The organism is Pseudomonas sp. HY2-MNA-CIBAN-0224 (assembly GCF_040310285.1).
Lineage (GTDB): Bacteria > Pseudomonadota > Gammaproteobacteria > Pseudomonadales > Pseudomonadaceae > Aquipseudomonas > Aquipseudomonas helleri.
On the sequence record NZ_JBEOPQ010000006.1, the window covers coordinates 1 to 113,115 of the forward strand.

At 58.1% G+C, this 113,115-nt stretch carries 112 protein-coding genes and 4 tRNA genes (1 of these 116 only partly in view); 85 read left to right on the plus strand and 31 right to left on the minus strand.

The genetic code is table 11. The features are described from left to right. Positions 1–245: 245 nt before the first annotated feature. The 49 genes from birA (at position 246) to bfr (ending at position 35,665) form a co-directional block, all read left to right on the plus strand. On the plus strand, positions 246–1,193 hold the full coding sequence (birA, locus tag AAEZ03_RS05285) for a bifunctional biotin--[acetyl-CoA-carboxylase] ligase/biotin operon repressor BirA (protein ID WP_350576706.1): 948 nt from the start codon (positions 246–248) through the stop codon (positions 1,191–1,193). Beyond that, entirely contained in the window at positions 1,183–1,926 is a 744-nt protein-coding gene (locus tag AAEZ03_RS05290; protein ID WP_350576709.1) for a pantothenate kinase, read from the plus strand. The genes birA and AAEZ03_RS05290 overlap by 11 nt, the downstream gene beginning before the upstream one ends. 7 nt (positions 1,927–1,933) lie before the next feature. Then, on the plus strand, positions 1,934–2,413 hold the full coding sequence (locus AAEZ03_RS05295) for a hypothetical protein (protein ID WP_123751626.1): 480 nt from the start codon (positions 1,934–1,936) through the stop codon (positions 2,411–2,413). Positions 2,414–2,523: 110 nt separating this feature from the next. After that, positions 2,524–2,608, plus strand: a tRNA-Tyr gene (locus AAEZ03_RS05300). Between the two features lie 24 nt (positions 2,609–2,632). Continuing rightward, positions 2,633–2,706: transfer RNA gene (locus AAEZ03_RS05305), tRNA-Gly, on the plus strand. A 25-nt stretch (positions 2,707–2,731) separates the two neighbouring features. Beyond that, positions 2,732–2,807: transfer RNA gene (locus tag AAEZ03_RS05310), tRNA-Thr, on the plus strand. Positions 2,808–3,048: 241 nt separating this feature from the next. Beyond that, positions 3,049–3,124: transfer RNA gene (locus AAEZ03_RS05315), tRNA-Trp, on the plus strand. Between the two features lie 45 nt (positions 3,125–3,169). Next, positions 3,170–3,538, plus strand: coding sequence for a preprotein translocase subunit SecE (secE, locus tag AAEZ03_RS05320; RefSeq protein ID WP_016779165.1), 369 nt, complete (start codon positions 3,170–3,172; stop codon positions 3,536–3,538). A 9-nt stretch (positions 3,539–3,547) separates the two neighbouring features. After that, a complete protein-coding gene (nusG, locus tag AAEZ03_RS05325) occupies positions 3,548–4,081 on the plus strand; it encodes a transcription termination/antitermination protein NusG (protein ID WP_026014126.1) in 534 nt (177 codons plus the stop codon). Positions 4,082–4,201: 120 nt separating this feature from the next. Beyond that, positions 4,202–4,633 (plus strand): 50S ribosomal protein L11, encoded by a 432-nt coding sequence (rplK, locus tag AAEZ03_RS05330; RefSeq protein WP_048362305.1) that lies wholly within the window; start codon positions 4,202–4,204, stop codon positions 4,631–4,633. Further along, the gene (gene rplA / locus AAEZ03_RS05335; RefSeq protein WP_048373858.1) at positions 4,633–5,328 is read left to right on the plus strand and encodes a 50S ribosomal protein L1; all 696 of its coding nucleotides are present in this window, start codon (positions 4,633–4,635) and stop codon (positions 5,326–5,328) included. Before rplK ends, rplA begins: the two co-directional genes overlap by 1 nt. Before the next feature lie 195 nt (positions 5,329–5,523). Beyond that, on the plus strand, positions 5,524–6,024 hold the full coding sequence (gene rplJ / locus AAEZ03_RS05340) for a 50S ribosomal protein L10 (protein WP_003444392.1): 501 nt from the start codon (positions 5,524–5,526) through the stop codon (positions 6,022–6,024). An 80-nt stretch (positions 6,025–6,104) separates the two neighbouring features. Further along, on the plus strand, positions 6,105–6,470 hold the full coding sequence (gene rplL / locus AAEZ03_RS05345) for a 50S ribosomal protein L7/L12 (protein ID WP_153335218.1): 366 nt from the start codon (positions 6,105–6,107) through the stop codon (positions 6,468–6,470). 219 nt (positions 6,471–6,689) lie between these two features. Then, positions 6,690–10,763, plus strand: coding sequence for a DNA-directed RNA polymerase subunit beta (gene rpoB / locus AAEZ03_RS05350; RefSeq protein WP_048373853.1), 4,074 nt, complete (start codon positions 6,690–6,692; stop codon positions 10,761–10,763). 64 nt (positions 10,764–10,827) lie between these two features. Then, entirely contained in the window at positions 10,828–15,027 is a 4,200-nt protein-coding gene (gene rpoC, locus AAEZ03_RS05355) for a DNA-directed RNA polymerase subunit beta' (RefSeq protein WP_048373851.1), read from the plus strand. 214 nt (positions 15,028–15,241) lie between these two features. Continuing rightward, the gene (gene rpsL, locus AAEZ03_RS05360) at positions 15,242–15,613 is read left to right on the plus strand and encodes a 30S ribosomal protein S12 (RefSeq protein ID WP_002555494.1); all 372 of its coding nucleotides are present in this window, start codon (positions 15,242–15,244) and stop codon (positions 15,611–15,613) included. A gap of 124 nt (positions 15,614–15,737) precedes the next feature. Continuing rightward, positions 15,738–16,208 carry a 30S ribosomal protein S7 gene (rpsG, locus tag AAEZ03_RS05365; RefSeq protein WP_019409900.1) on the plus strand — a complete coding sequence of 157 codons (471 nt, stop codon included), beginning with the start codon at positions 15,738–15,740 and terminating at the stop codon, positions 16,206–16,208. Positions 16,209–16,238: 30 nt separating this feature from the next. Beyond that, positions 16,239–18,341, plus strand: a complete 2,103-nt coding sequence (gene fusA / locus AAEZ03_RS05370; RefSeq protein ID WP_123751627.1) for an elongation factor G — start codon at positions 16,239–16,241, stop codon at positions 18,339–18,341. A 35-nt stretch (positions 18,342–18,376) separates the two neighbouring features. Continuing rightward, positions 18,377–19,570, plus strand: a complete 1,194-nt coding sequence (gene tuf / locus AAEZ03_RS05375; RefSeq protein WP_123751628.1) for an elongation factor Tu — start codon at positions 18,377–18,379, stop codon at positions 19,568–19,570. 143 nt (positions 19,571–19,713) lie between these two features. Further along, the gene (rpsJ, locus tag AAEZ03_RS05380) at positions 19,714–20,025 is read left to right on the plus strand and encodes a 30S ribosomal protein S10 (RefSeq protein ID WP_003186070.1); all 312 of its coding nucleotides are present in this window, start codon (positions 19,714–19,716) and stop codon (positions 20,023–20,025) included. An 81-nt stretch (positions 20,026–20,106) separates the two neighbouring features. Continuing rightward, entirely contained in the window at positions 20,107–20,742 is a 636-nt protein-coding gene (gene rplC, locus AAEZ03_RS05385; RefSeq protein WP_019409902.1) for a 50S ribosomal protein L3, read from the plus strand. A gap of 12 nt (positions 20,743–20,754) precedes the next feature. Continuing rightward, complete coding sequence (gene rplD / locus AAEZ03_RS05390) at positions 20,755–21,357, plus strand: 50S ribosomal protein L4 (protein ID WP_048373846.1); 603 nt, start codon at positions 20,755–20,757, stop codon at positions 21,355–21,357. Continuing rightward, complete coding sequence (gene rplW, locus AAEZ03_RS05395) at positions 21,354–21,653, plus strand: 50S ribosomal protein L23 (RefSeq protein WP_003444375.1); 300 nt, start codon at positions 21,354–21,356, stop codon at positions 21,651–21,653. Before rplD ends, rplW begins: the two co-directional genes overlap by 4 nt. Positions 21,654–21,667: 14 nt before the next feature. After that, on the plus strand, positions 21,668–22,492 hold the full coding sequence (rplB, locus tag AAEZ03_RS05400; RefSeq protein ID WP_048373844.1) for a 50S ribosomal protein L2: 825 nt from the start codon (positions 21,668–21,670) through the stop codon (positions 22,490–22,492). Positions 22,493–22,508: 16 nt separating this feature from the next. Beyond that, entirely contained in the window at positions 22,509–22,784 is a 276-nt protein-coding gene (rpsS, locus tag AAEZ03_RS05405; protein WP_003232420.1) for a 30S ribosomal protein S19, read from the plus strand. A 13-nt stretch (positions 22,785–22,797) separates the two neighbouring features. Then, positions 22,798–23,130: a 50S ribosomal protein L22 gene (gene rplV, locus AAEZ03_RS05410; protein ID WP_003444373.1), complete on the plus strand. Its 333-nt coding sequence runs from the start codon at positions 22,798–22,800 to the stop codon at positions 23,128–23,130. 13 nt (positions 23,131–23,143) lie between these two features. Next, entirely contained in the window at positions 23,144–23,830 is a 687-nt protein-coding gene (rpsC, locus tag AAEZ03_RS05415) for a 30S ribosomal protein S3 (RefSeq protein WP_003176422.1), read from the plus strand. Positions 23,831–23,842: 12 nt separating this feature from the next. Further along, entirely contained in the window at positions 23,843–24,256 is a 414-nt protein-coding gene (gene rplP, locus AAEZ03_RS05420) for a 50S ribosomal protein L16 (RefSeq protein WP_019409905.1), read from the plus strand. After that, positions 24,256–24,447 (plus strand): 50S ribosomal protein L29, encoded by a 192-nt coding sequence (rpmC, locus tag AAEZ03_RS05425; protein ID WP_003444371.1) that lies wholly within the window; start codon positions 24,256–24,258, stop codon positions 24,445–24,447. Before rplP ends, rpmC begins: the two co-directional genes overlap by 1 nt. Before the next feature lie 2 nt (positions 24,448–24,449). Then, a complete protein-coding gene (gene rpsQ / locus AAEZ03_RS05430; RefSeq protein WP_003176419.1) occupies positions 24,450–24,716 on the plus strand; it encodes a 30S ribosomal protein S17 in 267 nt (88 codons plus the stop codon). Positions 24,717–24,739: 23 nt separating this feature from the next. After that, a complete protein-coding gene (gene rplN, locus AAEZ03_RS05435; RefSeq protein WP_011063774.1) occupies positions 24,740–25,108 on the plus strand; it encodes a 50S ribosomal protein L14 in 369 nt (122 codons plus the stop codon). 11 nt (positions 25,109–25,119) lie between these two features. Further along, the gene (rplX, locus tag AAEZ03_RS05440; protein WP_003444369.1) at positions 25,120–25,434 is read left to right on the plus strand and encodes a 50S ribosomal protein L24; all 315 of its coding nucleotides are present in this window, start codon (positions 25,120–25,122) and stop codon (positions 25,432–25,434) included. A gap of 22 nt (positions 25,435–25,456) precedes the next feature. Continuing rightward, on the plus strand, positions 25,457–25,996 hold the full coding sequence (gene rplE / locus AAEZ03_RS05445) for a 50S ribosomal protein L5 (RefSeq protein ID WP_003186044.1): 540 nt from the start codon (positions 25,457–25,459) through the stop codon (positions 25,994–25,996). 13 nt (positions 25,997–26,009) lie between these two features. Continuing rightward, positions 26,010–26,315 (plus strand): 30S ribosomal protein S14, encoded by a 306-nt coding sequence (gene rpsN, locus AAEZ03_RS05450; protein WP_048373839.1) that lies wholly within the window; start codon positions 26,010–26,012, stop codon positions 26,313–26,315. A 212-nt stretch (positions 26,316–26,527) separates the two neighbouring features. Continuing rightward, complete coding sequence (gene rpsH, locus AAEZ03_RS05455) at positions 26,528–26,920, plus strand: 30S ribosomal protein S8 (RefSeq protein ID WP_048373837.1); 393 nt, start codon at positions 26,528–26,530, stop codon at positions 26,918–26,920. Between the two features lie 12 nt (positions 26,921–26,932). After that, the gene (gene rplF / locus AAEZ03_RS05460; RefSeq protein WP_003176412.1) at positions 26,933–27,466 is read left to right on the plus strand and encodes a 50S ribosomal protein L6; all 534 of its coding nucleotides are present in this window, start codon (positions 26,933–26,935) and stop codon (positions 27,464–27,466) included. Positions 27,467–27,476: 10 nt separating this feature from the next. Then, positions 27,477–27,827, plus strand: a complete 351-nt coding sequence (gene rplR, locus AAEZ03_RS05465; protein ID WP_003444364.1) for a 50S ribosomal protein L18 — start codon at positions 27,477–27,479, stop codon at positions 27,825–27,827. Between the two features lie 3 nt (positions 27,828–27,830). After that, positions 27,831–28,331 carry a 30S ribosomal protein S5 gene (rpsE, locus tag AAEZ03_RS05470; RefSeq protein ID WP_003186035.1) on the plus strand — a complete coding sequence of 167 codons (501 nt, stop codon included), beginning with the start codon at positions 27,831–27,833 and terminating at the stop codon, positions 28,329–28,331. A gap of 2 nt (positions 28,332–28,333) precedes the next feature. Next, positions 28,334–28,510 (plus strand): 50S ribosomal protein L30, encoded by a 177-nt coding sequence (rpmD, locus tag AAEZ03_RS05475; RefSeq protein WP_003176408.1) that lies wholly within the window; start codon positions 28,334–28,336, stop codon positions 28,508–28,510. Between the two features lie 3 nt (positions 28,511–28,513). Next, positions 28,514–28,951 carry a 50S ribosomal protein L15 gene (gene rplO, locus AAEZ03_RS05480; RefSeq protein WP_048373834.1) on the plus strand — a complete coding sequence of 146 codons (438 nt, stop codon included), beginning with the start codon at positions 28,514–28,516 and terminating at the stop codon, positions 28,949–28,951. Next, positions 28,952–30,280: a preprotein translocase subunit SecY gene (secY, locus tag AAEZ03_RS05485; RefSeq protein WP_003444361.1), complete on the plus strand. Its 1,329-nt coding sequence runs from the start codon at positions 28,952–28,954 to the stop codon at positions 30,278–30,280. Between the two features lie 28 nt (positions 30,281–30,308). Next, entirely contained in the window at positions 30,309–30,425 is a 117-nt protein-coding gene (rpmJ, locus tag AAEZ03_RS05490; protein ID WP_002555468.1) for a 50S ribosomal protein L36, read from the plus strand. 129 nt (positions 30,426–30,554) lie between these two features. Beyond that, the gene (gene rpsM, locus AAEZ03_RS05495) at positions 30,555–30,911 is read left to right on the plus strand and encodes a 30S ribosomal protein S13 (RefSeq protein ID WP_019409909.1); all 357 of its coding nucleotides are present in this window, start codon (positions 30,555–30,557) and stop codon (positions 30,909–30,911) included. A gap of 30 nt (positions 30,912–30,941) precedes the next feature. Further along, entirely contained in the window at positions 30,942–31,331 is a 390-nt protein-coding gene (gene rpsK, locus AAEZ03_RS05500) for a 30S ribosomal protein S11 (protein ID WP_002555466.1), read from the plus strand. An 18-nt stretch (positions 31,332–31,349) separates the two neighbouring features. Beyond that, a complete protein-coding gene (gene rpsD, locus AAEZ03_RS05505; protein ID WP_003444359.1) occupies positions 31,350–31,970 on the plus strand; it encodes a 30S ribosomal protein S4 in 621 nt (206 codons plus the stop codon). A gap of 22 nt (positions 31,971–31,992) precedes the next feature. Next, positions 31,993–32,994 (plus strand): DNA-directed RNA polymerase subunit alpha, encoded by a 1,002-nt coding sequence (locus AAEZ03_RS05510; protein ID WP_003176403.1) that lies wholly within the window; start codon positions 31,993–31,995, stop codon positions 32,992–32,994. Between the two features lie 42 nt (positions 32,995–33,036). Next, positions 33,037–33,423: a 50S ribosomal protein L17 gene (gene rplQ, locus AAEZ03_RS05515; RefSeq protein ID WP_016779185.1), complete on the plus strand. Its 387-nt coding sequence runs from the start codon at positions 33,037–33,039 to the stop codon at positions 33,421–33,423. Positions 33,424–33,596: 173 nt separating this feature from the next. Continuing rightward, positions 33,597–35,045 (plus strand): catalase, encoded by a 1,449-nt coding sequence (locus AAEZ03_RS05520; protein WP_048373827.1) that lies wholly within the window; start codon positions 33,597–33,599, stop codon positions 35,043–35,045. Between the two features lie 155 nt (positions 35,046–35,200). Further along, entirely contained in the window at positions 35,201–35,665 is a 465-nt protein-coding gene (gene bfr, locus AAEZ03_RS05525; protein WP_048373825.1) for a bacterioferritin, read from the plus strand. Between the two features lie 70 nt (positions 35,666–35,735). Here the strand turns inward: bfr and uvrA are convergent, their stop codons facing one another. Continuing rightward, the gene (gene uvrA / locus AAEZ03_RS05530; protein ID WP_350576734.1) at positions 35,736–38,570 is read right to left on the minus strand and encodes an excinuclease ABC subunit UvrA; all 2,835 of its coding nucleotides are present in this window, start codon (positions 38,568–38,570) and stop codon (positions 35,736–35,738) included. A 227-nt stretch (positions 38,571–38,797) separates the two neighbouring features. On the opposite strand from uvrA, the gene AAEZ03_RS05535 reads away from it, so the two are divergent. Continuing rightward, positions 38,798–40,189 (plus strand): MFS transporter, encoded by a 1,392-nt coding sequence (locus tag AAEZ03_RS05535; protein ID WP_350576737.1) that lies wholly within the window; start codon positions 38,798–38,800, stop codon positions 40,187–40,189. A gap of 9 nt (positions 40,190–40,198) precedes the next feature. After that, positions 40,199–40,720, plus strand: a complete 522-nt coding sequence (locus AAEZ03_RS05540; RefSeq protein ID WP_048373818.1) for a single-stranded DNA-binding protein — start codon at positions 40,199–40,201, stop codon at positions 40,718–40,720. 150 nt (positions 40,721–40,870) lie between these two features. On the opposite strand, the gene AAEZ03_RS05545 is transcribed toward AAEZ03_RS05540, so the two are convergent. The 18 genes from AAEZ03_RS05545 to AAEZ03_RS05630 all read right to left on the minus strand — a co-directional run bounded on the left by AAEZ03_RS05545 (position 40,871) and on the right by AAEZ03_RS05630 (position 61,872). After that, positions 40,871–42,448 carry an aldehyde dehydrogenase (NADP(+)) gene (locus tag AAEZ03_RS05545; protein ID WP_350576740.1) on the minus strand — a complete coding sequence of 526 codons (1,578 nt, stop codon included), beginning with the start codon at positions 42,446–42,448 and terminating at the stop codon, positions 40,871–40,873. 71 nt (positions 42,449–42,519) lie between these two features. Beyond that, complete coding sequence (locus AAEZ03_RS05550; RefSeq protein WP_350576743.1) at positions 42,520–43,944, minus strand: FAD-binding oxidoreductase; 1,425 nt, start codon at positions 43,942–43,944, stop codon at positions 42,520–42,522. Continuing rightward, positions 43,941–44,483, minus strand: coding sequence for a permease (locus AAEZ03_RS05555; protein WP_350576745.1), 543 nt, complete (start codon positions 44,481–44,483; stop codon positions 43,941–43,943). The genes AAEZ03_RS05550 and AAEZ03_RS05555 overlap by 4 nt, the downstream gene beginning before the upstream one ends. A 46-nt stretch (positions 44,484–44,529) precedes the next feature. Further along, positions 44,530–45,621 carry an ABC transporter permease gene (locus AAEZ03_RS05560; protein WP_350576747.1) on the minus strand — a complete coding sequence of 364 codons (1,092 nt, stop codon included), beginning with the start codon at positions 45,619–45,621 and terminating at the stop codon, positions 44,530–44,532. Continuing rightward, entirely contained in the window at positions 45,614–46,609 is a 996-nt protein-coding gene (locus tag AAEZ03_RS05565) for an ATP-binding cassette domain-containing protein (protein WP_350576749.1), read from the minus strand. The genes AAEZ03_RS05560 and AAEZ03_RS05565 overlap by 8 nt, the downstream gene beginning before the upstream one ends. 2 nt (positions 46,610–46,611) lie before the next feature. Then, on the minus strand, positions 46,612–47,673 hold the full coding sequence (locus tag AAEZ03_RS05570) for a TauD/TfdA family dioxygenase (RefSeq protein WP_350576752.1): 1,062 nt from the start codon (positions 47,671–47,673) through the stop codon (positions 46,612–46,614). A gap of 25 nt (positions 47,674–47,698) precedes the next feature. Continuing rightward, the gene (locus AAEZ03_RS05575) at positions 47,699–48,361 is read right to left on the minus strand and encodes a class I SAM-dependent methyltransferase (protein WP_153335211.1); all 663 of its coding nucleotides are present in this window, start codon (positions 48,359–48,361) and stop codon (positions 47,699–47,701) included. Positions 48,362–48,438: 77 nt separating this feature from the next. Beyond that, positions 48,439–51,447: a citrate/2-methylcitrate synthase gene (locus AAEZ03_RS05580; RefSeq protein ID WP_350576755.1), complete on the minus strand. Its 3,009-nt coding sequence runs from the start codon at positions 51,445–51,447 to the stop codon at positions 48,439–48,441. A gap of 34 nt (positions 51,448–51,481) precedes the next feature. Then, positions 51,482–52,477, minus strand: a complete 996-nt coding sequence (locus tag AAEZ03_RS05585) for a hypothetical protein (protein WP_350576758.1) — start codon at positions 52,475–52,477, stop codon at positions 51,482–51,484. Positions 52,478–52,481: 4 nt separating this feature from the next. Continuing rightward, positions 52,482–54,056 (minus strand): acyl-CoA ligase (AMP-forming), exosortase A system-associated, encoded by a 1,575-nt coding sequence (locus AAEZ03_RS05590; RefSeq protein WP_350576761.1) that lies wholly within the window; start codon positions 54,054–54,056, stop codon positions 52,482–52,484. A 10-nt stretch (positions 54,057–54,066) separates the two neighbouring features. Beyond that, entirely contained in the window at positions 54,067–55,242 is a 1,176-nt protein-coding gene (locus AAEZ03_RS05595; protein WP_350576764.1) for a type III PLP-dependent enzyme domain-containing protein, read from the minus strand. A gap of 1 nt (position 55,243) precedes the next feature. Beyond that, the gene (locus AAEZ03_RS05600; RefSeq protein ID WP_153375791.1) at positions 55,244–56,221 is read right to left on the minus strand and encodes a beta-ketoacyl-[acyl-carrier-protein] synthase family protein; all 978 of its coding nucleotides are present in this window, start codon (positions 56,219–56,221) and stop codon (positions 55,244–55,246) included. Between the two features lie 14 nt (positions 56,222–56,235). Then, the gene (locus AAEZ03_RS05605) at positions 56,236–57,225 is read right to left on the minus strand and encodes a ferritin-like domain-containing protein (RefSeq protein WP_048388963.1); all 990 of its coding nucleotides are present in this window, start codon (positions 57,223–57,225) and stop codon (positions 56,236–56,238) included. Positions 57,226–57,227: 2 nt separating this feature from the next. Next, a complete protein-coding gene (locus AAEZ03_RS05610; protein WP_350576768.1) occupies positions 57,228–57,800 on the minus strand; it encodes a hypothetical protein in 573 nt (190 codons plus the stop codon). After that, positions 57,797–58,675, minus strand: coding sequence for a hypothetical protein (locus AAEZ03_RS05615; protein ID WP_123751641.1), 879 nt, complete (start codon positions 58,673–58,675; stop codon positions 57,797–57,799). Before AAEZ03_RS05615 ends, AAEZ03_RS05610 begins: the two co-directional genes overlap by 4 nt. A 31-nt stretch (positions 58,676–58,706) precedes the next feature. Further along, on the minus strand, positions 58,707–58,958 hold the full coding sequence (locus tag AAEZ03_RS05620) for an acyl carrier protein (RefSeq protein WP_048373891.1): 252 nt from the start codon (positions 58,956–58,958) through the stop codon (positions 58,707–58,709). Between the two features lie 27 nt (positions 58,959–58,985). Further along, complete coding sequence (locus AAEZ03_RS05625; protein ID WP_350576771.1) at positions 58,986–59,915, minus strand: hypothetical protein; 930 nt, start codon at positions 59,913–59,915, stop codon at positions 58,986–58,988. A gap of 229 nt (positions 59,916–60,144) precedes the next feature. Next, a complete protein-coding gene (locus AAEZ03_RS05630; RefSeq protein ID WP_350576882.1) occupies positions 60,145–61,872 on the minus strand; it encodes an AMP-binding protein in 1,728 nt (575 codons plus the stop codon). A gap of 666 nt (positions 61,873–62,538) precedes the next feature. Here AAEZ03_RS05630 and AAEZ03_RS05635 point away from each other — a divergent pair. From AAEZ03_RS05635 to pgnE, 3 genes are all read left to right on the plus strand, one after another. Further along, on the plus strand, positions 62,539–64,662 hold the full coding sequence (locus AAEZ03_RS05635; protein WP_350576774.1) for a mechanosensitive ion channel family protein: 2,124 nt from the start codon (positions 62,539–62,541) through the stop codon (positions 64,660–64,662). Positions 64,663–64,807: 145 nt separating this feature from the next. Continuing rightward, the gene (locus tag AAEZ03_RS05640; protein WP_350576777.1) at positions 64,808–65,692 is read left to right on the plus strand and encodes a sugar nucleotide-binding protein; all 885 of its coding nucleotides are present in this window, start codon (positions 64,808–64,810) and stop codon (positions 65,690–65,692) included. After that, positions 65,685–66,626 carry a UDP-N-acetylglucosamine epimerase PgnE gene (gene pgnE / locus AAEZ03_RS05645; protein ID WP_350576780.1) on the plus strand — a complete coding sequence of 314 codons (942 nt, stop codon included), beginning with the start codon at positions 65,685–65,687 and terminating at the stop codon, positions 66,624–66,626. Before AAEZ03_RS05640 ends, pgnE begins: the two co-directional genes overlap by 8 nt. A gap of 176 nt (positions 66,627–66,802) precedes the next feature. Here the strand turns inward: pgnE and AAEZ03_RS05650 are convergent, their stop codons facing one another. The 5 genes from AAEZ03_RS05650 to AAEZ03_RS05670 form a co-directional block, all read right to left on the minus strand. Then, complete coding sequence (locus tag AAEZ03_RS05650; RefSeq protein WP_262123469.1) at positions 66,803–67,501, minus strand: OmpW/AlkL family protein; 699 nt, start codon at positions 67,499–67,501, stop codon at positions 66,803–66,805. A gap of 120 nt (positions 67,502–67,621) precedes the next feature. After that, complete coding sequence (locus AAEZ03_RS05655; RefSeq protein WP_153336438.1) at positions 67,622–68,131, minus strand: DUF3299 domain-containing protein; 510 nt, start codon at positions 68,129–68,131, stop codon at positions 67,622–67,624. 25 nt (positions 68,132–68,156) lie between these two features. Continuing rightward, positions 68,157–69,422 (minus strand): ABC transporter permease, encoded by a 1,266-nt coding sequence (locus tag AAEZ03_RS05660; RefSeq protein WP_262123470.1) that lies wholly within the window; start codon positions 69,420–69,422, stop codon positions 68,157–68,159. Between the two features lies 1 nt (position 69,423). Further along, positions 69,424–70,134, minus strand: coding sequence for an ABC transporter ATP-binding protein (locus AAEZ03_RS05665; RefSeq protein WP_048373878.1), 711 nt, complete (start codon positions 70,132–70,134; stop codon positions 69,424–69,426). Positions 70,135–70,275: 141 nt separating this feature from the next. Further along, complete coding sequence (locus AAEZ03_RS05670; RefSeq protein WP_350576784.1) at positions 70,276–70,836, minus strand: DUF2796 domain-containing protein; 561 nt, start codon at positions 70,834–70,836, stop codon at positions 70,276–70,278. A 131-nt stretch (positions 70,837–70,967) separates the two neighbouring features. On the opposite strand from AAEZ03_RS05670, the gene AAEZ03_RS05675 reads away from it, so the two are divergent. Beyond that, complete coding sequence (locus AAEZ03_RS05675) at positions 70,968–71,312, plus strand: hypothetical protein (RefSeq protein WP_273224417.1); 345 nt, start codon at positions 70,968–70,970, stop codon at positions 71,310–71,312. A gap of 51 nt (positions 71,313–71,363) precedes the next feature. On the opposite strand, the gene AAEZ03_RS05680 is transcribed toward AAEZ03_RS05675, so the two are convergent. Genes AAEZ03_RS05680 through AAEZ03_RS05690 form a run of 3 tightly spaced genes read right to left on the minus strand, consistent with a single transcriptional unit; the run spans position 71,364 to position 73,406 of the window. Continuing rightward, positions 71,364–72,239 (minus strand): thioredoxin family protein, encoded by an 876-nt coding sequence (locus tag AAEZ03_RS05680; protein WP_153336433.1) that lies wholly within the window; start codon positions 72,237–72,239, stop codon positions 71,364–71,366. A 31-nt stretch (positions 72,240–72,270) separates the two neighbouring features. Further along, positions 72,271–72,960, minus strand: coding sequence for a class I SAM-dependent methyltransferase (locus AAEZ03_RS05685; protein ID WP_350576788.1), 690 nt, complete (start codon positions 72,958–72,960; stop codon positions 72,271–72,273). After that, positions 72,957–73,406 carry a YbaY family lipoprotein gene (locus tag AAEZ03_RS05690; RefSeq protein WP_048367771.1) on the minus strand — a complete coding sequence of 150 codons (450 nt, stop codon included), beginning with the start codon at positions 73,404–73,406 and terminating at the stop codon, positions 72,957–72,959. The genes AAEZ03_RS05685 and AAEZ03_RS05690 overlap by 4 nt, the downstream gene beginning before the upstream one ends. A 139-nt stretch (positions 73,407–73,545) precedes the next feature. Between AAEZ03_RS05690 and nrdR the strand changes: the two genes are divergently transcribed. The 9 genes from nrdR (at position 73,546) to AAEZ03_RS05735 (ending at position 80,545) form a co-directional block, all read left to right on the plus strand. Then, positions 73,546–74,010 (plus strand): transcriptional regulator NrdR, encoded by a 465-nt coding sequence (gene nrdR, locus AAEZ03_RS05695; RefSeq protein WP_048367842.1) that lies wholly within the window; start codon positions 73,546–73,548, stop codon positions 74,008–74,010. Then, a complete protein-coding gene (gene ribD, locus AAEZ03_RS05700; RefSeq protein WP_173430600.1) occupies positions 74,007–75,140 on the plus strand; it encodes a bifunctional diaminohydroxyphosphoribosylaminopyrimidine deaminase/5-amino-6-(5-phosphoribosylamino)uracil reductase RibD in 1,134 nt (377 codons plus the stop codon). Before nrdR ends, ribD begins: the two co-directional genes overlap by 4 nt. A 47-nt stretch (positions 75,141–75,187) precedes the next feature. Further along, the gene (locus AAEZ03_RS05705; RefSeq protein ID WP_048367769.1) at positions 75,188–75,850 is read left to right on the plus strand and encodes a riboflavin synthase; all 663 of its coding nucleotides are present in this window, start codon (positions 75,188–75,190) and stop codon (positions 75,848–75,850) included. Between the two features lie 16 nt (positions 75,851–75,866). After that, complete coding sequence (ribBA, locus tag AAEZ03_RS05710) at positions 75,867–76,958, plus strand: bifunctional 3,4-dihydroxy-2-butanone-4-phosphate synthase/GTP cyclohydrolase II (protein WP_048367768.1); 1,092 nt, start codon at positions 75,867–75,869, stop codon at positions 76,956–76,958. Between the two features lie 91 nt (positions 76,959–77,049). Continuing rightward, positions 77,050–77,526, plus strand: coding sequence for a 6,7-dimethyl-8-ribityllumazine synthase (gene ribH, locus AAEZ03_RS05715; RefSeq protein WP_048367766.1), 477 nt, complete (start codon positions 77,050–77,052; stop codon positions 77,524–77,526). After that, positions 77,523–78,023, plus strand: a complete 501-nt coding sequence (gene nusB / locus AAEZ03_RS05720) for a transcription antitermination factor NusB (protein ID WP_350576792.1) — start codon at positions 77,523–77,525, stop codon at positions 78,021–78,023. Before ribH ends, nusB begins: the two co-directional genes overlap by 4 nt. A 15-nt stretch (positions 78,024–78,038) precedes the next feature. Next, complete coding sequence (gene thiL, locus AAEZ03_RS05725) at positions 78,039–78,998, plus strand: thiamine-phosphate kinase (protein WP_048388942.1); 960 nt, start codon at positions 78,039–78,041, stop codon at positions 78,996–78,998. A 138-nt stretch (positions 78,999–79,136) separates the two neighbouring features. Beyond that, positions 79,137–79,754 (plus strand): GTP cyclohydrolase II, encoded by a 618-nt coding sequence (gene ribA / locus AAEZ03_RS05730; RefSeq protein WP_048367839.1) that lies wholly within the window; start codon positions 79,137–79,139, stop codon positions 79,752–79,754. Next, positions 79,754–80,545, plus strand: coding sequence for a cobalamin-binding protein (locus AAEZ03_RS05735; RefSeq protein ID WP_350576887.1), 792 nt, complete (start codon positions 79,754–79,756; stop codon positions 80,543–80,545). Before ribA ends, AAEZ03_RS05735 begins: the two co-directional genes overlap by 1 nt. 87 nt (positions 80,546–80,632) lie before the next feature. Here the strand turns inward: AAEZ03_RS05735 and dxs are convergent, their stop codons facing one another. From dxs to AAEZ03_RS05750, 3 genes are all read right to left on the minus strand, one after another. Beyond that, positions 80,633–82,531 (minus strand): 1-deoxy-D-xylulose-5-phosphate synthase, encoded by a 1,899-nt coding sequence (gene dxs, locus AAEZ03_RS05740; protein ID WP_048367758.1) that lies wholly within the window; start codon positions 82,529–82,531, stop codon positions 80,633–80,635. Positions 82,532–82,663: 132 nt separating this feature from the next. Beyond that, positions 82,664–83,551, minus strand: a complete 888-nt coding sequence (ispA, locus tag AAEZ03_RS05745) for a (2E,6E)-farnesyl diphosphate synthase (protein WP_048367756.1) — start codon at positions 83,549–83,551, stop codon at positions 82,664–82,666. Further along, complete coding sequence (locus AAEZ03_RS05750) at positions 83,548–83,790, minus strand: exodeoxyribonuclease VII small subunit (RefSeq protein WP_048367754.1); 243 nt, start codon at positions 83,788–83,790, stop codon at positions 83,548–83,550. The genes ispA and AAEZ03_RS05750 overlap by 4 nt, the downstream gene beginning before the upstream one ends. Before the next feature lie 409 nt (positions 83,791–84,199). Here AAEZ03_RS05750 and tssA point away from each other — a divergent pair, with 409 nt between their 5' ends. The 16 genes from tssA to AAEZ03_RS05830 all read left to right on the plus strand — a co-directional run bounded on the left by tssA (position 84,200) and on the right by AAEZ03_RS05830 (position 104,349). Further along, positions 84,200–85,750, plus strand: coding sequence for a type VI secretion system protein TssA (gene tssA / locus AAEZ03_RS05755; protein WP_350576798.1), 1,551 nt, complete (start codon positions 84,200–84,202; stop codon positions 85,748–85,750). Positions 85,751–85,786: 36 nt separating this feature from the next. Continuing rightward, positions 85,787–86,293 (plus strand): type VI secretion system contractile sheath small subunit, encoded by a 507-nt coding sequence (gene tssB, locus AAEZ03_RS05760; RefSeq protein WP_123751656.1) that lies wholly within the window; start codon positions 85,787–85,789, stop codon positions 86,291–86,293. A gap of 28 nt (positions 86,294–86,321) precedes the next feature. After that, positions 86,322–87,797 (plus strand): type VI secretion system contractile sheath large subunit, encoded by a 1,476-nt coding sequence (tssC, locus tag AAEZ03_RS05765; protein ID WP_048367750.1) that lies wholly within the window; start codon positions 86,322–86,324, stop codon positions 87,795–87,797. A 12-nt stretch (positions 87,798–87,809) separates the two neighbouring features. Further along, a complete protein-coding gene (tssE, locus tag AAEZ03_RS05770) occupies positions 87,810–88,220 on the plus strand; it encodes a type VI secretion system baseplate subunit TssE (RefSeq protein WP_048389380.1) in 411 nt (136 codons plus the stop codon). 74 nt (positions 88,221–88,294) lie between these two features. Next, a complete protein-coding gene (tssF, locus tag AAEZ03_RS05775; RefSeq protein ID WP_350576803.1) occupies positions 88,295–90,076 on the plus strand; it encodes a type VI secretion system baseplate subunit TssF in 1,782 nt (593 codons plus the stop codon). Beyond that, positions 90,040–91,044 carry a type VI secretion system baseplate subunit TssG gene (gene tssG / locus AAEZ03_RS05780; RefSeq protein ID WP_350576806.1) on the plus strand — a complete coding sequence of 335 codons (1,005 nt, stop codon included), beginning with the start codon at positions 90,040–90,042 and terminating at the stop codon, positions 91,042–91,044. Before tssF ends, tssG begins: the two co-directional genes overlap by 37 nt. Before the next feature lie 12 nt (positions 91,045–91,056). After that, positions 91,057–93,657, plus strand: coding sequence for a type VI secretion system ATPase TssH (gene tssH, locus AAEZ03_RS05785; protein ID WP_502947897.1), 2,601 nt, complete (start codon positions 91,057–91,059; stop codon positions 93,655–93,657). Positions 93,658–93,667: 10 nt separating this feature from the next. Then, complete coding sequence (locus tag AAEZ03_RS05790) at positions 93,668–95,176, plus strand: sigma 54-interacting transcriptional regulator (protein WP_350576812.1); 1,509 nt, start codon at positions 93,668–93,670, stop codon at positions 95,174–95,176. A 37-nt stretch (positions 95,177–95,213) separates the two neighbouring features. Next, positions 95,214–95,354 carry a type VI secretion protein gene (locus AAEZ03_RS05795; protein WP_153434431.1) on the plus strand — a complete coding sequence of 47 codons (141 nt, stop codon included), beginning with the start codon at positions 95,214–95,216 and terminating at the stop codon, positions 95,352–95,354. A 17-nt stretch (positions 95,355–95,371) separates the two neighbouring features. Next, complete coding sequence (gene tagH / locus AAEZ03_RS05800) at positions 95,372–96,571, plus strand: type VI secretion system-associated FHA domain protein TagH (protein WP_350576815.1); 1,200 nt, start codon at positions 95,372–95,374, stop codon at positions 96,569–96,571. A 5-nt stretch (positions 96,572–96,576) separates the two neighbouring features. Continuing rightward, the gene (gene tssJ, locus AAEZ03_RS05805) at positions 96,577–97,074 is read left to right on the plus strand and encodes a type VI secretion system lipoprotein TssJ (RefSeq protein WP_350576817.1); all 498 of its coding nucleotides are present in this window, start codon (positions 96,577–96,579) and stop codon (positions 97,072–97,074) included. Between the two features lie 2 nt (positions 97,075–97,076). Next, a complete protein-coding gene (gene tssK / locus AAEZ03_RS05810; RefSeq protein WP_350576820.1) occupies positions 97,077–98,408 on the plus strand; it encodes a type VI secretion system baseplate subunit TssK in 1,332 nt (443 codons plus the stop codon). Between the two features lie 5 nt (positions 98,409–98,413). Next, positions 98,414–99,283, plus strand: a complete 870-nt coding sequence (gene icmH, locus AAEZ03_RS05815) for a type IVB secretion system protein IcmH/DotU (RefSeq protein WP_048367738.1) — start codon at positions 98,414–98,416, stop codon at positions 99,281–99,283. 13 nt (positions 99,284–99,296) lie between these two features. Continuing rightward, entirely contained in the window at positions 99,297–102,779 is a 3,483-nt protein-coding gene (gene tssM, locus AAEZ03_RS05820; protein ID WP_350576824.1) for a type VI secretion system membrane subunit TssM, read from the plus strand. Further along, complete coding sequence (locus AAEZ03_RS05825; protein ID WP_350576827.1) at positions 102,779–103,507, plus strand: PP2C family protein-serine/threonine phosphatase; 729 nt, start codon at positions 102,779–102,781, stop codon at positions 103,505–103,507. Before tssM ends, AAEZ03_RS05825 begins: the two co-directional genes overlap by 1 nt. Next, positions 103,504–104,349 carry a serine/threonine-protein kinase gene (locus tag AAEZ03_RS05830; RefSeq protein WP_350576830.1) on the plus strand — a complete coding sequence of 282 codons (846 nt, stop codon included), beginning with the start codon at positions 103,504–103,506 and terminating at the stop codon, positions 104,347–104,349. The genes AAEZ03_RS05825 and AAEZ03_RS05830 overlap by 4 nt, the downstream gene beginning before the upstream one ends. A 278-nt stretch (positions 104,350–104,627) precedes the next feature. Here the strand turns inward: AAEZ03_RS05830 and AAEZ03_RS05835 are convergent, their stop codons facing one another. Next, on the minus strand, positions 104,628–107,315 hold the full coding sequence (locus AAEZ03_RS05835; protein WP_350576833.1) for a winged helix-turn-helix domain-containing protein: 2,688 nt from the start codon (positions 107,313–107,315) through the stop codon (positions 104,628–104,630). A gap of 202 nt (positions 107,316–107,517) precedes the next feature. Between AAEZ03_RS05835 and AAEZ03_RS05840 the strand changes: the two genes are divergently transcribed. The 5 genes from AAEZ03_RS05840 to AAEZ03_RS05860 form a co-directional block, all read left to right on the plus strand. After that, positions 107,518–108,480: a thiamine pyrophosphate-dependent dehydrogenase E1 component subunit alpha gene (locus tag AAEZ03_RS05840; RefSeq protein ID WP_048389391.1), complete on the plus strand. Its 963-nt coding sequence runs from the start codon at positions 107,518–107,520 to the stop codon at positions 108,478–108,480. Between the two features lie 11 nt (positions 108,481–108,491). Further along, positions 108,492–109,511 carry an alpha-ketoacid dehydrogenase subunit beta gene (locus AAEZ03_RS05845; protein ID WP_048367731.1) on the plus strand — a complete coding sequence of 340 codons (1,020 nt, stop codon included), beginning with the start codon at positions 108,492–108,494 and terminating at the stop codon, positions 109,509–109,511. A gap of 2 nt (positions 109,512–109,513) precedes the next feature. Further along, positions 109,514–111,025, plus strand: coding sequence for a dihydrolipoamide acetyltransferase family protein (locus AAEZ03_RS05850; protein ID WP_350576837.1), 1,512 nt, complete (start codon positions 109,514–109,516; stop codon positions 111,023–111,025). A gap of 8 nt (positions 111,026–111,033) precedes the next feature. Then, on the plus strand, positions 111,034–112,431 hold the full coding sequence (gene lpdA / locus AAEZ03_RS05855; RefSeq protein WP_350576840.1) for a dihydrolipoyl dehydrogenase: 1,398 nt from the start codon (positions 111,034–111,036) through the stop codon (positions 112,429–112,431). Positions 112,432–112,498: 67 nt separating this feature from the next. After that, positions 112,499–113,115, plus strand: the 5' portion of a protein-coding gene (locus tag AAEZ03_RS05860; RefSeq protein ID WP_350576843.1) for an acetoin reductase. It continues 163 nt past the right edge of the window; only the first 617 of its 780 coding nucleotides appear in the window; it begins with the start codon at positions 112,499–112,501; its stop codon lies off the right edge, out of view.

Here is a 113,115-nt window from a genome sequence, read left to right on the forward strand (position 1 = left end):
GTAGTGTGGGGTTTCCCCATGTGAGAGTAGGTCATCGTCAAGATTAAATTCCAAAATCCCTGTCTGCTCACGCAGACAGGGATTTTGTTTTTGTGCTCGAAAAAGCTCTGCCAATGTGGCAAAGCATGCTGTGCGTAAAACGCTGCGTTCCTTGCCAGTGTTGTACAGTACTTGTCTTACAGGGTTTCTATGCAATAGCGTGGCTCGTCGTTATTATGCGTGCCTGATTGTGAGGCGTAACTTGCATGCTGACGTTGTTGAAGCTTCTTAAAGATGGTCGTTTTCATTCTGGGCAAGCGTTGGGTGCTGCGCTCGGCATTAGCCGTAGTGCGGTCTGGAAGCAGCTGCAGCGTCTGGAAGCGGATCTAAACCTGTCTATCCATAAAGTTCGTGGTCGTGGCTATCAATTGGCCGTGCCACTTGAGCTTCTCGAGCACGAGCAGCTCGCTGAAAGTCCCTACCCTGCTTTTATTCATGAATCCTTAGATTCAACGAACGCTGAAGCCTTGCGCCAAATTGCAGGCGGGGTGCCAGCGCCTTTTGTGGTCCTGGCTGAGCAGCAGAGTGCCGGCCGCGGTAGAAGAGGGCGAAAGTGGATCAGCCCTTTTGCCGAAAATATTTACTACAGCCTGGTACTTCGAATTGATGGTGGCATGCGTCAGCTCGAAGGGCTGAGCTTGATTGTGGGTCTAGCGGTTTTGAGTTCGCTACGCGAGTTTAGTCGCTGCGATGCGGGCTTGAAGTGGCCAAACGATGTGCTGGTGGGCAATAAAAAAATCGCAGGTATTCTGCTCGAGCTGGTGGGTGATCCTGCTGATGTTTGCCATGTCGTTATAGGTATCGGTATTAACGTTAATATGATGGTCGCCAACGATGTTGATCAATCGTGGACATCCGTTCGTCTGGAGGCGGGTCAGGCGATCAATCGGAACGAGCTGATTGTCGCCTTGGGGCGCAAGTTACAGGGGTATCTGATTCGCCACGAGGATGAAGGATTCGCTGCTATTCAGGCAGAGTGGGAATCTAACCATTTGTGGCAAGGGCGTGAGGTTACGTTGATTGCGGGTACGCATACTGTTGATGGCGTGGTAGCCGGCGTTGATCAGCAGGGCGCATTGCGTCTTAACGTCGCAGGGCAGGAAAAAGCCTTTAGTGGTGGCGAGCTGAGCTTGAGGTTGCGCCATGATTCTTGAAATGGATTGCGGTAACAGTTTTATCAAGTGGCGAGTACTTGATGGCGATGCTGTGGTTGAAGGTGGAGTTGTAGATTCCGATGCTGGTCTCATAGCCGCGCTCTTGGCAACTCCATTGCTGCGCATCACGCGTTGCCGTTTGGTGAGTGTGCGCAGTGACGACGAAACTGCGAGTCTGGCATCTCTCTTATCGTCCACATTCTCGGTAGAAGTAATATGTGCTAGCCCGGCAAGAGTGATGGCGGGGGTAACGAACGGTTATGAGGATTTCGAGCGTCTAGGCTTGGACCGCTGGCTAGCCTTGGTTGGCGCATATGAGCTCTCTAGGCGCGCCTGCCTTGTACTGGATCTGGGTACAGCCGTAACGGCCGATTTTGTGGCTAAAGACGGTAAGCATTTAGGTGGGTTTATATGCCCTGGATTGCCGTTAATGCGTAACGAGTTGCGCACGCATACCCGGCGAATCAGATATGACAATCTTTCCGCTGAGCAGGCGTTGTTGCGAAATAGCCCAGGGCGGACGACTGTTGAAGCTGTGGAGCGCGGCTGTCTAATGATGTTGCGAGGATTCGTCCTGAGTCAGCTGCAATTGGCACGTGATTACTGGGGGGGTGATTTCGAGGTGTTTCTCACGGGCGGTGATGCAAATCTCGTGGCATGTACTGTGCCTGAGGGTCGCTTGGTGAAAGATCTTGTGTTCATAGGCTTGGCTGCAGCTTGTCCTGTTTATTGAGGTTTTTATGCGCTGGTTGTTGCTGCTGCTGGTTGTATTGAATATTTTCTACTTTATATGGCATCAGCAAGAGGCTCCTCTTAAAGCGAAGGAGGTTGTATCTCTATCGTTGTACAAAGGAAGCAAGCAGGAAATACAGCTGCTGAGTGAAACGCGAACGGGGCTTGTCCCTTTACAATCTGGAGAAGGCGCGAGCAGTGATAAGGATGTCTGCTTCTACCTGAGCGGGTTGATCCGTTCTGACGCTGAGACCAAGATTAAAGAAAGTTTGTCAGATGCAGGCATAAAGAGTGGTTTGGACAGCCTGGAAGGTGCGGGCGCAGGTGATTTTGTCCTGGTCCTTTCTCCATCGGACAATGTGCAGGCTGTTGAAAAGGTTCTACAAAGTCTTCTCAATGAATTCAATGAGTTGAAATACGAAAAAAAGCAGTGCCGGGGGTTGCAGGTGTCCGATAGTTTGCATAGAATGGCGCCCGCTCCACAGTGAACACCGGAAACGGTTTTAAATGTGAAGTGAGTCATCAAGCTAACTTAATGATTTAATTGAGAAAAGCGGTTGACAAAGAGTTGGGATGCTGTATAATCCTGCTCAGCTCAGGAGGGGTTCCCGAGCGGCCAAAGGGATCAGACTGTAAATCTGACGTCTACGACTTCGAAGGTTCGAATCCTTCCCCCTCCACCATATTTGCGCAAATCAGCATGATTTGCGGGTGTAGTTTAGTGGTAGAACCTCAGCCTTCCAAGCTGATGATGCGGGTTCGATTCCCGCCACCCGCTCCATTCGCGCTGGTTTCAATGGTGTTTTGCTCTTGTAGCTCAGTTGGTAGAGCACACCCTTGGTAAGGGTGAGGTCAGCGGTTCAAATCCGCTCAAGAGCTCCATATAAACAAGGCAGATATGAAAATATCTGCCTTTGTTTTAACGGGCTGAAAAGCTTGTCCGGAGTGTTTGCTGGTGGCGCTGTTGTAAGGTGTTGCTACTCTGGTTGGCGATTACTGTCGTTGGTGGCCTGCATTCTGCTGCTGGCGTGTCGTTAGGTTTTGGGCTTGGCGATAAAGTAATTGCAAAGGTTGTTGAAAAGTCTCTCTCGGGTCTGCATAATCGGCGGCTCGATAATGTTTTAGGTCAGTAGCTCAATTGGCAGAGCGACGGTCTCCAAAACCGTAGGTTGGGGGTTCGATTCCCTCCTGACCTGCCAGATTCGCTCAATGCGTCTGGCTTTCTTTTCACAGGATCCTCTTTGATGACTCCCAAGGCTGAAGTTCAAGGCTCTCGCTTCGATCTCCTCAAGTGGCTAGTAGTGGTTGCGCTTGTGGTAGTTGGCGTTGTTGGGAATCAGTATTATTCTGGTTCGCCGATCCTGTATCGCGTCATTGCACTTCTTGTGATTGCTGCTGTTGCTGCCTACGTAGGTTTGCAAACCGCAAAAGGCAAGTCGTTTGCTGTCTTGGTAAAGGAAGCTCGTACTGAGATTCGTAAAGTCGTATGGCCGACTCGCCAAGAAACTACGCAGACTACGTTGATCGTAGTGGCTGTTGTTCTTGTTATGGCGTTGCTGTTGTGGGGTTTGGATTCCCTGCTCGGCTGGCTTGTTTCCTTGATTGTTGGCTAAGGGTGTCCCGTGGCTAAGCGTTGGTACGTAGTGCATGCTTATTCGGGTTACGAAAAGCATGTTATGCGCTCTTTGATTGAGCGTATTAAGCTGGCAGGCATGGAAGATGGCTTCGGCGAAATTCTGGTTCCCACTGAAGAAGTGGTTGAAATGCGTAATGGCCAGAAACGCAAAAGCGAACGCAAGTTCTTCCCTGGTTATGTGCTAGTCCAGATGGATATGAGTGAAGGTACTTGGCACTTGGTCAAGGATACCCCTCGTGTCATGGGATTCATCGGTGGCACTGCTGATAAGCCTGCACCGATTACAGACAAAGAGGCAGAAGCAATTCTGCGTCGCGTTGCTGATGGCAGCGACAAGCCCAAGCCGAAGACACTGTTCGAGCCGGGCGAAGTTGTTCGCGTCACCGACGGTCCGTTTGCCGACTTTAACGGCACGGTCGAAGAAGTTAACTACGAAAAGAGTCGCATCCAGGTGGCTGTACTCATTTTCGGACGTTCCACTCCGGTGGAGCTAGAGTTTAGCCAGGTCGAAAAGGTCTAGCTGAACACGCATCCCAACCCCACGGCTTCGGTCGTGGGGTTTTGTCGTCACTGGGATAAACACGCAAGTAACCGGGGAGCCTTTTAAGTTAGGCGTCTGAACCCGTAATTGGAGTGCCTCATGGCCAAGAAGATTACCGCTTACATCAAGCTGCAAGTGAAGGCCGCTCAGGCCAACCCAAGCCCACCTGTTGGTCCAGCTTTGGGTCAGCACGGTGTGAACATCATGGAATTCTGCAAAGCTTTCAACGCCCGTACTCAGGGTATTGAGCCAGGCCTGCCGACTCCAGTGATCATCACTGTATACAGCGACCGTAGCTTCACATTCGAAACCAAGTCGACCCCTGCTTCGGTTCTGCTGAAGAAGGCTGCTGGTCTGACTAGCGGTTCGGCTCGCCCTAACACCGTTAAGGTTGGCACCGTTACCCGTGCTCAGCTGGAAGAAATCGCGAAAACCAAAAACGCGGATCTGACTGCAGCTGATTTGGATGCAGCCGTGCGTACCATCGCCGGTTCTGCTCGTAGCATGGGTCTTAACGTGGAGGGTGTGTAATGGCTAAGCTGACTAAGCGTCAAAAGGCAATCGCCGGTAAAATTGAAGCTGGCAAGTCTTACAACTTTGTAGACGCTGCTGCTTTGCTGGCTGAGCTGTCGACTGTTAAGTTCAGCGAGTCTTTCGACATCGCTGTTAACCTGGGCGTAGACCCACGTAAATCTGACCAGGTTGTTCGTAGCGCAACTGTGCTGCCACACGGCACTGGCAAGACTGTACGTGTAGCTGTGTTCACCCAGGGGCCAGCTGCTGAAGCTGCTTTGGCTGCTGGCGCTGATCGCGTTGGTATGGATGACCTGGCTGCCGAAATGAAAGGCGGCGACCTGAACTACGACGTAGTTATTGCATCCCCGGACGCAATGCGTGTTGTAGGTCAGTTGGGTCAGATCCTCGGCCCGCGTGGTCTGATGCCTAACCCTAAGGTTGGTACTGTAACTCCAGACGTAGCAACTGCGGTTAAGAACGCAAAAGCTGGTCAGGTTCGTTATCGCACCGACAAAAACGGTATCATCCACACTTCCGTTGGCAAGGTCGGTTTCGACGCTGTTCAACTGAAGGAAAACGTTGAAGCCCTGATCGCTGATTTGAAGCGTATCAAGCCAGCTTCCTCGAAAGGTATTTATGTTAAGCGCGTTACTCTGAGCACCACTATGGGCCCAGGCCTGGTCATCGACCAAGGTTCGTTGAACGCGTAAGACAAATTGGCGCAGTGTGCTGCGCCAATGAAAGATTGGGGTCCCTGCCTGGCGGGGGCTATCCAAGACCGTAGGCGGCGCAAGTCTTAAACCTCAAGCCTACGCAGATGGTGCTCCCGGTTCCTTACCGAATCAGACACCAAAACGACATCCGACTCAGGTCAGATGAAACGGTAACAAGCAGGAGTTAAACCCGTGGCAATTAAACTCGAAGACAAGAAGGCCATCGTCGCTGAAGTCAACGAGGCTGCCAAAGTTGCCCTGTCTGCTGTTGTGGCTGATGCCCGCGGTGTGACAGTAGGCGCTATGACCGGACTCCGTAAAGAGGCTCGTGAAGCTGGCGTTTACGTACGTGTTGTACGTAACACCCTGCTCAAGCGCGCTGTTGCTGACACTGAATACAGTGTTCTCAACGACGTGTTCACTGGCCCGACCTTGATCGCATTCTCCAACGAGCATCCAGGCGCTGCTGCCCGTTTGTTCAAAGAGTTCGCTAAAGGTCAGGATAAGTTCGAGATCAAGGCAGCTGCGTTCGAGGGCAAGTTCCTCGCAGCTAATCAGATCGACGTACTGGCAAGTCTGCCGACCCGTGACGAAGCAATTTCTCAGCTGATGAGCGTGATTCAAGGCGCTACCAGCAAATTGGCTCGTACTCTGGCGGCACTTCGCGACCAGAAAGAAGCAGCTGCAGCTTAAGGCTGAGCAACTCCTTTCAGCGTTTATTGTTTATTTCGATGGCCGCATAGGCTGTCACCCCAATACAGGAATTTATAGTCATGTCTCTGACTAACGAGCAAATCATCGAAGCAATCGGCGAGAAATCCGTTCTGGAAATCGTTGAGCTGATCAAAGCAATGGAAGAGAAGTTCGGCGTTTCGGCTGCTGCTGCTTCTGCTGGTCCTGCTGTTGCTGCTGCTGTCGTTGAAGAGCAAACTGAATTCAATGTCATGCTGGTTGAAGCTGGCGAGAAGAAAGTTAACGTGATCAAGGCTGTTCGTGAGCTGACTGGTCTGGGCTTGAAAGAAGCCAAGGCAGTAGTTGACGGCGCTCCAGCAATGGTTCTGGAAGCTGTTGCTAAAGACGCAGCTGACAAAGCCAAAGCTGCTCTGGAAGAAGCAGGCGCTAAAGTCGAGCTGAAGTAAGCATCGACTTTGCGTCTCCAGCCCAAGCGTTAAGCTGAGGCTGATGGCTGGTGGCTCATGCCACCGGCCTTTTTCCGTTCTTGGCAGCCGACTGGGTTGGCGCCATAAACGAGCTGTAACCACCCTGTGCGGTGGAGCAAACCAAGGGGTTTGCACGATTTTCTGGCTGCTCCCGTCGGGAGAGGCCAAACAAGCAGGTGACCAAGCTGGGGAACGCTGATGGCTTACTCATATACTGAGAAAAAACGTATCCGCAAGGACTTTAGCAAGTTGCCGGACGTCATGGATGTGCCGTATCTCTTGGCAATCCAGCTGGATTCGTATCGTGAATTCTTGCAGGCGGGAGCGACTAAAGATCAGTTCCGCGACGTGGGCCTGCATGCGGCCTTCAAATCCGTTTTCCCGATCATCAGCTACTCCGGCAATGCTGCGCTGGAGTATGTCGGTTATCGCCTGGGCGAACCGGCATTTGATGTCAAAGAATGCGTGTTGCGCGGTGTGACTTACGCCGTACCTTTGCGGGTGAAGGTTCGTTTGATCATTTTCGACAAAGAATCGTCGAATAAAGCGATCAAGGACATCAAAGAGCAAGAAGTCTACATGGGTGAAATCCCCCTGATGACTGAAAACGGTACCTTCGTAATCAACGGTACCGAGCGTGTAATTGTTTCCCAGCTGCACCGTTCCCCGGGCGTGTTCTTTGACCACGACCGCGGTAAGACGCACAGCTCCGGTAAGCTGCTGTATTCCGCGCGTATCATTCCTTACCGTGGTTCGTGGTTGGACTTTGAGTTCGACCCTAAAGACTGCGTGTTCGTACGTATTGACCGTCGTCGCAAGCTGCCTGCGTCCGTATTGCTGCGCGCGCTCGGCTATAGCACTGAGCAAGTACTGGAAGCGTTCTACACCACTAACGTTTTCCACGTTCAAGGCGAAAGCATCAGCCTGGAACTGGTACCTCAGCGCCTGCGCGGTGAAATCGCTGCCATCGACATTACCGATGACAAAGGCAAGGTGATTGTTGAGCAGGGTCGTCGTATCACTGCTCGCCATATCAACCAGCTGGAAAAAGCCGGTATCAAAGAGCTCGTTATGCCTCTGGACTATGTCCTGGGTCGCACGACGGCCAAAGCTATCGTGCACCCGGCGACTGGCGAAATCATTGCTGAGTGCAACACCGAGCTGACCACTGAAATCCTGGCAAAAGTTGCCAAGAGCCAAGTCGTACGCATCGAAACGTTGTACACCAACGATATCGACTGCGGTCCGTTCATTTCGGACACGCTGAAAATTGACTCCACCAGCAACCAACTGGAAGCGCTGGTTGAGATCTATCGCATGATGCGTCCTGGCGAGCCTCCAACCAAGGATGCTGCCGAGACTCTGTTCAACAACCTGTTCTTCAGCCCTGAGCGCTATGACCTGTCTGCGGTCGGCCGGATGAAGTTCAACCGTCGTATCGGTCGTACCGAAATCGAAGGTTCGGGCGTGTTGTGCAAAGAAGACATCGTCGCGGTACTGAAGACTCTGGTCGACATCCGTAACGGCAAAGGCATCGTCGATGACATCGACCACCTGGGTAACCGTCGTGTTCGCTGCGTAGGCGAAATGGCTGAAAACCAGTTCCGCGTTGGCCTGGTACGTGTTGAGCGTGCGGTCAAAGAGCGTCTGTCGATGGCTGAAAGCGAAGGCCTGATGCCGCAAGACTTGATCAACGCCAAGCCAGTGGCTGCGGCAGTGAAAGAGTTCTTCGGTTCCAGCCAGTTGTCCCAGTTCATGGACCAGAACAACCCGCTGTCCGAGATCACCCACAAGCGCCGTGTTTCTGCACTGGGCCCGGGCGGTCTGACACGTGAGCGTGCCGGCTTTGAAGTGCGTGACGTACACCCGACTCACTACGGTCGTGTATGCCCGATTGAAACGCCAGAAGGTCCGAACATTGGTCTGATCAACTCCTTGGCTGCCTATGCGCGCACCAACCAGTACGGCTTCCTCGAGAGCCCGTACCGTGTAGTGAAAGACGCGCTGGTTACCGACGAGATCGTGTTCCTTTCTGCTATTGAAGAAGCGGATCACGTTATTGCTCAGGCTTCGGCCACCATGAACGACCAGAAAGTCCTGGTTGATGAACTGGTAGCTGTTCGTCACTTGAACGAATTCACCGTTAAGGCGCCGGAAGACGTCACCTTGATGGACGTTTCGCCGAAGCAAGTAGTTTCGGTTGCTGCGTCGCTGATTCCGTTCCTCGAGCACGACGACGCCAACCGTGCGTTGATGGGTTCGAACATGCAGCGTCAAGCTGTACCAACACTGCGCGCTGACAAGCCGCTGGTAGGTACTGGCATGGAGCGTAACGTAGCTCGTGACTCCGGCGTTTGCGTCGTGGCACGTCGTGGCGGCGTTATTGATTCCGTTGATGCAAGCCGTATCGTGGTTCGTGTTGCTGATGATGAAGTTGAGACCGGCGAAGCTGGTGTTGATATCTACAACCTGACCAAATACACCCGCTCCAACCAGAACACCTGCATCAACCAGCGTCCGCTGGTGCGTAAAGGTGATCGGGTTCAGCGCAGCGACATCATGGCCGATGGTCCGTCCACCGATATGGGTGAACTGGCTCTGGGTCAGAACATGCGTATCGCCTTCATGGCATGGAACGGCTTCAACTTCGAAGACTCCATCTGCCTGTCGGAACGTGTTGTTCAAGAAGACCGTTTCACCACGATCCACATTCAGGAACTGACCTGTGTGGCCCGTGACACCAAGCTTGGCCCTGAGGAAATCACTGCAGACATCCCGAACGTGGGTGAGGCTGCACTGAACAAGCTGGACGAAGCCGGTATCGTTTACGTCGGCGCCGAAGTTGGCCCGGGCGACATCCTGGTAGGTAAGGTCACTCCGAAAGGCGAGACCCAACTGACCCCGGAAGAAAAACTGCTGCGTGCAATCTTCGGTGAAAAAGCCAGCGACGTTAAAGACACCTCCCTGCGCGTACCAACCGGTACCAAAGGTACTGTCATTGACGTACAAGTCTTCACTCGTGATGGCGTAGAGCGTGATGCTCGTGCCTTGTCGATCGAGAAGACTCAGCTGGACGAAATCCGCAAGGATCTGAACGAAGAGTTCCGCATTGTTGAAGGCGCTACTTTCGAACGTCTGCGCTCTGCCCTGGTCGGTCAAATTGCCGAGGGTGGTGCAGGTCTGAAGAAAGGCCAGGAAATCACCAATGAAGTGCTGGACGGTCTTGAGCACGGGCAGTGGTTCAAACTGCGCATGGCTGAAGATGCTCTGAACGAGCAACTTGAGAAAGCTCAGGCTTACATCATCGATCGCCGTCGTCTGCTGGACGACAAGTTCGAAGACAAGAAGCGCAAACTGCAGCAGGGCGATGACCTGGCTCCAGGCGTGCTGAAAATCGTCAAGGTTTACCTGGCAATCCGTCGTCGCATCCAGCCGGGTGACAAGATGGCTGGTCGTCACGGTAACAAAGGTGTGGTCTCCGTGATCATGCCGGTTGAAGACATGCCGTACGATGCCAATGGCACCCCGGTTGATGTTGTTCTCAACCCGTTGGGCGTACCTTCGCGTATGAACGTTGGTCAGATTCTCGAAACCCATTTGGGCCTAGCAGCCAAAGGTTTGGGCGAGAAGATCAACCTCATGATTGAAGAACAGCGCAAGGTTGCTGACCTGCGTAAGTTCCTGCATGAGATCTACAACGAAATTGGCGGTCGTCAAGAAAGCCTGGATGACTTCTCTGATCAAGAAATCCTTGATCTGGCGAAGAACCTTCGTGGCGGTGTGCCGATGGCTACCCCGGTGTTCGACGGTGCCAAAGAAAGCGAAATCAAGGCAATGCTTCGTTTGGCAGACCTGCCAGACAGCGGCCAGATGGTGCTGACTGATGGCCGTACCGGCAACAAGTTTGAGCGTCCGGTTACCGTTGGCTACATGTACATGCTGAAGCTGAACCACTTGGTAGACGACAAGATGCACGCTCGTTCTACTGGTTCTTACAGCCTGGTTACCCAACAGCCGTTGGGTGGTAAGGCGCAGTTCGGTGGTCAGCGTTTCGGGGAGATGGAGGTCTGGGCGCTGGAAGCTTACGGCGCGGCATACACTCTGCAAGAAATGCTCACAGTGAAGTCGGACGATGTGAACGGTCGTACCAAGATGTACAAAAACATCGTGGACGGCGATCACCGTATGGAGCCGGGCATGCCCGAGTCCTTCAACGTGTTGATCAAAGAAATTCGTTCCCTCGGCATCGATATCGATCTGGAAACCGAATAACACGTGACGCGAATCGAGAGCGGGGCTGCACTGCCCGCTCTCTGCTCCGCCAGGAGGAAAGGCCTTGAAAGACCTACTGAATTTGCTGAAAAACCAGGGTCAAGTCGAAGAGTTCGACGCCATCCGTATTGGATTGGCATCGCCTGAGATGATCCGTTCGTGGTCGTTCGGTGAAGTTAAAAAGCCGGAAACCATCAACTACCGTACGTTCAAACCTGAGCGTGACGGTCTGTTCTGCGCCAAAATTTTTGGCCCGGTAAAGGATTACGAGTGCCTGTGCGGTAAGTACAAGCGCTTGAAGCATCGCGGTGTGATCTGTGAGAAGTGCGGCGTTGAAGTTGCACTGGCCAAGGTCCGTCGTGAGCGCATGGCTCACATTGAACTGGCTTCGCCAGTTGCACACATCTGGTTCCTGAAATCGCTGCCGTCCCGTATCGGCTTGCTGATGGACATGACCCTGCGTGATATCGAACGCGTTCTCTACTTCGAGAGCTATGTTGTTATCGATCCAGGCATGACCACCCTTGAAAAAGGTCAGTTGCTGAACGACGAGCAGTATTTCGAAGCGCTGGAAGAGTTCGGTGACGACTTCGATGCCCGTATGGGTGCCGAGGCTGTGCGTGAGCTGCTGCACGCTATCGATCTGGAACACGAGATTGGCCGTCTGCGTGAAGAAATTCCGCAAACCAACTCCGAAACCAAAATCAAGAAGCTGTCCAAGCGCTTGAAGTTGATGGAAGCCTTCCTGGGCTCCGGCAACCTTCCAGAGTGGATGGTTCTGACCGTTCTGCCGGTTCTGCCGCCAGATCTGCGTCCTTTGGTTCCGTTGGATGGTGGTCGTTTCGCGACTTCCGACCTCAACGATCTGTATCGTCGAGTGATCAACCGTAACAACCGCTTGAAGCGCCTGCTTGATCTGTCCGCTCCGGACATCATCGTGCGTAACGAAAAGCGTATGTTGCAAGAAGCTGTCGACGCCTTGCTGGACAACGGTCGTCGTGGTCGCGCCATCACGGGTTCGAACAAGCGTCCTCTGAAATCCTTGGCTGACATGATCAAGGGTAAGCAAGGTCGTTTCCGTCAGAACTTGCTCGGTAAGCGTGTTGACTACTCGGGTCGTTCGGTAATTACCGTAGGTCCGACGCTGCGTCTGCACCAGTGCGGTCTGCCTAAGAAAATGGCACTTGAACTGTTCAAGCCGTTCATCTTCGGCAAGCTGGAAATGCGTGGTCTTGCTACCACCATTAAAGCTGCCAAGAAAATGGTTGAGCGTGAGCTGCCAGAGGTTTGGGACGTTCTCGCTGAAGTGATTCGCGAACACCCGGTGCTCCTCAACCGTGCACCAACGCTTCACCGTCTGGGTATTCAGGCATTTGAACCGGTACTGATCGAAGGTAAAGCTATCCAGCTGCACCCTCTGGTCTGTGCTGCGTACAACGCCGACTTCGACGGCGACCAGATGGCTGTACACGTACCGCTGACACTGGAAGCCCAGTTGGAAGCCCGTGCGTTGATGATGTCGACCAACAACATTCTGTCGCCAGCGAACGGTGAGCCAATCATCGTTCCATCGCAGGACGTTGTATTGGGTCTGTACTACATGACTCGTGAAGCGATCAACGCCAAAGGCGAAGGTCGTGTATTCGCGGATCTGCAAGAAGTTGACCGTGTGTTCCGTGCCGGCGAAGCCGCACTGCACGCCAAGGTTAAAGTGCGGATCACCGAAACCGTCAACGACCGTGATGGCGGCAGCGTGACCAACACCCGTATCGTCGACACCACTGTCGGTCGTGCGCTGTTGTTCCAGGTTGTTCCAAAAGGCCTGTCGTACGATGTCGTCAACTTGCCAATGAAGAAAAAGGCAATCTCCAAGCTGATCAACCAGTGCTACCGCGTGGTTGGTTTGAAAGAGACTGTGATCTTCGCTGACCAGTTGATGTATACCGGTTTCGCTTACTCGACTATTTCCGGCGTTTCGATCGGTGTTAACGACTTCGTTATCCCGGATGAAAAAGCGCGCATCATCGGTGCTGCTACCGACGAAGTGAAAGAAATCGAAAGTCAGTACGCCTCGGGCCTGGTAACACAGGGCGAGAAGTACAACAAAGTAATCGACCTTTGGTCGAAAGCTAACGATGAAGTTTCCAAGGCGATGATGTCGAACCTCTCGAAAGAGAAGGTTATCGACCGTCACGGTGATGAAGTTGAGCAAGAGTCGTTCAACTCCATGTACATGATGGCCGACTCCGGCGCACGGGGTTCTGCTGCGCAGATCCGTCAGCTGGCCGGTATGCGTGGTCTGATGGCCAAGCCGGACGGTTCCATCATCGAAACGCCGATTACTGCGAACTTCCGTGAAGGTTTGAGCGTACTTCAGTACTTCATCTCCACTCACGGTGCTCGTAAGGGTCTTGCGGATACGGCCTTGAAAACGGCTAACTCCGGTTACTTGACGCGTCGTCTGGTAGACGTAGCGCAAGATCTGGTAGTGACTGAAGTCGACTGCGGTACCGAACACGGTCTGCTGATGACTCCGCACATTGAAGGCGGCGACGTTGTAGAGCCGTTGGGTGAACGTGTACTGGGTCGAGTAATCGCCCGTGACGTATTCAAGCCAGGTACTGATGAAGTTATCGTTCCTGCTGGCACCCTGGTTGATGAGAAGTGGGTTGAGTTCATCGAGCTGAACAGCATTGACGAAGTTATCGTACGTTCGCCAATCAGCTGCGAAACCCGTTTCGGTATCTGCGCCAAGTGCTACGGTCGCGATCTGGCTCGTGGTCACCAGGTGAACATCGGTGAAGCTGTCGGCGTAATCGCTGCTCAGTCGATCGGTGAGCCAGGTACGCAGCTGACAATGCGTACGTTCCACATCGGTGGTGCGGCAAGCCGGACCTCTGCTGCTGACAGCGTTCAGGTTAAGAATGGCGGTACTGTCCGTCTTCACAACCTGAAGCACGTTGAGCGTGTAGATGGTTGCCTGGTAGCCGTATCGCGTTCGGGTGAGCTGGCAATCGCTGATGACTTCGGTCGTGAGCGTGAGCGTTACAAGCTGCCGTACGGTGCCGTAATTTCGGTTAAAGAAGGTGACAAGGTTGACGCTGGCTCGATCGTAGCCAAGTGGGATCCGCACACTCACCCAATCGTTACCGAAATGAAAGGTACCGTGACCTACGTGGGCATGGAAGAAGGCATCACGATCAAGCGTCAAACTGACGAATTGACCGGTATGACCAACATTGAAGTGCTTGACGCCAAAGACCGTCCAGCTGCCGGCAAAGAAATTCGCCCGGCCGTTAAGATGGTAGGTGTTGATGGTAAGGATCTGTTGTTGCCAGGTACCGACGTACCGGCTCAGTACTTCCTGCCAGCCAACGCATTGGTCGGTGTAGCGGATGGTGCGGAAATCGCGATCGGTGACGTTATCGCTCGTATTCCGCAAGAGACTTCGAAAACTCGAGACATCACCGGTGGTCTGCCACGCGTTGCTGACTTGTTCGAAGCGCGTCGTCCGAAAGAAGCCTCTATTTTGGCTGAAGTCAGCGGCACCATCGCGTTCGGTAAAGAGACCAAAGGCAAGCGCCGTCTGGTTATTACCCCGAACGACGGTACCGATCCGTACGAAGAGCTGATTCCAAAGTGGCGTCACCTGAACGTCTTCGAAGGCGAGCAAGTGAACCGCGGCGAAGTTATCTCCGACGGTCCAAGCGATCCACACGATATCCTGCGTTTGCTGGGTGTGAGTGCGCTGGCCAAGTACATCGTTAACGAGATTCAAGACGTTTACCGTCTGCAAGGCGTGAAGATCAACGATAAGCACATCGAGACCATCCTGCGTCAGATGCTGCGTAAAGTTGAAATTTCCGAGTCTGGTGATTCCTCCTTCATCAAGGGCGACCAGATGGAGCTGACGCAGGTACTGGTCGAGAACGAGCGCCTGGGTAATGAAGACAAATTTGTGTCCAAGTTCACTCGCGTTCTGTTGGGTATCACCAAAGCGTCGTTGTCGACTGAATCGTTCATCTCCGCGGCCTCTTTCCAAGAGACAACCCGCGTACTGACCGAAGCAGCGGTAACCGGCAAGCGCGACTACCTGCGCGGCCTGAAAGAAAACGTTGTCGTGGGTCGTTTGATCCCGGCAGGTACTGGTTTGGCCTATCACAGCGAGCGTAAGCGTCGCCGTGATGCAGACAAACCATTGCGCGTAAGCGCCAGTGAAGTGGAAGCTGCACTGACCGAAGCGCTGAACTCCAGCGGTAACTGAGTTCTGCGATAAATAAGGGTAGGCCCCGGTCTTTCCGTTCATCGAATCACGACAATTAGTCGAGCTTTGATGGGGGAGGGGTCGGGGCTTTGCCTTGACTGGGGGCAGGATCCTCTTTAGACTCTTGTACCCCTAAATTTGGCGGGGATTCGTTCCTGTCATTTTGCTTTTCTTGCAAGACAATAGCGTCGCAAGACAACAGTGGAGCTAGTAGATGGCAACTATCAACCAGCTGGTACGTCAGCCGCGTAAGCGTATCGTCGAGAAATCCGACGTACCTGCGCTGCAAAACTGCCCGCAACGTCGTGGCGTATGCACCCGTGTGTATACAACTACGCCGAAAAAACCTAACTCGGCACTGCGTAAAGTATGCCGTGTGCGCCTGACCAACGGTTTCGAGGTTTCCTCGTACATCGGTGGTGAAGGTCACAACCTGCAAGAACACAGCGTGGTACTGATCCGTGGCGGTCGTGTAAAAGACTTGCCAGGTGTTCGTTACCACACCGTTCGCGGCTCTTTGGATACTTCCGGTGTTAAAGGTCGTAACCAAGGTCGTTCGAAGTACGGTACCAAAAAGCCGAAGTAGTCTTCGGTCGCTGGTAAATAAATGCAGATTTCTTTTTTTCTGAGTCGATAAGAGTAAGGTCGGGCGTGCATCCACAGGGTGTAATGGTCCCGAGCTAACCTGAAGACCGTTTGAGGGCTTATCCATGCCAAGAAGACGCGTAGCAGCCAAGCGCGAAGTGCTTGACGATCCAAAATACGGAAGCCAAATCCTGGCCAAGTTCATGAACCACGTGATGGAAAGCGGTAAAAAAGCCGTTGCCGAGCGTATCGTTTATGGCGCGCTGGAAAAGGTTAAAGAACGTAAGAACGGCGATCCCCTGGAACTCTTCGAGAAAGCACTCGACGCCATCGCTCCGCTGGTCGAAGTGAAGTCGCGCCGTGTAGGCGGTGCTACTTACCAGGTTCCGGTCGAAGTTCGTCCTTCCCGTCGTAACGCTTTGGCAATGCGCTGGTTGGTAGACTTCGCACGTAAGCGTGGCGAAAAGTCTATGGCTTTGCGCTTGGCTGGCGAACTGCTGGACGCTGCTGAAGGCAAGGGCGCAGCAGTTAAGAAGCGTGAAGACGTGCACCGTATGGCTGAAGCTAACAAAGCTTTCTCGCACTACCGCTTCTAATTTCAGCGCTATTCACTTTGCGAGGGCTTTATGGCTCGTACTACACCGATTAACCGCTACCGTAACATTGGTATCTGTGCACACGTGGACGCGGGTAAAACCACGACTACTGAGCGGGTACTTTTTTACACTGGCAAAAGTCACAAGATGGGCGAGGTGCATGATGGCGCCGCGACCACAGACTGGATGGTGCAGGAGCAGGAGCGTGGTATTACCATTACTTCTGCTGCGATCACTACCTTTTGGCAGGGTTCTAACAAGCAGTACGATAACTACCGCTTCAACGTAATCGATACCCCGGGCCACGTAGACTTCACTATTGAAGTTGAGCGTTCCCTGCGTGTACTCGATGGCGCGGTTGTTGTGTTCTGCGGCACCTCGGGTGTTGAGCCTCAGTCCGAAACCGTATGGCGTCAAGCCAACAAGTACGGTGTTCCACGTCTTGTTTACGTAAACAAGATGGACCGTGCTGGTGCTAACTTCCTGCGCGTGATCGGTCAGATCAAAACTCGTCTGGGTCACACTCCGGTGCCAATCCAGTTGGCTATCGGTTCCGAAGATAACTTCCAGGGTCAGATCGATCTGATGTCCATGGAAGCGGTTTACTGGAGCGATGCTGACAAGGGTATGACTGCGCGTCGTGAAGCTATTCCTGCAGAACTGCAAGAGTTGGCTGAAGAGTGGCGCAGCAACATGGTTGAGGCTGCGGCTGAAGCCAGCGAAGAGCTGATGAACAAGTATCTGGAAGGTGAAGAACTCACCATCCCGGAAATCAAAGCGGCTCTGCGTCAGCGTACTATCGCCGGCGAGATCGTTTTGGCTGTTTGCGGTTCTTCCTTCAAGAACAAGGGTGTTCCCCTGGTTCTCGACGCCGTGATCGACTACCTGCCGGCACCGGTAGATATTCCTGCCATCAAGGGTACTGACCCTGATGACGAGACTATCGAGCTGGAGCGTCATGCAGACGATAACGAGCCGTTCTCGGCTCTGGCGTTCAAGATCGCGACTGACCCATTCGTGGGTACTTTGACCTTCGTCCGCGTTTACTCGGGCGTGTTGAACTCCGGTGACGGCGTAATCAACTCGGTTAAAGGCAAGAAAGAGCGCGTGGGTCGTATGGTGCAAATGCACGCTAACGCCCGCGAAGAGATCAAGGAAGTACGCGCTGGTGACATCGCGGCCTTGATCGGCATGAAGGACGTCACCACTGGTGAAACCTTGTGCAACGCTGACAAGCCAATCATCCTGGTTCGCATGGACTTCCCGGAGCCGGTTATTTCGGTTGCTGTTGAGCCAAAAACCAAGGATGACCAGGAAAAAATGGGTATTGCACTGGGCAAACTTGCTCAGGAAGACCCGTCTTTCCGCGTTAAAACTGATGAAGAGACTGGTCAGACGATCATCTCCGGCATGGGCGAATTGCACCTCGACATCCTGGTTGACCGGATGAAGCGTGAGTTCAACGTTGAAGCCAACATCGGTAAGCCTCAGGTTTCTTATCGTGAGCGCATCACGAAGAACTGTGAAATCGAAGGCAAGTTCGTTCGTCAGTCCGGCGGTCGTGGTCAGTTCGGTCACTGCTGGATCCGTTTTGCACCTGCTGACGAAGGTCAGGAAGGTCTGCAGTTCGTGAACGAAGTGGTAGGTGGTGTGGTTCCTAAGGAATACATCCCGGCTATCCAGAAGGGTATCGAAGAGCAGATGAAGAACGGTGTTGTTGCCGGCTATCCGCTGATCGGCCTGAAGGCTACCGTGTTTGATGGTTCTTACCACGACGTCGACTCCAACGAGATGGCGTTTAAGGTGGCTGCTTCCATGGCTACCAAGCAACTGGCCCAGAAGGGCGGTGGTGAGTTGCTTGAGCCGATCATGGCGGTAGAGGTTGTTACACCTGAAGACTATATGGGTGACGTGATGGGCGACTTGAACCGTCGTCGCGGCATGATCCAGGGTATGGAAGATACGGTCTCCGGCAAAGTTATTCGTGCTGAAGTTCCGTTGGGCGAGATGTTCGGTTATGCGACCGACGTTCGTTCCATGTCTCAGGGTCGCGCAAGCTACTCTATGGAATTCAAAAAATACGATACAGCGCCGTCGCACATCGTCGATGCTGTTACTAAAAAACAAGGCTGATTTAGTTCAGTCCTTTAGGCAAGGAGTTAATTGTCGTGGCTAAAGAAAAATTTGATCGTTCCCTACCGCACGTCAACGTTGGCACTATCGGTCACGTTGACCATGGTAAAACCACGCTGACCGCAGCTCTGACTCGTGTTTGCTCCGAAGTTTTCGGTTCTGCTCGTGTTGACTTCGACAAGATCGACAGCGCGCCAGAAGAAAAAGCTCGTGGTATCACCATCAACACTGCTCACGTTGAGTACAACTCGACTATTCGTCACTACGCTCACGTTGACTGCCCAGGTCACGCTGACTACGTGAAGAACATGATCACTGGTGCTGCCCAAATGGACGGCGCGATCTTGGTTTGTTCGGCCGCTGATGGTCCGATGCCACAAACTCGTGAGCACATCCTGCTGTCCCGTCAGGTAGGCGTTCCGTACATCGTGGTTTTCCTGAACAAGGCTGACCTGGTAGACGACGCTGAGCTGCTGGAACTGGTTGAGATGGAAGTGCGCGATCTGCTGAGCACTTACGACTTCCCAGGTGACGACACTCCGATCATCATCGGTTCTGCTCGTATGGCTCTGGAAGGCCTGGACGACAACGAAATGGGCACCACTGCCGTTCGTAAACTGGTTGAAACTCTGGATACCTACATCCCAGAACCAGTTCGTCTGACCGACAAGCCGTTCCTGATGCCAATCGAAGACGTATTCTCGATCTCTGGTCGCGGTACTGTTGTGACTGGCCGTATCGAGCGCGGTATCGTTCGCGTTCAAGATCCACTGGAAATCGTTGGTCTGCGTGACACAACTGTTACCACTTGCACCGGCGTTGAAATGTTCCGCAAACTGCTCGACGAAGGTCGTGCTGGCGAGAACTGCGGCGTTCTGCTGCGTGGTACCAAGCGTGACGACGTTGAGCGTGGTCAGGTTCTGGTTAAGCCAGGCACTGTTAAGCCTCACACCAAGTTCACCGCAGAAGTATACGTTCTGAGCAAAGAAGAAGGCGGCCGTCATACTCCGTTCTTCAAAGGCTACCGTCCACAGTTCTACTTCCGTACTACTGACGTGACTGGTAACTGCGAACTGCCAGAAGGCGTTGAAATGGTAATGCCAGGTGACAACATTCAAATGACTGTTACCCTGATCAAAACCATCGCAATGGAAGATGGCCTGCGTTTCGCTATCCGTGAAGGCGGTCGTACCGTCGGCGCTGGCGTCGTAGCCAAAATCATCGAGTAATCGATGATTGCATGAAAAAGCCCCCGCTCAGCGGGGGCTTTTTTTATTGAGTTGACACCTAGTGGGGTCGTCTATAGAATTGCGCCTCCTTTAAACGGGCGTATTGCGCTCGGTGGGAACAGCAATCTGGAGTCTGAAATCCAATGCAAAATCAGCAAATCCGTATCAGGTTGAAGGCTTTTGACCATCGCCTGATCGACCAATCAACCCAGGAAATCGTGGAAACCGCGAAACGTACTGGTGCTCAAGTGCGTGGTCCAATTCCACTGCCTACCCGTAAAGAGCGGTTCACCGTTCTGGTCTCCCCGCACGTCAACAAAGACGCGCGTGACCAGTACGAGATCCGTACTCATAAGCGCGTTCTGGACATCGTTCAGCCAACGGATAAAACCGTTGACGCACTTATGAAGCTTGATCTTGCGGCCGGTGTGGAAGTGCAGATCAGCCTCGGCTAAGACTTGGGTCTTAGTCGTGTAACGCTCTGAAATGGGCGGCCATAGCGGGTGAAAGCCCCGTACACTCATGAGGTTTACAACATGACTATTGGTGTAGTCGGTCGTAAATGCGGTATGACCCGTATTTTCACCGAAGAAGGTGTCTCCATTCCGGTCACGGTCATTGAGATCGAGCCGAATCGCGTCACCCAGTTCAAAACTGAAGAAACCGATGGCTATCGTGCAGTGCAAGTCACTGTCGGCGAGCGTCGCGCTTCGCGTGTAACCGCTGCTCAGGCGGGTCACTTCGCCAAGGCAAACGTTGCTGCTGGTCGTACCGTGCTGGAATTCCGTCTTGAAGAAGGCGAGTACCAAGCTGGCGATCTGATCAACGCTGAAATCTTCGCTGCTGGTCAACTGGTTGATGTAACCGGTCAATCCAAGGGTAAAGGCTTCCAGGGTACGATCAAGCGTTGGAATTTCCGTGGCCAAGATAACACTCACGGTAACTCCGTTTCCCACCGCGTCCCGGGCTCTATTGGCCAGTGCCAGACTCCTGGTCGTGTATTCAAGGGCAAAAAAATGTCCGGTCATATGGGCGCTGAGCGCGTGACCGTGCAGTCCCTCGAAGTAGTGCGCGTCGACGCTGAACGCAATCTGTTGTTGGTCAAGGGTGCTGTTCCTGGCGCTACTGGCGGCAACCTGGTTGTACGTCCAGCGGCCAAGGCTCGCGGTTAAGGGGAAGCTGACATGCAATTAAACGTAAATGACGCTCAGGCGATCGAAGTTTCCGAACTGACTTTCGGCGGCGAATTCAACGAGACGCTGGTTCACCAAGCAGTCGTGGCCTACATGGCCGGCGGCCGTCAAGGTAGCAAGCAGCAAAAGACCCGTTCTGATGTCCGTGGTGGCGGTAAGCGCCCTTGGCGTCAGAAAGGTACTGGCCGCGCTCGTGCCGGTACTATCCGTAGCCCAATCTGGCGTGGCGGCGGTACCACTTTCGCAGCTCGTCCACAGGATCACTCTCAGAAGCTCAACAAGAAGATGTACCGCGCAGCACTGCGCTCCATCCTTGCTGAACTCGTGCGTACTGATCGTCTGGTCGTGGTTCAGGACTTCGCTGTTGAAGCGCCAAAAACCAAAGATCTGCTGAACAAACTGAATGGCATGGGTCTGACTGATGTCCTGATCGTGTCCGAAGTTGTTGATCAGAACCTGTACCTGGCTGCTCGCAACCTGCCACACGTTGATGTACGTGACGTGCAAGGTTCCGATCCAGTTAGTCTGATCGCATACGACAAGGTGTTGATCACCGTGTCGGCCGTGAAGAAATTCGAGGAGCTGCTGGGATGAACCAGGAACGCGTATTTAAAGTTCTGCTTGGCCCGCACGTTTCCGAGAAGGCTACGGTTCTGGCAGACAAGAAAGGCCAGTTCGTTTTCAAGGTTGCTACAGATGCAACCAAGCTGGAAATCAAGAAGGCCGTCGAAAGCCTGTTCAGCGTGAAAGTTGAGCGTGTTACTACCCTGAATGTTCTGGGTAAGAGCAAGCGCACCGCTCGCGGCGTGGGCAAGCGTAATGACTGGAAGAAGGCAGTAATCTCCCTTCAGCCAGGCCAAGATCTCGATTTCAGCAGCAGTGCTGAGTAAGGAAGGGGTGCATCATGGCAATCGTTAAATGCAAACCGACTTCCCCTGGCCGCCGTCATGTGGTCAAGGTGGTCAACAAGGAGCTGCATAAAGGCGCTCCTCACGCACCGCTGCTCGAGAAAAAATCGAAGTCTGGTGGTCGTAACAACAATGGCCGCATTACCACGCGTCATATCGGTGGTGGTCATAAGCAGCATTACCGTATGGTCGACTTCCGTCGCAACGACAAAGATGGCATTCCAGCCACTGTTGAGCGTATCGAATACGATCCAAACCGTACTGCTCACATTGCTCTTATGCTGTACGCAGACGGCGAACGCCGTTACATCATCGCCCCTAAAGGCGTGAGCGCTGGTGACCAGCTGATCTCGGGTGCTTTGGCTCCGATCAAGCCAGGTAACTCGCTGCAACTGCGCAGCATTCCAGTAGGTAGCACCGTACACGGCATCGAATTGAAGCCAGGTAAAGGCGCGCAAATCGCTCGTTCCGCTGGTGCTTCGGCTCAGCTGGTAGCTCGCGAAGGTGTCTACGTGACCCTGCGTCTGCGTTCTGGTGAAATGCGTAAAGTATTGGCTGAATGCCGTGCAACGCTGGGCGAAGTCTCGAACTCCGAGCACAGCCTGCGTTCGCTGGGTAAAGCTGGTGCCAAACGCTGGCGTGGCGTTCGCCCAACCGTTCGTGGTGTTGCCATGAACCCGGTTGACCACCCACATGGTGGTGGTGAAGGTCGTACCTCTGGTGGTCGTCATCCGGTATCGCCATGGGGCTTCCCGACTAAGGGCGCGAAGACTCGTGGTAATAAGCGTACCGACAAAATGATCGTCCGTCGTCGCAAGTAAATAGAGGGATACGACAGTGCCACGTTCTCTGAAAAAAGGTCCTTTTATTGATCTTCACCTACTGAAGAAGATCGAAGTGGCGGCGGAAAAGAACGATCGCAAGCCGGTGAAAACCTGGTCGCGTCGTTCGATGATCCTGCCACAAATGGTCGGTCTGACCATCGCTGTGCATAACGGTCGTCTGCATGTTCCAGTTCTCGTGAACGAAGACATGGTTGGCCATAAACTGGGCGAGTTTGCCGGTACCCGCACTTATCGTGGGCACGTGGCAGACAAGAAAGCCAAGCGTTAAGGGGTAAGGAACGATGGAAGTAGCCGCTAAGTTGTCGGGCGCTCGAATCTCCGCCCAGAAAGCCCGCTTGGTCGCCGACCAGATCCGCGGGAAGAAGGTGGGCGAAGCGCTCAACCTGTTGGCTTTCAGCAACAAGAAAGCCGCCGAGATCATCAAAAAAGTGCTGGAGTCGGCCGTAGCCAACGCCGAGCATAACGAAGGCGCTGACGTTGACGACCTGAAAGTCGCCACCGTTTTCGTCAACGAAGGGCGTTCGCTGAAGCGCATCATGCCGCGTGCCAAAGGCCGCGCTGATCGCATCGTCAAGCGGTCTTGCCATATCACTGTCAAGGTTGCTGACAAGTAACGGAGTCGAAGAGATGGGTCAGAAAGTACATCCCATTGGCATTCGCCTGGGAATCGTCAAGGAGCACACCTCCGTCTGGTACGCAGACGGCCGGACTTATGCGGACTACTTGTTCGCTGATCTGAAGGTGCGTGAATACCTCCAAGACAAACTAAAAAGCGCGTCCGTAAGCCGTATCGATATCCATCGTCCGGCCCAAACTGCACGCATCACCATCCACACCGCTCGTCCAGGTATCGTTATCGGGAAGAAAGGTGAAGATGTTGAGAAGCTGCGTCAGGACCTGACCAAGCAAATGGGTGTGCCTGTGCACATCAATATCGAAGAGATCCGCAAGCCGGAGCTCGACGGTATGCTGGTTGCGCAGAGCGTAGCTCAGCAGCTGGAGCGTCGTGTAATGTTCCGTCGCGCGATGAAACGCGCTGTACAGAACGCTATGCGCATTGGTGCCAAAGGCATCAAAATCCAAGTGAGCGGTCGTCTCGGCGGTGCTGAAATCGCACGTACTGAATGGTATCGCGAAGGTCGTGTGCCATTGCACACCCTGCGTGCCGACATCGACTATGCCAACTACGAAGCTCACACCACTTACGGTGTGATCGGTGTAAAGGTTTGGATCTTCAAAGGCGAAGTAATCGGTGGTCGCCAAGAAGAGCTGAAGCCACAAGCACCAGCGCCTCGTAAAAAAGCTGCTAAGTAAGGGGTACGCAAAATGTTACAACCTAAGCGTACGAAGTTCCGCAAGCAAATGACTGGCCACAACCGTGGCTTGGCACTGCGCGGTAGCAAAGTCAGCTTCGGCGAGTATGCGCTGAAGTCTGTTGCTCGTGGTCGTCTCACCGCTCGTCAGATCGAATCAGCGCGTCGTGCACTGACCCGTCACGTTAAGCGTGGCGGCAAGATCTGGATCCGTGTATTCCCGGACAAGCCTATTTCCAAAAAGCCTCTCGAAGTTCGGATGGGTAAAGGTAAGGGTAACGTGGAATACTGGGTTGCCCAGATTCAGCCAGGCAAAGTCCTGTATGAAATCGAGGGTGTTTCTGAAGAGCTGGCGCGTGAGGCTTTCGCCCTGGCTGCTGCAAAGCTGCCGCTCGCCACCTCCTTTGTTAAACGGACGGTGATGTGATGAAAGCGAATGAACTTCGTGAAAAATCCGCACAGCAGCTGAACGAGCAACTGCTCGGCTTGCTGCGCGACCAGTTCAATCTGCGCATGCAGAAAGCAACTGGCCAGTTGGGGCAGTCGCATCTGCTCTCGCAAGTTAAGCGTGACATCGCTCGCGTGAAGACTGTGCTCAAACAGCAGGCAGGTAAGTAATCATGGCTGAAGCCGAAAAAACTGTCCGTACGCTGACTGGCCGTGTTGTCAGCGACAAGATGGACAAGACCATCACCGTTCTGATCGAACGTCGCGTTAAGCACCCGATCTACGGTAAATACGTTAAGCGTTCGACTAAGCTGCACGCGCACGACGAAACCAATCAGTGCCACATCGGCGACAAAGTCACTATTCGTGAAACTCGTCCGCTGGCCAAGACTAAGTCTTGGGCTCTGGTTGATGTTCTCGAACGCGCTGTGGAAGTCTAAGGACTAGGGGTCGGAGAAATTATATGATTCAGACTCAATCCATGCTCGATGTGGCCGATAACAGCGGCGCACGCCGTGTTATGTGCATCAAGGTGCTGGGTGGCTCCCATCGTCGTTACGCTGGTATCGGTGACATCATCAAAGTTACCGTCAAGGAAGCAATTCCTCGCGGTAAAGTGAAAAAAGGCCAAGTGATGACTGCAGTAGTAGTCCGCACTCGTCACGGCGTACGTCGTGCTGATGGCTCCATTATCCGCTTTGATGGCAACGCTGCTGTTCTTCTGAACAACAAGCAAGAGCCGATCGGCACCCGTATCTTTGGGCCAGTGACCCGTGAACTTCGCAACGAGAAGTTCATGAAGATCGTCTCGCTCGCCCCAGAAGTGCTGTAAGGAGATCCGACATGCAAAAGATTCGTCGTGACGACGAGATCATCGTGATCGCCGGCAAAGACAAAGGTAAGCGCGGTAAGGTGCTTAAGGTTCTCGCTAACAACCGTCTGGTTATTGGTGGTCTGAACCTGGTTAAGCGTCATACCAAGCCTAACCCGATGTCGGGCGTGCAAGGCGGTATCGTCGAGAAAGAAGCTCCACTGGACGCTTCTAACGTGGCCATTTTCAACGGCGAAACCAACAAGGCTGACCGCGTTGGTTTCAAAGTAGAAGAAGGCAAAAAAATTCGTGTCTTCAAGTCGACCCAAAAAGCGGTTGATGCTTGAACACTGCTAGGTAGATGAGACCATGGCACGACTAAAAGAGATTTACCGGAAGGAAATCGCTCCGAAACTTAAGGAAGAACTTAAGCTTTCGAACGTGATGGAAGTTCCGCGCGTTACCAAAATCACCCTGAACATGGGCCTGGGCGAAGCGATCGGCGACAAAAAAGTCATCGAGCACGCAGTAGCTGATTTGGAAAAAATCACCGGTCAAAAAGTTGTTGTGACCTACGCTCGCAAATCCATCGCTGGCTTTAAAGTCCGTGAAGGTTGGCCGATCGGCGTCAAAGTAACTCTGCGCCGTGAGCGTATGTACGAATTCCTGGATCGTCTGCTGTCGATCTCCCTGCCTCGGGTTCGCGACTTCCGCGGCCTGAATGCCAAGTCCTTCGATGGTCGTGGCAACTACAGCATGGGCGTTAAAGAGCAGATCATTTTCCCGGAAATTGACTACGACAAAATCGATGCTCTTCGCGGTCTGGACATCACCCTGACCACCACTGCTCGGACGGATGACGAAGGTCGCGCATTGCTGCGTGCTTTCAAATTCCCGTTCCGCAACTGATTGGAGTAGGACCATGGCCAAGATGAGCATGAAAAACCGCGAGCTGAAGCGTCAGCTCACGGTTGCCAAGTTCGCCAAGAAGCGTGCTGAGCTGAAAGCTATCATCGTTGATCTGAACGCAAGTCCAGAAGCACGTTGGGAAGCTCAAATCGCTCTGCAGAAGCAGCCACGTGACGCAAGCGCTTCGCGCATGCGTAACCGCTGCCGCCTGACTGGTCGTCCGCACGGTGTTTACCGCAAGTTCGGCCTGGGCCGTAACAAATTGCGTGAAGCAGCAATGCGCGGTGACGTACCAGGTCTGGTTAAAGCTAGCTGGTAAGGCGTACCGACAAAGTTATCGCTGTCGGGGTCGCAAGATCCTGACAGCCGGTGACCTTGTACATGAATCAAGCCCCTATTGGGGCTTGATTCATTTCTGGCGTATGTCTAGAATGACCGGCTCGCCAGAGCCTGTGTTTTTTGAGCACAGAGTCACTCGGTGACAGTTGTAGCCGCAAGGCTAATTCTTTTTGTATCAGGAGCGTCTAGCCCATGAGTATGCAGGACCCGTTAGCGGACATGCTAACTCGAATCCGTAATGCCCAGATGGCTGAAAAGTCTGTCGTAAGCATGCCATCTTCCACGTTGAAGGTAGCTGTAGCCAAAGTTCTGAAGGACGAAGGTTACATCGCGGATTTTCAGATCAGCAGCGAAATCAAACCACTGCTGTCTATCGAGCTGAAGTACTTCGAAGGCCGTCCGGTTATCGAAGAAGTTAAGCGCGTTAGCCGTCCAGGTCTGCGTCAGTACAAGTCCTCCGATGATCTGCCAAAAGTTCGTGGCGGTCTCGGTGTGTCCATCGTCTCCACCAACAAAGGTGTGATGACGGATCGTGCTGCGCGCGCTGCCGGTGTCGGCGGCGAAGTTCTTTGCACAGTGTTCTAAGGGGGGATAAGCATGTCACGCGTCGCTAAGAACCCCGTTAAGCTGCCAGCTGGTGTCGAAGTTAAATTCGCCGGCCAACAGCTTTCGGTGAAGGGTGCTAAAGGCACTCTAGAACTGAACATCCATTCGTCGGTTGAAATCGTTGAAGAAGCTGGTGAGCTGCGTTTCGCTGCTCGCAATGGCGATCAACAAACTCGCGCAATGGCTGGTACCACTCGTGCGTTGGTAAACAACATGGTCCAAGGCGTAAGCCAAGGCTTCGAGCGTAAGCTCCAGCTGGTCGGTGTTGGTTACAAAGCGCAAGCAAAAGGCACAGTGCTGAACCTGGCTCTTGGCTTCTCGCACCCAGTGGATTACGAACTGCCGGAAGGCATCACCGCTGAGACTCCTAGCCAGACCGATATCCTGATCAAGGGCATCGACAAGCAGCTGGTAGGTCAAGTGGCCGCTGAGATCCGCGACTTCCGTCCACCAGAGCCTTACAAAGGTAAAGGTGTGCGTTACGCGGACGAAGTCGTCCGCCGTAAAGAAGCCAAGAAGAAGTAGGGCCTAGCAAATGACCGACAAAAAAGTTACTCGACTGCGTCGCGCTCGCAAAGCACGTCTGAAAATGCACGAATTAGAAGTCGTGCGTCTCTGCGTGTTCCGCTCTTCGCAGCACATCTATGCCCAGGTCATCTCGGCCGACGGCAGCAAAGTCCTGGCAAGCGCCTCGACTTTGGACAAAGAACTGCGTGATGCTGCCACTGGCAACATCGACGCGGCCACAAAGGTTGGCCAGCTGGTCGCTACGCGTGCAAAAGCCGCTGGCGTCTCGCAGGTGGCTTTCGACCGCTCTGGCTTCAAGTACCACGGCCGCGTGAAAGCGCTGGCTGAGGCTGCTCGTGAAGCTGGGCTGGAGTTCTAAGTTATGTCAAATAACGACCAAAAGCGCGACGAAGGCTACATTGAGAAGCTGGTTCAAGTTAACCGCGTAGCCAAAACCGTTAAAGGCGGCCGTATCTTCACTTTCACCGCGTTGACCGTGGTTGGTGATGGTAAAGGGCGCGTTGGCTTCGGCCGTGGCAAGTCACGTGAAGTGCCTGCTGCGATCCAGAAGGCAATGGAAGCTGCTCGCCGCAACATGATTCAAGTTGACCTGAACGGCACAACTCTGCAGTACGCAATGAAGTCCGCTCACGGCGCTTCGAAGGTGTACATGCAGCCTGCTTCTGAAGGTACCGGTATCATCGCTGGCGGCGCTATGCGTGCTGTCCTCGAAGTTGCTGGCGTTCAGAACGTTCTGGCTAAGTGCTACGGCTCGACTAACCCGGTAAACGTGGTTCACGCCACTTTCAAAGGTTTGAAAGCTATGCAATCTCCTGAGTCCATCGCTGCTAAGCGTGGCAAAAGCGTCAAGGAGATCTTCTGATCATGGCTACCGTAAAAGTAACGCTGATCAAAAGCATGACCGGCCGCATCCCTAACCACAAACTGTGCGTTAAGGGTCTGGGTCTGCGTCGCATCGGTCACACTGTAGAAGTCCAGGATACTCCCGAGAATCGCGGGATGATCAACAAGGCTTACTACATGCTGCGTGTCGAGGGTTAATCGATGAAACTCAATGATCTGAGTCCAGCGCCGGGTTCCCGTCGCGAAAAGCATCGTCCGGGCCGTGGTATCGGTAGTGGTTTGGGTAAGACTGGTGGCCGTGGTCACAAAGGTCAGACTTCCCGCTCCGGTGGCACAATTGCTCCAGGCTTTGAAGGCGGTCAACAGCCGCTGCATCGTCGTCTGCCTAAGTTCGGTTTCGTTTCCCTGAAAGCTATGGATCGCGCAGAAGTGCGTCTGTCCGAGCTGGCTAAAGTGGAAGGCGACATCGTTACTCTGCAGACCCTGAAAGATGCCAACGTGATCAACGTCAACGTACTGCGTGTGAAAATCATGCTGTCCGGTGAAGTGACTCGCGCTGTCACAATCGGCAAGGGAATCGGCGCCACCAAAGGTGCGCGTTCGGCTATCGAAGCAGCTGGCGGCAAGTTCGAGGAATAAATGGCTAAGCAAGGTGCTCTCTCAGCGCTCAGCAAAGGCGGGTTATCCGAGCTCTGGGCTCGTCTGCGTTTTCTATTCCTGGCGATTATCGTCTACCGGATAGGCGCACACATTCCAGTTCCAGGCATTAACCCCGACCGGCTGGCGGACCTGTTTCGACAGAATGAGGGGACCATACTTAGCTTGTTCAACATGTTTTCCGGCGGTGCGCTGGAGCGGATGAGTATTTTTGCGCTGGGGATCATGCCGTACATTTCGGCATCGATCATCATGCAGCTTATGTCCGCTGTCAGCCCACAGCTGGAGCAGTTGAAGAAGGAAGGTGAAGCTGGTCGTCGCAAGATAAGCCAGTACACCCGCTACCTCACTGTCGCTCTCGCTCTCGTCCAGGCCATTGGCATGTCCATTGGTCTGGCGGGGCAGGGCGTAGCGTTCACTGGTGATCTAGGCTTCCATTTCGTTGCAGTAACCACATTTGTGGCGGGTGCAATGTTCATGATGTGGCTGGGTGAGCAGATTACTGAGCGTGGTGTTGGCAACGGTATCTCGATGTTGATTTTTTCGGGTATCGTCGCCGGTCTTCCGAGAGCAATTGGGCAGTCTTTTGAGTCTGCGCGTCAGGGCGATATCAATATCTTCGCCTTGGTTGCTATCGGTTTGCTGGCAGTAGCGATTATCGGTTTCGTGGTGTTCATTGAGCGTGGTCAGCGTCGTATTGCTGTTCACTACGCCAAGCGTCAGCAAGGCCGCAAGGTGTTTGCTGCGCAGACTAGCCACCTACCGCTGAAAGTGAATATGGCCGGTGTTATTCCGGCTATTTTTGCGAGCAGCATTTTGCTGTTCCCGGCTTCGCTGGGTGCCTGGTTCGGTCAGTCTGAAGGTATGGGCTGGTTGCAGGACATCTCGCAGTCGATCGCTCCTGGTCAGCCGTTGAATATTCTGCTGTTTAGTGCAGGGATTATTTTCTTCTGCTTCTTCTATACGGCGTTGATGTTCAATCCGAAAGACGTAGCGGAAAACCTGAAGAAGTCCGGTGCCTTTATTCCGGGTATCCGTCCAGGTGAGCAGTCGGCACGCTATATTGATGGCGTTTTGACTCGTTTGACTCTGTTCGGTGCTCTTTATATGACGGCCGTATGTCTGCTGCCCCAGTTCCTGGTGGTTGCGGCAAACGTTCCGTTCTACCTTGGCGGGACCTCGTTGCTGATCGTGGTCGTGGTTGTTATGGACTTTATGTCGCAAGTACAATCGCACCTCGTTTCGCACCAGTACGAATCCCTGATGAAGAAAGCCAACCTGAAGGGCTACGGCAGCGGCATGCTGCGCTGAAGTTCCCATAAGGTTAGAGGAGTTGGTGATGAAAGTTCGTGCATCGGTGAAAAAGCTGTGCCGTAACTGCAAGATTATTCGCCGCGAAGGTGTTGTTCGGGTAATTTGCAGCGCGGAACCACGTCACAAACAGCGCCAAGGCTGAGTGTGATCTGTTTGAAGCCCAGCAGCTAGTGCGCTGCTGGGTTGATTATTTGTTATTACAGCGATATTATCTCGCGCCCTATTTCTTGGCTTCCGGGGCGTAGGTAGCTGTCAATTGGAGTCCCACTGAATGGCCCGTATTGCAGGCGTTAACATTCCAGATAACAAGCACACTGTTATCTCGCTGACCTACATCTATGGTGTTGGTCGCACTACTGCACAGAAAATCTGTGTGGATGCTGGTGTAAACCCAGCCGCTAAGATCAAGGATCTGAGCGACGAGCAGATTGAGTTGCTGCGTGGCGAAGTGGCAAAGTTCACCACTGAAGGTGACCTGCGTCGTGAAGTCAACATGAAAATCAAACGCTTGATGGACTTGGGCTGCTACCGCGGTCTGCGCCATCGTCGTGGTCTTCCAGTGCGCGGTCAGCGTACCAAGACCAACGCGCGTACTCGCAAAGGTCCGCGTAAGCCGATCCGCAAGTAATCGCACCAGCGAATCGACAGGAATTTAGTCATGGCAAAACCTGCTGCTCGTCCTCGTAAAAAAGTAAAAAAGACAGTGGTTGATGGCATCGCCCACATCCACGCGTCTTTCAACAACACAATCGTGACCATCACCGACCGTCAGGGTAACGCGCTTTCTTGGGCTACCTCCGGTGGTTCGGGTTTCCGCGGTTCTCGCAAGTCCACCCCGTTCGCTGCTCAAGTAGCTGCTGAACGTGCTGGTCAAGCTGCGCTGGAATATGGCCTGAAAAACCTTGACGTTAACGTTAAGGGCCCAGGTCCAGGTCGTGAGTCCGCTGTCCGTGCTTTGAACGGCTGTGGCTATAAGATCGCCAGCATCACCGACGTGACGCCAATCCCGCACAACGGGTGCCGTCCGCCGAAGAAGCGCCGCGTGTAATCCAGGAGACTGTAAAGAATGGCTCGTTACATTGGTCCAAAATGCAAACTGGCACGTCGTGAAGGCACTGATCTCTTCCTGAAGAGTGGTGTGCGCGCTATCGAATCGAAGTGCAATATTGAAGCTGCTCCAGGCATCCACGGCCAACGCCGCGGTCGCCAATCCGACTACGGCACCCAACTGCGTGAAAAGCAGAAGGTCCGTCGTATCTACGGCGTTCTCGAGCGTCAATTCAGCGGCTACTACAAACAAGCTGCTGGCAAGAAAGGCGCAACTGGCGAAAACCTGTTGCAACTGCTCGAATGCCGTCTGGATAACGTCGTATACCGTATGGGCTTCGGTTCTACTCGTGCCGAATCCCGTCAGTTGGTATCGCACAAGTCGATCAGCGTAAACGGTCAAACCGTTAACGTTCCGTCCTACCAGGTTCGTGCTGGTGACGTGGTCGCTATCCGCGAGAAAGCAAAGAACCAGCTTCGCATTGTCCAAGCTCTCGATCTGTGTGCCCAACGTGGCCGCGTAGAATGGGTAGAAGTAGACACTGAGAAGAAGTCGGGCGTTTTCAAGAACGTTCCAGCTCGCAGTGATCTGTCCGCCGACATCAACGAAAGCCTGATTGTCGAGCTCTACTCCAAGTAAGGGCTAGAAAATAGGTGCATCCATGCAGATTTCGGTAAATGAGTTCCTGACACCCCGCCACATTGATGTGCAGGTTGTCAGTCCAACCCGCGCTAAAATCACTCTCGAGCCTCTCGAGCGTGGTTTTGGCCACACCCTGGGCAACGCGCTGCGCCGCATCCTGTTGTCCTCAATGCCAGGCTGTGCAGTAGTCGAGGCCGAGATTGATGGTGTGCTCCACGAGTACAGCGCCATCGAAGGTGTACAGGAAGACGTAATTGAAATCCTGTTGAACCTTAAAGGTCTGGCTATCAAGCTGCACGGCCGTGACGAAGTTACGCTGACCTTGTCGAAGAAGGGTTCGGGGGTGGTTACCGCTGCCGATATTCAGCTGGATCATGATGTCGAGATCGTTAATCCCGATCACGTAATCGCCAACCTGGCGTCTAACGGCGCCTTGAACATGAAGCTCACCGTAGCTCGTGGTCGTGGTTATGAACCAGCCGACTCGCGTCAGAGCGATGAAGACGAAAGCCGCAGCATCGGTCGCTTGCAGCTCGACTCTTCGTTCAGCCCGGTTCGCCGTATCGCATACGTGGTGGAAAACGCCCGTGTCGAGCAGCGCACTAACCTGGACAAGTTGGTAATTGATCTGGAGACCAACGGTACACTGGATCCTGAAGAGGCTATCCGTCGTGCTGCAACCATCCTGCAACAGCAGTTGGCTGCATTCGTCGACCTCAAAGGTGACAGCGAGCCAGTGGTTATCGAACAGGAAGACGAGATCGATCCGATCCTGCTTCGTCCGGTTGACGATCTGGAACTGACCGTGCGTTCGGCCAACTGCCTTAAGGCGGAGAACATTTACTACATTGGTGACCTGATTCAGCGCACTGAAGTAGAACTGTTGAAGACTCCGAACCTGGGCAAGAAATCCTTGACTGAAATCAAGGACGTTCTGGCCTCCCGTGGTCTGTCCCTCGGCATGCGCCTCGACAACTGGCCGCCTGCAAGTCTTAAGAAGGACGACAAGGCGACTGCCTGATCGTCGTAATCACCGAACGTTGTGTTTGGTAAGGAATGAACCATGCGTCATCGTAAAAGTGGTCGTCACCTGAGCCGCACTAGCTCGCACCGCAAGGCTATGTTTCAAAACATGGCAGTGTCGCTGTTCGAGCACGAGCTGATCAAAACGACTCTGCCGAAAGCCAAAGAACTGCGTCGCGTTGCTGAGCCGCTGATTACTCTGGCCAAGATTGATTCTGTTGCTAACCGCCGTCTGGCTTTCGACCGTACTCGTTCGAAAGCTATGGTTGGTAAGCTGTTCAACGATCTGGGCAAGCGTTATGCAACTCGTGAGGGTGGCTACCTGCGCATCCTCAAGTGCGGTTTCCGCGCTGGCGACAATGCGCCTATGGCGTACGTCGAGTTGGTTGATCGTCCAGTTGGCGGTGAAGCTGTATCCGCTGAGTAAGACGTCAGTCTCTACAAAGAACCGGGCCTAGTGCCCGGTTTTTTGTGTCCCTTCGATAATAAAAAGCTATTGAGTTCGACAATTTAATGCATTTGCCCACACAGGTATCGTGGTCAATACTCTTCCTCAGCCGATTAGCCGGCAGCATCAAGACTGACTGAGGAAGGATTAGCATGAGCCAGACCAAAACCCTGACGACCGCCAGCGGCGCCCCTGTTGCTGACAACCAGAACTCTCGTTCGGCTGGGCCTCGAGGCCCGTTGTTGCTCGATGACTTTCACCTGATCGAAAAGCTCGCGCACTTCAACCGCGAAAATATTCCAGAGCGTCGTGTGCACGCCAAAGGTTCGGCTGCCCATGGCACGTTCACACTGACCCGTGACATCAGCCAATACAGCAGCGCCAAGCTGTTTGACACCGTTGGCAAGCAAACCCCGACCTTCTTGCGCTTCTCAACCGTGGGCGGTGAGCGTGGCTCTGCGGACACCGAGCGCGACCCGCGTGGTTTTGCCCTCAAGTTCTACACCGAAGAAGGCAACTGGGACATCGTGGGTAACAACACCCCAGTTTTCTTTATTCGTGATCCGCTGAAATTCCCTGACTTTATCCACACCCAAAAACGCTTGCCGCAAAGCAACCTGAAAAGTGCGCAGATGAAGTGGGACTTCTGGTCGCATTCACCAGAATCGCTGCACCAGGTCACCATCCTGTTCTCGGACCGTGGCATTCCTGATGGCTATCGCCACATGCACGGTTTTGGCAGTCACACCTACAGCCTGATCAATGCGGCTGGTGAACGTCATTGGGTCAAGTGGCATTACAAAACCAAGCAAGGCATCAAGAACTTGCCGCCAGAAGAAGCCGCACGTCTGGCAGGTACTGACCCGGACTACGCCCAGCGCGACCTGTTCGAAGCCATCGAGCGCGGGGACTATCCGAAATGGCGTGTGTGCATCCAGATCATGACCGAGGCCCAGGCAGCGACGCATCGTGACAACCCGTTCGACGTCACCAAAACCTGGTCGCAAAAAGAGTTTCCGCTGATCGAGATCGGTGAACTTGAGCTCAACCGCAACCCGCTCAACTACTTTGCAGAAGTTGAACAGGCAGCATTTGGCCCAAGCAATATGATCCCGGGTGTCGGTCTGTCCCCTGATCGCATGCTGCAAGGCCGTGTATTCGCTTACGCGGATGCTCACCGTTACCGTGTAGGCACCAACCACCAGCACCTGCCCATCAACGCCCCGCGTGTGCCTGCGCACAACTATCAGCGCGACGGCTCCATGGCCTATGGCAACAACGGGGGGGCTGCGCCTAACTACGAACCCAACAGCTACGCTGACGCGCCCAAGCAAGCCCCGCAGTATGCTGAACCGCCATTGGCGCTCAGTGGCGCAGCAGACCGCTACGACCACCGTGAAGACACCGACTACTACAGCTACGCCGGTGCTCTGTTCCGCTTGATGAATGATGACCAGAAAGCCCTGCTCATCAACAACATCGCCGGTGCGATGGAGGGCGTGACCGACGACGTTGTTCAGCGTCAGTTGCAGCATTTCCTCAAAGCAGACCCGGCCTACGGTCAAGGCGTTGCCAAAGCCTTGGGTGTAACGGTGAAGTAAGTCTAAGTGAGAAGCAGAACCGCCCTCAAATGGGCGGTTTTTGCGTTATTTAGACGTGTTTTCTGTGCAAATTAGCGTTTTTATTGCGATTGAGCCGTGACCTCTCAGTCAGCTTGGTTCAAACTACAGCCTTTCAAGCAGGGAGATGTGGGGCGATGCTAGGGCACCCGGACGTAATCGATTACCTCAACACGTTGTTAACCGGCGAGCTGGCTGCACGTGACCAATATTTTGTCCATTCCCGTATGTACGAGGACTGGGGCTTCACCAAGTTGTACGAGCGTATCAACCACGAAATGGAAGAAGAGGCACAACACGCTGATGCGTTGATGCGCCGGATTCTCATGCTCGAGGGTACGCCACGCATGCGCCCGGACGATCTGGACGTCGGCACCACCGTGCCAGAGATGCTCGCCGCCGACTTGCGCCTGGAGTACAAAGTGCGTGCTGCACTGTGCAAAGGGATCGAGTTGTGTGAGCTGCACAAAGACTACGTGAGCCGCGACATCCTGCGCATCCAATTGGCAGACACTGAAGAAGACCACACCTACTGGCTGGAAAAACAGCTGGGCCTGATCAAGTCCATCGGTCTGCAGAACTACCTGCAATCGCAGTTCTGATCGGCAGTCTTCACGCCCAACAAAAAGCCCCTGTCATTTCGCAATGACAGGGGCTTTTTAATACCGCGATTTAAGCGCGGTCGCGGAGCAGCAACGGCTTCAGGTAGAAGCCGGTGTGAGACTGAGTCATCTCCGCCACCGCTTCCGGCGTACCGGTCGCAATGATCTGCCCACCTTTCGAGCCGCCCTCCGGGCCCAGATCCACCAGCCAGTCTGCGGTTTTGATCACATCCAGGTTGTGCTCAATCACCACCACCGTGTTGCCGTGGTCGCGCAGCCTGTGCAGCACTTCCAGCAATTGCTTGATGTCCGCAAAGTGCAGGCCGGTAGTCGGCTCATCAAGGATGTACAGCGTTTTGCCGGTGTCGCGCTTGGACAGCTCGCGAGATAACTTGACCCGCTGTGCTTCACCGCCTGACAGCGTCGTGGCGGACTGCCCGAGCTTGATGTACGACAAACCTACGTCCATCAGCGTTTGCAGCTTACGCGCCAGTGCAGGGACCGCATCAAAGAACTCACGCGCTTCTTCGATCGTCATCTCCAGCACTTCATGGATGCTCTTGCCCTTGTATTTGATCTCAAGGGTTTCGCGGTTATAGCGCTTGCTCTTGCAGACGTCGCACGGCACGTAGATATCCGGCAGAAAGTGCATTTCTACCTTGATCAGGCCATCGCCCTGACACGCCTCGCAGCGCCCGCCTTTCACGTTGAACGAGAAACGCCCTGGGCCATAACCCCGCGAGCGGGACTCAGGCACGCCCGAAAACAGCTCGCGGATCGGCGTAAACAGCCCGGTATAGGTTGCCGGGTTGGAGCGCGGCGTCCGGCCAATCGGGCTTTGATCAATGTCGACGACTTTATCCAGATGCTCCAGTCCTTTGATGCTGTCATGGGCAGCAGCCTCCAGGGTGGTGGCGCCATTAAGTGCGCTAGCACTCAGCGGATACAGCGTGTTGTTGATCAGCGTCGACTTGCCCGAACCCGAAACACCGGTCACACAGGTCAGAAGACCAATCGGGATCTCAAGGTCTACATTGCGCAAGTTGTTGCCGCGTGCGCCCTTGAGCGACAGGGTCAGCTTCTTGTTGCGCGGTGTGCGTTTGGCAGGGACTTCGATTTTCACCCGGCCAGACAGGTACTTGCCAGTGAGCGAGTCAGGGTGCGCCATCACTTCGGCAGGCGTCCCCTCAGCCACGATATGCCCGCCATGCACCCCGGCACCCGGGCCGATGTCCACCACGTAATCCGCCAGGCGAATCGCGTCTTCGTCGTGCTCCACCACAATCACCGTGTTGCCGATATCGCGCAGGTGCTTGAGCGTGCCCAGCAAACGGTCGTTATCGCGCTGGTGCAAACCAATCGAGGGTTCGTCGAGGATATACAGAACGCCCACCAAACCGGCGCCAATCTGGCTGGCCAGACGAATCCGCTGCGCCTCGCCGCCCGACAGCGTGTCGGCACTGCGGTCCAGCGACAGGTAGTCGAGGCCCACATTCACCAAAAACTGCAGCCGCTCGCGGATTTCCTTGAGGATCTTGTCCGCGATTTCACCACGCCGCCCGGTCAGGCTCAGGCTACTGAAATATTCAGTCGCATCACCAATCGGCATATTGGTCACGGCCGGCAGGTTTTTCTCACCCACCCACACATGACGGGCCTCGCGGCGCAGGCGGGTGCCACGGCAATCCGGGCAAGACTGCGTGCTGAGGAACTTGGCCAGCTCTTCACGTACCGTAGCGGACTCGGTTTCCCGATAGCGGCGCTCAAGGTTCGGCACAATCCCTTCAAACGGATGCGCGCGTTTCACGATGTCGCCGCGATCATTCAGATAGCGGAAATCCACGTTCTGAGAGCCACTGCCGTACAGAATGACTTTCTGTTTGTCGGCAGGCAGTTCATTGAACGGCACTTCAAGGCTGAAATCGTAATGCTTGGCCAGCGCCCCGAGCATCTGGAAGTAATAGACGTTGCGCCGGTCCCAACCGCGAATGGCGCCCTCGGCCAGGGTCAGCTCACCGTTCACCAGGCGCTTGATATCAAAGAACTGCTTCACCCCCAGGCCGTCGCAGGTCGGGCACGCGCCAGCCGGGTTGTTAAAGGAAAACAGCTTGGGTTCAAGCTCGCTGATGGCGTGGCCACAAATCGGGCAGGCGAAGCGCGCAGAGAAGATGATCTCTTCACCCGGCTCATCGTCCATCGGCGCGACCAGCGCAATACCGTCGGCCAGCTTCAGGGCCGTTTCAAACGACTCCGCCAAGCGCTGCTGCAGGTCAGCACGCACTTTAAAGCGGTCAACCACCACATCAATGGTGTGCTTCTTCTGCTTGTCGAGTTTAGGCAGCTCATCCAGCTCACAGAGCTTGCCGTCCACACGGGCCCGTACAAAACCCTGCGCACGTAACTCCTCAAACACCGACAGGTGCTCACCTTTGCGCTCGCGGATCACCGGCGCCAGCAGCATCAACTTGCTGCCTTCGGGCTGAGCCAGCACCAGGTCAACCATCTGGCTGACCGTCTGGGCTTCCAGAGGGATGTCATGATCCGGGCAACGCGGGATACCGACGCGGGCGTAGAGCAGGCGCAGGTAATCGTAAATCTCGGTAATCGTACCGACCGTAGAGCGCGGGTTGTGCGAGGTCGACTTCTGTTCGATCGAAATCGCCGGTGACAACCCTTCGATGGTATCGACGTCGGGCTTTTCCATCATCGACAAGAACTGGCGGGCATAAGCCGACAAGGACTCGACGTAACGCCGCTGGCCTTCGGCATACAACGTGTCAAACGCCAGGGATGATTTGCCGGAGCCAGACAGTCCGGTGATGACGATCAGTTTGTCCCTTGGCAGGGTCAGGTCGATGTTCTTCAGGTTGTGGGTTCGTGCCCCACGTATCAGGATCTTGTCCACTGCGGCCTCGCTTGGCGGGCATAACGTAAACGACTGAGTATACGTATCTGCGGGAAAACTGTGCAGGTCCTTGATGGCTGCATGTCATCAGCGGCTGCTGACGTTGGGTGTGTGTTCTGTCAGGCGTTTCTTAACTTTTACGTGACAAAGCGTCGCGGCCCGCTCCTGTGTGTGCTGTTACTCGATGGGACTGATAGAATCGCCGCCGGTTCACATGAGGTTTTTCCATGCACGATCCCCAAAGCGAACGCATGAGTGGCAGCGAGACCCGCGCAGCCAGCGGTCTGGCACTTGTGTTTGCGTTCCGAATGCTTGGCATGTTTATGGTGTTGCCGGTTCTGGCGACCTATGGCATGGACCTGGCAGGCGCTACACCTGCACTGATTGGATTGGCGATAGGCGCTTACGGCCTGACTCAGGCGCTCTTTCAGATCCCTTTCGGGATTATTTCCGACCGCATTGGTCGACGCCCGGTCATCTACCTCGGGTTGATCGTGTTTGCCTTGGGCAGCGTACTGGCGGCTCAATCGGACTCCATTTGGGGCGTGATTGCAGGGCGTGTCCTGCAAGGCGCTGGCGCCATTTCGGCGGCTGTGATGGCGCTGCTCTCAGACCTGACTCGCGAACAACACCGCACCAAGGCCATGGCCATGATCGGCATGACCATCGGCTTGTCGTTTGCCGTTGCCATGGTCGTCGGGCCGCTGCTGACCCGCGCCTTCGGCCTGTCCGGGTTGTTCCTGGCCACGGGGGCGATGGCGCTGCTGGGCATCGTCATCATCCGGTTTATGGTGCCGCGTTCTACCGACACCTTGCAGCACCGCGAATCCGGTGTGGCCAAGCAGGCCTTGTTGCCCACCTTGCGCCATCCCGATCTACTGCGCCTGGATTTGGGCATCTTTGTGTTACACGCCATGTTGATGTCCAGCTTCATTGCCTTGCCGCTGGCGCTGGTCGAAAAAGCCGGCCTGCCCAAGGAGCAGCACTGGTGGGTGTACCTCACCGCGCTGCTGATTTCTTTCTTCGCCATGATCCCGTTCATCATCTACGGCGAAAAGAAACGCAAAATGAAACGAGTTTTGCTCGGCGCCGTCAGTACGTTGATGCTGACTGAGCTATTCTTCTGGCAGTTCGGTGACAGTTTACGAACGTTGGTGATCGGCACGGTGGTGTTCTTCACCGCGTTTAACCTGCTGGAGGCGTCATTGCCTTCATTGATCAGCAAGGTGTCACCGGCGGGCGGCAAAGGGACGGCGATGGGGGTGTATTCCACCAGCCAATTCCTCGGTTCGGCACTGGGCGGCATACTCGGCGGCTGGTTTTTCCAGCATGGCGGTTTGTCGGCTGTGTTCCTGGGATGCGCAGCTCTGGCTGCACTCTGGCTGGTCTTTGCTGTTACCATGCGCGAACCACCTTACGTAACAAGCCTGCGCTTGCCGTTGTCACCTCAAGCGTTGCGCGAAGCAGGTCTGGCAAAGCGTTTAAAGGCCGTTAAGGGCGTTACAGATGCAGTGGTCGTGACTGAAGAGTCTGCGATTTATATCAAATTGGACACCGAACTATTGGATCGCGCGACACTTGAGCAGCTGGTTAACCCGGCGCCGGTGCGCGAAGCCTAGGAGAACGTTATGGCCCGTGGGGTTAACAAAGTTATATTGGTCGGCACATGCGGCCAGGATCCCGAAGTTCGCTACTTGCCTAACGGTAATGCCGTGACCAACCTGAGTCTGGCAACCAGCGAACAATGGACCGACAAACAAACCGGTCAGAAAGTCGAAAAGACTGAATGGCACCGTGTATCGATGTTCGGCAAAGTGGCCGAAATAGCTGGCGAATACCTGCGCAAGGGTTCGCAGGTGTACATCGAAGGCAAGCTGCAAACCCGTGAGTGGGAAAAAGACGGTATCAAGCGTTACACCACCGAAATCGTGGTCGACATGCAAGGCACCATGCAGCTGCTGGGTGGCCGTCCACAGGGCGACCAGCAAAACCAGGGCGGCGGTAACAACTACCAGCAATCCGCTCCGCGTCAGCAGGCACAACGCCCTGCGCCGCAGCAACAGCAGCAACAGTCGCGTCCAGCGCCGCAACAGCAGGCTCCACAGCCAGCCGCTGACTTCGACAGCTTCGACGACGATATTCCGTTCTGAGAATTACCTGAAACTTGATCGTAAAGTTTCATAAGAAAGCCCCTGAAAAGGGGCTTTTTTTATGGTTTTGCGACGCGAAGTTTTAAACCTTGAAGTGTTGTCCCCATCAGGAAAATGCTCCGACGTGAGAGCGCTGCCTCTCTCCTCGACTCAAGCAAGCACACATTCCCCATTAACCGTCCGCCAGAGTTCTAGCGGATTGCCATCCTGTAGCGCTGCGGGCATCAAAGCCGCAGGCACGTCCTGATAACACACGGGCCGCAGGAATCTGTCGATGGCGCTGGCGCCGACCGCGCTGGTGCGACTGTCCGAACTGGCCGGGAACGGGCCGCCGTGCACCATGGCGTGAGAGACCTCGACGTTGTTCGGATAACCATTCGCCAAAATCCGCCCCGCTTTGCGCTCAAGGATGGGCAACAGTTTTCGTGCCAGCCCATGATCAGCGTCATCCAGTTGCAAGGTCGCAGTCAGTTGGCCTGACAGGTGCTCGGCGACCGCCAACATTTCTTCTTCATTCTTGCAGGCGACGATCAGTGAGCTGGGGCCGAATGTTTCGTCGCCCAGTCGTCCGGTCGTCACAAAGGTGGCTGCATCCGTGACGAACAATGCGGCTTGCGCTGCACATGGCTTTTGCGCGGGACCACCTTGGCCCAGCGTCGTAACACCGTTGATAGTGGCCGTTTCCTCGACACCGGCGAGGTAAGCCTGATGAATGCCCGGCGTCAGCAGGGTTGCCGCCGCCTTTGTGCGCAGGGTGTCCAGGGCTGTGTCGCAAAACTGGGTCAGAGACGGGCCTTCCAGGGCAATCACCAAGCCAGGGTTGGTGCACAGTTGCCCCGCACTCATTGTCAGTGCCTCGACGAATCCACGGCCGATTTCGCTGGCGCGCATCGACAGCGCATGCGGCAACAGGAACACGGGATTGATGCAGCTCATTTCGGCGTACACCGGAATCGGTTCGCTGCGTTGCGCCGCTGTACGCATCAGTGCCAGGCCGCCTTGCCGCGAACCTGTAAAGGCAACGGCCTTGATCGCGGGATGGCTGACCAGGGTCTGGCCGAACAGGTGACTGTCGCCTATAAGCAGGGAAAACACGCCCTCTGGTAACGAGTGGGCAGCGGCTGCCTGCTGAATCACCTGGCCAACCAGTTCAGACGTACCCAGATGAGCCTCGTGCGCCTTGACCACGATCGGGCAGCCAGCGGCCAGGGCGGCGGCGCTGTCGCCGCCGGCAACCGAAAACGCCAAGGGGAAATTGCTCGCACCAAATACCGCCACCGGGCCGAGCGCGATCTTGTGCAATCTCAGGTCGGGGCGAGAAGGGAGGCGCGTCGGCAACGCGCTGTCCAGGGTGGCGCCGAGGTAATCGCCATCGCGAACAACCTTGGCAAACAGCCGCAACTGGCTGACGGTGCGGCCCCGCTCGATGATCAGGCGTGCGGCAGGCAATCCCGACTCCAGGCAAGCGCGCTCGATCAGCGCAGCCCCCAACGCCAAAATGCCCGTGGCAATCGCTTCCAGAAATTGAGCGCGCTGCTCTGCCGTGGTCGCGCGGTAGCGATCGAAGGCTTGTTGCGCCAGCGTGCAGGCCTGCTCAATGTCTGTCATACCGCCGACGCCGAACTCAGGCCCCAGCGTTTCATGGGTGGCAGGGTTGATTGCACACAGCGATCCGTTGTCGCCACGCACGGCCGACTGGCCGATGAGCATTTTGCCGGTAATCATCATGTTTCCTATCGCTTGCTGTGCCATCGTCAGGCCCGATTTTTCGTTGAAATGAACTGCGCAGGCGGTTCGTTCTAGGTATAGCGGTAGCGGCCCAGCACAGCCTGCGGGTCCATCAACTGCTGCATGGCCCTGCTGATGTGCTGTACCTCAGGCGTCGTGTACTTGTTGTAATAAGCGGCATTCATTGGCCCGACACCATGCTCTGCACTGAAGCAGCCGCCGTTTTCGGACACCCGCTTATAAATGCCGCTGCGCACAGCGACGATCTTGGCGATGCCGTACTGGGCGATGTGCGCGTGCGGGATAAGCACAATCAAATGGCAACCGCCGTCGGCAAAATGGCCGAAATCGTAAAGCTGCAGCAGCGGATGTTCCTGCGCTAGCCACTGCGCAGCCTGATCTCTGAAAGCCACTAATTGTGAACGCGAAAACGCCACGTCGAACGAGAGCGGGATACCTTCCTTGGCGATGGCCAAAGGCAGGTTGTCTCGCAGTGGCCAAAAGCTGCTGGTGTTACCCAGAACAGCGTCGAGAACCCGGCCGCTTTCATACAGCGCTTCCAGCACCTGTTCGGTTCGTTGCGCAAAAACTGTGTGTAAGCCAGGCATGCTGCTGGCGACTTCAATCAGGGCATAACAGCTGGCCGACGATTGGCTGAACGGGTGGCGCAGGGTAGGAAAGTTGCGCAACGTAATGGCGAGCGCCGCCTCGGATATCACTTCGAACGCACACAGCAGATCGCCAAATTGACGTTCGAAGGCCTGCAGCACCTCAAGCGCTGTCCCATGGTCAGGCAAGGCAACAAACATGCTCTGTGTCGACTGGTCGATGCGTTTGAGCTCAAGTGTCGCCGCCGTAATGATCCCGAAGGCGCCGCCGGTGCCGACAAACATCTGCTTGAGGTCGAGCCCGGTATTGTTCTTGCGCAACGGCGCCAGTAACTGCACCACGGTGCCGTCGCCGTCGGCCAGCACCACTTCGATGCCGAGCAGGTTATGGCGCACGTCGCCATGCTTGAGCAAGCGGCTGCCGCCGGCATTGGCGCCGATCAGTCCGCCTATCGCCGGGTCGCTGCCGACATCGATAGGGAAGCACAGCGAATGAGGCTCCAGTTGGCGATTCAACTCAGACAAGAGCACGCCAGCGTCAACAATGACCGTGCGGTTCAAAGGGTCAATCTCGCGCACTCGGCGTAAGCGCGAAAGGGACACGATCACTTGCGTGCCGGAGTTGTCGGTGACGGCGCCGCCCACCAACCCGCTGCGGTTACCTTGGGCGACCAGCCGTATACGGTGGCGCACCGCGATGCGCATCAGCGTGCTGACCGCGTGGGTATCACACGGGAGCACGACCGCCGCCGCCTTGCCCCGGCACTGCGCGACGTCGATTTCATAAGGTGCACAGGCCGCCCCGGTCAGCAGCGACGCCTGCCCCAGCACGTCGGCGACTTCGATCAGGAACGCGTGGAGTCCCGATGCAGGTTCCAGGTCGCTCATGGCGTCGCAACCACGCGTTTGAGCAACTGGCTGCGTGTGAGCACCAGCGCGACGATTGGCAATACGCCTCCCAGCAACGTGTTATGGCGAAAAGCCAGTGACACCGCGACGGCGATGGCAGCGGCAATCAGCAGCAACACCGAGAGCTTTCGAACCAACCCATGATCGTTGCTGGCTTCGCCGATGAAACCGAGTGGCGAAAGCCGGGTAGCGCCCAAGCCAATCACCAAGACGCACGCCAGCACGGGTGCAGCCCCCAGCTCCTGCCCCCACACTTGCAACGCCGCGGTAGAGACCCACGCCAGCAGGGCGCCAATCATCAGGTACAGGTCCACGCCCAGTGCGATCCAGTGACCTGGGCGGTACTTGAACAGCCAGAACACGTGCGCAATGCTCAGAATGCCGCTGACCACATACGCGGTATCCCAGCGCACGCCTGCCTCGCCTGGGCCAAAACGGCCATACAAAAGGAACACAATGACCGGAATGAATGCGCTGGCATTCGACAAATAGGCACGGCCTAGCTTGCTGATAGACATGCTGGTTTCCTTGAATAGAGATGCAATGAAATGCCCGGGGCGGGGCTTAACTTTTGTGCCAGCGGAACATGAAAGTCGCGGCAGAGAGGAACAAAGCGGTCCAGCCTGTCAGGGTCAACAAGGGCAGCCACAGCGAAGGCAGGGACGCGCCGTCGAGCATCACTTGGCGCAGTACCGAGACAAACTGGTTGATTGGAATCACCGAGAGCATGTTTTTGATCCAGGCGGGCGCATCGTTCAACGGGATGGTCAGGTTGCCGAAGAACAGGGCCGGGTAATGGATCAGATGGCAGAGCAATTCGGTTTCTTTTATCGAGGCGGTACGACTGGCCAGCAGGGTACCGAGACACAGCAACATGACGCCTCCCAGCACAATCACCGGCAACGCACGCAAGGTCTGCACACTCCACAGCGAGAGGTCGATGCCGTATCCAAACCGCGCTACCAGCAACAAGGAGCCCACCGAAATCAGCATCATGACCACCCGCGACACGAGGATAGAAGCCAGAAAAACCAGCTTCGGCACAGGAAAGCAGGCGTAGATCTTGAGCGCGTTGTGTTCACGCAAGCTGGCAATCGACAAGGCGGTGGACATGATGCCGAGTGACATCAAACAGATGACCAAAATGCCGGTGGTAAAAAACTGGCCGTAGTCGAAGGGCTTGGCGCCGGAGGCCGTGTCTTCGAAATGCACCAGATCTGCCGACACAATGCCGCGCTTGGCCGCCGAACACCTGACCGCAGCAATCTCGATCACACGTGCCGCGGCGCGTACCGCGAGCTGGCCGTTGAAGTCGTATTGCACCTGCAACGGACCATCGCCTGCCGGGAATACAATGCGCACCGTGTCTGCTGCGATGGCGGCAGTGTTGCTGACGGTCGAAAAATCGGCCTTTACAGGATCACCGCCCGCAAATGCCTGCTGGATCGCCAACTGGCAGTTGGTGTTCGGGCTGGCCTGGACGCCTGCCTCCACAAACTCGACCTTGACCGTACCGAGTGAGCCTCGATGACCGAAAGCCATCAGCATCACGGTCAACAGCAGGATCGGGAAGGCCAGCGCCCAGAACAGCGCCGACTTGCTGCGGAAAAAACCCAGCAGTTCGTTGCGCGTCAATATCGCCAGTACGCTAAGCATCCAGTTCTCCTTGGGCGCAGAGGTGCAACATATCGCGGTAGTGGGTGGGGCCGAACTCACAGTGCTGGAACGCAACATTGCCGATCAGGCGACGTATCGACGGCTCCAGCTCCTGCGTGCCATACACGCTGATTTCATTGCGTGATGGCATCGACAACCGCAGCGTGGCGCTTTGGCGTTGCAACAGGTGATAGATGGCGTTGACCTGATCAACATCGTCCAACTGCAAATAAGCATGGAAGGCGCCGACGAGGCGGTTCTTCAGTGATTCTTTATCACCTCGATACTCAACCCCGCCGTTGCACACCCACACCACGTCGCTGGCGGCATCCAGTTCTTCTACCGAGTGGCAAATCATGATGATCGTCAGGCCGGCCAGGTCGTAGCGCAGCAGGTGTGCGACGCGCTCGATATACGCGCGGTCAAGCCCGGTAAACGGCTCGTCAAGGACTGCCAGTTCCGGGTGGTGGGCCAGCGCAACGAACAAATCGAGCCGCTGTTTCTGGCCGCGTGACAGTGCCCGATAAGGCAGTTTGCGCAGCGCTTCGATATCCAGAGCCTGCGCCACCTGCGGGTCTTGCTTGCCGTACAGGGCCAGATGCAAGTCGAGGATCTCCCGCACATTCGACGAGTCTTCATACTCGACCCGCTGCAATTGCACCCCCAGTCGCTGGCGGTGCCGGGTGCTTTGCAGAAAACGTGTCGCCTCCACCCCCAGAATCTGCGCCCCTTCCAGATGCGCCTGACGGAACCCGAGCAAGGCTTCGATCAGGGTGGTCTTGCCGGCGCCATTGGGGCCGATGATGGCGGTATGCCGACCGCGTCGAAAATGCAGATCGCGGACCTCGAAGCGGAAACTGCCAGCGCTGACCCGGATCAGTTTGGCTTCCATCGCATAAGTGGGCGTGGGTGCCAACTGCACCTCAGGATGCGCGGCAGGTTCAGGCAGCCCGAGTTTGTCGTCTGTCAGCAGGATTGGACTGTTCATGATCAATCGAACAACGCGACTTGGACATCGCGTTGGCCTTTGAAAGGATTGCGGCCATGGGCGACAGCAATGTTATCGATCAACAGCAGGTCACCGCTGCGCCAGGGAAAAGCGATCTCCTGCGCCTCCAGCGCGTCGTAGATCGGCGCGATGTCAGCCTCCGGGATCGGTGTGCCGTCGCCCAGCCGCACATCGTAAGGGCGGGCCGGTTTGCCCTGATAAGCGTGCTGGATGTAGGCGTAACCCGGCTTGCCGAGGGAGCGGGCATTGTTGTGCTGGGTCGACAGCTGGTTGAACCAGATGGATTCGCCCGTCAGCGGATGTTTCAAGACGGCGTCACCGGTATGCGACACCGTGAGGCTGCCGTCTTCGAGCCACTGGTAATCGAGGTGTGTCTCGCGGCACAGCTGTTCCACCCGCTGCGGATCATCGGTCAGAAACGCCTCATCCCAAGGCCGGTGGTATTCGCGCATATGGGTGTTGCGCGGTTCATTCTCGGGCGTGCTGGGGGCACGGAAGTTGCGCACATACTGAATGCGCGCGGCGCTGAGGCGTTCGATCAAAGGCGCTGGCAAGCGGCGGGTGACGGCTCGCATGTCACACAGAATGGTTTCGCCGCCTTCTACCGAGGGCTGTTTGCAGAAGAAGGCGAGTTTCAGTGGGTAGTGCGGCATGTAGGCCTTTTCCTGGTGCAGGCCGATTTTCAGGGTGGGCGGGATACGGGTCGATTCGTAGACTCTGCCCTCGATATTTTTGCGTGGCGTGGCGCCGCCGATATAACCGAACGCATGCTCAGGATAGTTTTGCGCAATCCCCTGGAAGTCCGCGCTTTCGCGCAATGCAAAACCCCGGAACAACAGGCAGCCGAACTCCAGCAGCAAGCTGTCAAAGACTGCCCGATGCTGGCGATACCACGCCGCAAACGCTTCACTATCATTGCTTAGCGTGCTGTCCACAGGCGTTATGACCAGCGGCATCGGCCCGTGTGACAGGAACCCACACTGCACCTGCGAGCTGCCCAGCATTGCCTGAAAGTGCTCAACCCGATCTGTACGTTGATCCATAGCCTTGTCCCCGGCGAGTTGCGTATCAAACCAACAAAGGCTTTTTAATGAGGATTTCAAAACCCAATGCGCCCATGCCTGAACGGGGGCTGGTCACCACCGTGCAATGCTCCAGGCCCGCCTCGATAACCAGCTCGCGCGCTTCTTGCAGAGTGACTTTTTCTTCGACATGGGTCGGTGGATAACCCACCGACGCGCGCATTTGAGTGAATTTTTCCAGCAACTCCGGGGCGACATCGCGGCGCATGTCGTGCACCAGACCGACGCCGCCGGGCTGCAGTACGCGGTACATCTCGGTCAGGCTTTTCACCTTGTCCGGCAAGTGATGCAAGGTGGCGCGGCTGACCGCCATGGTCAGGCTGTTGTCCGCGAAGGGCAGGTCCAGGGCGTCGCCCACTTTGAGTTCGATGGTGTCGCTCAGGCCGAGCGCTTCGATGCGCGGACGGCCACCTTCGAGCATGGTTTCGTCCAGATCCAGGCCGATGAAATGCCAGCCTTTTAATACCGGGTCGGCCGCCAGCCGTACCGGCACCACGACGGTGGCCGTGCCGATATCGACCAGGGCGCCGGGCGGCAGGTCGCGGGCAATCTGGCGGATGCGCGTGACGAACATCACGTCCCAGGGTTCCAGGGCTTGCGAGGCAAAGCGGTCGTATTCGTCGGCAGGTCGCAGGTTTTTCAATAACATTTTTAAGCTCCAGCAGTAGAGGGCGTTAAAAGAGGTTTCGGCGTAGGCATAGCAAGGGCAGTGTGCGTCTGGCTGTCTTACAGCCACCCCACGGGAACGGTGGCCAATAACGTGCGGGCGGCTTTGCTGCCGACCCCGAAAGCAGGGCGATCACGCCGTTCGATGGCATGCGCGACCATGGCCGTCACCCGGCCACAGAGCCCCAGGCCGACACCCCAGCGGGCTTGCGTCACGCCGAGATCAAGCAGGGCCGCGGCGGTGATGAAATCAATATTCGGACGCAGGCCTTTACGCTCCAGGACGTGGGCACACACGACGTCGAAAACCTCCAGGTAGCGCCCCCCGAATCCCCATTCTGCAAACAGGGCTCTGAGGTGCGGTGGCCGTGGGTCCTGCACGAACAGCGGATGGCCGAAACCAAACAACAGGTTGCCGGGCTGGTCCAGCGCGTGATCGACCGCCTGGCGTATGTCCGCAGGGCTGGCTTGCGCACTGATGGTTTTGAGCCAGGTCATCGCTTCTTCGGCTGCGCCGACATGGTTAGGTCCGCTGGCCATAAACCCGGCCGCCACGGCTTGGGCAATGCTGACTCCGGTGCCGATGGCGGTACGGGGTACCAGCACCGTTGGCGTGATGTAGCCGAACCCGGCGTGCCAGGCCACCAGCAGGGCATCGATGACACGAATGGACGGGGCGTCGATGCGGGTCGCGCCCATGGCAGTCAGCACGGCCTCGGCGTGTTGGGTCGGTGCGGCGCCGTGGGCGGCATAACCGAGCGCCGCGTGGAGAAAGTGCGGCGTCGAGGCAATGCTGACCAGGCCCTGGATAAAGTCCGCATGCGTGGGCAAACCGCGCGCGCTCGCTTCAATCAGGGCGATGTTTTCCAGCGTTGCCAAATCGCCGAGCAGGCCACAGGCAGCTGCCTGAACGATGCCGGCACCGCTGGCGGCCACGGCTTCGATGCCACGCCGGTAGGCGGGCTCCTGCGACAGGTGGCTGGCAATGCGGACCAATACGGCGTCAATGGCCTGGCTCTGCGTCGTGGACGGCAGGTTGCCAAACCATGCCAGCCAAAGCGCCGTGGGGAAGTCGACGATGCCGATCAGGTCATTGAGGTTGCGACCTCTAACCCACAGGCCTTCGTTGGGCTCCAGTGTGGCGCCGTCGATATTGGTGCCGCGATACAACGTGCGCGGTCCGCCAAACAGGCTCTGCGCCGGTGCGGGTGCGGGTGTGGGCGTGTCGGCCTGGACCAACTCTTCCAGCGTAATGCTGCCATGGGCGACCAGCAGGTTTTCTATGGCGTGGGCGTGTTGCGTCACGGTCGGCAGGATGTTGGCGAAAAAATACTGGGCGGTCTTGACCTTGCCACGGTAAAAAGCCGCTTCTTCAGCGCTCTGTGGCTGGCGCAACTGACGCTCTGCCAGGCAGGCCGATTCCAGCAAGACCCAGGCGCTGGCGGTGAGGCCGAGCATTTCCAGGAAGCGGGTATAAAACTGGCTGGTTTCGTGTGTGCGACCGGCACGCACGTGCTCATTGATCCATGAGAGCGCCTGCTCAACGGCGACCATGGCGTTTTCCAGCAGCGGGAACTGGCCTTGCAGCTCAGTACCGGCCCCCAGTGTGCTGTTCAAGAAGGCATCCAGCTCTTCGCGCAGAAACTTGATCAGGCGTGAGTTTCTGCCAAAACCCAGCTTGTCGCGCACCAGGTCCTGAGACTGGATGTAATTGGTGCCTTCCCAGATCGACAGGATTTTCACGTCGCGGGCATTTTGCTCCACAGGGTAAGCATCGGTGTAGCCGATGCCGCCATGCACCTGGATCGCCAGCTCGCAGATTTTCCAGGCTTGGTCCGAGACGAAAGCCTTGCAGATCGGCGTGAACAGCAGCACCAGTTTGCGGAATTTTTCGACCTGGGCTTCGTCCAGTACCGGCTCGGCTTCCAGGGCAAACGCCTGGGTCGACGCGCCGGTCAATTTGCCGAGCAGCCCACGGCAGCCCTCTACCCGAGCTTTCATCTCCAGCAGCATGCGCTGTACGTCGGCGTGTTCGATGATGGGCACAGCAGGGGCGCTGGCATCGGACGTGCGACTGATGGCTCGCCCTTGCAGCCGTTTACCGGCGAAATCGGCTGAGTGCAGATAAGCGCTGGAAGCCAGGCCCAGGCCGATAATCGCCGTGCTCATACGTGCCTGGTTCATCAAGGGCACCAGTTGCAGCAACCCGGCATTCTTGCGATCGCCCAGCAGGACAGCGCGGGTGGTGCCGCTTCGACCAAACACCAGTTGGGTATTGGCGCAGCCCTTCAAGCCCATTTTGCGCAGCAAGGACGTGCACTCGACATGGTTGTCTTCCAGCTCTCCCGTTTCCGGGTTAGGCCAGAAGCGCGGCACCAGCAGGCAGGACAGCGAGTAGGAGGTCGAGGTGGTGGTATTAATGCGGCCCAAGACAAAGTAAACGGTGTTTTCGGTCAGCGTATGCATGCCCGCCGAGATGTAGACCTTTTCGCCGCTGACGGCGTATTCGCCGTTTTCAAGGGGTTTTGCGACGGTGGTGACAGCCGTCAGGTCGCTGCCCGCCTGCTGCTCGGTGGCGCAGAAGCACGCGTCCCAGTCGTAGTGCTGAAGCTTGCGCAGGTACGTTGCTTTTTGCGCTGCGGTACCGTGCAGCTTCAACAGTTTGATGGCCGGAAAATTGAAGCCGCCGTAGGTCATGAACGCCGGATTGGCGCCCATGAACATTTCCTGGATGGCTTGCCGAATCAGCGGTGGCAAAGCCGGTTGCTGCGATTCGCTGTCGTTGCCCAGTACCTGAATCCACTCATCCTTATAGCGTTGCCAAAGCCCGTGGAACTCTTTGGGGATTTCGACTGTGCCGTTTTCCAGCAAGCGGCACTCCTGCCGGTCAGAGGCTTGATAGGCTTTGCCCAGCTCATAAGCGAACGCTCTGGCGCGCTCCAGCAAGGCATCGTAGTAGGCACGGTTCTTGGCGTTGAACGGCGCCCGAGCGAGAAAAGTCTGGTCGGTTTTATGCAGCTCCCATAAAAAAAAGCGAAGCTCACGCAGGCTGACTTTATAAGCAGACATAGGTTTTCCTGATTAATAAGCGGTGTGTCTGGGGTCAGGCGCCAGCCTGGATCTCGGCCACAATGGCCCCGGCGGTGCCGCACAAGGCCGCATCCCACAGCAAGGCGGTGGCCGTTTTACCGGGGGGGAGGCTGGCGCGCAGGCGCAGGAGCGACAGCAAGGGCGCCGCGCTCGAGTGGTGAGGCCGGGCACCGGATTCGAAATGCCGGTCTTGCGCAATGCCCAGTTCGCGGCTGACGCCCAGAGTAAAGCTGTCGCCGAACCCGGACGGCAGCACCCAATCGATGTCGCTGGCGTTCAGTCCTGCCCGCTCGATTGCCGTTTGCGCGGCGCTCACCGCCAGCGGATGCAGGCGTTCAGCCAGGGCAGCGGGCGTCAGCCCCCAAGGATTGTCGATGGCTGCGCCATAGTGCACCGCCGAGGCGCGGATCGACCCCCAGCCTGGCCCAGCCTCACCGTCGCCATCGAGCAAGATGGCCGCTGCGCTGTCGCCATACACCACCAGGTCACCCCAGGCGCGAAAGAAGGGGTAAAGCCACTTATCGGACGCCACCAACAGCACCTTGCCGCCAAGGCTGACCAGCGCCTCGATCATGCTCAGAGCGTTGAATACCCCCGCCGTCCCCGCTTGGCCGATGGCAAAAGGCAAGGCTTTGGGCAAACCCAGTGCATGCTGGATACGGCCTGCGACCGATTCATTGATGCGTTGGTTAAGCGCGGCATTGGTCACCACAATGTGGGTCACCTGTGCCAGCGTGTCTGCCTGAATGTGCTCACGCAACAGCGCGACCGCTTCCAGCGCCAGGTCGGCGCCGCTTTGCGCAGGGGGCGCTACCGGCAGTTCGATGCTCGCCGTGGGAAGCAGCCGAAGCGTTTCTTCGGCGTCGATCCTGCCCTTGCCGCGCGGCATGGAAAAGACCGCTGACTTGTACAACAAATGGCCATAGCCGATGTTTTTTTCCCGGGCTTGCACCGCCTGGAACGGGGATGTGTCGGGAACGTGAGAAGCGATAGCGCGAATTCGAAGCATGGTGCTATTCCGTGACCGTAAGTGAGGTAGAGAAAAACTCGGAAAACTGCTGCTTCAACTGCTTTCGGTCGATCTTGCCGTTCGGGTTGCGCGGTAAAGGCGAGTCATGGAAGGACACATGCAGCGGCACCATGTAGGTCGGCAGTTTTTCCCTGCACAGCTTGATCAATGCCTGGGCGGTGGTCTGAATGTGCGGGTGGGCGAACAGGCTGATGATGATGGCTTCGCCTTGTTGCGGATGCGGCACACCAAACGCTGCCGCCTCGGCCACGTCATCCACGGCAAACAGGACTTCTTCGACTTCGGTGGGGCTGACGCGATAGCCGGAGGTCTTGATCATGTCGTCGCTGCGCGCAACGAAATACAAAAAGCCGTCGCTGTCGCGGTAGACGATATCGCCCGACCAGACCGCTGTTTCGGTGCGTGAAATCTGCGAGTCCGGGCGTGGCCAAGGACGAAAGCGCTGAGCGGTCAGCTCGGGATCATTCCAGTACCCGAGCGTGACAAATGCCCCGCGGTGCACCAATTCGCCGTGCTCACCCGCCGCACATTCGGTGCCGTCCGGGCGCATCACGCGGATATCGGCGTTGGGCACCGCCTTGCCGATGGAGTCGGGCCGTGTGGCGGCTGCTTCCGGTGCCAGGTAGGTCGAGCGGAAAGCCTCGGTCAAGCCGTACATCAGGTAGGGCAGCGCATGGGGGAATGCGCTTTTGAGTTTTCCCAGCAAAGGCGGTGGCATATGCCCGCCGGTATTGGCAAAGCAGCGAAGGCGTGCGCCGGTAGGCTGCGGCCACTGCACTGAGGCCAGTTGCATCCAGAGGGGCGGCACGCCGGTAATCACGGTGACGCCATGGGCTTCGCAGAACGTCGGCACTTCGCTCGCTTGCAGGAAGTCCAGCGGCGCGTAGCACGCTGCGCTGGCCAGCGCCGTGGTCAGTTGGCTGAGCCCGGCATCGAAGCTCAGCGGCAATATGCCCAGGATCACGTCATCGGCCCGCAAGCCCAGATAGTGAGCGACGCTATGGGCGCCAGACACCAGGTTACGCTGCGACAGCACCACACCTTTGGGCCGTCCGGTTGAGCCGGAGGTATACAAAATGGCCGCAGGATCACTGTCGGTGACGGCGCTGTGTGCGTCAGCAAGCGCTGAATCGGTCGGCGTGTCCGGGTGATCGGGCTGCAGTCTTTCCAGCGGCCAGGTATCGATCTCGATGTCTTTCACCATCGTCTCGATACGTCTGAGGCGTGGGCCCGTACTGACGAGCAAGCGCGCACCGCTGTCCAGCAGGATGTGGCGCACCTGTTGCTCTTTGAGCTGCGGATTGATGGGCACCAGGATCGCACCCCGGGCATTGATCGCCAGGAACATGACTACGGTTTCGTACTGCTTGCCCGCATAGACCGCGACGCGTTCGCCCGCTTGCACGCCGCTATCGGCCAGCCTCTTTGTCGTCAGGCGCACGTCTTGCAGCAGTTCTGAATAAGTCGCCATCTTTGCGCCCTGCGCGAACGCTCGGCGGTCGCCATGGTGGTGGGCGCTGTCTTTCAACAGGTCGTACAAACTGATGTGGGCGGTCATGGTGACGTCCCTAGGATTGGTGGATATAGGTGTGTGCGGGGCTCTGCGAGAGAAAGGTGCTGACGCTGTACGTCTGGTTGTAGGCGCCGCAGTTCTCGAAGATCACCAGATCGCCCACGCTTGGCGGCGCCGAAGCGTCATGGCTCCAGCCGATCACGTCGGCGCGGCTGCAAGTGCTGCCCACGAACTGGATCGGCAACGTGGGCGCATCAACCGGCGCCTGCTGGCGCCGCAGCAGACGCGGCTGCGCGTACTGCTTCAACATGGATTCAGTTTTGGCCAGCAAGAAGTTGTGGCTCAGGCCACCGTCGCAGACGGCAACGTAGCGCTCACCCAACGCTTTGACTGAGCGCACGCGGGTCACGAAAGTGCCTGCGCCGGCGAAGACGCCGCGCCCGGATTCATGGACGACCTTGAAGTCTTTTTGCAGCGGCGCAATACGCTGGCGATACGCGTCAAACGTCTGCGCCTGGCTAGGGAAGTGCTCGGAGAAACCGCCACCGACGTTAAGAAACTCAACCGGCATGCCGGTCAGGCGTGCGACTTGCGGCGCAAAGGCCGCAAGCGCGTGGGCCAGGGCGGCAGCATCGGCACCCTTGTCATCGATGTGAAAACTGTTGGAGCCCGCAAACGTATGGAGGCCGACGACGGGCACGTTGGCCTGGGTCAATGCCGTCGTCGTCAGCAAGGCGTCGTGGCGGCTCATGCCGAAATGGTCCGCCGGGTGTTTGCCCGAACTCACCAGTTGGCCCGCGTTCAAGCGTAATACCGTGTGCGGCGCGGCCTGTTTACCGATGACGTTAATCAATCGCTGCGCCTGCTCCAGGCTGTCGATAATGAACGTGCAGCGTGAAGCCAGGGCCGCGCGCATGAAATCTTCATCCATGGACGGGTTATTCACGTAGTTGGGGGCGTTGATGCGGCCCGCCACAATATCGAGTTCGCCCAGGCTGGCCAGCTCCACACCGTCGATGAACGCGTGGCCGCAACGGATCAACAGATCCAGGTTGGGATTGGCCTTGAGCGACACAATCAACGGCGTACCCAGCCGCTCGCGTAAATCTGCGTAACGGGCCATTACGACAGTGGGGTCCAGTACATAGCACGGCGTTTTAAGACTCAGCAGCCATTGATCAGTCGCTGCTGCGTCGTCCCGAACCGGCGGGGAGGCGTGAGTGGTTGTCATGTCAATTCACCGGATGAAGGGTCAAGGCCGAAAATGAACCGTTGTCCGATTCCGTGATGTTCATCAGGTGTGCCCCGGCATCGACTTTGCTCAAGCCCCTGTCGGCCAGATTGATCGCCAGGTCCGAGCCAAAGGAGTGGCCTTTGTTCAGGATGTTGTCGGTATAGAGCGTGGTGGCGGGAATCGCCATGGCGTTACAGAAGGCGTTCCAGCCAGAGTGGTTGGAGTTGTAAGGCAAAATGCAGGTGAAATCGCGGAGCGCCACGCCACAGTCGGCCACGGCTTCCATCATGACTTTGCGGGTGTAGTGCCACTCCAGATTGAACATGGCCTGTTTCACCGCGTTGTTGGTCACGGAGCCCAAATACCAGCTGCCATAATTGCGCACGGCCGTCGCGCCAACCCGGTTACGGCGGCTGTTGCGGGTCACCAGCAAGCACCCCGCGCCATCACTTAAAATGCTCGCCTGCAACACCCGGTAACGCTCAATGAAGACGCGGTCGGACGAGACGATCAGCACCGAGTGCAATTGGCTGTGCACCTTCATCAACGCCTGAGCCATCTGAATGGCGACGCTGATCGAGGAGCAATTGAGCTGTGCGATTGACCCGGCCCACACAGGGTTTATGCCGAATGCCGTGGCCACTTCCAGCGGCAGGCTGCGTGGCGCAGGCGGTACGCTGAACAGCCCGGTATGCACGTGGATCACCGCCCCGATGTCGCTGCCTTTAAAGCCTTGCTCGTCCTGCAGGCGAGCGACCGCGCGCTTGGCCAGCTCGACCTCGTCAATGTCCGGTGCCACATGGAAGTAACGGCAACCCGCATTGCGGATCATGTCAAAGCGCTCGGCGGGCAACTTGTGCTGCTGAGCCCAGTCATGGAGGTCCTGGCGTTCGCCGGGCAGTTCGTAAGCGGCGGCGTCAATACCGATGGTGAAGGGGGCGGGGCTGTGTGTTGCCGCAGTAATTGGGGGCGTCATGACTGTCTTCCTTGTTAAGCCGGCATCGGCATGGCGGCGTAGTCCAGCACTCTGAGCTTTTCAAAGGCATCGCTCACACGGGGCGTCAGCAAGCCCATTTCGCGGATGGTCGGCACCAGCCGCCGGAAAATGGAACGGCGCATGGAGTTGGCTACTTCCGAACTCCTGACCAGGTGGCTGCACTCTCTTTTGGATAAGCCCATCGGCTCCCATATGTCGTCGGCGCACAGGTGCTCGTACAAGGTGTAAGCCCCTTCCACCACAAACTCTTCGCGTTCCTTGCGTTCAGTGCTGCTCATTTCCTTGTACACACTGCCCAGGGTGATACGGCCAATGGCGAAGTGACGCGCTTCATCGCGCTGGATACGCGTCATCAGGTCTTTGATGAACGGGTCTTTGGTGTAGGCGACCATGCTTTGAAACAGTGACAGCGCAATGCCCTCCACCAGCACTTGCATGCCCAGGTTGGTCATGTCGAGTTTGTTGGTGGTAATGGTCTCTTCCAGCAGGCCTTTGAGCGCCTTGCTCATGGGGTAGCTGATCGGCAGCTTGCTGTTGACCAAGCGACCAAAGGCTTCGATATGACGGGCTTCATCGATGATTTGCCCGGCGGCGCAGAGTCGGGCCGAGAGACTTTCTTCAGCCACCGCCAGCTTCGATGCGCAGATCAAGGCCGCCTGTTCACCGTGCAGCACCTGTGACAGGGTCCAGCCTTGGGAGTGATGGCGAATTTCGGCACGGTTTTGTTCATTCATTTTGTTCCAGACATCGGTGCCGTAAATCAGCAACGTGCCGTCCGGCATGCCCAGAGGATTGTCCGGGTTGAGCTCGTAGCTCCAGTCGATGTCGGTATTGACATCCCACTGGTTGGCCTTGGTTTTCTGATACAGCGCATTCAAGCTGTCATCGCTGAAGTCGTAGGTCTGCGACATGAACGCATCGACCGAGAAATTCCATTTGATCGGCTGGCCATCATCGAGTGTCTGTTCGTGCTCTGTTTGCATTATCACCCCTGTACGTGCGTGCATTTCGGTTGAGATGTGGTGAACGGCTCATGCTCAGGTGATGGGTGCACCTGTGCGGCGAGGTAGTCCAGGTCGGGTAAGAACCACTCGGTGATGGCTGGCGTTGGTGCGCAATTCCAGGCGGCGATGTGCAGGCGGTTATCGCCGCCGTCCCACAGGTCGCGCCGAATCTGTTCGGCGCTGATCCAGACCACCGGTGTCGGTAGCTGGCGTGCCCAGAACAAGGCTTCATTGCTTAAGTGGGCGCCCAGCGTTACGCGTGGATCGAGCAGGTTTTTGGGCAACGCAAGGTCGATGGACGGCATGCGCACCTGCGCCAGGATCAGCGTTTGTTCGCCGCAGCTGTCCCAAATGTGCCGGGCCAGCGTCGACAGCAAGGTGTAGTACTGCGGGTTATTGACCAGCACCGGCGTGGGGTTGTTGTGTGCGTACACGCTCCGGCGTGCATAGTCGTGGGTTTCGAACAGTGGCAGGTTGCGAGCCGAACATGGGATCGCCCGGTTGTGATCCGGATTGCGCTGCAACAGCAGCGAACAGGTGTGTGCGTTCTTCACAGTTCACCTTCCAGTGCAAAGTGCAGATCGGGCGCGAGGGTTATTTGGGCAATCGAGAAATAGCCGTTCATAGCCAGCGAAGACACGATGCAGTCGCTGCCGGGGTGCGCGGAGCCCGCGCCCAGCTCGGCCAGTAGCGAAAGCCAGGGGTCGCTGCCGAAGGAATGACCGAATCGCTGGTAATGGTCGGCGTGCACGCACGCCGTGTCGAAACACTTGAACAGGGCGCGGCGTGACATCTCAGGAAAGAACGGTACTGCGATACCTAAGCCAGGCCGGCTTTCGGTGAAACTGCGCAGGCTTCGCCCTAATTGCAGCAGGGCATTCGCCTGGCTTGCAGTGCCGATGAGCAGCATGTTGTTGGGCTCTGGCATCACATCAATCACTAACGTGCAGATGCCAAAACCGGATTTGCCCCAACGGTTGTTGCCTAGCCAGTAAGTAAAGTTGTGGATGTCCGTGTCGACAATCTGCAGTAACAGCCTGCGACGACCGTTGAACTGAGCCTTGCCCTGGATATACCGCAGGATGAAACCCCAGCCCGTGCATTCGTAGGCATTGGTGACCCAGTCAGGGCGGCGCCCGTAATGGCTGGCAATCGCCTCCTGGAAATAGCCTGCATGGGGCGAGCCGTCAGCCAAAAACTGCGACAACACGGTAGAGCTCACCACGTAATCGTCGATGGGGCCTGCGTCGCTTGCATAACGACAAGCCTCATCGCCGACCCGCTGCCCCAGCGCCAATGCTGCATCCTCCAGGCTGACCTGGGCTGACACAAAGGGCGTTTCGGTGCGCCGGTAAGCCACCGTATGGACCCTGAAAGCCGGTACGGTGCCAAGCGACGGCGTTGATGCAAAGGGCGGCGAGTTCGACATGGTGAGCTTCTGGTATGAGGGTGGTTGGCGATCAGGCGACTTGTTGCTGCTGCAACTGGCTGTCGATTTGCTCCAGGGTGGTGTACTGCGTGATGTTGAGTTGCTCCGGATCAATGGATCCGTAGAGCTGCTCGCAATAGACGATCAGCTCAACCACATTGAGTGAATCGATACCCAGCTCGCCCAAGCCGACGTGGGTGTCGACGGATTCGATATTGAGAATCTTGGCGGCTTCCTTTTTCAGAAGTTCCAGGGTGTTGAGGGTGTCAGTCGTCGTTGTCATAGGTGCTTCTCCTGGGGGTACAGCGGGTTAAATTGACTCGGGTTCAGGCTTGGCCACGCGCATGCTTGCGCGCAATTCGTGATAACAGCGGTAAGAGCTGCCTTCCATTTTGGTAAACGCCAACAGGTCACGCTGGTCGAGAAAGCTCGCCACGGCGCCACGGCTGACCAGATGCAAAAGCAGTTCATTGGAGGCGAGTTTCAGTGCCAGCACGCGGTGCACGTCTTCGCTCTCGTAGCGGTCGGCGAGCGTCTTGGTGCGTGCGGCAGCGGCAATGAAATCGCGTGACGCGCGCTCATCCGGCGTGAGTTCGAGGCGCCCCTGATTTGCCAGCCATTGCAGATGGGCCATCAGTGCGCGCACCAGAAAAGGTCGTACTGTCGTCAGGTATTTATTGAGTACCGCAGGCCCGCCCACTTTCAGGCGATCTTCCTGGGCAACCTGCACCGTGCCCTTGACGTTCCCCAACTGCACGACATCGCCCAGAAAGGGCTCGCCGCAGAGCGTTCGCTTGAGGGTCTTGTATTGCTCGGGCCAGACCAGAAAGGCCGACGGGAAAAACGAGCCCGGTGTGCGGGCGGCAACGATTGCCATGCCATCAAGGTTGGCGTACATGCCCCAGACCTTGTCGATGTGCAGCTTGAAACCATCCCCTTCCGGCTGGGCGACCGTGCGCCAGCTCGTGAGGGTTGGGCCGCCAGCATCACTCATCAGAAAGCGCAGGGCGCTGCCGGCATCAATGCTGGCGCGTGCTCGCTCATATTGATCGGGTGTCAGAAACAGCGAAAACAAATGGGCGAAGTTCTGCATGAAGGATCGGTAGTGCAACGCCAGACCGTCTTGCTCAATGCGCTCCAGAATAAGTTCCAGGTCATGGGTCGGCTGCGACAGGGCCACCGAGGGCCGGTTCAATTGTTCGGCTGCCTCATAGTTGAGCATCGTCTGCGAAATCAACATGTCCGAATCCATCAGTCGCACTGAGGCGCGCGAAATAATCTGGATCAACTGAGCAGGAAGTTCGCCATAGAGGGATAAGCGGTGAAGAACTGGTTGCGCGCACACATTCAATAATGAATGGCGTGACGAACCCGTCTCCCCACCTTGCATCAAAGTGTGCATAGTGAGTGATCCAGTAATTAAAAGGTGCAGTGCGTCAGCGTGTCGATGTCACAGCGTTGCTTATGCGTTAACTCGTAAGTTGCGCTGTATCGGATTTATCTGTGTTGTCCAATGCCAGTTGGAGATAAATGTTCCTGCACTCCAGACGTTTAAGTTTGTTACTGGTGGTGCGTGGCAAACTTCCGGGAGAGACAAATGCAATGGCGTGGGCGCCAAATCCAAACTTGTCGCGCAATTGGTTTTGAAGTTGAGTACGCAGTTCTGTTTGATCCTGTTTCGCATCAAGCTCGATCAGAATCGCCAAACTCTCGGTTCTCTGTGTTTCGTCGTAGATACCGAAAGCCGCTATTGCATTGCCACCGCTGGCCAGTAAAGGGTGCGAGGCAATAACGTCTTCAATTTCATGCGGGAAGTAATTACTGCCCCGGATAATGATGAGTTCTTTCTTGCGGCCGAGGACAAACACGTGTTCATCCACTCGATAACCGATATCACCGGTCGCAAACCAGTCGCCGCTTTGGTACGGCTCGGTCTGGCCTTCGGCGGGCAAATAGCCGGACATGACTGACGTACCGCGTATAAAGATTTCGCCCACTTCGCGATCCTTGGCGTCGGAACGGTCCAGAGCCTTCACGGCAACGTGCATACCCTCGATCGGGCGCCCCATCGACAGCACGGTTTCTACCCTGCGAGTGTTCTCGTCGGCGCGGCGTGCCTGCCAATGGTCGATCACTGCGCCGGAGTCGATGCGGTCAGCAATGACGTAGGAGAGCGCCTGCTTGTCGTAATTGAAGTTCGTGTTATGCATGGTCACCGCCAGCGTCGATTCCGCCATGCCGTAACACGGTTGCAGCGCAGAACGTGAAAGGCCGTGCGGTGCAAAAGTCTGTGCAAACTCCTTCAGGCAGGCTTCATCCACTCTTTCGGCGCCGACAAAGATGTTGCGCAACTTGCTCAGGTCGACGTCTTTCATTGACGCTTCGCGGTAACGGCGAATGCAATACTGCAGGGCGAACGTCGGTGCAGCCGTGGTAGTTGCACCAAAACTGGACATGCGCTTAAGCCAGCCAAGCGGGTTGCGAATAAAGCTGGCCGGTTGCATCAACAGCAAGGGCGCCTGGTAATACAGGTTCGACAATAGCGTCACCAGGCCCATGTCGTGATGCAGCGGCAGCCAGGACGCAGAGGCGTCGCCGCGCTCAACACTGTAACCCACCACGCCGCCGATACCGCGCACATTGGCAATGACATTCTGATGACTGAGGATGGCGGCCTTGGGGCGGCCGGTCGAGCCCGAGGTCAGTTGCACATGATGGCCGCTGTCTGCCTGGCAGCGCTCCACGCGCACTGCAAACCCTGCGCTGGCAGCGAGTTTCACCTCTTCGCTCGAGAACACCCGTACAGGCAGGTGGGCAAGCAAACGCTGGAGTGCAGGAGTATTGCTGTCGGATGCGATCAGCAGGCGCGGTGCAAACAACTGACAGGCAACATGTATCTGGTTGCGCGGTGAGTCAGCCATCAGCCTTCCGGGTAGCGCGACGGTGCAAGGCAAGGCGCCAATCAAAACGCACCCGGTCAGTAACACCAATTGATCGATGGAAGCCGGCAGGGCGAGGATAACTAAATCATTACGAACAACCCCCAGTTCAGTCAGGGCTGAAGAGACTGCCAGCGCTTGTTGTGCCAACGCCGCATAGGAAATGCTTTTTTCTTCCCCGTTCTCTTCTATAACCGTAATGTGGCGCAGTGCACTTTGCTGTGGGTTATCCAGGGCGCACAAAATAGCATCGATCATTGTTTCCAATTTATGAACTCCGGGAAGTCAATCAAACAAGTCTGTCAAATGTAATAGTGCAGTGCGGCGCTCGAATGAGCATTCAAACCTGTAGTGCCCGGTGCGATTGACTCTAGGGGATGAAAATATGTTTGTAAATATGTCAGATGAAACTTTTGCAATCTTTCATGTTCGCGGCGCTCTACGGTGTTGGCTGGTTTTTAAATACGTTTGCAACTGTTTAATAATCTAAACATTGGGTGTGCTGCGTCAGGTATTTGTATTTAAACAGCAGGGGCGGGCGCTTGCTATTTGTAAGGCGTGCCCCGCTTCAATCATGCGTGCTTCCTTGAATAATTCGTTGGGTTTATAAGGTTTAAACTGGTTTTAAAATTGTCGTTTATTAGCTCTTTCGCGAAGTTCTAATAAGAGTGATGCTCTTCACATATTGAGAACTTGATTCACAGTGTGTGCGTGTGAAGTTTCGGGTGTCTGGTCTTCGGGTTATACATTTCGTCTGCTTGTGTATGTAATGGCGGTCACTTCTGGCAGGCCCCGGGCGATGATTTCTGGCGCCAGGGGTGGCATTGGCTACGCTGTAGGTGATCGAAAACACAGACGTGCCCTGTATCGAACCTGATCATTTGGTACGGTGGGTCTATCAAGGATGTGCATGGGGCCCCGGGTTTGTCCAAATTCAAAACAGTTTTTGTGTTCCTCATCCTGTTGCTGTCAGGCAACGGCCTGCTTCACGCGGCACCCACCCTGGCCTCGGTCATCAAAGCCGAAGAGACCGACGGCAAACCGCCGGTACTGGTAGACGGCGGGCTGCTCGGGGTCTTGGGTTCCAGCATTGATGATGTGCAAGACCAGTTAGGGTTGAGCAAGCACTTGCTGGATATCTGGCGCCTGCGTGCTGAGCGGGCAGCCCATGAAGCCGGGGTGCTGGCCGACAAGGTGGTCGAGCAGCCTGATAAAAATGGTGTGGGCGACTTTTTCGTGTTGCTGGTTGTCTGGTCTGGCGTTTTTGCCGGGTTGATGCTGGCAGGCAAACTACTGGTACGTTCTTTGAACAACACCCGCGTCGTGCAAGCGCGTCCGCGCCTGCAGCGGCTGTTGCGCGCCGGAGTGCCGTACTTGCTGCCTGCGGTGCTGTCGTTGGTCGTCATCGTGTTCGGCAGCCACTTGCTACCCAGCTCAATTGGCCGTGCTCTGGCAGTGTGTTTGACCTATGCCGGCAGCAGCGGGGTGTTTTGTGCGGCGCTGGTGATGTCATTGATCGCGATGCTCGATGCCGGCCACAAACGGCCCGCCGTGCGGATTATTCGTCAGCACTGTGTGCGTCCGTTGTTCGCGATGGGGTTCTTTGCTGCGTTGAGTGACGGGCTGGACACCCCGCAGGTCGGGCTCACGCTGGGCGCTAATATCGCCAGTTGTCTCTCTATATTTTCGGGGTTGGTCGCGTGCGCCATCTTCGCTTATCTGGCGATCAAGTTGCGCCGCCCAGTGGGGCAACTGATTCGCAATCGAGCGCTGGCGCAGCGCTTGGGGCAGCCTGCTTTCCAGGAGTCGTTGCGGATATTTTCGGTGCTCTGGTATTGGCCCATTCTGCTCATGCTGCTGGTCTCGGCGCTGGACCTGGTGGGCATCGGCGAGGGCAGCGGGCGGGCGCTGCGCAGCGCATTGCTGACCTCAGGCTTGCTGATTGCAACGGTGTTTCTGGGTTCGCTTTTGCACCACTCATTCACCACACTCCTGCGCTCCAACGGTGCCTACCGCGTGCGTTTGATGATGGTGGTGTATGTGCTGTTGCGCATTCTGCTGGCCGTGGCCTTCATCGAATTGCTGGCGCAGATCTGGGGGTTCTCCGTGCTGGCGTTTGCTTCCGATAGCCACACGGGGCAAGTCATCAGTGATTCGCTTGGGCACATCCTGCTGATTTTTCTGGTCACCTGGCTGGCCTGGGTGGTGATGGATACTGCCATCCAGCAAGTTCTGGAGCCTCCGGTGACCCGGCGCGGCACTCACGCACCGAGCACCCGCATCAAAACCATACTGCCGTTGATCCGCAATGCCATAAAAGTGGTGCTGGCGGTGATCTTCACCATCACCACCCTGGCCAACCTGGGCGTGAACGTGACCCCGTTTCTGGCGGGCGCGGGAGTGATCGGCCTGGCGATCGGCTTTGGCTCCCAGCAACTGGTGCAAGACGTCATCACCGGGCTGTTCATCCTTATAGAAGACACCATCTCGGTGGGCGACTGGGTAGAGATCGACTCCAACCACGCCGGCACGGTCGAAGGGCTGACTATCCGAACCTTGAGGCTGCGCGATTCACGCGGTTATGTGCACTCGGTGCCCTTCGGTCAGATCAAGGCGGTGATCAACCATTCGCGGCAATTTGCCTACGCATATTTCGCCGTCCAGTTCACCTATGACAGCGATATGGATACAGCCTCGGACTTGATCAGCGAGGCAGGGCGGCAGATCAGCGACGACCCGTTGCTCAGTCTGAGTTTGCAGGGGGCGATGAGCGTGTACGGGATCGACAGCATGAACCTCGACGGGGTCACGATTACCGCGCAGTTCAGAACGATGTCCGGTGCGCAGGGCTCTATTACGCGGGCATTCAATGAACGACTTAAAAAGCTTGTGGATAATTCAGCCGATGTACATTTTGCACAACATTATCCACAGGGCTTTTTGATACCTGCGCGTGACACCGGGCAAACCGCACAAGCGGCACAAGCGGCAGCCGAACCGCCGCGTTCTGCGCTTGTGCTGCCTGACATGCCGCCTTCATCACAGTGATGGCAAATAACCAGCTGCGCAGTTTGTCAGTGACGACACGCACAGAAACCCGCAAAATGGTGGGGTCTTGATCATGGCCAACAGCTTCCACGGTTGGTTTTCTGGTATATATCACCGTTCTGAATAGACTGAGCCTGCACACTCTATGCGAATGCGCCTTATGTTATTGGGCGGCGGAAATGCTCTCGGGCAGGCGCTGATTCGTCTGGGTGCCGAGGAAGACATCAATTTCCTCGCCCCGCGTCCGCCGCAAGACGGCTGGGACGCCGCGAGCCTGACGCAGCTGCTGGACGAGACCCGTCCGGATGCCGTCATCAACCTTGCGTACTACTTCGACTGGTTTCAGGCGCGGAGCGTGAGCGAAACTCGCCTTGCCGACCAGGAACGGGCGGTCGAGCGGCTCTCTGAGTTGTGCCAGCACCACGGCATCACCTTGCTTCAGCCCTCCAGCTACCGAGTGTTTGACGGATCGCGGGCCACGGCCTACAGCGAAAAAGACGAACCCGTCCCGCTCGGCCTGCGCGGTCAGGCATTGTGGCGTATTGAACAAAGCGTGCGGGCCATCTGCCCGCAACATGTTCTGCTGCGTTTCGGCTGGTTGCTTGATGACAGTCCCGAAGGCAGTCTGGGCCGGTTTTTGGCTCAGGCAGAAAAGCCCGGCGAATTGTTCAAGGCCGATGATCGGCGCGGCAACCCGACGCCGGTCGACGATGCTGCACGGGTCATCATCTCGGTGCTCAAACAACTCGATTGCGCGGCGCCGCTGTGGGGCACTTACCACTACGCCGGGCATGAGGCCACAACGCCGCTGGCGCTGGGCCAGGCCATCCTGGATGAAGCGCGGCACTTGCACCCGCTGGCCATCCAGGCCCCAACACCGCAGGCTCACGCTGCATGCCCTGATGCCTCAGAAGAGCCTCAGCATGCGGTACTGGCCTGTAAAAAAATCCTTCACACCTTCGGGATCAAACCTCGCGCCTGGCGTGCAGGGCTCCCTTCTTTACTGGACAGGTTTTATCGTCATGGTTGATGCTCCCGTTTTAATCACCGGCGGTGCCGGCTTTATCGGTTCCAATCTGGTGGACCGCTTGCTGGGCAAAGGTTATGCCGTGCGAATCCTCGACGATCTGTCGACGGGCAAACGCAGCAACTTGCCTCTGGATAACCCCAAGGTCGAACTCATTGAAGGCAACGTCGCCGATGCGGCCCTGGTCAAGCGCGCCATGGCCGGCTGCAGTGCAGTCGTGCACCTGGCCGCGGTGGCCTCGGTGCAGGCCTCGGTAGACGACCCGGTGAGCACTCACCAAAGCAACTTTGTCGGCACGCTCAATGTGTGCGAAGCCATGCGCGAAGCGGGCGTCAAACGTGTGGTGTTTGCCTCCAGCGCTGCGGTGTATGGCAACAACGGTGAGGGCGAGTCGATTGTTGAAGACACGCCTAAAGCGCCGCTGACCCCTTATGCTTCGGACAAGCTGGCCAGTGAGTACTATCTGGACTTCTATCGCCGCCAGCACGCGCTGGAGCCGGTGGTTTTCCGCTTCTTCAACGTCTACGGGCCGCGCCAGGATCCATCTTCGCCATACTCAGGCGTGATCAGCATTTTCAGTGAACGCGCTGAAAAAGGCCTGCCGATCACCATCTTTGGTGATGGCGAGCAAACCCGCGACTTCATCTACGTGGGTGATCTGGTCGGCATTCTGGTGCAGGCCGTTGAAGCACCACAGGTTGAAGAGGGCGCCATCAACGTGGGCCTGAACAAAGCCACCACCCTCAAGCAAATGCTCGAGTCCTTGAGCGAAGTGGTTGGCAAACTGCCACCGATCAGCTACGGCCCGGCTCGCCCTGGTGATATCCGCCATTCGCGTGCGGACAACAGTCGCTTGCTGCAGCGCTTCACCCTCGGTGACACCACACCGATGAACATCGGTCTGACCCACCTGCTGGGGCGTAAACAACCCGAGTAACACTTCAACACCTTGTGGGAGCGGGCTTGCTCGCGATGGAAGCGACGCGGTTTTACAGAAAACCGCATCGTCTGCATCGCTGGCAAGCCAGGCTCCCACAGGTTTTGAAGTGCACCTTAAAAGGCGCTTTTTTCTTGCCGCTTAAAGCTAGAGGCTTTTAGCCAAGCGCTGCGCGCTTAAAACTTATAACCCAAGCCGACCATGTACACGAAAGGATCAACGTCGACGTTGACCTTGGCGCGGGTACCATCGCCTACGGCGCTGTTGTTGACATAGGCGTGCGTGTCGATATCGATGTAACGCGCCTGGGCGTTGATCATGATGTTGTCGGTCAGCATGTAGTCAGCACCGATCTGCCAGGCCACGCCCCACGAGTTGGATGCGCGGAAATTGTCGAAACCTTCAGCCGATGCGCGGCTGCCCACGTGCTCGTCGTAGATCCAGGTGTAGTTGATACCGGCACCCACGTACGGTTGGAACACTGACTTGGAGTCCAGCGGGTAGTACACAACGCTCAGGGTTGGCGGCAAGTGCTTGAGGGTACCCAGCTTGCCGTTGGCTTGTGGCAGGCCAGTGTTTTTGAGTTTCACGTCATGCTCAAACGGCGTCGCGGCCAACAGTTCGATACCCACGTGATCGGTGATCATGTAGGCAAAGTTAAGACCCAGTTGCGTGTCGCTGCTCATGGTCGCCTTGCCGCCCAGATCGGTCCCGCCCAACGAGCCGCGGTCCACTTTGACGTGGGAGCTATCGGCTTTCGGGTTTACCGTAATGGCACCGGCGCGCAGGATGATGTCACCCTCGGAATGCGCGTGGGCCAACGGTGCGACAACGGCAAGCGTCAGCGCGGCGGCGCTAAGCAGGGACTTTTGCATGGGAGCTCCATTGGGATATTTAAAATTTATATAACCAATGGTAATGAGCGGCCGGGCCCGTTCTGTTGACCCAGCTCAATGAAAAGTGAAGACGTGAAAATTTCGTGAACAGCTGCCGGGTTAGTCCGGCAGTTCGTAGACCACGATCTTTTGTGCATCCATCTGATAGCCCGCGTCAGCCAAGTCGCTGGTGCTGGGCTTGACCTGCAGGGCACCGACGATCCAGTACGGTTGATACAACTCGTCGACCTGAACCCCGACTTTGCTGGTCACGTGCACGATCTGGTTGGACGGCGGAGGCGGCACGTGGATGCACGCGCCAAAGTACGGTACCAGCAGAAACTCCGTAGTACGCCCCTCTTCATTGACTTCCAGCGGCACGATGTATCCCGGCAGGCGAATCAGTTGGCCATCGAGTTGGGTGACCACGGGGGCGTTGGGCAAGTCCTGCTTGGCCGCGGGAGCGGTCTCCATGTCGCCCATTTGCGACAGGTCATGCAGCGGCGTCATGTTCGGCACTTCGGGCGGCGCGTCTGGCGGAATCATCTCTGACCACGTCAGTTCTTTCGGCTCGGCCGCCCACAAGGGTGTGCTCACCCAGAGAAACAGCGCCAGCAGCACACCAGACATCGCAGCTTTTTTCATTAACCTGAGCTCATAAACGAATGGACAGACCATCGGCCAGCGATTGTCGGTAAGCGCGCCATGCCGGTACGCAGCCCATCAGCAGGGCGGCTGCCAGAATACCGCCGAGCAGCGTCCATTCATATTCACTTGGCCAGGCCAGCGGCAAATAGATCCCGTAATTCGACTGCACATACCCCTGAGCCAGCGCGATGCACACGTACAGCAAGCCGACGCCTGCCACCACGCCTGCCAAAGCCAGGGCCAGCGCTTCAAACACCAGCAGCGTGGCGATATGCCAGGGCCGTGCACCCACCGAGCGCAGGATCGCCATCTCGCGGCGGCGCTCATTGAGGCTGGTCAAAATGGCCGTCAGCATGCCGATCAACCCCGTCAGCACCACAAACAGCGACACTACGAACAGCGCCTTTTCAGCGGTGCTCATCAGGCTCCAGAGTTCCTGCAACGCCACGCCGGGCAGAATCGCCATCATCGGCTCGCCGCGAAACTCATTGATCTCGCGTTGCAGGGCAAAGGTCGAAATCTTGCTGTTCAGGCCGAGCATAAACGCCGTGATGGCCTGAGGTGTCAGGTCCATATTGCGCGCCTGGTCGGCAGTGACCCGGGCAGCGCCTTGGGCAGGCACGCCGTTGTGCCAGTCGATATGGATCGCCTCCATACCGCCGAGGCTGATATGCAGCGTGCGGTCCACAGGCGTGCCGGTGCGCTTGAGGATGCCGACCACGGTGAAGGGTTTGTCGTCGTGTTTAACCAGGCTGACCGCAGCCACGCCATGGGCCAGCACCAGCTTGTCACCCAGCTTGTAATGCAGCGCCTCGGCCACTTCGGCGCCTAGTACGACCTCGAACGGATCGGTCTGGAAGGCACGACCGCTGGCCAGCTCAAGGTTTTGCCGATGGCCGTATTGATAGTGCTCAAAGTACGCCTCGCTGGTGCCCATCACCCGGTAGCCGCGGTGCGAGTCACCCAAAGACATCGGAATCGCCCATTTCACTTTCGGGTTATTGGCGAAATGCTCGAAGCTGTCCCAGCGAATATTGTTGGTGGCATTGCCAATCCGAAACACCGAATACAGCAGCAAATTGACCGACCCCGAACGCGCGCCCACGATCAGGTCGGTGCCGCTGATGGTGCTGGCAAAGCTGGCGCGGGCTTCGGTGCGCACCCGCTCCACCGCCAGCAGCAGGCACACCGACAGGGCGATGGCGAATGCGGTGAGGATCGCGGTGAAGCGTCGGTTGGCCAGGCTGGCCAGGGCTAGGCGAAACAAATACATCTCAGACCTCTGCCGGTGTAGCGGCGCGATTAAGTTCAGACAACGACAGGTTGCGGTCGAAGAGCGTGGCCAGGCTTTGGTCGTGGCTCACAAACAGCAAGCTGGCGCCGGCCTCCCGGCACTCGGCAAACAGCAACTGAATAAACGCTTCGCGGGCGTCCGCATCGAGGGCAGAGGTGGGCTCATCGGCGATCACCAACTCGGGCTGGCCGATCAGCGCGCGGGCGGCGGCAACACGTTGTTGCTGGCCGATGGACAACGAGTCGGCACGGCGCTCCAGCAGGGCCGGATCTTTGAGGCCCAAATGCGCAAGCAGGGTTTGCGCGGCCTTGGCAACGCTGCCATGGCGCTGGGCGGCGCGGCTGGCGCGCAATTTAGAAAAGTGACACGGCAGTTCAACGTTCTCGCGCACGGACAAAAACGGCAGCAGGTTGAACTGCTGAAAAATATACCCCGTGTGATCAACCCGAAACCGGTCCCGGGCGCCTGAGCCCAACTCACTCAGTTCTTGCCCCAGCAAACGTATCGTCCCCTGACTGGCTTTTTGCACGCCGCCCAGCAAACCCAGCAAGGTGGTTTTACCGCTGCCGCTGGGGCCTTTCAGAAACAGCGTTTCGCCGGGTTCAAGACGGAAGGCCGGAATATCCAGCAGCACCGGTTGCCCGGGCCAACTGAAACTCAGGTCATTGAGTTCGATAAGTGCTTGGGTCATGGGGAAGGGCTATCACCTGCCAATGAGAATGTTGACGTTGTAGTCGCTGCCGAAGGCTGCGATAAGGGCCGCAGGACCTTCAACAGCAGGGTTGCTGCGCACCCCATCGCAGCCTTCGGCAGCGACTACAAAGCGGGGAGTTTAGAACTTCAGGCTTGGCGCTTTAGGCGTCAGCTCAGAACCTTGCTGGCCGCTGCCACCAATCAATTGCACCTTGAGTTTGTGGGTGCCCGGGAAGGTCTTGAAGAACTGGGTCAAATCCAGTGCTTTCAACGCCTCGGGGTTGGAGCACGTGAATGCATAGTGCGCTTCTATGTCGCTGTGGTGGTGTTCTGTTTTTGCCGCACCGGCTTCTTCAGGGGCGGCTTCGAACAACGGGCTGTCCAGGTCTTGGGCTTCAACCACACACCCAGCCGCCTTTGGCAGGCTGAACAGAGCCAGCGGGTTTTCCAGTTGAGTGCGTGCGGAATCGACCTTGGCCTTATCGGCGTCCGTGGTCGCAATGTGCTCGAAACCCACGATGTTGACGGACGGGCCGTCGAGGTCCAGCTCCAGGGTTGGGCCGTCCAGGGCCACATTCATTGTCCCGACACCATGCTCGTGGGCACCCAGGCTGCCGTGTTCATGGTCATGATCGTCGGCGGCGTGAGCCATGGTCAGTGGCAACAGAGCAAACGGCAAAGCAAGAAGCAAACGGCGCATACCACGACTCCAACAAAAAAAGTATTAAATGTTATGTAATCTTATAACAATCAATTCGAGATTTTGCCCGTGTGCTTGGCGTTCTGCAAGCCGCATGGGAGCATGCCCCATGAAATTTAAGGAGCAGGACGATGGTGCGAATTCGCGGAACGATAGGTGATTGGCCGGTTGACCTCACCGTAGAGCTGGATGAGGGCGACTGGGCGAAACTGGGCGCGCAACTGCACGTGAGCGAAGCTCCAGCCCCTGACACTACGCCCGCCAAACCCGTAAGCCAGGACGATGCGCTGTGGGAAACCACCAAAGACCTGCTGCGCAACGCCGGGCAAATCACCGGCCCGGAACTGCTGAGCCAGCTCGAAGCCCTGACAGGCAGCACCGGCGCGGGCAAACGCCTGTTGGTGCGCCTGCGCCACAGCAGCCAGGTCAAAGTCGTCAGCGGCGTCGACTCACCGCTCTACAGCTGGATCGAATAACCCCGCAAACCCACCCCTGTAGGAGCGAGCTTGCCTCGCGATCTTTTGACCTTAGTACAACGCCGCAAACAGCTTGCGGCGGTAGGTCGTTACCAGCGGGTGGTCATTGCCCAGCAACTCAAATACTTGCAACAAGGTCTTGTGAGTAATGCCTTCGTTGTAGCTGCGGTTGCGGGTGAACAACTTCAGCAGGCCGTCCAGAGCGCCTTCATATTGTTGGCGGGCCAATTGCTGAATCGCCAACTGATACGCCGCCTCATCATCCTGCGGGTTTTGCGCCACGCGGGTTTTCAAATCGGCCACGTCTGGCAGTTCTGCCGCCTGGCGCAGAAACGTCAATTGCGCCTTGGCACCGGCCAGTTCGGCTTTATGCTCATCGCTTTTAACCGCATCCAGCACCGCTTGGGCTTCGGCCAGTTCATTGCGCTCGGCCAGGCAGCGACCGTACAGAATCAGCGCTTTGGCGTTGGTGTTGTCTTCAGTAAGAATGCCTTTGAGCAACGCTTCAGCATCGGCAAAACGGCTCTCGGCAAACAGCGCCTGCGCTTGCTCCAGAGGGTCTGCTTCTTCGGGCTCAGGCATTTCAACGTGCGGCTCCAGCAAGGCGCGCACGGCGGATTCAGGCAGGGCCTCCTGGAAGTGCTCGACCGGCTTGCCCTCTTTAAACAGCACCACGATGGGCAGGTTCTGAATGCCGAAGTGTTGAACCAATGCGTGTTCAACGTCGCAGTTCACCTTGGCCAGCAACAACTCACCCTGATAACTCTCGGTGATTTTTTCAAGGATCGGCAGGATCACCTTGCACGGTGCGCACCACTCGGCCCAGAAATCCACCAGAACCGGTTGCTCGAAAGAAGCGTCGACCACCAGCTTCTGAAAATCGGCTGCGGTCACGTCGAAGCTATAAGAAGGCGTAGGCTGATTCATCAAGAGTCTCGAAACAGGTAAATGAAGGCAACTATAAAGGCTGCACCGGCAGGCTGAAAGCCGCGCGCGTGCGTTGCGCGTGATACAGGCTGACGTTGCGAAACTCGTGGGGTTCGGCCAGGTCCGGCAAGGTCAGCGCCTTGAGGCTGCCCAGTTGTTGGTACAGCGGATGCTGGAAATCGCGCACCCGGGAATCAGCGACCAGCGTTTGCTGGCTGCGGGTCAAAAACTGATCCAGCAACGGCAAGTTCTCGCGGTCGTACAGTACATCCGCCACCAGGACCAGATCGAAGCGGTCAGCTTCGGTAAAAAAGTCGCTGGAATACTGCAGCTGAACGTCATTGAGTTCGGCATTCGCCCTGCAGGCCGCCAGCGCCAGAGGGTCCAGGTCGCAGGCCACCACTTCCAGCGCGCCAGCCTTTGCCGCCGCTATCGCGGCAATCCCCGAACCGGCACCAAAGTCGAGCACGCGTTTGCCTTGTACCCACTGCGGTTGCTCGTCCAGGTAGCGCGCCAACGCCAGGCCGCTGGCCCAGCAAAAGGCCCAATACGGAGGCTCATAGAGAATGCGCCGGGTCTCATCGGGGGTGAACTCACGGTCCATGTTCTGCGCATCAATCAGCCAGAGCTTGAGTGCCGTGCCTGGCAGCTCGGTGATGACCAGGCGCGCATCGCCGAGCAATGCGCGTAAAGACTGTTGCAGGTCGAGCGGTGTGTTCATGGTGCGCTGACAAAGGCCAGGGTGCCCACATTCTGCGTCGACGGCTGGCTGATGATGCGCGAGGGCAGGTGCAGGATCAATTGCCCGGACTGGCTGGCCCGCCCGCGCAACTCAACCCGTGCTCCGGCAGGGAAGGCTTCAGGGTTAAAGCGCAGTTTGAAGGGCAACGGCTGGTTATTGCCGATGATCTTGCTGCTGGCCATCAGCCCCTGCGGGCGGCCGCGTTCGTCAACAATCAGGATCGCCAACTCCACCTCGGCGCCTTTCGGTGCCCCGGTCAGCACGCCGCTGAGTTCACGCTGATACGCCGGCAGCGGCCCCAGATCGGCCGGTGCGTCGGTTTCTGGCTGGGCCAGCACTTGAGTTTGTGGCGGTTTGGCTGGCTCGCTGCTGCAAGCGGCCAGCAAACCGACGAAACACAGCAAAACACACGTTCGTAGTGACATGAGAAGCTCCAGCGGCAGGTCAGTCGACGTCAAAAATTGTGTAAAAAGGTAGTCGGCGGACTGTATACCGTAAAGCCTATGGCTTGTCTTGCTAGTGGGATGCGCTACCATGGCCCTCCCATTTTTTGTTGCCGCCACCATGCACTGTCCATTCTGCGGTGCCAACGACACTAAAGTCATCGACTCGCGTCTGGTCGCCGAGGGCGATCAGGTGCGCCGCCGGCGTGAATGCCTGGCCTGTGGTGAGCGTTTCACCACCTTTGAAACAGCCGAGTTGGTGCTACCGCGACTAATCAAGCAAGACGGCAGTCGTCAGCCCTTTGACGAAGAAAAGCTGCGCGCCGGCATGCAGCGAGCGCTGGAAAAGCGCCCGGTCAGTGTCGAGCGCCTTGAAGCTGCGCTGGCCCATATCAAAAGCAAGCTGCGCGCCACCGGCGAACGCGAAGTCAAATCGCTGGTCGTCGGTGAGCTGGTCATGACCGAGCTGCAAAAGCTCGACGAAGTGGCCTATATCCGATTCGCCTCTGTCTACCGACGCTTCCAGGACCTCAATGAGTTCCGCGAAGAGATCGATCGACTCGCCCGTGAGCCTTCCAAAGAATGACCCTGACCGCCGAACAAGCTGTTTTAGACGCCCATTACATGGCGCGAGCCATCGAACTGGCGCGCAAAGGGCTGTACACCACTCACCCTAATCCACGGGTCGGTTGCGTGATCGTGCGCGACGGGCAGGTAGTGGGCGAAGGCTGGCACGAGCGTACGGGCGAGCCCCATGCAGAAGTCCACGCTCTGCGTGCCGCGGGCGCGTTGGCCCGTGGCGCTACCGCCTACGTCACCCTTGAGCCATGCAGCCACCACGGGCACACGCCGCCATGCGCCGATGGCTTGCTGCATGCGGGCATTGCTCGAGTGGTTGCGGCCATGCAAGACCCCAACCCGGAAGTCGCCGGGCGCGGGCTCAAACGGCTGGCCGATGCGGGCGTTGACGTGCGCAGCGGCGTACTTGAGCAAGAAGCGCGGGCGCTCAACCCCGGCTTCCTTAAGCGCATGGAGCACGGCCTGCCGTTTGTGCGGGTCAAAATGGCCATGAGCCTGGATGGCCGCACCGCCATGGCCAACGGTGAAAGCCAATGGATCACCGGCCCGGCTGCGCGCTCGGCCGTGCAGCGCCTGCGCGCCGAAGCCAGTGTGGTGCTGACCGGCGCTGACACCGTGCTGGCCGATGGTGCGCGCCTGACCGTGCGCGGGCCTGAGCTGGGCTTGAGCCCCGAGCTGACCGCGCTGGCGCTCAGCCGTCCGCCGCTGCGGGTATTGATTGACGGGCGCTTGCGCGTGCCGCTGGATGCACCGTTTTTCAAGGCTGGCCCGGCCTTGGTCGCCACTTGCGTGCCGCCCGCCGAGCAATACCGCACCGGCCCCGAGTGCCTGGTGATCCACGGAGCCAACGGTCAGGTCGATTTGCGCAAACTGCTGGTGGCGCTGGCCGCCCGTGGCGTCAATGAGGTGCTGGTTGAAGCAGGTCCACGTCTGGCTGGCGCCTTTGCCGAACAAGGCCTGGTCGATGAGTACCAGATATTCATCGCCGCCAAGTTTTTGGGGTCGACCGCTAGGCCGTTGCTTGAGCTGCCGCTGACCCATATGAGCGAAGCGCCGTTGCTCAAAATCACAGAAATGCGCGCCGTAGGGGATGACTGGCGAGTCACAGCCATACCTGTGTCGCCCGCAAGCGTATAATTCTCAGCCTTCGTTTAGCGCAGGTTTTGTTCTCAAGGGGAACGCCCATGTTTACCGGCATTATCGAATCCATCGGCAACATCCGCGCACTGACCCCAAAGGGTGGCGATGTGCGGGTTTATGTAGAGACCGGCAAGCTCGACCTGAGCGACGTCAAACTCGGTGACAGCATCGCGATCAACGGCGTGTGCCTGACCGCAGTTGAGCTGCCGGGCAACGGTTTTATGGCTGACGTCAGCCGCGAAACCCTTGATTGCACCGCATTCAACGACCTTAAAAGCGGCAGCCGGGTCAACCTGGAAAAGGCCCTGACCCCGACCACGCGTCTGGGCGGCCACCTGGTCAGCGGTCACGTTGATGGCGTAGGCGAAGTGATTTCCCGCGAGGAAAACGCCCGTGCCATCGAGTTCCGCATCCGTGCACCCAAGGAGCTGGCCAAGTACATCGCCCATAAAGGCTCGATCACCGTCGACGGCACCAGCCTGACGGTCAACTCGGTCAATGGCGCCGAGTTCTCCTTGACCATCATTCCGCACACCCTGAGCGAAACCATCATGGACGACTATCGTCCAGGTCGCCGGGTCAACCTTGAAGTCGACTTGCTGGCGCGCTACCTCGAACGCCTGCTGCTGGGCGAAAAAGCCGCCGAGCCGACCTCGGGTGGTATCAGCGAAAGTTTTCTGGCCGCCAACGGCTACCTAAAATCCTGAAATAAGGGGGTGCCGCGTGGCGCTCAACAGCATCGAAGAACTGGTTGAAGACATCCGCCAAGGCAAGATGGTCATCCTGATGGATGACGAAGACCGCGAAAACGAAGGCGACCTGATCATGGCCGCCGAGTGCTGCCAGGCTGAGCACATCAACTTCATGGCGCGTTTCGCCCGTGGCCTGATCTGCATGCCGATGAGCCGCGAGCGCTGCGAAACGCTCAAGTTGCCATTGATGGCGCCGCGCAATGGCTCAGGCTTTGGCACCAAGTTCACCGTGTCCATCGAAGCCGCCACCGGCGTGACCACCGGCATTTCGGCCGCCGACCGTGCCCGCACGGTGCAAGCCGCCGCTGCTAAAGACGCCAAGGCCGATGACATCGTCAGCCCGGGCCACATCTTCCCGCTGATGGCACAAGCGGGCGGCACCCTGGCCCGTGCTGGCCACACAGAAGCCGCCTGCGACCTGGCGCGCATGGCCGGTTTCGAGCCAAGCGGCGTGATCTGCGAAGTGATGAACGACGACGGCACCATGGCCCGTCGCCCTGAGCTGGAAGCATTTGCCGCTGAACACGGCATCAAAATCGGCACCATCGCCGATCTGATCCACTACCGGATGATCCACGAACGTACCGTTCAGCGGATTGCCGAGCAGCCACTGGACAGCGAACTGGGCCAATTCAACCTGGTGACCTATCGTGACTCTGTCGAAGGCGACGTGCACATGGCACTGACCCTGGGCAAGATCTGCGCCGAAGAACCGACGCTGGTACGGGTGCACAACATGGACCCGCTGCGCGACCTGTTGCTGGTCAAACAGCCCGGCCGCTGGAGCCTGCGCGCCGCCATGAGCGCTGTGGCAGAGGCGGGCAGCGGTGTGGTGCTGTTGCTGGGCCACCCGTTGGACGGCGATGTATTGCTGGCGCACATCCGCGAAACCGCCGATGCCGCGCCGGTGAAAAAACCGACCACCTACAGCATCGTCGGAGCAGGCTCACAGATCTTGCGTGACCTCGGAGTACGCAAAATGCGCCTCATGAGTTCACCAATGAAGTTCAATGCCATATCCGGTTTTGATCTGGAAGTTGTAGAATACGTGCCCGCCGAATAATGACCGGACATTTCCAGTCCCGATTCGTGGCCCAATATCCTTAAAGAACGCACGAAAGTGCGTTCTGGCTCTTTAATACGAGACATACCGAATGACCCTGAAGACCATCGAAGGTACCTTCATCGCCCCCAAAGGTCGCTACGCACTCGTCGTCGGCCGTTTCAACAGCTTCGTCGTCGAAAGCCTGGTGAGTGGTGCTGTTGATGCCCTGGTTCGCCACGGTGTAAGCGAAAGCGACATCACCATCATCCGTGCACCGGGTGCGTTCGAAATTCCGCTGGTTGCGCAAAAAGTTGCCCAGCGCAACGAATTCGCCGCCATCATCGCCCTGGGCGCTGTTATTCGTGGCGGTACTCCGCACTTCGAATACGTGGCTGGCGAGTGCACCAAAGGCTTGGCTCAGGTGTCCATGGAGTTTGGCGTACCGGTTGCATTCGGTGTGCTGACCGTTGACTCGATCGAGCAAGCTATCGAACGTTCCGGCACCAAAGCTGGCAACAAAGGCGCTGAAGCTGCACTGTCCGCTCTCGAAATGGTCAGCCTGCTGGCAGCGTTGGAGGCCAAGTGATTTCCGACGAAAGCGATCGTTTCAACCCGCGCGATCCTAAACCTGCGGATGCTGGCAAGCCCTCCAAGAGCGCCAAGCGTCGCGAAGCGCGTCAGCTCGCGACCCAAGCGCTGTATCAGTGGCACATGGCCAAGCACTCGCTGAACGAGATCGAAGCCCAGTTTCGCGTGGACAACGACTTCACTGACGTTGACGGCGCTTACTTCCGCGAAATCCTGCACGGCGTACCGGCCAACCGTACCGAGATCGATGCTGCCCTGGTGCCATGCCTGGACATCACCATCGAAGAGCTGGACCCGGTTGAACTGGCGGTTCTGCGCCTGTCCACCTGGGAGCTGATCAAGCGTGTCGACGTGCCTTACCGCGTTGTGATCAACGAGGGTATCGAGCTTGCAAAAGTCTACGGTTCCACTGACGGTCACAAGTTCGTCAACGGTGTTCTGGACAAACTGGCACCCCGCCTGCGTGAAGCTGAAGTCAAGGCGCTCAAGCGCTAACCCGCGCTGTTGGCCATGGGCGAGTTTGAGCTGATCCGCAACTTCTTCGCTGCCGCGCCCTGTGCGCAAGGCGGCGTGGGCGTTGCTTTAGGCATTGGCGACGACTGCGCCCTGCTGGATGTTCCCTTCGGGGAACAGCTGGCGATCTCCACCGACACCCTGGTAGCCGGGGTGCACTTCGCAGATCCTTGCGACCCTTTCTTGCTCGGTCAGCGTGCGCTGGCAGTGGCGGCCAGTGATTTGGCGGCCATGGGCGCCACACCTGTTGCGTTTACCCTTGCCCTCACGTTGCCGACGGTTGAAGCCGCCTGGCTGGACGCGTTTGCCCGTGGCTTGAACGTCATGGCCCAGGCGTGCGACCTGCGGCTGATCGGCGGCGACACCACGCGTGGTCCACTGTGCCTTACCTTGACGGTATTTGGGCGCGTGCCCACGGGCCAAGCCTTGAGCCGCAGCGGCGCGCGCCCCGGCGACTTGCTGTGCGTGGGCGGTGAGCTGGGCAATGCAGCGGGCGCATTGCCGCTGGTTCTGGGTCAATGCAGCGCTGCCCCGGCAATTGCCGAGCCCCTGCTGGCGCATTACTGGTCACCGCAACCGCAATTTGCCCTGGGCCAGGCCCTGCGCGGTAAAGCGACCTCGGCCCTAGATATTTCAGACGGTCTTTTGGCTGACTGCGGGCATATTGCACTGGCTTCGCGCGTAGGCCTGCAGATCGAAAATGACCGCGTGCCGATGTCGCTGGCCCTGCAAGAGTTTTTGGGAGATGCGGGCGCGCAAAAAGCGGCCTTGAGCGGCGGTGACGATTACGTGCTGGCCTTTACCTTGCCAGCCGTTGAACTGCCGACCTTGCTCGCTGACGGCTGGCCGATCCATGTCATCGGCCGCGTAATTGAAGGGCAGGGCGTCAGCCTTGTCGACGAGCACGGTCAGGACATCACCCCGGCAATCCGTGGTTACCAGCACTTTCACGGGTGATGTGAAGGTTCGCGGGGCCTGAGCTATCAAACTTTTTGATATTTATCTCCGATAATTCAGCCTAAGCGTCTGTAGGAACGTCCTGTTACAATGTCGACTCTGCGAATTTCCAGTCCTCAAACTGATCAGGAGCACATGGTGCCCGTCGTTTTCGTTGCTGCTTGCAAGCTCCCAACCCCCTTTGCCGAATTCACCATGCATGGCTTTTTAGAACAAGCCACGGGTCGTGAACACGTTGTGCTCAGTTTGGGCGACGTGGCAGACGGTGCTCCGGTATTAGGCCGGGTGCACTCCGAATGCCTGACCGGCGATGCCTTGTTCAGCCAGCGCTGTGATTGCGGCTCACAACTGGAAGCCGCTTTGCAGGCCATCGCCCGCGAAGGTCGTGGCGTGTTGCTGTACCTGCGTCAGGAAGGCCGTGGCATTGGTCTGTTGAACAAAGTGCGCGCTTACGCACTGCAAGATGGCGGTGCCGACACCGTTGAAGCCAACGAGCGTCTGGGCTTTGCTGCGGATCAGCGCGATTACGCCATCTGCCTGCCGATGCTTGAGCACTTGGGTGTCAATTCGCTGCGCCTGATGACCAACAACCCGCGCAAGGTCAAAGCCTTGACCGACATGGGCATCACCGTGGCGGAGCGTGTGCCGCTGCACACCGGGCACAACCCGCACAACAAACTGTACCTGGCAACCAAAGCCAACAAGCTTGGGCACATGATGGGCAACCAGCACCAAGGCGAGACAGATCCGGCGTGATGCGCTACTGGCTGGCAATCCTGTTGCTGGCCGTGGGTTTACCCTGCATGGGCGCCAGCCGAGTGATCAGCCTGGCACCATCGTTGTCTGAAATCGTCGTTGAACTGGGGGCCACCGACCTGCTGGTCGGGCGCCTCGACGCTGGCGAGTCACTTCCCGAACTGGCCGCTGTACCCTCTGTGGGCCGCTATGGCCAATTAAACATCGAGCGTTTACTCAGCCTGCAACCCGACCTGATCCTGCTCTGGCCGGGCAGCGTGGGCGTTGCCCAGCGCGAGCAACTGCACCGCTTCAATATCCCGACCTTCACCGCCGACCCTCAAACCCTTGATCAACTGATTGAGCAGATCCAAACCCTTGCTGTCGCCTTGGGGCGCCCGGAGCGCGGTCAGGAACTGGCTGATCAACTGCGCACGCGTCTGGCCGAGCTGCGCACCCGCTACCACCGTGACAAGCCGCTGCGGGTGTTTTACCAAGTGTGGGATCAACCGCTCTACACCCTGGGCGGCGGGCAAATCATCAGCGATGCGTTGGCCGTGTGCGGGGCGAGTAACGTGTTTGCCGACCTCAAACTCCCGGCCCCGCAAGTCAGCGTCGAGTCGGTATTGCAGCGCAATCCACACATAATCATTGCGAGCACCCAGGCGCAACTCGACGCCTGGAAAGCCTGGCCGCAACTGGATGCGGTCAAACACGGGCGTTTAGTGCTGTTGAGTGATAAAGGTCTGGAACGCCCGAGCGGGCAAATGGTGCAAGCAACCGGCAGGTTGTGCGAGCAAATCGCCCCCTGATCCCTGTAGGAGCGAGCTTGTCTCGCGATCTTTTGATCTTTAAAAGATCGCGAGGCAAGCTCGCTCCTACAGTCGATCCGGGTGGGCTTAGAGGCCCAGCAACTGCATCCGCTGGCGAACCGAGGCTTCGATGCCGGCTTCATCCAGGCCGCATTCAGCCAGCATCTGGCTCGGCTTGGCGTGCTCGACATAAATGTCCGGCAAGCCCAGGTGCAGTACCGACTTCAGCACGTTTTCACGGGCCAGGAACTCACTCACCGCCGCGCCTGCGCCACCCATGATGGCGTTTTCTTCGATGGTCACCAGCAACTCATGGCTGTCAGCCATTTCGCGTACCAAGGCTTCGTCCATCGGCTTCACAAAACGCATGTCGACCACGGTCGCGTCGATCTTTTCAGCCACTCGCAGAGCTTCGGCCAATTGCACGCCAAATACCAGGATTGCCACCTTGCTGCCTTGACGGCGCACGATGCCTTTGCCGATTTCCAGCGGCTCAAGAGTCTTCTCGATTGGCGCGTCAGGGCCGGTGCCGCGCGGGTAACGCACTGCCGCCGGGCCGTTGTACAAGTGGCCGGTGGTGAGCATTTTGCGCAGTTCGTTCTCATCGCTCGGGGTCATGATGACCATGCCCGGGATGCAACGCAGGTAAGACAGGTCGTAGCTACCGGCGTGGGTCGGGCCATCTTCGCCCACCAAACCGGCACGGTCGATGGCAAACAGCACGTCCAGGTTCTGCACCGCGACGTCATGCACCAATTGGTCGTAACCACGCTGCAAGAACGTCGAATAAATCGCCACCACGGGTTTGGCGCCTTCACAGGCCATACCGGCGGCAAACGTGACCGCGTGCTGCTCGGCAATCGCCACATCGAAGTAGCGCGAAGGGTACTGCTCGCTGAACTTGATCAGATCCGAGCCTTCTTTCATGGCCGGGGTAATGCCGACCAGGCGCTCGTCAGCCGCCGCCATGTCACACAGCCACTCGCCAAACACGGCCGAGTACTTCGGCCCGCTGGCAACTTTGGGCGCGACTTTTGGCGCGTCCAGCGGCTCAAGCTTGGTGATCGCGTGGTAACCAATCGGGTCGGCTTCAGCCGGGGCGAAACCTTTGCCTTTCTTGGTGACGATGTGCAGGAACTGCGGGCCTTTGAGGTCGCGCATGTTACGCAGCGTGGCAATCAAGGTCGGCAGGTCGTGGCCGTCAATCGGCCCGATGTAGTTCCAGCCCAACTCTTCGAACAGGGTGCCGGGGACCAGCATGCCCTTGGCGTACTCTTCGGTGCGGCGGGCAATTTCCCAGGCTCCGGGCAGGCGTGACAGCACTTTCTTGCTGCCTTCGCGCATGCTGGCGTAGGTACGGCTCGAGAGGATTTTGGCCAAGTAGTTGGACAACCCGCCAACATTGCGCGAAATCGACATGTCGTTGTCGTTGAGGATCACCAACATATTGGCATTCACTTCGGGCGCGTGGTTCAGCGCCTCAAAAGCCATGCCCGCCGTCAGTGCGCCGTCGCCAATCACTGCAATGGCCTTGCGCTCGCTGTTTTGCAGGCGGGCGGCAATGGCCATGCCCAGCGCAGCGCTGATCGAGGTGCTGGAATGGCCGACGCCAAAGGTGTCGTACTCACTTTCGGAGCGGCGCGGGAAGGCCGCAATGCCGTCCTTTTGGCGCAACGTCGCCATTTCATCGCGACGGCCGGTGAGTATTTTGTGCGGATACGCCTGATGACCCACGTCCCACACCAGCCGGTCATCCGGGGTGTCGAAGACGTAGTGCAGCGCGATGGTCAGTTCAATGACCCCAAGCCCGGCACCAAAGTGCCCGCCTGTCTGGCCAACGGTATAGAGCAATTCCAGGCGCAACTCATCGGCCAGGGTTTCCAGCTCGGCTTCGGCTAATCTGCGCAGGCCAACAGGCGTGCCCGCTCGGTCGAGCAGGGGCGTAGTCGGGCGCTTGCGGGGAAAATCTTGAAACGTCGTTGGCATCAGGCGAATCGTTATAGGTATATAAAAGAGGCGGCAGTTTACCTTATGGAACGTAAGCTGCCCACGCAGTGTGACATTCGTTAGTCAGACCTTGGCATTACTCGTTGTGCGAAATATCTATTTGTCACCGTATTAGTGGCGGCGATCCACGATATAACGCGCCAGTTCTCGCAACGGTTCTGCTGCTGCATCAAAAGGTCGCAGGGCATTGAGCGCCTGATCACGCAGCTCCAGCGCATAGCTTTTGGCCCGCTCCAGACCCATCAGTGCCGGGTAGGTCGGTTTATCCCGTGCAATGTCGGCGCCTTGGCGTTTGCCCAGGGTCGCGGTGTCACTTTCAACATCCAGAATGTCGTCCTGGACCTGAAACGCCAAGCCAATGGCCCGGGCATAAACGCTCAACGCCTGCAGATTGTCATCCGTTGCCTGGCCGCTGGCCAGTGCACCCAGCTGTACGCTGGCTTCAATCAGGGCGCCGGTCTTGTGGCGGTGCATGTATTCCAGCGCAGCCTGATCCAGTTTTAGCCCCACCGAGCCCAAGTCGATGGCTTGCCCGCCAACCATGCCGGCAGGGCCCGCCGCGAATGCCAGGCCATTGACCATGCGCAAACGTGTTTCGGCATCCAGAGTGGTCAGCGTCGGGTCGAGCAGGGCGCTGAACGCCAGGCTTTGCAGGCCGTCACCGGCCAGAATGGCGCAGGCTTCATCAAACGCCTTGTGGGTGGTCGGCTGACCGCGGCGCAAATCATCATCGTCCATGGCCGGCAAATCATCATGCACCAGCGAATAGGCGTGGATCAGCTCCACCGCGCACGCCGCGCCATTGGCTTGTTCGGGCGCCGCGCCCAGCGCTTCGCAAGCGGCATAGGCCAATAGCGGTCGAACCCGTTTGCCACCATTCATCACGCTGTAACGCATGGCCTCGTACAGACGGGCCAACTCCGGGGCAGGAGCGACAAACAAGCGCTCAAGTGCCGCGTTGACGCGTGCCTGGCTGCTGGTCTGGTAGGCATCAATCATTCTGGCTGTTCCGCATCAAAAGGCTCTTGAGCGAGCTCACCATCACGCTCAAGCAAAATTTGGACTTTCTGTTCCGCTTGCGCCAGCGCGCCCTGGCAATCACGGGTCAGACGAATGCCTTGTTCAAAGGCGGTCAATGAGTCTTCCAGTGACAGTTCGCCGTTTTCCAGGCGCTCGACCAATGTTTGCAGGTCGGCGAGGGACTGCTCGAAATCCAGGGAAGCTTTTTTGCGGGCCATGGCGGCATTCTCGGTAGGCGTTAAAACCGGCTGACACTAGCAGACAGCAGGTTTTGGGGCAAATAAGGCGGCAGTTTAAGCCACTGCCATGAAAGGTGAATCTGTTAACTGCATGACTTTAGTCGACATGTATAAGGCGATTTTTTCAGCCGTTCGTGTCAGAGCTGACGGTTTGGGTGTAGTTCAAATCCTTGGTATGTCAGGTTTCGTAACGCGTGTGTGAGGCGATTTCTTTATCTTTTTTTAAGCGAAGACATTTCTCGGCCCATTGAGGAAACGTCTGACATTTTTCCCTTTTCCATTCACATAAGGTTTCGCCACTTGAATGGAATCGGTAATGCGCTGTGATCCTCCCCCTTGATACCTCTATGACGTACGTGGTGCCCGCTGCAGTGGGCGGCGTGCTGTCATGACGTATTCCAGCCAATTATTTGCCCGCCTCATTGAGCTGGGCAAAGCGCCGGTGTTCAAGGATAGCTTTGCGGGCAATGACGCGCGCTTTTCAAACCAGTTCGAAGCCCTTGAGCGAGAAATCGGCAAGTCGCAGTCGATGTCAGAAAACAACCAGATCGACTGGTACGTCGTGCATGAGCAAAGCGAGGCGATGCTGCGCGATCAGTCCAAGGACCTGCGTGCCGCCGTCTGGCTGACCTGGGCGCTTTATCAGCGCGAATCGTTCCCGGGATTGCTGGCGGGCCTGGGGTTGTTGCACCACCTGTGTACGGAGCGCTGGGCACTTGTTTACCCGCTCAAATTGCGCACCCGTGCCGCCGCCATCAGTTGGCTGGTAGGGCGCCTTGATCGGGCCCTTAACGAAAACGTGCCGATTAAAGAACAACTGCCGCTGTTCCAGCACATGGTTGAGCTGTTGCTGGCGCTGGAAAGCGCGCTGGCCAAGCATTTAGGCGATGACGTGCCGCTGTTGCTGCCGATTTGCCGTCGACTGGCCCGAATGGTCCAGCGGGCCGTCGACAGCCAGCCCGAGAAGGGCGTTATTGCCACGGCTGTGGCGCAGGTCAGGCACGTGGCCACCCAGTTGATCGAGCCCAATACGCTCATCGACAACGAAAAAGATGCTCACAAGGCCTTGCGTCAGCAACAGGACAACGCCCGGGCCTTGTGCGGCTGGTGGCTAAAACAGAAAGCCACCGACCTGCGAGCGCTACGCCTGAACCGCGTGCTGACGTGGCTGGCTGTAGAACTCCTGCCCGAGCGCAATGGCGAGCTGATCACCCCGCTGCGCGGCATCCCGGCCGACAAGCTCAACAGCTACGCCGACCGTTTCACCCAGGGGCAGTTCGCCGATTTGCTGGTGGAGCTTGAAGCCAGCGTTGCTAAGTCACCGTTCTGGTTCGACGGCCAGCGCCTGGTCTGGGAATGCCTGAGCGCCCTTAAAGCCGAGTCGGCCATGCGCGAGGTGGAGGTCCACTTCGCCTTGCTCCTGCAACGGCTGCCGGGCCTGGTCGAATTGCGTTTCAGTGACGGCACCGCGTTTGCCGACCCGCAGACCCGCGCCTGGATCGACGCACAGGTGCTTCCCCATCTGAGCCGAAGCGAGCCCGAAGCGCCGGTCGCGACTGTACGCCCGGCCTGGGACTTGGCCCTCGATGAAGCGCAAGAGCTTTTGCGTGTCAGCGGTTTCAAACCTGCTGTGCAATGGCTCAAGCGTGGATCGAGCAGCGCCCACGGCGAGCGGGTGCGGTTTTTCTGGCAGTTGACCCTCGCCCGGTTGTGCTTCCACGCCAAGAAATACGAACTCGCCAAAACCCAGCTCGAAATGCTCGATGAGGTCCTACACCGCTCAGGCTTACAGGCCTGGGAGCCGGATCTGGTGCTTGAAGTTTTGCGTCTTTTACATCGCTGCTGCGAGCTCTTGCCGCAGAACCACGAAGTGCGAGAACGCAAGGACGAGATGTATCGCAGGTTGTGCCACCTCGATCTTGAAGTGGTACTCGAATAGGCCTCAGGGCCACACACACACGCAAGGAAAAACATCATGGCCAAAGAAAGCTCGGTAGCCCCCAAGGAACGGATCAACATCACGTTCAAACCCGCGACTGGCGGGGCTCAAGAAGAGATCGAACTGCCTTTGAAGCTGTTGGTGGTGGGTGACTATATCCAGCGCTTTGACGGGCGAAAGCTTGAAGACCGCAAGCCTATTGCCATCGACAAAATGACCTTCGATGAAGTGCTTTCCAAGCAAGGGCTGGAGCTGGCCCTGAATGTGCCCAACCGCTTGCACGGCGAAGACAGCACCGATGAGCTGGCGATTGCGCTGCGCGTCAGCGCGATGAAGGACTTCAACCCGGCGAGCCTGGTGGAGCAAATCCCTGAACTGAAAAAACTGATGGAGCTGCGTGATGCTCTGGTCGCACTTAAAGGCCCATTGGGCAACGCGCCGAGCTTTCGCAAGGCGATTGAAGGCGTACTGGCCGACGACGTCTCACGCGCTCGGATACTGAGCGAACTGGATCTGCTTGTCGCTCCGGCAACGGACGTTTGAGCCCCCCATCAGTCAAGGAAGCCCCACAATGAGCAGCAGCGCCGCACAACTTAAAGACGATAAAAGCACTTCTTACAGCGTTCTGGACGACATCATCGCGCAAACCCGACTCACGCCCGAAGACGACGCCTATGGCATCGCCAAGCGCGGCGTAGCGGCGTTTATCGAAGAACTGCTGAAACCGCAAAACCAGGGTGAGCCGGTCAAAAAAGCCCTGGTTGATCGCATGATTGCCGAGATCGACGCCAAGCTCAGCAACCAGATGGACGAAATCCTCCACCACCCGTCCTTCCAGTCGCTGGAGTCCGCGTGGCGTGGCTTGCAGTTGTTGGTCGATCGCACCAACTTCCGCGAAAACATCAAGATCGAAATCCTCAACGTCTCGAAAGAAGACCTGCTGGACGATTTCGAAGACTCGCCCGAGGTCATGCAATCGGGCCTCTACAAACATGTGTACACCGCTGAATACGGGCAGTTCGGTGGTGAGCCGGTGGGCGCCATCATCGCCAACTACTTCATGACCCCAAGCTCGCCGGACGTCAAATTGATGCAGTACGTGTCCAGCGTTTCGTGCATGTCCCACGCGCCATTCATTGCCGCCGCCGGGCCGAAGTTTTTCGGCCTCGAAAGCTTTACTGGCATGCCAAACCTTAAAGACCTGAAAGACCACTTCTGCGGCCCGCAATTTGCCAAATGGCAGAGCTTTCGCGAGTCCGAAGATTCGCGCTACATGGCGTTGACCGTGCCGCGCTTCTTGCTGCGCAACCCGTACGACCCAGAAGAAAACCCGGTCAAGTCGTTCGTCTACAAAGAAACCGTTGCCAACAGCCACGAACACTACCTGTGGGGCAACACCGCCTACACCTTTGCTTCCAGGCTCACCGACAGTTTTGCCAAGTTTCGCTGGTGCCCGAACATCATCGGCCCGCAAAGCGGCGGCGCGGTTGAAGACCTGCCCCTGCACCACTTCGAAAGCATGGGCGAAATCGAAACCAAGATCCCCACCGAAGTTCTGGTCTCTGACCGCCGCGAATACGAACTGGCCGAGGAAGGTTTCATCTCCCTGACCATGCGCAAAGGCAGCGACAACGCCGCCTTCTTCTCGGCCAACTCGGTACAAAAACCCAAGTTCTTCGGCATCAGCGCCGAAGGCAAGAACGCCGAGCTGAACTACAAACTCGGCACGCAACTGCCCTACATGATGATCGTCAACCGCCTGGCGCATTACCTCAAGGTATTGCAGCGCGAGCAGTTGGGTTCGTGGAAAGAGCGTACCGACCTTGAGCTTGAGCTCAACAAGTGGATCCGCCAGTACGTTGCCGACCAGGAAAACCCGGCCGCCGAAGTCCGTGGCCGTCGCCCTTTGCGTGCCGCCCATATCACCGTCAGCGACGTTGAAGGCGAGCCTGGCTGGTACCGCGTCAGCCTGAACGTGCGCCCGCACTTCAAGTACATGGGGGCTGACTTCACCTTGTCGCTGGTCGGCAAGATGGAAAAAGAGTAACGGGAGGCGGGCATGAGCGCATATGGCAGCCTTTTTGAACGCCTGGCGGGCGATGTGGATAAACGCCGGGGCTTGAGCCCCGTTGCCTGCGCCCAGGCGTCCGTGGCTGCCCACTTGGCAAAAATGCTCAGCACCCGGGCGGGCAGCGTGCAAACGCTGCCCGACTACGGCCTGCCCGATTTGAACAACATGCGTTTGAGCCTGCATGACGCGCTGACCCAAGCGCGTGAGGCCATCGAAATCTTTATTGAACGTTATGAACCACGTCTGAGCCAGGTCCGCGTCAGCGCCTTGCCCCGAGACGGCGACCCGCTGCGGCTCGCCTTCAGTCTCGACGGCTGGCTGGACGTGGCGGGCACCAAGCGTCAGGTCAGTTTCACCGCGCACCTGGATGGCAGTGGCCAGGTCAGGGTCGGGGTTTAAAGCCCGGCACGCGTGACGTTCAACCCCTATGTGTTTCCCGTATTCCGTGCCGTCGACAACTAACAGGTAGCGCCGTGTCCTTTAACCATTACTACCAAAGCGAACTCACTGCATTGCGCCAGTTGGGCAGCCGCTTCGCTGAGCGTAGTCCTGCGTTGGCGCCATTTTTGGGCCAGGCCGGGCGTGATCCTGACGTCGAGCGGTTGCTTGAAGGGTTTGCTTTTTTAACCGGGCGCCTGCGCCAGAAACTGGACGATGAACTCCCCGAACTGAGCCATTCGCTGATGCACCTGCTGTGGCCCAATTACATGCGGCCACTGCCGGCATTCAGCCTGTTGCAGTTCGACCCGCTGGACCGCCCGGGCCCGGCGCTGCGGGTCGAGCGCGAAACCCGGGTGGCGAGCAAGCCGATTGACGGCGTGAGTTGCCAGTTCAGAACCTGCTACCCGACAGACGTGCTGCCATTGGCCCTGGTTGAGCTGAAACACTCGGTCAACGCCCAAGGCACGCTGCTCAGCCTGCGTTTGAACATGACCTGTGACGGTCATTTGGGCGAGCTGGCGCTGAGCCGTTTGCGCTTGCACCTGGCGGGTGAGCGCTACGTCAGCCAAATGCTCTACCTCGGCTTGTTGCGCCATCTGCACGGCGTCACCGTGGTGCCGCTCGATGGCAACGGCAAAGCCCTGGAGGCCGACGAAAATCCGGCGTTCACCTTGGCGCCCACTTGCGTACAGCCGGTGGGGTTTGCCGAAGAAGAAGCCTTGATCCCTTACCCGCTGAACACCTTTCGCGGCTACCGCTACTTGCAGGAATACTTCGCCTTTCAGGACAAATTTCTGTTCGTTGACCTCAGCGGTCTGGAGCGCCTGAGCACGCTGCCTGAAGACACCCTCAAGCAGGTGCGCGGTCTTGAGTTGCGCTTTGATATTCGCCAGAGCAACGCCCAGCGCCTGCGCCCGACGCTGGACAACGTGAAGCTCTATTGCACGCCCATCGTCAACCTGTTCCAGCACGACGCCATGCCCGTGCGCCTGGACGGTAAACAGGACGAATACCTGCTGATGCCCTCACGGCTGGCGCTCGAACACTGCGCGGTGTTCTCGGTCGACAGCGTGACCGGCTGGCGCGTCGACGGCACGGGCTCCCAGCGGTATGTGCCGTTCGAATCATTCGAGCACGACCCCAGTTTTGATGTGGCGGTCGAGCAAACGCATTACAGCGTTCGCCAGCGCACAGCGTTGCTGCATGAAGGGCTCGACACCTACCTCAGTTTTGGCACCCGCCAGCCCGAGGCGGGCGAAACCCTGTCCATTGAGCTGACGTGCACCAATCAGAACCTGCCCCGACGCCTTGGCCAGGGCGATATCTGTCTGCCTTGCGAAGGGACGCCTGAGTTCCTGGTGTTTCGCAACATCGGGCCGGTGACGCCCAGCTACGCACCGCCGCTCAATCGCGACTTCCTCTGGAAGCTGATCAGCAACATGTCACTCAACTACCTGTCGCTGGCCAACGTGGATGCCTTGAAGGTGATCCTCGAAACCTACGACTTGCCGCGCTACTACGACGAACACGCCGAGCGCGTCAGTAAAAACCTGCTCAACGGCCTCAAGTCAATCCGCCATGAGCACGTTGACCGCCTGCACCGCGGCTTGCCGCTGCGTGGCCTGCGCACCGAACTGACCGTTGATACCCAGGGCTATGTCGGCGATGGCGACCTGTTTGTATTTGCCTCGGTACTCAACGAGTTTTTCGCGCTTTACGCCAGCCTCAATTCGTACCACGAACTGCGGGTCCACAGCACACAGGGAGAGACCTACCAATGGACACCCCGCATGGGCCTGCAGCCCCTGCTCTGAGCGTGTTGGCGCGCACTGTCCGGGAGTATTCGCTGTTTCAGGCCGTGCTGCTGGTTATTGACCGCCTGCGTGACGGCAACACCGACATCAGCGAAGACGAGCTCTACGATCGGGTGGAGTTTGTTGCCAACCCGAGCCTGGGTTTTCCGGGCTGCGACGTTGATGCGGTGGAGTTCTTTATCGAACACGGGCAACGCCGCGCGCGGCTGCGTTTCAACCTGATGGGCCTGGTGGGTTCCGCGTCGCCGTTGCCGGCGTTTTATGGCGAGCAAGCGCTGGGCGACGGCGACGCGCAGAACACCACGCGACAGTTTCTGGATCTGTTCAACCACCGCTTGCAACGGCTGCTGCTGCCGATCTGGCGCAAGTACCGCTATCGCGCCCGATTTGAAAGTGGCGCCAACGATCCGTTTTCCAGCCATTTGTTTGCCCTCATCGGGCTGGGTGGCCAAACCATCCGCGACGCTCAAGAGCTGAACTGGAAGCGCCTGTTGCCCTACCTCGGTTTGTTGAGTTTGCGTGCGCATTCGGCCGCCCTGATCGAGTCGGTGCTGCGGTACTACTTCAAGCATGCCGAACTGACGATTGAGCAGTGCATCGAGCGCCGCGTCGAGATTCTCCAGGAACAGCGCAACGCCCTTGGGCGCGGCAATCATCAACTGAGTGAAAGCCTGGTGCTGGGCGAGCGCGTTCGCGATTGCAGCGGCAAGTTTCGTATCCACATCCGCCAACTGAGTTGGGAGCGTTTTCATGAACTTCTGCCGATCGGCACGGGGTATCAGCCGCTGTGCGCGCTGGTGCGCTTCACCCTGCGTGATCCGCTTGAGTACGACATCCGGCTGGTGCTGCGCCACGAAGAAATCCGTGAGCTGCGCATTGCCGAGCACAACCCCTGCCGACTCGGATGGACCAGTTGGCTGGGCCGCGAATACGCGGACGGCGTCGTCACCCTGGGTAAAGCACATTAAGGAGCAATGGCCATGATCAACGTAGACCTGCAACAACTGATACAGGCACTCGACGCCGACACCCGGCGCGACCTTGAGGGCAGTGCCGAACGCTGTGTAACACGTGGCGCGAGCCAGGTATTGGTAGAAGACCTGCTGCTGCAACTGCTGGAGCGACCGCAAGGCTTGCTCGCACGTGCGCTGCAAGACGCCGCCATCGATGCGGGCCACCTGAGTGCCGCCTTGCAGCCGCGCAGTGAAAACAGCGCCTCACGCAACCCGGTGTTTGCGCCTGAGCTGGTGCAATGGCTGCAAGATGCGCTGCTGGTCGCCAGCCTTGAACTGGGGCAAACCCAGATTGATCAGGCCTCCTTGATCCTCGCCTTGCTGCGCAACCCGCTGCGTTATGCCGGGAGCGGCTATCAAACTCTGCTGGCCCAGCTCGATATCGAACGCCTCAAAGGCTTTGCCCTGTCGCAACAAACGCAACCCGCCAGCGCCCACGCTCCGGCGTCGGGCGAGGCGTTATTGCCGCGCTTTACCCACAACCTGACGGAGCAGGCGCGGGCCGGGAAACTTGACCCGGTGTTGTGCCGCGATGACGCCATCCGCCAGATGATCGACATCCTCGCCCGCCGGCGCAAAAACAACCCGATTGTGGTGGGCGAAGCCGGTGTGGGCAAAACCGCTATCGTCGAAGGCCTGGCCTCGCGCATCGCCGCCGGTGAAGTACCGCCGGTGCTGCTCGGGGTTGAACTGTTGTCACTGGACATGGGCCTGCTGCAAGCCGGGGCCAGCGTTAAAGGTGAATTCGAACGCCGCCTCAAAGGCGTCATCGACGAAGTCAAAGCCTCACCCAAGCCGATCATTCTGTTTATCGACGAAGCCCACACCTTGATCGGCGCCGGTGGCAACGCAGGAGGGTCCGACGCGGCCAACCTGCTCAAGCCCGCATTGGCCCGTGGCGAGTTGCGCACCATTGCCGCCACCACGTGGGGTGAGTACAAAAAGTACTTCGAAAAAGACCCGGCGCTCGCCCGACGTTTTCAGCCGGTGCAACTGCATGAGCCTACCGTCACTGAGGCGGTGACCATTCTGCGTGGTCTGGCCCACGTGTATGAAAAGAGCCATGGTATTTATTTGCGTGACGACGCGGTGGTGGCCGCCGCGCAATTGTCAGCCCGTTATCTGGCCGGCCGCCAGCTCCCGGACAAAGCCGTCGATGTGCTCGACACCGCCTGCGCCCGCGTGCGCATCAGCTTGGCCGCCGCGCCGCAAAAGCTTGAGCAACTGCGCGGTGAACTGGCTGAAGGCGGGCGCCAACGTCAGGCCATGCGCCGTGACGCCGAAGCCGGTTTGTTGATTGATCACGCGCAGCTGCTGACGCTGGAAGCGCGCTTGATCGAAGCCGAAAGCGAGCAGCTTGCCCTTGAAGCACGCTGGGTTGAGCAATGCACCTTGGCCGAACGCTTGCTGGCGCTGCGTCAACAACTGGCTCAGGCCCGTGAGGCCAGCGAACCGAACCTTGACCCTGACAACGAGCACAGCGTGCCCTCACTGGAGGCGCAGCTCAACCTCACCCACGCGGCCCTGAGCGAAGCCCACGGCCTTGAACGGCTGGTCAGTTTTGAAGTGTGCCCGCGTCTGGTCGCAGAAGTCATCAGCGCCTGGACCGGCGTGCCCGTGTCGCAATTGGCCCGTGAGCACAGCGCCAAGGTCAGCAGTTTCGGCGCCGATTTAAGCGCGCGCATTCGTGGCCAGGAACAGGCCATTCATGCGCTGGACCGCTCCATGCGTGCCACGGCGGCGGGCCTCAACAAGCCCGATGCGCCGGTGGGGGTGTTCCTGCTGGTGGGCCCGAGCGGCGTCGGCAAAACCGAAACAGCCCTGGTTCTGGCTGACCTGCTGTACGGCGGCGAGCGCTTTATCACCACCATCAACATGTCCGAGTTCCAGGAAAAACACACCGTTTCGCGGTTGATCGGCGCACCACCGGGATATGTCGGTTATGGCGAAGGCGGCATGTTGACCGAGGCCGTACGGCAAAAACCGTACTCCGTGGTGCTGCTGGACGAGGTCGAAAAGGCCGACCCGGATGTGCTCAACCTGTTCTATCAAATCTTCGACAAAGGCGTGGCCAACGATGGCGAAGGGCGCGAGATCGACTTTCGCAACACCCTGATCCTGATGACTTCCAACCTCGCCAGCGACCGCATCAACGCCTTATGCGCCAACGGTGCGCGGCCGAGTGCCGAAGACCTTGAACAGAGCATTCGCCCGGTGCTCAGCAACCACTTCAAACCCGCCTTGCTGGCGCGCATGCGCGTAGTGCCGTACTACCCGGTCAGCGGGCCGGTGCTGCGTGAGCTCATTGAAATCAAACTGCAGCGCCTGGGTGAGCGTCTGCAGCGGCGGCAACTGGCGTTCAGCCACTGCCAACGTCTGGTCGACCATCTGGCCGAGCGCTGCACCCAAAGCGACAGCGGTGCGCGACTCATCGACTACTTGCTCGACACCCACGTCCTGCCGCTGATAGCCGACCGCTTGCTGGACGCCATGGCCAACGCGCAAACCCTCAAGAGCGTGCACGTCACCCTCGACCCGCAGGCCCATGTGCTGTGTGAGTTTGCTTAAGGTGGAGCCGATGTTTGTTCGCGTAGCGGACCCTCTGGCGTATGCCGAGTCGTTGCTCCAGCACTTTGCCAGCGTGGCGCGTTGCACTGACAGCGCCAGTGTGGTCGGCCAGTGCGTGCGTGCCGTGGCCCAACTCAGTGGCTGTGAATTGAGCCAACTGTACGTACTCGATGCCACGCACAAGCGCCTGGAACTGACCGCAGAATGGCTCGACGGGCTTGTGCAACCGCCCCGCGAACAGGGGTTGCCAACAGATTACGCGGGCCAGCACCTGTTGCAGTTTGCCGTGTGCCAGAACCGGGTTGTGAGTGTCGATGACCTCAGCGACGGGCTGTATGACATCGGCTTTTTGCCCAGCCAAGGCCTGCCGTGGCGGGCGTTGCTGTGCGTACCGCTGCTCAATGCGCAGCAGTCGGTCGCAGGCGTCTTGCTGGTCGCCAGTCGTCAAGCGCTTGAGCTGTTGGCTTATGCGCCTTCTGTTGGAGTCTTCGGGACTTTTGTCGGGGCGCAGTTGCGTTTGCATCAGCAGGACGCCACCTCGGTAATGCCCTCAGACCTGACCGGCAGCACGAGCGGGCTGATCGGCAAAAGCCGGGCCATGCGCCAGACGTACCACCTGATCAACAAAGTGCTGAACAGCCCCTACACCGTGCTGCTGATGGGCGAAACCGGCACCGGCAAAGAAGTTGTCGCCCGGGCGATTCATGACGGCAGCTCACGCCGTGACCGGCCCTTTATCGTGCAGAACTGCGCGGCCTTCCCGGAGGCCCTGCTGGAAAGCGAGCTGTTCGGTTACCGCAAAGGCGCCTTTACCGGTGCCAACCGTGACCGCGCCGGGCTGTTTGACAGTGCCAACGGCGGCACTTTGCTGCTGGACGAAATCGGTGACATGCCGCTGTCGTTGCAAGCCAAGTTATTGCGCGTGTTGCAGGAGGGCGAGATCCGCCCCTTGGGCTCAAATCACACGCATAAAATCGATGTGCGAATCATCGCCGCCACCCATCGCGATCTGGCGCAATTGGTCAGCCAGGGGCTGTTTCGCGAAGACTTGTATTACCGCCTCGCACAATTCCCCATCACCTTGCCGGCCTTGCGTCAGCGCGAGGGCGACATCCTCGATCTGGCCCGACATTTTGCTGCGCAGACCTGCGCGTTTTTACAGCGCCAGCCGCTGCTCTGGTCCGAGCCGGTGCTGGAGCAACTGGCGAGCTACGCCTTCCCCGGCAACGTGCGCGAACTCAAAGGGCTGGTCGAGCGCGCAGTGTTGCTGTGCGAAGGCACTGAGTTGCGACCTGAACATTTCTCGCTGTTGCGCGATGCGCCCAGCGGTGCCGACACCCTCAACTTGCGCGAGCGTCTGGAGCAGGTTGAACGGGGGTTGCTGCTCGACTGCCTGCGCAAAAACGCCGGTAACCAGACCCGCGCCGCCCATGAACTGGGCGTCGCCCGGCGCACGCTGCTGTACCGCCTGGAGCGCCTGAATATCCGTTTGGACGATCTAAAAAGGAAGGCCTCGTGAGCCTCTTTCATTCTTTGTGCCTGTGGAGACTCTCCTGATGACTGCTCGTCTCTGGTGCGCCGTGTTGCTGATTGTCGCCGTGCTTTGCGGCGCCAGTGGGTGCAGCGCCAATTACAAATTCAACGACAACAGCTATCGCCCATTGGGTGATCCGCAAGCGGTCAATCGCGGTAAGTGACCGTAAGGAGCCACACTATGGAACTGGTATTCGACCTGCTCGACACTCGGTCGCGGGACGCTGCGCAGGTGATGCGCAAAACCTTCACCGAGCAAGGCGGCACCATCGGGCGCAATGCAGCCTGCGAGTGGGCGCTCGTGGACAGCACACGCAGCGTCTCCAATTACCACGCGCACATCAGCTATCGGGACGGCACGTTTTTTTTCACCGACACCAGCACCAACGGCAGTCGCTGCAACCGTCCCGAGGCCTGGCTGAACAAAGGCCAGGCGCAGCGCATTGAACATGGCGATGTGTTTTATATCGGTGACTTCCAGTTGCGTGCGCAACTGGAGCACGAGCTGCAAGCGATGCTGGAACAGGTTGGGCGCCCTCAACCGGCGGGCAGCATTATCCCGGATGATGCTTTTTTGGCCATGGACCCACTGGATCCGATCAAAATACCCGCCGCTGTCTTTGCCGTGCTCGAGGAACCTGAGCCACGGTACGGCCAGCCAACAGACTGGGAGCAGCGTGTCGATTTCGCCCAAATCGACTATGAAAACCTGCGGGTCCCGCATCTGGTCGAAGCTCCGCAGGCGCCATTGCCCGAGCCGATTGCGGCCATTGGGCCGCCCAGTGACGAGGCTTTTTGGTTGGCGCTGGGCGCGGTGCTGGGCGTTGACCTTGCGCATCAAACACGTGAAGACCGCGAAGCGCTGGCGTTCAAGGCTGCGCATTTGCTCAAGCACAGTATCGGCGGTTTGCAGCAAAGCCTGTGGACCCGCAGCGAGCTTAAAAACCAGCTGCGCCTGGCCCGCACCGCCGCCCCGGACACCCGCCAAAACCCGCTCACCTCCAGCCAGGATGCCAGCGAAGCCTTAGGCCTGTTGCTGGCGCCGAAAAAGCCCCATCAGCCCTCGGCCGAGCAGGTGGTCGGGCGTGCCTTCCGTGATGTACAGGCGCATCAGGTCGCGCTGTTAAGCGCCAGCCGTGCCGCGATCCGCAGCAGCCTTGAGCACTTCTCCCCGCAGCAATTGGTCTTGCGCTTTGAGCGTGATGGCTATCAGCCGTGGCTCAAGACATCGGCCAGCCGCTGGCGGGCGTTCAGTCGCTATCACCAGGCCCTGCAACAGGACGATGACTGGTGTGAACGCGTGCTGGCGCGAGATTTCGCTCAGGCCTACGACGTGCAAGTGCGCATGATTTCCACCCTCCACAATGACCCTCAAGGATGATGCGCATGTCGCGTAGTACCCCCCTTTATCGCAACGTTCTGCTGGCACTGACGGTGTGGCTGCTGGGCGGATGTTCGGCGTTGTCGCCGTACTCCAGCCTCACCAAGCTCGATCTGACGTTGAGTGCCAGTGATCAGGTCAACCTCGACCTCAACGGCCGTCCGTCGCCGCTGGTGGTTCGGTTGTTGGAACTCAAACACCCGGTTGCCTTTGAGAACGCCGATTTCTTCAGCCTGTACGAGCGGCCCAAAGCCTCGCTTTCACCGGATCTGGTCACCAGTGAAGAGCTGGAGGTGCGCCCCGGCGAGACCGTCGACCTCAAGCTAAGCATCGAGCCTGGCAGCCGCTATGTCGCGGTGCTGGCCGCGTATCGCGACCTGCCGCAAACCCAATGGCGCTATGTGGTGCCGCTGGCCGCGGGTGACCTGACCACGGCCCACTTGGTACTCGATCAGGCGGGCATTCATAACGCCGCCCGGGCCTCTGCACAGGCGGATGATTGAGCATGAATGCACACAAAGTTATCTGGCGCGAAGGCATGTTGCTGCGCCCGCAACACTTCCAACAAAGCGACCGTTATTACCACCACCAAATGAAAGCCCGCACCCAGTTACTGGGCCGCTACACCTGGGGCTTTCTGGGGCTGGACATCGACATGCAGTTTCTCAATATGGGCAAACTGGTGATCAGCCAGGCGGCGGGCGTGTTGCCGGACGGTAGCTTGTTTGAGCTGAGCGGCAGCACCCAGGCATTGGTCCTCGATGTGCCGCGCCACACCGCCAACACGGCGGTTTACCTGGCCTTGCCCTTGGTTACCGGCAATCACATTGAAACCCGCCGTGTGGATCAGGCTGATGTGCTGGCGCGCTACACCGCATTCGACATTGACGTGTCTGACTCAAACGCCGGTGACGACGCCAGCAGCCAGGTCAGTTGCGCCCGACCGGATTTCCGTCTGGTGCTGGGCGAGCAACAGAACGATCAAGCCTGCATCAAGTTGCAGGTGTGTCAGATCCTCGACACCACCTCAGACGGCGTGATCCGTCTGGATGAGCAATTTGTGCCGACTTTTATCCACGCCCACGCGTCGGGCTATGTGCTGTCGTGCCTCAAAGAAGTCATCAGCATGATCGCCAATCGCGGCGAAGCGCTGGCGCAGCGTATCAGCTCCAATGGCAAGGTCGGCGGGGCAGAGGTCGGTGACTTCATGATGCTCCAGCTGATAAACCGCACCGAACTGGTGTTGCGCCACTATTTGAGCCTTGAGCACCTGCACCCCGAAGAGCTGTATTGCGCGTTGCTGGCGATGCTCGGCGACCTCGCGACCTTTGGCAGCGAGAGCAAACGCCCGCAGGTGCGCAGCGCCTACCAGCACAGCAATCAGGGCGAAAGTTTTCGCAGCTTGATGGACTCGATTCGCCAGGTGCTGTCGATGGTGCTGGAGCAACACGCCATGGAGCTGGTGCTGGAAAGCCGTCAGTACGGCGTGCTGGTGTCGCCATTGACCGACCACGCATTGCTCGCCACTACCTCGTTTGTTCTTGCCGCCCAGGCCCATTGCGACAGCGAGGAACTGCGCCATCGCTTACCCGCGCACCTCAAGGTCGGGGCCGTCGAAAACATTCGCCAACTGGTCAACCTGCACCTGCCTGGCTTCAAGGTCAAACCCTTACCTGTGGCGCCTCGGCAGATTCCGTTTCACTCCAACAAAACCTATTTCATCCTCGAACTGGGCAGCGAAGAGCTGGCGCAACTGGAGCGCTCCGGTGGCTTTGCCTTCCATGTCTCGGGCGAGTTTTCAGCGCTTGAACTGCAATTTTGGGCCATCAGGAACTGACCGCCATGCGTACGGATTCACAACACCCAACAGATGACAGCACGGTGATGGTTTTTCGCGATGGCCACACGCCTGCGACGGCAGCCCTGACCGACGTGCAGGCCCCGCCAAAAATCGAGCAACTTGCCGAACGCATGATCTATTCGGCGCGGGTAAAACCTGCCGACGCGTTCAGCGTCAGTGTTAACCCGCTGGTGGCTGCGGCCAGTGAAGTGCTGTCGTTTGTGGTGCACATCAAACACAGCACCTCGCCAGACACGCTGGTGGGCCTGCACGGACAGCTCACCGCTGCCATCAAGGCGTTTGAGGCCAATGCCCTGTGCCGGGGCGTTGACAGCCAGCACATGATGAAAGCCCGTTACGTGCTGTGCACGGTGGTCGACGAGGCCGTGGTGACCACCCGCTGGGGCAAGGAAAGCGAGTGGTCGCAGCAGAGCCTGCTGAGCAGTTTCCACAACGAAACCTTTGGCGGTGAGAAGGTCTTTCAGGTGCTCGACCAGCTGTGCAAAGACCCGGTGTACAACCTCTCGCTGCTGGAGCTGATTTACCTGTGCCTGGCCTTGGGCTTTGAAGGCAAGTTTCGCGTCATTGAGCGCGGCATTCATGAACTCGACGGCATTCGTGATGCGCTGTACCGGCAGATCCGGCACTTGCGCGGGGACGTCCCGCGTGAGCTTTCACCGCACTGGCAAGGGCTCAAGTCACACCGCCACCGTCTCACCCGCATCGTGCCGGGGTGGTTGCTGGCGACCTTCACGGCGGGATGCCTGGTGGTCATGTTTTCGGGCTTTGCCTGGGTTTTGGGCGAGCAGCGCGACGTCGTCTTGCAGCCGTATCAACAGCTCGACACTCCGGTTGTACGAGCGCAGTTGTAATTAGGGATAGGTCATGAAAAACGTGTTGAAAAAGGTCGGTGCCTTTGTGTGCCAGACCTGGATGTGGACGCTGTTACTGCTGCTGTCGATTGCCCTGCTGGTGTGGTGGGTGGGGCCGCTGTTGGCGGTCAATGAGCATAAATTCTGGGCGGACGCCACGGCGCGGCTGTTGACCATCAGTGCGCTGTGCCTGATCTGGGGCCTGACCATGGTCTTTGTCAGTTGGCGGGCCGGGGTGCGTAAAAAAGAGGCCGAAGACAACGACGTCGGCCAAGAGCGCGAGCGCCGTGAAGCGCTGATCAATGCCAGCCACAAAGAACTGCGCGCCCGCTTCAAAGATGCGTTACGCACACTCAAAACCTCCAGCGTTTACCGAGGTCGCAGCGAGCGCTGGCGCGATGAACTGCCCTGGTACGTGTTGATCGGCCCCAAAGGCAGCGGTAAAACCAGCTTGCTGGATTTTTCGGGGCTGGATTTTCCGCTCAATAAAATTGATCGCAAGCTCACCCGCGACACCAGCGGCACCCGTGATTGCGATTGGTATTTTGCTGAAAACGGCGTGTTGATCGACACTGCCGGGCGCTTCCTCACCCAAGACGCCACCCACGCCGATGCCAACGGCTGGCGCACCTTGCTCGACCTGTTGCGCAAGCGCCGACGTGAGCGGCCGCTCAACGGCGTGCTGGTGACCTTGCCGGTCGATGTGCTGTTCTCAAGCGATGAAACCAAATTGTCTGACCTGGCCGAACAGGTTCGCCTGCGTCTGCAAGAAGTGCATCAAACCTTGCACATCGAGGTTCCGGTGTATCTGGTGCTGAGCCAGGCCGACAAGTTGTTGGGCTTCACCGAGTTCTTTGAACAACTGAGCCGCGAAGAGAGCGACCAGGTGTTTGGTGCCAGTTTTGGCGAAGGGCAGAGCGGTGCCGATGTGGCCTTGCTGCGCGCAGAGTTCGAAGCGTTGTTGGGGCGTCTCAACAGCCAGGTCATCACGCGCATGCACCAAGAGCGCGACAGCCTGCGACGCGGGCGCATTCTCGACTTCCCTCATCAACTGGGCAGCATTGGCGAGCGGCTGTGCCTGTTTGTCGACATGGCCTTCACCGGCAATCGTTACCAGCGTGCCAGTCCGCTGCGCGGCTTTTACCTGACCAGCTCGCCGCACGTTAAACAAAAACTGAACCCGACCACCGCCGATGTCGGCGCGCGCCTGGATATGAAAGCCCACGTGCTGCCGACCTTGCACAGTGGCCGCTCGCACTTCGTTCATCACCTGTTAAGCCGGGTTATTTTCCCTGAGGCAGAACTGGCGGGGCTGGATAAACGCGAGCGTCGGCGCCTGCATTGGGGTCAGCGCGTGATGTACGTGGGCGCGCTGGCGGTACTCGGTGGCGTGGGTGTGCTGTGGACGGCGAGCTTTTCGGCCAACCATGAACGTTTGGATAAATTGCGCGAACTGGCCCAGCAAGGCGACAAGCAGCGCTCACTGCTAAGCCCGCGCGATGATGCCCGGGCCATTCTCGGCACGCTCGACACGCAATACGCCGCGACGCGGGTGTTCCCGTCGCTGATTGACGTGTCGCTGCATGAGCGCACCGGTTTGTATCAGGGCGGCGTCAGCCACCCGGTGGTGACCCAGGCCTACGAGCGCGAGCTTCAAGCGCAGTTACTGCCCCGTGTGGCCCAGCAACTTGAAAGTCAGATCCGCGCTAACCTCAACAACCGCGACCGCCTGCTCAACAGCGTGCGCGCGTACCTCATGCTCGGCATCCCCGAACGTCGCGACAATGCCTGGCTCAAAGCGTGGGTGGCCACGGACTGGTCAGCGCGCTACCCCGGCAATAGCGCCGTGCAGAATGGACTTAACCAGCACTTTGGTCGGTTGCTCGGCCTTACGCTGAACTACACGCTTAACGACACCCTGGTTGCTCAAGCGCGTCAGGCCTTGCGCAGCGAGTCGCTGGCCTCGGTGGTGTACCGCATGTTGCGCGAGCAGGCGCATACCTTGGCACCGTACAGCTTTGATCAGCATCTGGGGCCGCAAGGCAGCGTGTTCAGCGGCGCGGGTTATGTGATCCCGGGGTTCTACACCCAACAAGGCTACAAGCAGTATTTCTCGGTGCAGGGCGCGACGCTGGTCAGTGACATCCTGCGTGACAACTGGGTACTGGGCGAGGGCAACACCCTCAGCGCCATGGACCTGCGCAAGTTGATGGTCGAACTTGAGCAACTGTACTTTCGTGATTACGCCACGCACTGGAGCGAAGCGGTCGGGCAGTTGGCGCTACAGCCTTTCAACACCGCCCGTGAAGGCGCCGAGCAGTTTGCCGGGCTGACCTCGGCCAACTCTGCGGTGCTGCACTTGTTGCTCCAAGTGCGAGAAAACACACGCTTCCCAAGCGTGGCCGAGGCCCTTGAAACCCTGCCCGAGGCAGCCGAAAAAGCCACACAAGCCCTGGACGCTGTAGCGGCAAACGTACCGGATACCGCCAAAAAAGCCCTGCAGCGACGGTTCGAGCCTTTGCACCGTTTGCTGGATGAAAACGACGGCCCGGCGGCAGACCTCATTCCCGCTTTGCAAGGGCTTAACGACGTGCAACTGCAACTGGCCGGCCTTGCGCGTGCCAGCACACCGGACCAGGCCGCCTTCGACATGGCCGCGTCGCGCATGACCGGCCAGCGTGATGCCCTGAGCCAACTGCGCATGGCGTCGCAACGCTTGCCAAGCCCTCTGAATGGTTGGTTCAACGGGGTGACCGAACACACCTGGCGTCTGGTGCTCAGCGACACGTATCAATTTATCAACCAGCGTTATCAGCGCGAGCTGTACGGTTTTTACGTGCGTGCGATCAAACAGCGTTATCCGTTTAACGCCCATAGCCACAGCGATGTGGCCCTGAATGACTTCCGCGAATTCTTCCGTGGGCAAGGCATCAGTGATCGCTTTTTCGACACCTACATGCGGCCTTTTGTCAGCGGTGAAGCGGGTAATTACCGTCTGCGCAGCATGGACGGGCAAGGCTTGCCGATGGCCAGAACCTACCTGGATCAAATGGCCGCGGTGCACGTCATTCGCCAAAGCTTCTTTGCGCAAAACCCGGCAGAGCCGCAGGTGCAGTTCACCCTCGAACCCTACAACCTGGACTCCAGCGTCAGCCGCTCCGAGTTCCGCTTTGGCAACCAGTCCATTGAATACCGGCATGGCCCGATCGTTCCGGTGACCTTGCAGTGGCCCACCGAAGCCGAAAACGGCCGCACCAGCCTGGTCATGGAAAAAACCGTCGGGCGCCCGGTCGGCATCGAAAAAAGTACCGGGCCCTGGTCGTTGTTCCGCTTGCTGGACCTGATGCAAACCGACTACCTGAGCGGGCGCGATGTGATGGTGCTCAAGGCCGATGTGGGCGGGTTGCGCGCCAACTACCTGCTGATGAGCCAGCGCACACCCAACCCGTTTGATATGGACGTGCTGCGCAGCTTCCGTCTGACCGAGCAACTGTGATGGTGCCAGCACTGCCATGGCGCAGCGCGGCGTGCACCGATCAGGGCAAGGTCCGTGAGCGCAACGAAGACGCCATTCTCGATTGCCCACAGCAAGGGCTGTGGGCCGTGGCCGATGGCATGGGCGGCCATCGGGCGGGCGATATCGCCAGCCAGATGATCGTCACCAGCCTGGGGGAACTGACCCAGGTGCAAACCTTTGACCAGCGCCTGGACGCCGTGCGCCAGTGCCTGCACTGGCTCAACCGGCGCATGGGCCAGGAACTCACCGTCAGCGACCAGCATGCTGACAACCTCATGGGCAGCACCGTGGTCGCGTTGCTGCTGGAGGGCCAGCGTGGCGCCTGTGTCTGGGCGGGCGACAGCCGTTGCTACCTGTGGCGTGGGCGGCAGTTGTACCAACTATCGCGGGACCATTCGTTGCAGCAACAACTGATGGATGAACACGCCATGAGCAGCGAGCAGGCGCTCGCCCAACCCGGCGCCCGTGCGCTGACCCGCGCCATTGGCGCCAGCGAGCATTTGAACTTGAGCGTGGTCGAGCTTGAAGTGCTGCCCGACGATGTGTTTTTGCTGTGCAGCGATGGCTTGTACCAGAACCTCAGCCACAGCGAGATGGGCAACGCGCTGAGCCTCATCTCGCCACAGGTGGCGCTGGCGCGATTGTTTGACGGCGTGCTGCGCGGTGATGCACGCGACAACATCAGCGCCGTGGTGATTCGCCAATGAGCGCACTGCCAACCGTGCTCGGCGGGCGGTATTGCATCGAGCACTTGCTGGGCGCGGGTGGCATGGGCACGGTGTATCGGGCGCGTGACCTGCTTCAGGAACAGTTCGGTGACCCGCAGCCTTACGTCGCCCTGAAAGTGCTCAGCGAAGCCTACGAACAGTCACCGGATGCCAGCGCCTTACTCTTCAACGAGTACGCGCTGATGCGCCATTTGCACCATCCCAACGTGCTGCGTATCTACAGCTTTGACGTCGATACGACGCACCAGCGGGTGTTTATGGTGATGGAGTTATTTCGCGGCCCGACCCTGGACCGTTTGTTGTGCGAGCGCCCGCTGGGGTTGGGGTGGTCTGCGTTACAGGAAATCGCCTTGCCATTGCTCGATGCCGTGGCCCACGCCCATGAGCGCGGCGTGCTGCACGGCGACCTCAAACCGAGCAATGTGCTGCTGAGCGAAGACGGCGTGCGCTTGTTCGACTTTGGCCTTGGCCAGGCGCAGGCCGGAACGCTGGACGGCTTGGCGCCGGTCAGCCGAAGCCGCGTCAACGCCTGGACACCGGGGTACGCCGCGCCTGAAATCCTTGAAGGTGCCGCGTTGACCTGCGTTGCCGACGTGTATGCGCTAGGCTGTTTACTTTATGAACTGGCCAGCGGCAAACACCCGTTCAACCGAAAGCCTGCCATCAAAAAGCGCCTCAAACGCCCAAAAAACCTGCCATATCACGCCTGGCGCGCCGTGCGCAAAGCCCTGGCATTGGACCCAACCCAACGCACCATCAGCGCCGCCCAACTACGAACAGCCCTGGCAACCCAACCCGGTTTTTTCGCCAGACTCTTGTAGTCGCTGCCGAGGAACGAAGGCTGCGATGCGGGCCGCCGGACCGCCGCTTGGGGTCGCTGCGCAACCCATCGCAGCCTCATGCTTCGGCAGCGGCTACAGGGCTCAACTAGTTCTTGTAGCCGCTGACGAGGAACGAGGCTGCGTCCGGCGACGGAGTCGTCGTAAAAACAGCTAACGCGGTGTGTCAGGCAAACGGAGTTTTCTGCATTGACGATCGCTGCGCAATCGGACGTAGCCTCGCAGGCTCGGCAACTGCTACGGGATTATCGGCGACCCTTTTACCCCAACAAACACAACTTCTGCGCCCGGGTGATCGCTTGTATGCGGCTGGTGACGTGCAATTTGCTGAACAGGTTTTTCAGGTGCCATTTCACGGTCTCTGCCGAGATATCGAGGCTGCGGGCGATTTCTTTGTTGGCCTGGCCTTGGGCAATTAAACGCAAAATCTGCAACTCGCGCTCACTCAAACTCGGCTCGCGGCTGTCGAGGTCTTCGTTGCCAATCCGTGGGTCGAGGTTTTCCTGCAGGCCGCGCAGGTATTGCGCAACTTCACCCCGCGCCGTTTTCACCGTGGCTTCAAGCAACACCGGCATGGCGTCACCGGCATCCAGCACACTGCGTCGCAAATCTTGCCGACACGCCAGGTTAAGCAGCGGTTGCAAGGTGTTGACGGCGCCCGCCTGATCGCTTGGCCACAACGCACACGCCAGCGCAGCGCGGCTGCGGACGGCGCGCAACAGTTGGCCCTGACGCTCGTCGTCTTGCAGCAGGGCTTGCCACAGGGTAGCCGCCAGGCTCCAGTTTTTTTGCGCCGCGGCGATATGGCAGTGCGCTTCAGTGCGTGCACGGGTGATCTCGGCATGTGCCCGCTGCGGGTCCAGCGCCTCGAACTGCGCCTGTAACTCCAACGCCTGCGGCAGTTGCTCACTCGCCAGGTGGATGCGTATTTCCTCCACCAGCAGCCAGGCTTGTAACCGGGGCCAGCGGCGCAAGGTTGCCAGTTGCTGCGCATGCTCCAGCAGGTAGCGCGCCTGGGTCGGTTCACCCATCAGCAGCGCCCGGCGGGCCAGGCTGGCGTAAGCGCCAAACAGTGCGTCCAGCGGGGCGTTGGTATCGATCTGGCTCAAGCGCGGCGTCACCAGTGTTTGCAGCGATTGCCACTCACCGCGCTCGTACAGCACTTCGCCCAAGAGTGCCGCCAACGTCGCGCTGCCACTTGATTGCGGGCCGGTGAGGTCTTCGGTCGGGGTCAGCGCCAAGCGGTAATACTGCTCGGCGCTGTGCAAATCGGCTTGGCGAAAGTGGCTTAGGCCCAGCACAAAGGCACGGTAAACCGTCACAAAGAGGTTGTGCGAGGGCGTGGTCGGGCACGGCATATGGCGCTGTACCGCTTGCGCCTGAGGGTAATGGCCTTGGGTCATGTAGCCATAACTGAGGATGTTGCAGATCAGCCCGTCGACCCAGGTATCGCCGCACGGCACCTGCGCCAGCAACGGCTCAACGCATTCGATGCTTTGGCTGATATTTTCAGCGAAGGCCTCGGTAATGGCGCCGATAACCTGGTATTTGATGGTCAGCCGCGAGCAGGGCTGCGGCGTGTTGAACAACGGCCGCAAGCTGTCGAGCAAGCCCCTTGAAGCCGCGAAATGAAAATGATGGCCCAACGCCCACGCGAGGTTCAGTTGCAGGTCGATGCGCTGCTCGTCCAAGGGCAGGCTGGCGATTTCGGGCATCTGCTGCAACCAGCGCACCAGCGTCTCTACATCGCCTTCTTCGGCCAGCGACTGCGCGCCTTGATGGGCGCAATCGCTGCGGCTGCCCAGTTGGCCCGCAGCCAGCGCGTGGCGAATCGCTTCGGCCCAGTATTGGTGTTTGGCCAGCCAGTTGCTGGCGCGCTCATGCAGGTGCACCACGTCAATATCGCTGTGCTGCAAGCGCTCGCTCAGGGTCTCGACAAACAGGGCGTGGTAACGAAACCAGTGGCCCTGGCTGTCCAGCGAAAACAAAAACAGATTGTGCCGTTCAATCTCGGCCAGCATGTCATCCGCGTCGTCGTGCTCGGTTACGGCATTGCACAGCGACGGCGTGAGGCGCCCGAGGATCGAGGTTTTTAACAAAAATTCTTGTAAGCGCACCGGCAGCGGCGCCAGCACCACGTCGTACAAATACCGGCCGATCTGCCGACTGCCCAGGTGCATGCGGTTGAGGTTGCGCAACGGATCGCTGGGCGCCAGTGCGGCCATTTGAATCCCGGTGATCCAGCCTTCCGTCAGGCTCAGAACCCGCTGCAACTCGGTCGCAGGGAAGCGCTGAGGGTTGGCGCTGGCCAGATAGCTTTGGGTTTCTTCGACGTTGAAACGCAGGGCGTTGGTGTCGATTTCAAGCAACTGATTGTGCGCCTGCAAACGGCTCAGCGGCAGCGCCGGAACACTGCGGCTGCCCACCAGCAAGTGGAAACAGTCGGGGGCATGCTGCAACAGCTGCTCAAGGTCGCTGACGATGCCGGGGTGGTTGAGCAGGTACAAGGCGTTTTGCCGGGGCTGCATCAGGTTGATCAGCTCGCGGATAAACCGGCTGTCGGCCAGCGCGAGGCTCTCGGTCAGGGCCGCCACCGGCTCCAGCGGTTCGCCACTGGCCTGGCTCAAGGCCGCCAGCACATAGCGGCGAAAGGTCTGCGGGGTGTTGTCCTGCTGATCCAGGCTGAGCCACGCCACGCTGTGGCCCTGCTCCAGCAAATGCTGGCGCCACTGCCCCAGCAACGTGGTTTTGCCAAACCCGGCGGGCCCGCACACCAGCGCCATGCAGCGCTCTTGCATCAGGCTGACTTTTTCCAACAGGCGTGTCCGTGCCAGCACCGTACGCGCCGAGCGCGGCGGTACCAGTTTGGTGCCGATCAGCGGTAAGCCGTGGTCAAGACCGAAGGCCGTATGGCGCTCGATCGGGTTGGAAAAATTGGCCTGGGTCATTGTTGTTATACATCCCTCTAGCGTTTGGATGACGCCGTCCCTGGGGGGGCTCAAGAGTACCCCCCGGGGGAGTGAGTGGCGCCCCCCCATCCGGGTAGTTATGGCTGCGACTTTAGACTCTTACCGTAAGGGAACGCCATCGTCGATCACTACAAGGTGTTCGATAAACCCAATAAAAAAGCCAAGACAAGAGGGCGAACCCATGTCGCTTAGCAAGTCAGAACTGCTCAAGGCCTACCGCAAAATGCGCGAAATTCGCGTATTCGAAGAACGCCTCCATCAAGAGAACACAACGGGTGATATCCCCGGTTTTATTCACCTTTATTGCGGTGAAGAGGCCATTGCGGTGGGGGTGTGCGAGAACCTCAAAGACACCGATTACATCGGTTCCACTCACCGTGGTCACGGCCATTGCATTGCAAAAGGGTGTGACATTCACGGGATGATGGCAGAAATTTTTGGCAAGGATTCTGGTCTGTGCCGAGGTAAGGGCGGCTCGATGCACATCGCCGATTTGAGCAAAGGCATGCTCGGCGCCAACGCCATTGTTGGCGGTGCGCCCCCCCTGGCCATCGGCGCGGCTCTGACGGCAAAAACCTTGGGCAACGGCGGCGTGGCCGTGTCGTTCACGGGTGATGGCGGTTCTAACCAGGGCTTGGTGTTCGAAGCCATGAACATGGCCGTGGTGCTGCAACTGCCGGTCATCTTCATGTTTGAAAACAACGGCTTCGGTGAAGCCACCGGCCACGACTATGCGGTGGGTGGGCGCAACATTACCCAGCGCGCGGCAGGCTTCGGCATGCCGGCGGTCAAGGTGGATGGCACGGACTTCTTTGCGGTGTACGAGGCGGTGAGCGAGGCCGTCGAGCGGGCGCGCAACGGTGGCGGCCCGACCGCCATCGAAGCCATTGCCCATCGCTGGTACGGGCACTTTGAAGGTGACCCGATGCTGTATCGCGCAGACGGCGAAGTCGAGCGTCTGCGCCAGGAAAGCGACCCTTTGAAAATCTTCAGTCAACACGTTGCCGGTCAAATCTCCCCAGAAGAACTGCAAGCCATCGACGATGAGGTCACGGCCTTGGTCGATGACGCTGTGGCCAAGGCCCGCGCAGCTGAGTTCCCTGCGGTAGAAAACCTGCTGACCGACGTTTACGTGTCTTACTGAGGAGTTGAACCATGGCAATTCGTACTTATCGTGAAGCGGTCAAAGAAGCCCTGGCTCAAGAAATGGCGCTCGATGATCGTGTGGTGCTGATCGGCGAAGACGTGTGCGGCGGTCAGGCCGGTACTGCCGAAGTGGGCAGCAAGGGCGAAGCGTTCGGCGGTGTGCTGGGCGTAACCAAAGGCCTGTGGACCGAGTTCGGATCCTCGCGGGTGATCGACACCCCGATCACCGAGTCGGCGATTATTGGCATGGCGGCGGGCGCGGCAATGACCGGGCTGCGGCCAGTGGCCGAGCTGATGTTTATGGACTTTTTCGGCGTGTGCCACGACATGCTCTACAACCAGGCGGCCAAGTTTCGCTACATGTTCGGCGGCAAGGCCAAAGCGCCGATGGTGGTGCGCGGCATGATCGGCGCGGGCTTCTCGGCAGCGGCCCAACACTCGCAGTCGCCGTACCATATTTTTGCCACCACGCCGGGCCTCAAAGTGGTGGTGCCGTCGACGCCGTACGACGTTAAAGGCTTGTTGATCCAGGCGATTCGCGACGACGACCCGGTGGTGTTCTGTGAACACAAAGCGCTCTATGACATTAAGGGCGAAGTGCCTGAAGAGCCTTACACCATCCCGTTCGGCGTGGCCAACTACACCCGCGAAGGCACCGACGTGACCATCATCGCGCTGGCGGCCATGGTCCACAAAGCCAACCAGGTGGCCGACAAACTGGCCGCCGAAGGCATCTCGGTTGAAGTGGTCGACCCGCGCACCGTATCGCCGCTGGACGAAGACGGCATTCTGGAATCGGTGACCTCCACTGGCCGCGTGGTGATTGTTGATGAATCGGCGGCGCGCCTGGGCTTTGCCCACGACCTCGCCGCCCTGATCGCCACCAAAGCGTTCTACCAGCTCAAGGCGCCGATCATCATGGTCACGCCGCCCCACACGCCCGTACCGTTCTCGCCGGTGCTGGAACAGGCGTGGATCCCGAGTGTCGACCGCATCGAGGCCGCCGTACGTAAAGTGATGGAGGCCTGACCATGAGCGAGATCAAAATCATCGAGGTGCCTAAATGGGGCCTGTCGATGGAAGAGGGCACCCTGAACAACTGGCTGATTGAAGAAGGTGACAGCTTCAAACAGCATCAGGAACTGTGCGACATCGAGACCAGCAAAATCTCCAACGTGCTGGAAGCGCCGTTCGACGGTGTGCTGCGGCGCAAAGTGGCGCAGCCGGGGCAAACCTTGCCGGTGGGCGGACTGCTGGGCGTGGTGGCCGATGCGTCGGTGAGCGATGCCGAGATTGACGCCTTTATCGCCCAGCGGGGCGTGGCTCCAGCCGCTGCGCCAGAGCAACCAGCCGTGGCCGCCACAGCGCCTGCCGCGCCTGCTGCCCCCGCCGTTGCGGCCAAAGCGCCTGCACCGGCACCGGCGGCCAAAACCAGCAACGGCTGGCAAGTACCGCAAGCCTTGCTCGGCGCCAGCGCCGAGTCGGTATTCGCCACCCCGCACGCCACCCGTTTGGCCAAAGAGTTGGGCATCGACCTGAGCCGTGTCACCGGCACCGGCCCCACCGGGCGCATCAGCGTGGCCGACATCGAGCAGGCCGTGAAGGATCACGGCGGCAAGGTCGCCACGCTGCAACCGGCGCAGCGGGCAGACAGCCCGGCGCGTTCGCGGGCCGATGACAGCCAGATCGTGGCCACCCCGTTGGCGCGGCGTCTGGCAGCCAAGCTGGGGGTTAACCTCAACGATTGCCGTGTGACGGGCAGCCGTGGCCGGGTCAGCAAGGTCGACGTACTGGAAGCCCACGCTGCGCAAAACCCGGTGGCGGCGGCATCTGCACAAGCGGTTGAGCAGGCCCCTGAAGCCGAAGTGCTGCCCATGAACGGCATGCGCAAAGCCATTGCTGGGCGCCTGCAAGAATCCAAACGCACGGCGCCGCACTTCCGCTTGCAGGCCGATCTGGACCTTGAAGCGCTGCTGGCGCTGCGCAGTGAAATCAATGCCTCGGCCCCGGCGGTCAAGCTGTCGGTCAACGACCTGTTGATCAAAGCGGTTGGTTTGGCGCTGGTCAAAGTGCCGGACGTCAATGTGCAGTTCGACGAAGCGCGCCAGGCCGTACTGCGCTTCAAAGACGCCGATGTGTCGGTGGCGGTGGCGCTGCCCGGTGGTTTGATCACGCCGATCGTGCGTCAGGCCAATCGCAAAAGCCTGTCGAGCATCTCGCAAGAAATGCTCGACCTGGTGACCAAGGCCAAGGCGGGCACGCTCAAGCCCGAAGAGTTCCAGGGCGGCACGTTCAGCATCTCCAATTTGGGCATGCTCGGGGTCAGCCAGTTCGACGCCATCATCAACCCGCCCCAAGGCGCGATTCTGGCCATTGGCGCAGGTGAGCAACGGGTGGTTGCGCACAACGGCCAACCCGCCGTGCGCACGCAAATGACCGTGACCTTGTCGTGTGATCACCGGGTGATTGACGGTGCGCTGGGGGCCCTGTTCCTCAAGGAACTCAAGCGTCTGGTGCAGACCCCCAGCCTGATGATGCTCTAGGAGCCACCATGACCGATAAATACGATGTACTCGTCATCGGCGGTGGCCCCGGCGGTTACGTGGCGGCCATTCGCGCCGCCCAACTGGGCCTGAGCACGGCCTTGGTCGAGCAGCAGCACTTGGGCGGCATCTGCCTGAACTGGGGCTGCATCCCCACCAAAGCCATGCTCAAGGGCGCCGAAGTCGGGCACACCTTGAAGCACCTGGATACCTTCGGTTTTAGCGCTGACAACATTCAGTTCGACATTGCCCAACTGGTGGCCCACAGCCGTGGGGTGTCGCGCAAATTGACCGGGGGCATTGCCTATCTGCTGAAGAAAAACGCCGTCAAGGTTATCGACGGGCGTGGCCGCGTCAGCGCCAAAGGTGTGGTCACCGTCACCAGCGACACCGGCGAGTCGCAGTATCAGGCGCGGCACATCATCCTTGCCACCGGCGCACGGCCAAGGCCGTTGCCGGGGCTGGTGGCCGACGGGCAAAAAGTCTGGAGCTACTTCGACGCCCTCGTGCCCAAGAGCGTGCCCGAGTCGCTGCTGGTGATTGGCTCGGGCGCCATCGGCGTCGAGTTCGCCAGCTTGTACAGCGACCTCGGCAGCCAGGTGACGCTGGTCGAAGTGGCCAAGCAGATCATGCCGGTTGAAGACCACGACGTCGCCAGCCTGGTGCAGCGCGAGTTCGAACAACGCGGCATTCGCGTACTGACCCAAACCAAGGTCAGCGCGGTGCAAGGCGAGGTCGGCGCGCTGCAATGCCGACTCACCCTCAGCGATGGCAGCGAGCAGACCGTGCACGTGGCGCAAGTGTTGTTGGCGGCGGGCATTCAACCCAATACCGAAGACATGGGCTTGGAAGCGCTGGGCGTGGAGTTCGACAAAGGCTTTATCAAAACCGATGCGTGGTCGCGCACCAGCGTGGCCGGGCTGTATGCCATCGGCGACGTGGCGGGGGCGCCGTGCCTGGCGCACAAGGCCAGCCATGAAGGGGTGATCTGTGTCGAGAAACTGGCGGGCGTAGACGGCGTGCACCCGCTCAACAAAGGCCGCATTCCGGGTTGCACCTATGCCCGGCCCGAAGTCGCCAGCCTGGGGCTTACCGAAGCGGCAGCGCGCAGCAAAGGCCACAGCATCAACGTCGGTCGTTTCGACTATCAGGCCAACGGCAAAGCGCTGGCCATGGGCGAAAGCACCGGCTTTGTGAAAACCATTTTCGACAGCGAAACCGGTGAATTGCTGGGCGCCCACATGGTGGGCCCGCACGTGACCGAACAGATCCAGGGTTTTGGTATCGCCCAGGCGCTGGAGGCCACCGACGCGGAGCTCAGCGAGGTCATCTTTGCCCACCCGACGCTCAGCGAAGCCATGCACGAAGCCGTGCTGGCAGCCAGAGACCGTGCGCTGCATCAATAGACACGCCAGCGGTCTGGGCTATGGTTCAGACCGCTGATCTTGCTAACGGTTGAAAGGAGCCCAACGAATGAAACTCAGTGGAAAAGTTGCATTGATCACCGGCGCGGCACAAGGCATTGGCCGTGGCATCGCCTTGCGTCTGGCCAGAGAAGGCGCCGACATCGCGCTGGTTGACCTCAACCCGGAAAAACTGCGCCACGTGGCCGAAGAGGTCCAGGTGCTGGGCCGCAAAGCCAGCACCTTCGTGGCGGACGTGGGTGACCGCGAACAAGTCTTCCAGGCCGTTGAACATGCCCACAGCACGCTGGGCGGGCTGGACATCATGGTCAACAACGCAGGCATTTCACAGGTCAAGCCGCTGCTGGACGTGACCGCCGAAGAAATCGAACGCATCTACCGCATCAACGTGCAGGGCACCCTGTGGGGCATTCAGGCGGCGGCCGAGAAATTCCAGGCGCTTAAACGCACTGGCAAAATCATCAACGCGTGCTCCATCGCGGGGCATGAAGGCTATGCCTTGCTGGGCGTTTACTCCTCCACCAAATTCGCCGTCCGTGCCCTGACCCAAGCGGCGGCCAAAGAGCTGGCGGTACACGGCATCACCGTCAACGCCTACTGCCCGGGTGTGGTCGGGACCGACATGTGGGTCGACATCGACAAACGCATGTCCGAAATCACCGGCGC

Bases quoted from the DNA above. Each gene is read 5' to 3' on its own strand.
- AAEZ03_RS05545 (WP_350576740.1), bottom strand. From the start codon at position 42,448: ATGATGATTACCGGCAAAATGCTCATCGGCCAGTCGGCCGTGCGTGGC.
- AAEZ03_RS05675 (WP_273224417.1), top strand. From the start codon at position 70,968: ATGGTGCGAATTCGCGGAACGATAGGTGATTGGCCGGTTGACCTCACC.
- rpsM (WP_019409909.1), top strand. From the start codon at position 30,555: ATGGCCCGTATTGCAGGCGTTAACATTCCAGATAACAAGCACACTGTT.
- rpsC (WP_003176422.1), top strand. From the start codon at position 23,144: ATGGGTCAGAAAGTACATCCCATTGGCATTCGCCTGGGAATCGTCAAG.
- AAEZ03_RS05705 (WP_048367769.1), top strand. From the start codon at position 75,188: ATGTTTACCGGCATTATCGAATCCATCGGCAACATCCGCGCACTGACC.
- ispA (WP_048367756.1), bottom strand. From the start codon at position 83,551: ATGATTGATGCCTACCAGACCAGCAGCCAGGCACGCGTCAACGCGGCA.
- AAEZ03_RS05665 (WP_048373878.1), bottom strand. From the start codon at position 70,134: ATGACCCAAGCACTTATCGAACTCAATGACCTGAGTTTCAGTTGGCCC.
- AAEZ03_RS05605 (WP_048388963.1), bottom strand. From the start codon at position 57,225: ATGCAAACAGAGCACGAACAGACACTCGATGATGGCCAGCCGATCAAA.
- AAEZ03_RS05750 (WP_048367754.1), bottom strand. From the start codon at position 83,790: ATGGCCCGCAAAAAAGCTTCCCTGGATTTCGAGCAGTCCCTCGCCGAC.
- rplB (WP_048373844.1), top strand. From the start codon at position 21,668: ATGGCAATCGTTAAATGCAAACCGACTTCCCCTGGCCGCCGTCATGTG.
- rpsG (WP_019409900.1), top strand. From the start codon at position 15,738: ATGCCAAGAAGACGCGTAGCAGCCAAGCGCGAAGTGCTTGACGATCCA.
- AAEZ03_RS05555 (WP_350576745.1), bottom strand. From the start codon at position 44,483: ATGTCTATCAGCAAGCTAGGCCGTGCCTATTTGTCGAATGCCAGCGCA.
- AAEZ03_RS05625 (WP_350576771.1), bottom strand. From the start codon at position 59,915: ATGTTGATTTCGCAGACGATGCTCAACTATGAGGCAGCCGAACAATTG.
- AAEZ03_RS05650 (WP_262123469.1), bottom strand. From the start codon at position 67,501: ATGCAAAAGTCCCTGCTTAGCGCCGCCGCGCTGACGCTTGCCGTTGTC.
- tssA (WP_350576798.1), top strand. From the start codon at position 84,200: ATGACGTATTCCAGCCAATTATTTGCCCGCCTCATTGAGCTGGGCAAA.
- AAEZ03_RS05835 (WP_350576833.1), bottom strand. From the start codon at position 107,315: ATGACCCAGGCCAATTTTTCCAACCCGATCGAGCGCCATACGGCCTTC.
- rplC (WP_019409902.1), top strand. From the start codon at position 20,107: ATGACTATTGGTGTAGTCGGTCGTAAATGCGGTATGACCCGTATTTTC.
- AAEZ03_RS05595 (WP_350576764.1), bottom strand. From the start codon at position 55,242: ATGACAACCACTCACGCCTCCCCGCCGGTTCGGGACGACGCAGCAGCG.
- AAEZ03_RS05640 (WP_350576777.1), top strand. From the start codon at position 64,808: ATGCGAATGCGCCTTATGTTATTGGGCGGCGGAAATGCTCTCGGGCAG.
- rplN (WP_011063774.1), top strand. From the start codon at position 24,740: ATGATTCAGACTCAATCCATGCTCGATGTGGCCGATAACAGCGGCGCA.
- rpmD (WP_003176408.1), top strand. From the start codon at position 28,334: ATGGCTACCGTAAAAGTAACGCTGATCAAAAGCATGACCGGCCGCATC.
- pgnE (WP_350576780.1), top strand. From the start codon at position 65,685: ATGGTTGATGCTCCCGTTTTAATCACCGGCGGTGCCGGCTTTATCGGT.
- rpsQ (WP_003176419.1), top strand. From the start codon at position 24,450: ATGGCTGAAGCCGAAAAAACTGTCCGTACGCTGACTGGCCGTGTTGTC.
- rplR (WP_003444364.1), top strand. From the start codon at position 27,477: ATGACCGACAAAAAAGTTACTCGACTGCGTCGCGCTCGCAAAGCACGT.
- ribD (WP_173430600.1), top strand. From the start codon at position 74,007: ATGACCCTGACCGCCGAACAAGCTGTTTTAGACGCCCATTACATGGCG.
- AAEZ03_RS05590 (WP_350576761.1), bottom strand. From the start codon at position 54,056: ATGACCGCCCACATCAGTTTGTACGACCTGTTGAAAGACAGCGCCCAC.
- rpsJ (WP_003186070.1), top strand. From the start codon at position 19,714: ATGCAAAATCAGCAAATCCGTATCAGGTTGAAGGCTTTTGACCATCGC.
- rpsN (WP_048373839.1), top strand. From the start codon at position 26,010: ATGGCCAAGATGAGCATGAAAAACCGCGAGCTGAAGCGTCAGCTCACG.
- icmH (WP_048367738.1), top strand. From the start codon at position 98,414: ATGCGTACGGATTCACAACACCCAACAGATGACAGCACGGTGATGGTT.
- AAEZ03_RS05630 (WP_350576882.1), bottom strand. From the start codon at position 61,872: ATGATCGATGCTATTTTGTGCGCCCTGGATAACCCACAGCAAAGTGCA.
- rplP (WP_019409905.1), top strand. From the start codon at position 23,843: ATGTTACAACCTAAGCGTACGAAGTTCCGCAAGCAAATGACTGGCCAC.
- AAEZ03_RS05540 (WP_048373818.1), top strand. From the start codon at position 40,199: ATGGCCCGTGGGGTTAACAAAGTTATATTGGTCGGCACATGCGGCCAG.
- rpsK (WP_002555466.1), top strand. From the start codon at position 30,942: ATGGCAAAACCTGCTGCTCGTCCTCGTAAAAAAGTAAAAAAGACAGTG.
- AAEZ03_RS05295 (WP_123751626.1), top strand. From the start codon at position 1,934: ATGCGCTGGTTGTTGCTGCTGCTGGTTGTATTGAATATTTTCTACTTT.
- rpmJ (WP_002555468.1), top strand. From the start codon at position 30,309: ATGAAAGTTCGTGCATCGGTGAAAAAGCTGTGCCGTAACTGCAAGATT.
- AAEZ03_RS05510 (WP_003176403.1), top strand. From the start codon at position 31,993: ATGCAGATTTCGGTAAATGAGTTCCTGACACCCCGCCACATTGATGTG.
- rplD (WP_048373846.1), top strand. From the start codon at position 20,755: ATGCAATTAAACGTAAATGACGCTCAGGCGATCGAAGTTTCCGAACTG.
- AAEZ03_RS05840 (WP_048389391.1), top strand. From the start codon at position 107,518: ATGTCGCTTAGCAAGTCAGAACTGCTCAAGGCCTACCGCAAAATGCGC.
- tssE (WP_048389380.1), top strand. From the start codon at position 87,810: ATGAGCGCATATGGCAGCCTTTTTGAACGCCTGGCGGGCGATGTGGAT.
- rpoB (WP_048373853.1), top strand. From the start codon at position 6,690: ATGGCTTACTCATATACTGAGAAAAAACGTATCCGCAAGGACTTTAGC.
- AAEZ03_RS05575 (WP_153335211.1), bottom strand. From the start codon at position 48,361: ATGTTATTGAAAAACCTGCGACCTGCCGACGAATACGACCGCTTTGCC.
- lpdA (WP_350576840.1), top strand. From the start codon at position 111,034: ATGACCGATAAATACGATGTACTCGTCATCGGCGGTGGCCCCGGCGGT.
- secE (WP_016779165.1), top strand. From the start codon at position 3,170: ATGACTCCCAAGGCTGAAGTTCAAGGCTCTCGCTTCGATCTCCTCAAG.
- AAEZ03_RS05600 (WP_153375791.1), bottom strand. From the start codon at position 56,221: ATGACGCCCCCAATTACTGCGGCAACACACAGCCCCGCCCCCTTCACC.
- AAEZ03_RS05520 (WP_048373827.1), top strand. From the start codon at position 33,597: ATGAGCCAGACCAAAACCCTGACGACCGCCAGCGGCGCCCCTGTTGCT.
- thiL (WP_048388942.1), top strand. From the start codon at position 78,039: ATGGGCGAGTTTGAGCTGATCCGCAACTTCTTCGCTGCCGCGCCCTGT.
- dxs (WP_048367758.1), bottom strand. From the start codon at position 82,531: ATGCCAACGACGTTTCAAGATTTTCCCCGCAAGCGCCCGACTACGCCC.
- AAEZ03_RS05830 (WP_350576830.1), top strand. From the start codon at position 103,504: ATGAGCGCACTGCCAACCGTGCTCGGCGGGCGGTATTGCATCGAGCAC.
- birA (WP_350576706.1), top strand. From the start codon at position 246: ATGCTGACGTTGTTGAAGCTTCTTAAAGATGGTCGTTTTCATTCTGGG.
- AAEZ03_RS05290 (WP_350576709.1), top strand. From the start codon at position 1,183: ATGATTCTTGAAATGGATTGCGGTAACAGTTTTATCAAGTGGCGAGTA.
- rplA (WP_048373858.1), top strand. From the start codon at position 4,633: ATGGCTAAGCTGACTAAGCGTCAAAAGGCAATCGCCGGTAAAATTGAA.
- AAEZ03_RS05585 (WP_350576758.1), bottom strand. From the start codon at position 52,477: ATGCTTCGAATTCGCGCTATCGCTTCTCACGTTCCCGACACATCCCCG.
- AAEZ03_RS05535 (WP_350576737.1), top strand. From the start codon at position 38,798: ATGCACGATCCCCAAAGCGAACGCATGAGTGGCAGCGAGACCCGCGCA.
- tssH (WP_502947897.1), top strand. From the start codon at position 91,057: ATGATCAACGTAGACCTGCAACAACTGATACAGGCACTCGACGCCGAC.
- rplW (WP_003444375.1), top strand. From the start codon at position 21,354: ATGAACCAGGAACGCGTATTTAAAGTTCTGCTTGGCCCGCACGTTTCC.
- bfr (WP_048373825.1), top strand. From the start codon at position 35,201: ATGCTAGGGCACCCGGACGTAATCGATTACCTCAACACGTTGTTAACC.
- AAEZ03_RS05570 (WP_350576752.1), bottom strand. From the start codon at position 47,673: ATGGATCAACGTACAGATCGGGTTGAGCACTTTCAGGCAATGCTGGGC.
- fusA (WP_123751627.1), top strand. From the start codon at position 16,239: ATGGCTCGTACTACACCGATTAACCGCTACCGTAACATTGGTATCTGT.
- AAEZ03_RS05565 (WP_350576749.1), bottom strand. From the start codon at position 46,609: ATGAACAGTCCAATCCTGCTGACAGACGACAAACTCGGGCTGCCTGAA.
- rplO (WP_048373834.1), top strand. From the start codon at position 28,514: ATGAAACTCAATGATCTGAGTCCAGCGCCGGGTTCCCGTCGCGAAAAG.
- AAEZ03_RS05845 (WP_048367731.1), top strand. From the start codon at position 108,492: ATGGCAATTCGTACTTATCGTGAAGCGGTCAAAGAAGCCCTGGCTCAA.
- AAEZ03_RS05850 (WP_350576837.1), top strand. From the start codon at position 109,514: ATGAGCGAGATCAAAATCATCGAGGTGCCTAAATGGGGCCTGTCGATG.
- rpsE (WP_003186035.1), top strand. From the start codon at position 27,831: ATGTCAAATAACGACCAAAAGCGCGACGAAGGCTACATTGAGAAGCTG.
- rplV (WP_003444373.1), top strand. From the start codon at position 22,798: ATGGAAGTAGCCGCTAAGTTGTCGGGCGCTCGAATCTCCGCCCAGAAA.
- rplF (WP_003176412.1), top strand. From the start codon at position 26,933: ATGTCACGCGTCGCTAAGAACCCCGTTAAGCTGCCAGCTGGTGTCGAA.
- rpsH (WP_048373837.1), top strand. From the start codon at position 26,528: ATGAGTATGCAGGACCCGTTAGCGGACATGCTAACTCGAATCCGTAAT.
- rplX (WP_003444369.1), top strand. From the start codon at position 25,120: ATGCAAAAGATTCGTCGTGACGACGAGATCATCGTGATCGCCGGCAAA.
- tssJ (WP_350576817.1), top strand. From the start codon at position 96,577: ATGTCGCGTAGTACCCCCCTTTATCGCAACGTTCTGCTGGCACTGACG.
- AAEZ03_RS05615 (WP_123751641.1), bottom strand. From the start codon at position 58,675: ATGTCGAACTCGCCGCCCTTTGCATCAACGCCGTCGCTTGGCACCGTA.
- AAEZ03_RS05795 (WP_153434431.1), top strand. From the start codon at position 95,214: ATGACTGCTCGTCTCTGGTGCGCCGTGTTGCTGATTGTCGCCGTGCTT.
- AAEZ03_RS05790 (WP_350576812.1), top strand. From the start codon at position 93,668: ATGTTTGTTCGCGTAGCGGACCCTCTGGCGTATGCCGAGTCGTTGCTC.
- tssM (WP_350576824.1), top strand. From the start codon at position 99,297: ATGAAAAACGTGTTGAAAAAGGTCGGTGCCTTTGTGTGCCAGACCTGG.
- AAEZ03_RS05660 (WP_262123470.1), bottom strand. From the start codon at position 69,422: ATGTATTTGTTTCGCCTAGCCCTGGCCAGCCTGGCCAACCGACGCTTC.
- rpsD (WP_003444359.1), top strand. From the start codon at position 31,350: ATGGCTCGTTACATTGGTCCAAAATGCAAACTGGCACGTCGTGAAGGC.
- rplQ (WP_016779185.1), top strand. From the start codon at position 33,037: ATGCGTCATCGTAAAAGTGGTCGTCACCTGAGCCGCACTAGCTCGCAC.
- AAEZ03_RS05690 (WP_048367771.1), bottom strand. From the start codon at position 73,406: ATGTCACTACGAACGTGTGTTTTGCTGTGTTTCGTCGGTTTGCTGGCC.
- tssB (WP_123751656.1), top strand. From the start codon at position 85,787: ATGGCCAAAGAAAGCTCGGTAGCCCCCAAGGAACGGATCAACATCACG.
- ribH (WP_048367766.1), top strand. From the start codon at position 77,050: ATGACCCTGAAGACCATCGAAGGTACCTTCATCGCCCCCAAAGGTCGC.
- secY (WP_003444361.1), top strand. From the start codon at position 28,952: ATGGCTAAGCAAGGTGCTCTCTCAGCGCTCAGCAAAGGCGGGTTATCC.
- AAEZ03_RS05655 (WP_153336438.1), bottom strand. From the start codon at position 68,131: ATGTCTGGTGTGCTGCTGGCGCTGTTTCTCTGGGTGAGCACACCCTTG.
- tssC (WP_048367750.1), top strand. From the start codon at position 86,322: ATGAGCAGCAGCGCCGCACAACTTAAAGACGATAAAAGCACTTCTTAC.
- AAEZ03_RS05550 (WP_350576743.1), bottom strand. From the start codon at position 43,944: ATGAGCGACCTGGAACCTGCATCGGGACTCCACGCGTTCCTGATCGAA.
- tssG (WP_350576806.1), top strand. From the start codon at position 90,040: ATGGACACCCCGCATGGGCCTGCAGCCCCTGCTCTGAGCGTGTTGGCG.
- rplL (WP_153335218.1), top strand. From the start codon at position 6,105: ATGTCTCTGACTAACGAGCAAATCATCGAAGCAATCGGCGAGAAATCC.
- AAEZ03_RS05685 (WP_350576788.1), bottom strand. From the start codon at position 72,960: ATGAACACACCGCTCGACCTGCAACAGTCTTTACGCGCATTGCTCGGC.
- AAEZ03_RS05825 (WP_350576827.1), top strand. From the start codon at position 102,779: ATGGTGCCAGCACTGCCATGGCGCAGCGCGGCGTGCACCGATCAGGGC.
- AAEZ03_RS05620 (WP_048373891.1), bottom strand. From the start codon at position 58,958: ATGACAACGACGACTGACACCCTCAACACCCTGGAACTTCTGAAAAAG.
- tssK (WP_350576820.1), top strand. From the start codon at position 97,077: ATGAATGCACACAAAGTTATCTGGCGCGAAGGCATGTTGCTGCGCCCG.
- AAEZ03_RS05670 (WP_350576784.1), bottom strand. From the start codon at position 70,836: ATGCGCCGTTTGCTTCTTGCTTTGCCGTTTGCTCTGTTGCCACTGACC.
- AAEZ03_RS05680 (WP_153336433.1), bottom strand. From the start codon at position 72,239: ATGAATCAGCCTACGCCTTCTTATAGCTTCGACGTGACCGCAGCCGAT.
- tagH (WP_350576815.1), top strand. From the start codon at position 95,372: ATGGAACTGGTATTCGACCTGCTCGACACTCGGTCGCGGGACGCTGCG.
- AAEZ03_RS05735 (WP_350576887.1), top strand. From the start codon at position 79,754: ATGCGCTACTGGCTGGCAATCCTGTTGCTGGCCGTGGGTTTACCCTGC.
- AAEZ03_RS05560 (WP_350576747.1), bottom strand. From the start codon at position 45,621: ATGCTTAGCGTACTGGCGATATTGACGCGCAACGAACTGCTGGGTTTT.
- nrdR (WP_048367842.1), top strand. From the start codon at position 73,546: ATGCACTGTCCATTCTGCGGTGCCAACGACACTAAAGTCATCGACTCG.
- rplE (WP_003186044.1), top strand. From the start codon at position 25,457: ATGGCACGACTAAAAGAGATTTACCGGAAGGAAATCGCTCCGAAACTT.
- rpmC (WP_003444371.1), top strand. From the start codon at position 24,256: ATGAAAGCGAATGAACTTCGTGAAAAATCCGCACAGCAGCTGAACGAG.
- rplK (WP_048362305.1), top strand. From the start codon at position 4,202: ATGGCCAAGAAGATTACCGCTTACATCAAGCTGCAAGTGAAGGCCGCT.
- AAEZ03_RS05580 (WP_350576755.1), bottom strand. From the start codon at position 51,447: ATGTCTGCTTATAAAGTCAGCCTGCGTGAGCTTCGCTTTTTTTTATGG.
- rpsL (WP_002555494.1), top strand. From the start codon at position 15,242: ATGGCAACTATCAACCAGCTGGTACGTCAGCCGCGTAAGCGTATCGTC.